Raw genomic sequence first — 112262 nt, 5'->3', positions numbered from 1 at the left:
TTGCTCGCGGTGCCGAAGTAGACGACCCGTTCGGGGTCGAGGCCCTGGAGCGCGCCGACCGGCTGTCTGTCGTAGCGGAACTCCCCGTCGTAGTCGTCCTCCAGGACGAAGCCGCCGGACGCCCGCGCCCAGTCGACGACGGCCGCCCGCCGGTCGGGGGGCAGGGCGCCGCCCAGCGGGAACTGGTGGGCGGCCGTCATGAGGACGGCCCCGGCGGAGGCGAGCGCCCCCCGCTCGTCCACCCTGGTGCCGCGTTCGTCGAAGGGGAGGACCGGGGTCCCGAGGCCCGCCCCGGTGAGGAGACCGGCGTGGAGGCCGAGCCCGTACGACTCGACCGCCACGTTCCGTACGCCCCGGTTCCGCAGCACCTGGCCGATCAGCATCAGGCCGTGCACGAAGCCCGCGCAGATGACGATCCGTTCGGGCCGGGCGTGCACGCCCCGCGCACGGGAGAGGTACTCGGCGAGGGCGGTGCGCAGTTCGATCCGGCCGCGCGCGTCGCCGTACCCGAAGGCCTCGTTCGGGGCGTCGGTGAGCGCCCGCCGGTACGCCTTGAGCCACTCGGCGCGCGGGAAGGACGCGAGGTCGGGGGTGCCCGCCCGCAGGTTGTGCGCGGGCGCGGCGGGCCGGGACAGGGAGAGCACGGGCGAGGAGACGGGGGGCGGGCGCACCGCCGTACGGGGCTCGGCGCGGCGGGCCACCACGGTGCCGGAGCCCTGCCGGGCGGTCAGCCAGCCCTCGGCGACCAGTTCGGCGTAGGCGTCGGCGACGGTGTTGCGGGCCATTCCGAGGTCGGCGGCGAGCGTACGGGACGACGGCAGCCGGGTGCCGGCCTCAAGACGCCCGGTGCGCACCGCCTCCCGCAGGGCGTCCATGAGACCGGCCCGCAGGCGCGGACCCCGGAGTTCCAGGTGCAGGTCGGCCCCGAAAGTGGCCCACTCGTTTGCCATGGAAATGGACCATACCCCTGCGCCACCCGGCTCGTACGGTGAGAGACATGACCACGCACACGACCCTCACCGAGACCGCCACGGCCACCGCCTCGAACGTCGAGTACGCCCCCGAGCACGCCCCCCGGCTGCCCCTCGCAGAGCGCGTCCCCGAGTTCTACCGGGCGATGCGCCGGCTGGACGCGGCGGCCGCGCAGGACATCGACCCGACCCTCTACCACCTGATCAAGATCCGGGCCTCGCAGGTCAACCGCTGCGCGTTCTGCATCGACATGCACACCAAGGACGCGCTCGCGGAGGGTGAGACCGTCGAGCGGATCGTGCAGCTCTCCGCCTGGGAGGAGTCCCGGCACTTCTACACCGAGCGGGAACTCGCGGCCCTCGCGCTGACCGAGTCCGTCACCGTCCTCACCGAGGGTTCCGTCCCCGACGAGGTGTACGCCCAGGCCGCCGCGCACTTCGACGAGACCGAACTCTCTCGGGTCATCAGCGCGATCGTCGTCATCAACGCCTGGAACCGGATCGCCGTCACCACTCGGATGACGCCCGGCCACTACACCCCCCGCTCCGCCTGACCGGGGGCGGGAGGGGGGGCGCCCGGGGTCAGTGCGCGCCCGGGCGGAAGGAGTCCAGGGCCACGCGGAGGACTTCGCGCTGCTTCGGCCACGCGCTCTCCGGGCCGGCGGCCAGGATCGCGTAGTGGGTGCCGTCCGCGGCCGTGAAGGCCCGGTCGACGACCTTGCGGCGGCTGCCGTCGTCCCGGTCGTACGCGTACACCAGCTCGACGGAGTCGGCCGGGGCGCCCGCTTCTCCCGTGACCTGTTCGAGGCTGATCTCCTGGTAGCCGGGCTTGTTGGCCCGGCCGTCCTCGGAGGCCCCCCGCAGGGCCTCGTACGGCGTCAGACCGGACTCGGTGACCACGAAGACCTGCAGCAGGCTGCGGCGGTCCGGCGCGTTGTAGAAGACGCCCTGGTCGGACTCGGTCCGGTCCCAGCCCTCGGGGACGGCGATCGTGAAGCCCTTGAGGTCCTCGACGGCGCGGTAGCCGGGCGGCGGCACGTCGCCGCCCGGGGAGGCGGACGTGTCGGAGGGCGACGGCGTCTCGGAGGGCGACGACGTGCCGGAGGTGGGGTCGGTGGGGTCGGTGGTCTCCGGGACCACCGGGACGGAGGCCGGCGGGCCGCTCACCGCCGGGGGTTCGGCGTCGCCCCTGCCCCACAGCAGCCAGCCGCCGACGGAGCCCGCCGCCAGGACGGCCACGGCGACGCCGGCCGCAACCGCCGCACGCGCGCGCGGACGGGCCGCCGGGGCGGCCGAACCGGAGCCGGGATGCTGCCAGCCGCCCGTCTCCGGCACGTATACGGGGACGTGCGCGGGGGCGAACTCCGGCGCGACCCCAGGGGTGAACTCCGGCGCGTACTCCGGCGCGACCCCAGGGGCAACCTCCGGGGCGACACCAGGGGCGTACTCAGGGGCGTATTCCGGCGGAGGCGGAGGCGGAGGCACGACGGGCCCGCCCCCGGCTCCGGGTCCCCCTACGGGGCCGGGACCGGGACCGGGACCGATGCCGGCCCCGGTGCCGGGCACCGCCCCGCCCCGTTCCCAGCTCTGCGTCTCGTCGTTCCAGCGGGCCCCGTCCCCGCCCCCGCCCCCGTTACCGCTCATCTCACCCTCCGAGCAGGGTGCCGACGGCCTGGCCGACGGTCACTCCCGAGGCGAGGATCCCGGTCACCGCGCCCGCGTCCGTGAGGGCGCGGCGCAGCCGGGTCAGGCGCCCCGTGTCCGCTCTGCCCGTGCCCTCGATCTCGTCCTCCGCGTCGGAGAGTTCGGCGTCGAGGGCGGCCGTCTGCTCGGAGGGCACGATGCCTCCGAGGTCGGCGCGGAGCCGGCGGATGGCCTGGAGCAGCGCCTCCTGCCGGGGGTCGCGGGCCGGCTGGTCGCCGTTCACCGTGTGGGTGACGGTGTTGTGGTCGCCGATGGTGACGCTGCCCCCGGTGTTGGTGACGTGGATGCCGCCACGGGCGCGGTCGTCAGGGGTGCCGTTCCCGGTCTCAGCCACGGTTGCCTCCGGTCGTCGCGGTGTTGAAGGTCTTGCTGGTGACGGTGTTGTGGTTGCCGAGGGTGACGTTGCCCTTGGTGTTCTCGATGAACGTGCCGCCCTCGGCGACGTGCACGATCTTCTGTTCGAACTCGGCGGTCTCGTAACCGGCTTCGCGGAGCGCGACCGTCACACCGTTGGCGACCCGGTCCTGCACGCTCTTGAGATAGCGGCTGACGTCCATCTCCTGGAAGAGCGAGGCCTCGTCGTCGGAGCCGAGTTCGCGGACCGAGACCGCGGGGCCCTCGGGCAGCGCGTGGGCGTGGCCCGCGGTGAGCAGCCGCCAGCCGTGGGCGAGCGAGCGCCCGACCGTGACCAGGGCCTGCCCGGCGGAGCGCGGGGTCTGGCCCAGGGCCCAGACGGCCCTGCCGAAGAGGTGGTTGTGCCGGTAGCGGTGGGCGATCCGGTCGGCGTACCGGTAGAGCGGCTTCACCGGCCGGAGTACGTGCGGCGCCACCTCCAGCATCAGCATCCCGCCCTGCGTGTGGACGCGGACGAAGACGGTCGTGACGATCTCCTCGCCCCAGCCGCCGACCCGGACGCGCAGGAAGTGCCGGCGGCTCTCGCCGCCCTCCTCGATGGCGCCGGAGCGGTGTGCCTCGAAGCCCTCAGGGGTGTACGGGGCGGCGGCGCGGGCCGGCAGCCCGTCGACCGGGAGGAAGACGACCTCGTCGATCTCCAGCTCGCGCAGCCGGTCCCGTACGGCCGCCCGGAGCTGCGGCGAGCCGTGCGGCGAGGGGACGCGCAGCGCCTCCACGAGCGGGACGACGTGCCGCATGATGGCGCTGTTGTCGAGCGGTTCGGGCGCCGAGCCCTCCAGGTTCTTGCGGGGGCGCAGCTCGACGGAGAGCGACCAGGGCTCGTACGGCTCACCGGCGCCGCAGAACGGGTCGTCGGCCCCGTACATGACGAGCCGCGCGTGCTGTTCGAGGCGGATGCGGTCGCGGAGGCGGCGGGACCGGGCGCCCTCGGCCTGCTCGGCCGGGTCGGAGCGCTGGTCGGGGAAGCGCTCCCGGGAGAGTTCCTGGGTGAGCGCGCGGGCGAACTGGCCGCGCTGGGTGGCCACCGCCCAGGCCACGAGGAGCGGCACGGCGACGGTGATCCACACCTCGAGGGCGCCGATGCCCCACATCTCCTCGGCGGCGAGGCTCACCGCGAAGGCGAGGAAGTCACCCGCCTCCGCGGAGCCGCTGAGGATCTCGCCGCCGGAGTCCTCGTCACCGACGGCGAGGAGGAAGAGGAACACGACGGACTGGAGGAGCATGAACCGCCCGTACCAGCGCAGCAGGAAGGCGGGGACGACCCGGTAGACGGGGGCGGTGGCGGACCGGCCGCGGACCCAGCGGGCCAGGCCGAGGATCAGGAAGGGGGCGATCAGGAGGGCGACCAGGCCCTTGGTGAGCGGGATCGCGATGATCCAGAGGGCCAGGATGCCGGCGGCCCAGCCGAGTTCGACGCGGCGGGCGCGCAGCGCGTGGGCGAGGACGCGGCTCGCGTCGTAGCCGAGGGAGGGGGCGGCGAAGCGCTCCTCGTGGACGTACAGCTGGTCGATGACCGCGTCACGGAAGCCGTCGTCGAGGTACGTGCCGGCGCAGAGCAGCCGGGTCGCCTCGCTGGAGGCGGGTAACCGGCGGGGGTCGGCGGCCGGTGCCGTGGGGGGTGGCCCCACGGGCTGCTGTGGAATGGACGACTGCGTCAAGGCTCCCCCGATGATGTGTAACTGTCCGCGTCCACGGCTCACTTGGCCGCGGACCGGTGGGTCAGCATAGGGGAGGTCGGGGTTCGGTGTCGGTACGAAAACGGCGCCCCCGGCTCGTACGGTCGGTCGTACGGGCCGGGGGCGCCGAGAGTGTGGAGCCGGACTCAGATGAGGCCGAGCTCGCGCACCGCGTCGCGCTCCTCGGCCAGCTCGGCCACGGAGGCGTCGATGCGCGTACGGGAGAAGTCGTTGATCTCCAGACCCTGGACGATCTCGTACGTGCCGTCGGTGCAGGTGACGGGGAAGGAGGAGATGAGGCCCTCCGGGACGCCGTACGAGCCGTCCGACGGGATGCCCATGGACGTCCAGTCGCCCGCGGCGGTGCCGTTGACCCAGGTGTGGACGTGGTCGATCGCGGCGTTCGCGGCGGAGGCGGCGGAGGACGCGCCACGGGCCTCGATGATCGCGGCGCCGCGCTTGGCGACGGTCGGGATGAAGGTGTCGGCCAGCCAGGCCTCGTCGCTGACGACCTCGGCGGCGTTCTTGCCGGCGATCTCCGCGTGGAAGATGTCCGGGTACTGGGTCGCCGAGTGGTTGCCCCAGATGGTGAGGCGCTTGATGTCCTCGACCGAGGCGCCGGTCTTCGCCGCGAGCTGCGAGAGCGCGCGGTTGTGGTCCAGGCGGGTCATCGCGGTGAAGCGCTCGGCCGGCACGTCCGGGGCGGCGGCCTGGGCGATCAGGGCGTTGGTGTTGGCCGGGTTGCCGACGACGAGGACCTTGATGTCGTCCGCGGCGTGGTCGTTGATGGCCTTGCCCTGCGGCTTGAAGATGCCGCCGTTGGCGGCGAGCAGGTCACCGCGCTCCATGCCCTTGGTACGCGGGCGGGCGCCGACGAGCAGCGCGACGTTGGCACCCTCGAAGCCCTGGTTCGGGTCGTCGAAGATGTCGATGCCCTTGAGCAGCGGGAAGGCGCAGTCGTCGAGCTCCATGGCGGTGCCCTCGGCGGCCTTCACGCCCTGCGGGATCTCGAGGAGGCGCAGCTTGACCGGCACGTCCGCGCCGAGCAGGTGGCCGGAGGCGATGCGGAAGAGCAGCGCGTAGCCGATCTGGCCGGCCGCGCCGGTCACGGTGACATTCACGGGAGTGCGGGTCATGGCGATCTCCGTAAGACAGCTGGCGGTGGGGGTCCCTGCCCCTGGTGCGGGATAGCTCTCTTGATCGATCGGTGTCTCGACATGAAGAGATATCCAGCGGTCAGGCTATCCGACCCGGGCCCCGGTGAATCCCCACCCCCTTGTGGTCCGGCTCACTGCCGCCCGCATGCGCGCCCGCGACCACTCCTCCGGCCGCCTGCCCGCCGCCGGTCCGTCAGGGGCCCCCTAGGGGGCGCCGGTACAGCCCTGACGTCCGGTCGCGAACGCCCCGCAGGCCCGCGCGTCGGCGCCGGAGGCGACGGCGACCATCGGGGTGTACGCGTCGGTGTCCGCCACCGCCGTGTCGGCGCCGCCCGTGCCGTCGGCGACGGTGGCGCGCCGCTCGGTGTCCCCGACGTCGACGGTCACGGTGTCCCCGGGGGCGGCCCCGGTGATCCGGGCCCATGCCGCCGCGCAGGTGTCGCTGTAGCGGACCTCGATCTGGGCGGTGCCCACGCGCGCGCGTGCGACGGTGGTGGCGAGGTCGCCGCCACAGCCCATGGCCTCCGGGTCCTGGCCGGTGCAGTCGGGCCCCACGCACCGCACCCCGGCGGGGAGGGTGGCGGGCCGGGTGGTGGGAGCGGCGGTCGCGGTGGGCGACGGGGCCGCCCGGCCGGCCTCGCTGTCGGAGCCGCCCAGATCGACGAGGAGCAGGGCGGCGGTGACGACGAGCAGGGCACCGACGATCCCGGCGGCGTAGAGGAGGACGTTGCGCCGGCGGGAGCGGGGGGCGGGGGCCGGGGCAGGGGCTGAGGTACGGGGTGAGGGCGCGGCGGTACGGGGTGGGGGCTCGGCGGTACGGGGTGGGGGCGCGGCGGTACGGGGTTGGGGCTCGGCCGGGTCCGGGGGCGGCGTTTCCGCCGGCTGAGGCGGCGGGTCGGCGCGCCGGATCTGCATCGTGTGGTCGCCCCGGGCGCGTTCCGCGCGCTCCCAGTGGGCCGCGAGGTCGGCCGGGTCGGTTCCGGTCACGTCGGCGAGGGCCACGACGGCGCCGCGGGGCGCGGGCAGACGGGCGTTCAGATAGGTGTCCCAGGCGGCGCGTTCATGGCCGGTGCGCTCGGCGACGGCCGTGACGCCGAGCCCGCTGCGGTCGATCAGCCGACGGAGCCGCTCGGTGAACGCGCGTACCTCCGGGTCGAGTTCGTCCGGCAGCGCCTTCCAGCCAGGCATGTGCGGTCCCCCTTGTCCCGTGGTCCCTCGACTTCCGAAGGATGGCAGGTCCGGGGGCGGCGCGTGCCCCGGATGCGGAGCCGAGGTACCGGAATGGTCACTTCCGTGCCACAGCGCGCCGACGGACCTTGAACCACCCTTGGCACGTACATGACCCTTGATCGCAACGGCGCCCGCCCTCCCACGGGGGAGAGGGCGGGCGTCGTGCCTCGAACGATCCGGTCAGGTGACCGTGAGATGGAGGATGTCCTCCAGGAACGGGATTCTCAGCCAGGGCCCCGGCTGCACCATGAGCGCGAGCAGCACGATCAGGCTGCCCATCACCCCGTACGTGATCATGTCCGTGAAGCGGGACCGTACGGCCAGCATGCCCACGGACGGCAGCACCCGGCGCATCACGGCCCCCACGAGGAGCGCGGCCCCGATCAGGATCGCGCCGATCCTGAAGGCCTCCGCGAACGGGTCCGTCCCCACCACGAGCAGCCCGATCCCGGCGAGACCGAGCACGGTGAGCAGCGGCCACTGGCGGGCGGGCGCCGAGGCGTCGCCGGACGCCGCCCGGCCGCCGCCCTCGGGCCGCGCGGTCGAGGTGGTGAGGGTGGGCTTCGGTCGCTGCCAAGCACCGGCGGGGGCAGGAGCGGGGGCGGGGGCGGCAGCCGGGGCGTCGGCCTCGGCCTTCGTCGCGTCCGCCCCGTCCGGCTTCCCAGGCGTCCCAGGGGTCTCGGAAGCCCCCGGGGTCCCGGCGGTCACGTCAGAGCGCCGCGGCCGCGCGCTCGGCGGCCTCGACGACGTTGACGAGGAGCTGCGCACGGGTCATCGGGCCCACGCCGCCGGGGTTCGGGGAGATCCAGCCGGCCACCTCGGTGACGTCCGGGTGCACGTCGCCGAGGATCTTGCCCTCGGCGTTGCGCGAGACGCCGACGTCGAGGACGGCAGCGCCCGGCTTCACGTCCTCGGGCTTGATCAGGTGCGGCACACCGGCCGCGGCGACGATGATGTCGGCGTTCCGCAGGTGCGCCGAGAGGTCCCGGGTGCCGGTGTGGCACTGGGTCACGGTCGCGTTCTCGGAGCGGCGGGTGAGCAGCAGCGGCATCGGGCGCCCGATCGTGACACCGCGTCCGACGACGACGACCTCCGCGCCGTTGATCTCCACACCGTGCGCGCGGAGCAGCGTGATGACACCGTTCGGCGTGCAGGGCAGCGGGGCGGGCTCGTTGAGGACGAGCCGGCCGAGGTTGGTCGGGTGCAGTCCGTCCGCGTCCTTGGCCGGGTCCATCAGCTCCAGGATGCGGTTCTCGTCGATGCCCTTGGGCAGCGGGAGCTGGACGATGTAGCCCGTGCACTCCGGGTCCTCGTTGAGCTCGCGTACGACCGCCTCGATCTCCTCCTGGGTGGCGGTGGCGGGGAGCGTGCGCTGGATCGAGGCGAGGCCGACCTGCGCGCAGTCCCGGTGCTTCCCGGCCACGTACTTCTGGCTGGCCGGGTCGTCGCCGACCAGGACGGTGCCGAGTCCAGGTGTGACGCCCTTCTCCCTGAGGGCCGCCACACGGACGGTCAGATCGGACTTGATCGCGGCTGCGGTGGCCTTGCCATCGAGAATCTGGGCGCTCATGCGGACATCCTCCCGGATGACCCCCGCCTTGTTCCAATTCGCCGGTGCCGAGCGGCCGGCGGTACGGAACCGGCACGGAACGACAGGTTGCACTTGCACAACTCCGGTGGGTATCGACTGGACAAAAAGTCGACGATGCGACCACGATGATCGGCGAAGTACCGCGGAAAGTGCCGGGGGGAATCCGCTCACACCCGTGAAGAGTCCTCCGCGCGGGCCGCGTCGTCCCCGCACAGAGAAATTTCACGGAGGAAACCCGCGATGAGCTTCGGTGACCCGAACAGCCCCTATGGCCAGCAGCAGAACCAGGGTCAGGGCCAGCAGCCCGGTTACGGCCACCCCCAGCAGGCCCCCCAGGGCGTGCCGCCGCAGCAGGGCGGTTACGGCTACCCGGCCGCGCCGCCGGTCTCCCCGTACGGCGGCGGTGGCTACCCCGGCACGGTCACGGAGATGCCGGGCGGTGTGAAGGCCGCGCGCGTGATGCTCTTCGTCATCGGCGGTCTGCAGATGATCGGCGTGGTCTTCGGTGTGCTGGGCGCGATGGGCCTCGCCGCCGCGAAGAACGACCCGGCGCTGAAGGACGACGTCCAGTTCCAGCAGATCGCCGACATGTCGGCCGGCGCCGTCTGGGGCATCACCGCGCTCATCCTGGCGTGGGGTGTCCTCGCGATCGTCCTCGGCGCCAAGTTCGGCAAGGGCGGCAACGGCATCCGCGTCACGGCGCTCGTCTTCGGCATCATCACCGCGATCCTGGGCCTCTACCCGTTCGTGATCATCGGCCTCGCCCACACGGTGCTGGCCATCCTGGTCGCGGTCTTCGTGGGCAAGTCGGACGGCGCGGCCTGGTTCAACCGCAACAAGCAGCAGTACTGATCACGTAGAACGACCGAGGGCCCGGTTCCGTGCGGAACCGGGCCCTCGGTCGTCCGTGCGCGCGTCACACCCGCTTGAGGACCGCGAAGCCGTCCGAGCGGTACGTGAGCTCGTACCGCGCCTCCGGATGCAGTTGCGAAGCCAGCTGCACCGGGTCCGACACCTGCTGCGACCAGCCCCGCAGGTCGTAGGCGAGATAGTCCGGGGTGGCCCCCTTCGACGTGCCCACCCAGTAGACCCGGTGGTCCGCCGTGAGGTGCGCGAGGAGCGTCACGTCGGCCTCCACGCTCGCGCCCTCCGGCACCGCGGCCACCGCGGCCCGCGCCTGCTCGGTCCGGGTGTCCGTCCGGTACGTCTCCGACTTCAGGAGCTCCCGCAGCGGCAGGTTCGCGGCGAGGACGAGCGCCACCGCCGTCGCCACCGGGACGACGACCTTCCCGTACGAGACGAGCCACGCGCGCGGGGAGGTCCGCACGGAGCGGACGCCGTCCACCAGGGCCAGGAAGACCACCGGCATCAGGATCGCGCTGTAGTGCCAGTGCATGCCCCAGTGGTTGGCGTCCTGGGAGAGGAAGCGCCAACCGAGCGTGGGCAGGACGAGCAGGACCAGTGGGGAGCGCAGGGCGAGGAAGCCGGTGATCGCGAGCAGGAAGAAGACCATCTCCCAGCGCTCGCCGGAGGCGAGGGCGTCGCCGACGACCTGCCCGAAGGACGTCTCCGCGCCCTCCCCGGTCTTCTCGATCTTGGACCAGTAGTCGTACTCGCCGACCCGGCTCGCCGCCGGGATGAGGACCAGGACCGTCAGGGCGAAGGCCGCCGCGCCGAAGCCGGCCAGGGCCGCGCCGAGCCGCTTCTGCCCCTTCAGGAAGAGGACCACGCCGACCATGGAGACGGTGAGACCCATGTCCTCCTTGACGAGGACGAGCGGGGCGGACCAGGCGACGGCCGCGGTCCAGCGTCCGAGGAGCAGGGCCCGGCAGGTCAGGGCGAGCAGCGGGACGGCGAAGGCGATCTCGTGGAAGTCGGACTTGACCGCCTCCTGGATCCCCCAGGACAGCCCGTACGCGACGGCGAGCCCGATGCCTGCGGCGCGGCTGCCGAGGACCTGCTGGGTGGTGCGGCCGACGACGACGGCGCCGGAGGCGAAGAGCGCGGCCTGGGCGAAGAGCAGGGAGACCGGCGAGGGCCAGATCCAGTAGAGCGGCGCGAGCAGCGCGGTGACCGGGCTGAAGTGGTCGCCGAGTATGTGGAAGCCGGGGCCCTTGATGTCGACGACGGGGGCCCGGAACTCGGCGTACGCGCGGACGGACTGCCCGAAGATCCCGAGGTCCCACGAGGGGGTGCGGAAGTGCGCGTACTGCACCCAGGAGTAGAGGAAGTACAGGCCGCAGAGAACGGCCGCGAGGATCAGGTACGGGCGGAGCGGGGCCGGCGAGAGGCCGTCGGGCGTCTCGGTGCCGACGGCGCCCGGAGTGCCGGTGAGGGCCTCCTCGGCGGACCTGTTCTGTACGTCCAACACCACGCCCCCACTACCAGTGGTCGACAAAAGAGCAACCCATTAGACCAGAGTCCACCCGATCGGCGGATCTGTCGCCGCGGGGCTTGTCGGCGCGAAGCGGGGCGGCCCGCCGGTACCTGTGAGGTACCGGCGGGCCGCCCGCTGCCGTACGACTCGTCCGACTCATACGACTCATACGACTCAGCCGACTCGTACGGCGATACGGCTCAGTGGAAGAAGTGGCGCGTCCCCGTGAAGTACATCGTCACGCCGGCCTTCTTCGCGGCCTCGACGACCAGCTCGTCCCGCATCGAGCCGCCGGGCTGCACGACCGCCTTCACGCCGGCCGCGGTGAGGATCTCCAGGCCGTCGGGGAAGGGGAAGAAGGCGTCCGAGGCGGCGTAGGCGCCGGTCGCCCGCTCCTCGCCCGCGCGCTCGACCGCGAGCTTCGCGGAGTCGACGCGGTTGACCTGGCCCATGCCGACGCCGACCGAGGCGCCGTCCTTGGAGAGCAGGATCGCGTTGGACTTGACCGCGCGGCAGGCCTTCCAGGCGAAGGCGAGCTCGGCGAGCTCCGCCGCGGACAGGGCCTCGCCGGTCGCCAGGGTCCAGTTCGCCGGGTCGTCGCCGTCGGCCTGGAGGCGGTCGGTGACCTGGAGCAGCGCGCCGCCGTCGATCGGCTTGACCTCGACCGGGTTGGCCGGGGCGCCCTCGGCGCGGAGCACGCGGATGTTCTTCTTCTTGGCGAGGATCTCGACCGCGCCGTCCTCGTAGCCGGGGGCGACGATGACTTCGGTGAAGATCTCCGCGACCTGCTCGGCCAGCTCGACCGACACCGGGCGGTTGACGGCGATGACGCCGCCGAACGCGGACAGCGGGTCGCAGGCGTGGGCCTTGCGGTGGGCCTCGGCGACGTCGGCGCCGATCGCGATGCCGCACGGGTTGGCGTGCTTGATGATCGCGACGCAGGGCTCGGTGTGGTCGTACGCGGCCCGGCGCGCGGCGTCGGTGTCCGTGTAGTTGTTGTACGACATCTCCTTGCCGTGCAGCTGCTCGGCCTCGGCGAGGCCGCCCGTGCCGTCGACGTACAGCGCGGCGCCCTGGTGCGGGTTCTCGCCGTAGCGCAGGACGTTGTTCCGCTCGTACGTGGCGCCCAGGAAGTCGGGGAAGCCCGACTCGTCGGCGGCGGCGTAGTCGGCGGCGAACCAGGAGGCGACGGCCACGTCGTACGCGGCGGTGTGCTGGAACGCCTCGGCGGCGAGCCGCTTGCGGGCGGTCAGGTCGAAGCCGCCGGCCTGCACGGCGGCGAGCACGTCGGCGTACCGGCCGGGGCTGGTCACGATGGCGACGGACGGGTGGTTCTTGGCCGCGGCGCGGACCATCGAGGGACCGCCGATGTCGATCTGCTCGACGCACTCGTCCGGGGTGGCGCCGGAGGCGACCGTCTCGCGGAACGGGTAGAGGTTCACGACGACCAGGTCGAAGGGCTCCACGCCCAGCTCGGCGAGCTGCTCGCGGTGCGACTCCAGGCGCAGGTCGGCGAGGATGCCGGCGTGCACGCGCGGGTGGAGGGTCTTGACGCGGCCGTCCAGGCACTCGGGGAAGCCGGTCAGCTCCTCGACCTTGGTGACCGGCACCCCGGCGGCGGCGATCTTCCCGGCCGTGGAGCCGGTGGAGACGAGCTCGACACCGGCCTCGTGCAGACCGCGGGCCAGCTCTTCGAGCCCCGTCTTGTCGTAGACGCTGACCAGCGCGCGGCGGATGGGCTTAACCGTGTCCGTGTTCACCGACATGAACCTTTCGTCCCTCAATGCGGTAGCCGTGCCGGGCGAGACGCCCCACGACGTCGACGAGCAGCGAGCGCTCGACTTCCTTGATGCGCTCGTGCAGAGCGGCTTCATCGTCCGTCTCCCGCACCTCGACCACGCCCTGGGCGATGATCGGGCCGGTGTCGACACCGTCGTCGACGAAGTGGACGGTGCACCCGGTGACCTTCGCGCCGTAGGCGAGGGCGTCACGCACCCCGTGGGCACCGGGAAAACTGGGCAGCAGAGCCGGGTGGGTGTTGACGACCCGGCCGCCGAAGCGGGCGAGGAACTCCTTGCCGACGATCTTCATGAAGCCGGCCGAGACGACGAGATCCGGCTCGTATGCGGCGGTGGCCTCGGCCAGGGCGTGGTCCCACAGCTCGCGGGTGGCGTGGTCCTTGACCCGGCAGACGAAGGTGGGCAGTCCGGCGCGCTCGGCGCGCTCCAGACCGGCGATGCCGTCGCGGTCGGCGCCGACGGCGACGATCTCGGCGCCGTAGCCCTCGGGGTCCGCGGCGATGCCGTCGAGGAGGGCCTGCAGATTGGTACCGGAACCGGAGACCAGGACGACGAGGCGGGCGGCAGCCACTGGGTCACTCTTTCCGTGGTGTTTGTACGGTCGTACGAACGAATCGTGCCGCTCGATACGGGGAACCCTACGAATGGCTCGACCGTCAGCAACGATACCGGCACACCGGGCGGCCCCCACGGGACGGGGGCGGAGCAGGGCGGTAGCGTCAGGGTCCGACGCCGGACGCGCGCCCGGCCGGCACCGGTCGGAGACCCGGACGGCGTAACGGACAGCAGCGCGCAGCAGTACGAGCAGCAGCACCCAGCAGCACGAGCAGCAGCAGACGAGACAGCAGCGGAGACCACGGGTGCGGCCATGGTCACGACGACAGAGGGAAGACGTTCAGCAGATGCCGGAACGCCAGTCCACGGACGACAACAACCCGTTCGCACCGCCGCCCGAGGGCCGGCCGGATCAGCCGTGGCAGCCGCGGCGACCGGAGGGTTCGGACGACGAAGCGTCCGGGGCCCCGGGCTCGCCCGGGCCGTCCGACGGCCGCTGGAGCCCGCGCCAGCCGGGCCGCTCCGACGACGGCTTCGGCCGGGGGCCCGAGCGCCAGGGCGGCGGCCAGGGCGACGGGCCCGAGGGCGGGCCCGGGCAGAGCGGCGGCCAGGGGCCCCGCTGGGACCCCAAGGACCCGGCGCAGCGGCGTGCGCGGTACGCGATCCTCGCGGGCATGTGGGCCTTCTTCTTCGCCATCTTCGAGATCCCGGAACTGGCGCTGCTCCTCGGCGCCCTGGGTCTCTACTGGGCGATCAGCTCGCTGCGGACCAAGCCGAAGCCCGCGACGGAGCTGTCGCCGACATCACAGCCGGCGCCCGCGCCGGCGTCTCAGCCCTCGGGACGACCGTCGGGGCAGGGCGCCACGGCGGCCCCGCTCCGCTCGATGCGCACGGCCGCGATCAGCGGCCTGGTCGCGGCGAGCGTGGCCCTGATGATCGTCGCGGTCGGCTTCACGATGCAGCTGGTCTACAGCGACTTCTACGAGTGCCGCGACGACGCCCTCACCCACGCGGGCGAACTGGCCTGCAACGACCTCCTCCCGAAGCCGCTCCGCGCGGGGTTCGGGGTCCGGGAGTAGGGCTGAGGGGCTGGAGGGGCTCCCGGGCGGGCTTCAGGGCCTGTCCGGGGGCGGGGTCGATTCCCAGGCCGCCGGGAGGTAGTCGTACGGCTCGAAGGCGGAGTCGCCGTACGGGTCGTCGTCGAGCCCCAGGTGGGCGGCGGACCGGACGGCGGGGGCCGCCCCGGGCCGGGCAGGCCCGGGGGCGGCGCCTGGCCGCTCCCCTTGGGGCAGTGAACCGTCGGGGGCGATCGGGGGTACGGGACCGAGGCCGGACCCCGGGCCGGGTGCCGCCCCGGAGGCGAGCCGGACGGCACGCCCGAGGCCGAGGGCCTTCGCGAGCCGGGTGACCCGGCCGGGGGTGGGGGCGGGGGCAAGGCCGAAGCCGGAGCCCGTGCCAATGCCTGAACCAATGCCGGAGCCCGTGCCAATGCCTGAACCAATGCCGGAGCCCAGGCCGATGCCTGGGTCCAGGCCGGGGACGTCGGGCGTCGGCCCGTTCACGCTCGCGGCCGAAGCCGACGCGCCCGTTGTGCTCGCCGCACCGGCCGCACCCGCCGCACCGGCCGCACCCGCCGCACCCGTCATACCCGCTCTCCCGCCGGCCCAAGGCGGAGGCGGAGGCGCCTGCGTCAGGAGGGGCTTCGGGCGGAGGGCGCGGCGGCGCCAGGCCCGTACTCCCAGGGCCACCGGCGCCCCCAGGCACGCACCCCACAGGACCGTCGCCGCGCCCGTCTGCCACCACACCGGGCCGAACGCGGTGAGCCGGCCAGTGCCGAGCGGGCCGCCCGCCGCCGCCCCGAGCACGGCGACCGCCGTCCCGCACCCCCAGGCCGCGCCGAGGGCCGTGAGCGCGGTGTCCCGGGCCGCCCAGTTCCGCGCCGAGTGGCCCACCAGATGGCCCTGCACCACGGCGGCGGCCAGCGGGGCCGCCGCGGCCGCCCAGTGGACCCAGGTCCCGCGCCCCTCCGCGGGCAGCGCCGCGAGGAGCGGGAAGGGCGGCACGGCCGGATCCCCGGCGAGGCCCAGCGGGGTCGCGAGCGCGCCCGTACCGAGGGTGAAGCCCGGCCCGAGGCCGTACGCCGCCCCCCACACCGCCATGTTCGGCAGCAGTGCGAGGACCAGTAGCAGGACCGCCACCCGTCCGGACCACTCCCCCGCGAGAACCGCGTACGCGGCCTGCGCCTCGCTCGCGTGCCAGGCCAGCGACACCGCCGCGGCCACCGCGCCGCCGCCGAGCAGCGTCCCGAGCCCGAGCCCCGCCGCGCGCAGGGCGACGGCCGCCTGCCGCTGCCCTGGCAGCGGGCGGCCCAGCGCCGTCCAGACCCCGGCGCCCGCCGCGCCCACGGCGGCGGCGGGGAGCCAGAACCCGGCGGTGATCAGGTCGGCGGGCAGCGGGCCGCTCGCGCTGTAGACCACGACCACGGCCGCGACCAGCAGATATCCCCCGGCCACGGCGGCCACGACGCCGCTCGCGGAGGGGCGCGGCCGGTCACTCTCGTCGCCCGCGTCCAGGGTGTCGCGGGCTGCCCGGTGCAGGAGCCAGACGGGCAGGGCGGTCAGGAGCAGCGGGACGACGCCGAGGGGCGCGGGCAGGCCGGACAGGGTGTCCGTACGGACCAGGTCCACGCCGTGGGCGAGCAGCCAGAGCCCCGCGGCCAGATGGAGGGCTCCGCCGGGGCCGCTGTCGGGGTGCGGGGAGCTGATCCAGGCCGCGACCACCAGGACCGCGAGGGCGCCGAGGCCGAGGCCGGCGGCGACCCCGCCCCGGACACAGGCGGCGGCGAGCGCGGCGGAACGGCCGCCCTGGACCAGGGGGTGCTCGGTCACATGGGTCACGGGGTCATGCTGCCAACGACACGCGCTTTTGCCACGTAACAGGCAAACCTCCGTTGTGTCGCTCAATATACGTTTATGTACTTTTCCGCCCAGAGCAGCTCTGCGGGAGGTCGACACCGATGAGCCGGAGCACCGCGCATTCCGCACCCTCCGTCACCCTGCCGACCCCGAAGGAGCGGCGCAGGTTGCGTGAGGCCCTCGCCCTGAGCGAGGAGCAGGTCGCCGAGGCCATGGGCGTCACGAAGGCCACGGTCAAGTCGTGGGAGACCGGGCGCTCGTCGCCACGGGGCCGCAAACGCGAGGCGTACGCGAAGCTGCTCGGCTCGTCCGAGCCGGCCGGAAGCTCCGGCGCGCCCTCACCGGAGCCCCCGCCCGGACCGGCACAGGAACCGGCGCGGGCGCAGGCGCAGGAACCGGCGCGGGCGCAGGCGCCGACGCCCGGGACCACTCCCGCGCCCTCCCCCACCGTCGCCGTCAACGTACGGCCCAGGGCCGCCGCCAAGCGGGCCGCCAAGCCGCCGAACGCCCCGCGCAAGGGCACAGCGAAGCCGCAGGGGCGCCTGAAACCCGTGGTGGCGGAGGCAGGGGCCCACGAGCCGACGGCGCCGGAGCCGCCCGCCGTACCGGACCTCACCCCGGAACAGGCCTTCGACGAGCTCTACGCGCACGCCGCACCCGGGCTCGTCCACCAGACGTACCTGCTGACCGGCCGACGGCGGCTCTCCCGCGAGGCCGTCGAGTACGCCTTCCAGCGCGCCTGGCAGCACTGGCCCGAGGTCGCCGTCGACGCGGACCCGGCGGGCTGGGTGCGGGCGACGGCGTACGAGTACGCCCTCTCCCCCTGGCACCGGCTGCGCCGTGCGCACAAGCACCCGGACGCCCCGCCGACCGACGCGAACCGCAAGGCGCTGCTCACCGCGCTCCTCGAACTGCCGCCGGCCTACCGCCGTACCGTCCTGCTCTACGAGGGGCTCGGCCTCGACCTGCCGGAGACGGCGGCCGAGACCGAGGCGAGCACCCCCGCCGCCGCCAACCGGCTGCTGCACGCCCGCACGGTCCTCGGGCGGCGGATCCCCGAACTCTCCGAGCCGGAGACCCTGCACCAGCGGCTCGGCGCACTGGTCACGGAGGCGCCGACGGCGACCCTCCCGGCGGCCCGCACGGTCCGGACCGGCAGCGAACGCCGGACCCGCACCTGGACCCGCGCGGTGCTCGGCGTGACGGCGGTCCTCATCGGCGTCACCGGCTTCACGGCGGTCACGGCGCCGACCCACTACATCCCCGTGAACGCCCCCGGCGAGACCGTCAACGGCGTCCCCGTCCGCGGCGGCCCGCAGAAGCTCCGCCTGGAGGACCTGGAGCTCCGCGACCAGCTGCGCGCCGAACCGAACCCGGGCCCCGAGCGCCTGGTCCCGTCGGCCGAGTAGCCGCACCGCCGTACGCCGTCGTACGCCGCCGCGCGTCGCCGTACGTCGCCGTACGCGAGAGGGCCCCGCCCCCGCCCGGTCGTCCGGACGGAGGGCGGGGCCCTCTCGCGTACAGCTACCGCTGGAGTCAGCCCGCCAGGATGGCGCGCGCCAGCTTGGCCGTCTCGGTCGGCGTCTTGCCGACCTTGACGCCCGCGGCCTCAAGGGCCTCCTTCTTCGCCTGGGCGGTGCCGGAGGAGCCGGAGACGATGGCGCCGGCGTGGCCCATGGTCTTGCCCTCGGGCGCGGTGAAGCCCGCGACGTAGCCGACGACCGGCTTGGTGACGTTGGCCTTGATGAAGTCGGCCGCACGCTCCTCGGCGTCGCCGCCGATCTCACCGATCATGACGATCAGGTCGGTGTCGGGGTCCGCCTCGAACGCCGCGAGGGCGTCGATGTGCGTGGTGCCGATGACCGGGTCGCCACCGATGCCGACGGCGGACGAGAAGCCGATGTCACGGAGCTCGTACATCATCTGGTACGTCAGCGTGCCGGACTTCGAGACCAGGCCGATGCGGCCCGGCTTCGTGATGTCGCCCGGGATGATGCCGGCGTTGGACTGGCCCGGGGTGATGAGACCGGGGCAGTTCGGGCCGATGATCCGGGTCTTGTTGCCCTTCGCCTGCGCGTACGCCCAGAAGGCGGCGGAGTCGTGGACGGCGATGCCCTCGGTGATGACGACCGCGAGGGGGATCTCGGCGTCGATCGCCTCGACGACGGCGGCCTTCGCGAACGCCGGCGGGACGAAGAGGACCGAGACGTTGGCGCCGGTCTCCTTCATCGCCTCGGCGACGGAGCCGAAGACCGGGACCTCGGTGCCGTCGAAGTCGACGGTCGTGCCGGCCTTGCGGGGGTTCACGCCACCGACGATGTTGGTGCCGTCGCCCAGCATGAGCTTGGTGTGCTTCATGCCCGTGGCACCGGTCATGCCCTGGACGATGACCTTGCTGTCCTTGGTCAGGAAGATAGCCATGGTGTTCTGACCTCGTCCCTTACTTCGCAGCCGCGAGCTCGGCGGCCTTGTCGGCCGCGCCGTCCATGGTGTCCACACGCTGCACGAGCGGGTGGTTCGCGTCCGACAGGATCTTGCGACCCAGCTCCGCGTTGTTGCCGTCGAGGCGCACGACCAGCGGCTTGGTGACCTCTTCGCCCTTCGACTTCAGGAGCTCCAGGGCCTGGACGATGCCGTTGGCGACCTCGTCACAGGCGGTGATGCCACCGAAGACGTTGACGAACACGGACTTCACGTCCGGGTCGCCCAGGATGATCTCCAGGCCGTTCGCCATGACCTCGGCGGAGGCGCCGCCGCCGATGTCGAGGAAGTTGGCCGGCTTCACGCCGCCGTGGTTCTCGCCGGCGTACGCGACGACGTCCAGGGTCGACATGACCAGACCGGCGCCGTTGCCGATGATGCCGACCTCGCCGTCGAGCTTGACGTAGTTGAGGTTCTTGGCCTTGGCGGCAGCCTCGAGCGGGTTGGCTGCGGCCTTGTCCTCGAGCGCCTCGTGGTCGGGCTGACGGAAGTCGGCGTTCTCGTCGAGAGACACCTTTCCGTCGAGCGCCAGGATGCGGCCGTCCTTGGTCTTCACCAGCGGGTTGACCTCGACGAGGAGCGCGTCCTCGGCGACGAAGGTGTCCCACAGGGTCACCATCGCCTCGGCGACGCCCTCGGCCACCTCGGCCGGGAACTTCGCCAGGGCCACGATCTCGCGGGCCTTCTCGATGTCCACGCCTTCGACGGCGTTGACCGGGACCTTCGCGAGGGCCTCGGGGGTCTTCTCCGCGACCTCCTCGATGTCCATGCCGCCCTGCACCGACGCCATGGCGAGGAAGGTGCGGTTGGTGCGGTCGAGGAGGTACGAGACGTAGTACTCCGCCTCGATCTCCGGGGACAGCTCGGCGATCATCACCTTGTGGACCGTGTGGCCCTTGATGTCCATGCCGAGGATGTCGGTCGCGCGAGCGACCGCCTCGTCGGCGTCGCCCGCCAGCTTGACGCCGCCGGCCTTGCCGCGGCCACCGACCTTCACCTGCGCCTTGACGACGGACTTGCCGCCAAGACGCTCGGTGGCCTCGCGCGCCGCCTCAGGCGTGTCGATGACTTCACCGGCCAGCACCGGTACACCGTGCTTGGCGAAGAGATCCCTCGCCTGGTACTCGAACAGGTCCACGCGCGTCCGTCCCTTTTCTGATGATCGCGGTTCGTTGTCTGCGTGGGCGTGCCGCGAAGGGCAACGTGACTGCTCGGTCTCTGTCACAAGGGAGGCGTACACGGTGTCCGTGGACGCGGCATGTCCGTCTCGCAGGTTATCGCCGTGGGACGTAGGTCCCTAAATCGGAGGTCACTACGGAGCGGTGATACGGGTCACAGATCGTAGGTGCCGGCGGGGTGTGCGCGGGGGTCTAGGGGTGGGGGCCTGCGGCGTTCGCAGCAGGCGCCGCTTGACCTCCGGGCGCCTCACGACGCGCCGGACGTACGGGTGAGGGGCGTTCTGGCGGCGGTGTGATATGGACCTCAATCGGCGTACGGACACCCGTGCGGGTGCGTCCACGACGACGAATTCCGCACCACGGGCGGGGGCGTCAGTCGGCGGGTATCGGCAGGGGGCGCTTCTCCAGGGCCGCCGCCATGACCTCGGGGAAGAGGTCGGGGGTGCAGGCGAAGGCCGGGACGCCGAGCGCGGCGAGCGCCGCCGCGTGGTCGCGGTCGTAGGCCGGGGCGCCCTCGTCGGAGAGGGCGAGCAGCGCGACGAACTGGACGCCGGAGGCCTTCATCGCCGCGACCCGCTTCAGCATCTCTTCGCGGATGCCTCCTTCGTACAGGTCGCTGATGAGGACGACGACCGTGTCGACGGGACGGGTGATCTTCGACTGGCAGTGGGCGAGGGCGCGGTTGATGTCGGTGCCGCCGCCGAGCTGGGTGCCGAAGAGGACGTCGACGGGGTCGTCGAGCCGGTCGGTCAGGTCCACGACGGCGGTGTCGAAGACGACGAGCCGGGTGGCGATCGACCGCATGGAGGCGAGCACCGCGCCGAAGACGGAGGCGTGGACGACGGAGGCGGCCATGGAGCCGGACTGGTCGACGCAGAGCACGACCTCCTTCCGTATCCCCTGGGAGGCGCGCCCGTGGCCGATCAGCCGCTCGGGGACGACGGTGCCGTGCTCGGGCAGGTAGTGCTTGAGGTTGGCGCGGATCGTGCGGTCCCAGTCGATGTCCCGGTGGCGGGGCCTGCTGATCCTGGCGGAGCGGTCGAGGGCGCCGGTGAGGGCCGCGCGGGTGCGGGTGGCGAGGCGCTTCTCCAGGTCGTCGACGACCTTGCGTACGACGACCCGCGCGGTCTCCCTGGTCGTCTCGGGCATGGCCTTGTGGAGGGAGAGCAGGGTGCCGACCAGGTGCACGTCCGCCTCGACGGCGTCCAGCATCTCCGGCTCCAGGAGGAGGGTCGCGAGGCCGAGGCGGTCGATCGCGTCGCGCTGCATGACCTGGACGACGGAGCTGGGGAAGTACGTCCGGATGTCGCCGAGCCAGCGGACGACGGAGGGCGCCGAGGCACCGAGCCCGGCCGACCGGTCCCGTCCGGCCCGGTCGCGTCCGGCGCCTTCACTCTGGCTCGTACGCCCGTAGAGCGCGGTGAGGGCTCCGTCCATGGCGGCGTCGGTGCCGGTGAGCGCCCGGCCGGTGCCGTCGGCTTCCCCGCCGCCCAGGACGAGCCGCCAGCGGCGCAGCCGCTCGTCGTCCGTCGGCGTCGCCGGGTACTTCGGGGTGCTCATGCCAGGACCTCCGTGCCGAGGACGAGGTGGAGGAGCGGGAGGACGGCGTCCGCCCGGTCCTGGTCGGGTGCGGGGGCGAAGCCGGGGACGCCGGGTGCGGTGTGCCCGGGACCGCCGGTCCCGGGTCCGCGGGCGACCAGTTCGCCGAGGGTGCGGCGCACCCCCGGTTCGTACGCGGAGAAGGTGCGGCGCAGCAGCGGCAGGACGTCGGTGAACGCCTCGGCCGGTACGCCGGTGAGCCAGGTGTCGACCAGGCCGAGGAGCCGCTCGTCGTGGACGAGGAGCAGTCCGCCGCCGGAGGCCCCGCCGACGAAGCCGTCGATCCAGGCGGCGGCGTCGGGCGGCGGTGTGCCGGGTGAGAGGGCGCGGCTCATGAGCAGCGCGGCCTCGGCGTCGGGGATCCGGCCCTCGTCCAGGAGGAGCCGGGCGGCGCGGCCCCTGAGGATGCCCGGGGTCCGGTCGCGGTCGGCGAGCCGGCGCAGGACACCCGCCCAGCGGTCGGCCGTCCCCGCCGCTCCCGGCAGCAGGCCGACGGCCTGGTGGACCTCGTCGATCCGCTCGCGCATGGCGGTGGCCGCGTCGGTGTCGAGTCCGGCGCAGGCGGGCGGCAGGCCGACGCAGATCCGTTCCGCGAGGCCGGCGGCGACCTCCGCGAGGGCCGCCGTGTCGGTGCCCCGGACGTCGCCGTAGCGCAGTGAGCGGGCGAGGGCCGGGAGGGCCTGGGCGAGATGGGTGACGTCGGTGTCGAGCGCGGCCCGGTCGGCGAGGGCCCGCATCACGACGGGGAGCGCGTCGGTGAGGCCGGCGAGGAGGCACTGCTCGGCGAGGGCGGTGATGTCGGGGAGGGCGGTCGCCGCCAGGGCCCGGGAGCGGGCCTTGGCGGTGGCGGCGGCCTCGACGGTGGTGCCCCAGACGCCGGCCTCCGCGATCCGGACGTGCAGCTCGGGCTCCCAGCGCAGCCGCCAGGTCTCCCGGAAGGTGCCGGTGCCGGCGCGTCCGGCGGCCGGTTCGCCCCAGTGGACGCCGAGGAGTCGCAGCCGGTGCAGGAGCCGGCTGCGCTCGCCGTCCGTCTCCTTGCGGAGGTCGAGTCCGAGCTCGCGCTCGGTGGCCTCGGGCTTGAGGCGCAGGGTGCGCTGGCGGCGGCTCAGGTCGCGTTGCAGGGGGACGGCGGGGGCGCCGGCCGGTACCTCGCCGAGGACGTCGCCGACGACGAGTCGGTCCCTGACGAGGGCGAGCGGCACGTCGGAACCCTCGCAGAGGACGGCGCGGACGGCGTCGGTGGTCTCTGCGAGGCCGGGGTGCGGCCGGCCGCGCACGGCGGCGAGGGTCTCCGCGAGCCTGACGGCCTCGATGACATGGGCGGTGGAGACGAGGTGGTCCTCCGCCCTGAGGAGGCCGGCGACCTTGGTCATCCAGCGTTCGACGGGCCGGTCGGGGGCGGTGAAGAGGTGCCCGTACCAGCCGGGTGAGTCGATCCCGGCGCCGTATCCCGAGCGGCGGGCGAGCCTGCGGTGGGTCCAGGGGACCCAGGTCATCTCGGTCTTCACCTTGGGCAGGCCCTTGAGCAGGGCCCGGTCGGCGGCGACGGTCGTCTTCCGCGTGAGGGCGGGGACGTGCCAGGCGCCGCAGACGACGGCGACGGCGTCGCCGAACTCCTTGCGGGCGGCGCGGAGCTGGATCCGCATGTACGCCTCGCGGACCAGGTCGCGGGGGTGCCCGCCGTGCCCGTACGCCTCGCGGAGGGCGCCCATGGCCTCCGCGAGGGCTTCGAAGGGGGCGGTGGGGTCGGCGTCGCCGCGCAGTTCGACGGCGTCCTCCCACCACCGCTCGGCGTCCTCGTAACCGGCGGCCCCGGCGAGTGCGGCGACCGGGTCGATCCGCCGGCTCCCGGACACCTCGTCCTCGCTGTCGTCCCAGGTGGGGTCGGAGGCGGCGAGGGTGTGTGCGGCGGGCAGGTCGACGAACCGGACGGCGGCGCCCCGGTCCAGGGCCCAGCGGATCGCGACCCACTCGGGCGAGAACTCGGCCAGCGGCCAGAACGCGGCCCGCCCGGGGTCGTCCACGGCGTGGGCGAGCAGGGCGACCGGCGGCCGCATACCGGGGTCCGCGGCGAGCGCCACGAGGGCGTCGGCCTCGGCGGGGCCCTCGACGAGGACCACGGCGGGCTGCTCCGCCTCCAGGGCGGCGCGCACTCCGCGCGCCGACCCGGGCCCGTGGTGCCGCACCCCGAGCAGGAGCGGTCCGCCGACGCCCCGGGCCGTGGTGGTGGGCGTCGTCATACGCCCACCTCGCGGCAGGCGCGGTAGAAGTCCTTCCAGCCGTCTCTCTCCCTGACCACCGTCTCCAGGTACTCCTGCCAGACGACCCGGTCGGCCGCCGGGTCGCGGACGACCGCGCCGAGGATGCCCGCGGCGATGTCCGAGGGGCGCAGGACGCCGTCGCCGAAGTGGGCGGCGAGGGCGAGGCCGCCGGTGACGACGGAGATGGCCTCGGCGGTGGAGAGCGTCCCCGAGGGGGACTTGACCCTGGTCCGGCCGTCGGTGGTGACCCCGTCGCGCAGTTCGCGGAAGACGGTGACGACCCGGCGGATCTCGTCGACGCCGTCGGGGGCGGCCGGCAGGTCCAGGGAGCGCCCGAGCTGCTCGACGCGGCGGGCGACGATGTCGACTTCCGCCTCGGGGGTCGCGGGCAGCGGCAGGACCACCGTGTTGAAGCGGCGGCGCAGCGCGCTGGACAGTTCGTTGACACCGCGGTCCCGGTCGTTGGCCGTGGCGATCAGGTTGAAGCCGGGGACGGCCTGCACCTCCTGGCCCAGCTCGGGCACGGGGAGGGTCTTCTCGGACAGGATCGTGATGAGCGTGTCCTGGACGTCGGCGGGGATGCGGGTGAGCTCTTCGACCCGGGCGGTCATGCCCTGCGACATCGCCCGCATGACGGGGCTGGGCACGAGGGCGTCCCGGCTGGGGCCGTGGGCGAGGAGGCGGGCGTAGTTCCAGCCGTAGCGGACGGCTTCCTCGGGGGTGCCGGCGGTGCCCTGGACGAGGAGGGTGGAGTCGCCGCTGACGGCGGCGGCGAGGTGCTCGGAGACCCAGGTCTTGGCGGTGCCGGGCACGCCGAGGAGGAGCAGCGCCCGGTCGGTGGCGAGGGTGGTGACGGCGACTTCCACGATGCGGCGCGGTCCCACGTACTTGGGCGTGATCACCGTCCCGTCGGGGAGGGCGCCGCCGAGGAGGTAGGTGGCGACGGCCCACGGCGAGAGGCGCCAGCGGGCGGGGCGTGGCCGGTCGTCGGCCGCGGCGAGCGCGGCGAGTTCGTCGGCGAAGGCGTGCTCCGCGTGCGGCCGCAGGACCTCGGTCACGGCCTGCGGCTGCCCCGGTCCGGTGTCCGTCTCGACACCGGAACCGGGCTGCGCGATGGTTTCGGGCACGGGCATGGATCCCCCTCCAGATCGTTCGACCTGCTGTGTGATCCACCGTGCACCATGCCACTGACAATCGGATGTCCGCGCTGGTCAGAGGCGTTTCGAGGGGTGAGAGAGGGTCAGCTCACTCCGGCATGACCGGGTGTGACCGGGGGTCAGCCCACGACCGGGGAGACGGCGACGCAGCCGCCCGCCATCGCCTGCTCGGCCTTGGCCTCCTTGATGACCTTGCCCTGGTAGATGACCTTGCAGGTGAGGTCGGCGGGGGTGAGGGATACCGGCATGACGGCCGGCGGCATGATGCCCCTCAGCTTCACCGTCTTCTTCCACGGCGTGGCCGGCTTCTTCTCCGACTGGACCTTCGGCTCCATCGCCGTGCCGTCACCGGCGTGGTAGTCGATGGACTCGATTCCCTTGCCCGTGACCTCGTACGTGACCTCGTAGGACTCGTTCACCGACTTGTCGACCTGGTCGGCGGCCTTCTCGGCGGCCTCCGTGCAGGCGCTGAGGCCGAGTGCGAGGCCGGCGACGGCGAGGGCCGAGACGGCGGTGCGGGCGGTGCGCTTCATGGGGTTCCCCCTGGACGCGTGATGCGGATCGATTGGCCCGGGCAGGCAATCGTAAAGGGAGAGTAAAGTCAAATTGCCCCCGGTCGCCCCGCCTGCCCCAACACCCCAGGCCAGCGGCGTTGTCAGTGGCGGCCTCTACCGTCGGAGACATGAATGCCATGGGGGTGCGCATGACGGCCGAGCAGGTGCTGGCACTGGCTCCTGACGACGCCTCGCGCAGAGCGGGAAGCAGGCTCGGCACGGCCGGGCCGTGGTCCGGCACGGGCTGCGACGGCGGCGCGGTGTGGGGTGTGTGCAAGGGCAGCGGCAGCTCGCCGTACCGGACGGTCGTCGACACCACGGGCCCCGCGTACACCTGTAGTTGCCCCAGCCGGAAGTTCCCCTGCAAGCACGCGCTCGGCCTGCTGCTGCTCCAGGCGGCGGACGGGGCGGCGTTCGAGGACGCCACCGTGCCCGACTGGGCCGGGCCATGGCTCGCCGCCCGGCGCGACCGTGCCCAGGGCACGGCCCGGCGGACCGGGGGCGCCGCCCCCGAAGGCCCGGCCAACCCCGAGGCGGCGCGCCGCAGAGCCGAGCGGAGGGCCTCGCGGATCACCTCGGGCGCACAGGAGTTGGAGCAGCGGCTCGCCGACCTGCTGCGCGGCGGCCTGGCCGCGGCCGAGCAGTCCGGGTACGGGCTGTGGGAGGAGACCGCGGCCCGCATGGTCGACGCCCAGGCGCCGGGGCTCGCGGGCCGGGTCAGGGAGTTGGGTTCGATACCGGGCTCAGGGCCCGGCTGGCCGGTGCGGCTCCTGGAGGAGTGCGCCCTGACCCATCTCCTCGACCGTGCCTGGCTGACCGCCGACCGGCTGCCCGCCCCGATCGCGACGACCGTACGGACCCGGGTCGGCCTCACCGCCCCGGCCGGCGGCGCCCCGGTGCGCGACCACTGGCTCGTCCTCGCGCAGTACGACGCGGCCGACGCCCGGCTGACCACCCGGCGCATCTGGCTGCACGGGGCGTCGAGCGGACGCACGGCGCTGCTGCTCTCCTTCGGCGCGGCCGGCCGGCCTCCGCGGCTCGCGCTGCCGGTCGGCGCGGTGCTCGCGGGGGAGGTGACCCCGCACGCGGGCTCGGGCCAGCTGCGGGCGGAGCCGGGCGAGGAGTTCGTCCCTGTCGCAGGCCCCGCGTCGCCGCCGCCGGGCGGACCGGTGGGCGCGGCCCTCGACGCGTACGGCCGCGCGCTGACCGGGGACCCCTGGCTGGACTCCTGGCCCGTGACGCTGAGCGGGGTCGTTCCCGCGCGCGCGGAGTACGGCTGGCAACTCGCCGACGCGGACGGCCGCGAGGCCCTGCCGCTGACGCCCACCGCCCAGTCCCGGCCCGGACTCTGGCGTCTCGTCGCCCTGTCGGGCGGCGCCCCGGTCACCGTCTTCGGGGAGTGCGGGCACCGGGGCTTCACCCCCCTAGCCGCCTGGTCACCGGAGGCCCCGGGAGAGACGGTCCCCCTCATATGACCTCACGTACGACCCAGCCCACGGCCCACGACCTGCCGACCGGAGGACCGATGGAGAAGGCCACGACGCCCGCCGCCACCGGTCCCGACGCCACCGTTCTCACCACCGCCGTTCCCGCCGTCGGCGGCAGCCCCGGTGCGGACGGCGTCTGGGAGGAGCTCGTCACCGCGGCACTGCTCGGTACGGACCGCAGGGCGCCCGCCTCGCTCTCCGGGGTGGCGGGCGCGGACCTCCCGGGCGCCCTGCTCGACGCCGCCGCGCTGCACACCGTACGACGCAGGGCGGGGCTGCGGCCCGGGCCCGCCGCGGCACCGCCGGAGCGTGCGCCCGACGACCCGCGCGGACCACTGCCCGAGGCGGCCAGGCGGCGGCTCGACCAGTTGCTCGCCGGCCGGACCGCGCCCTCGCCCGCCGGGCGGCGCGGGGCCGCTCCCGACCTCGCCGAACTGCTCCCGCAGTGGCTGACCCTCGCCAACGAGCGGGGGTACCGGGCCCCCGCCGCCGCCCTGCCCGCCCTCCTCGACGCGGCCCGGGCCCGCACCGACCTGCGGCCCCAGGCCCTGCGCCTCGCCGGGCCACGCGGTCTGTGGCTCGCCCGGCTCAACCCCGAGTGGAGGTTCGCCCTCCGGGGTGCGGGCGCGGGCGGCTCCCTCCCGGCCCCCGACGACCCGGAGGGGGTGCGGGCCCTGTGGGACGAGGGACTGTTCGCCGAGCGGGTCGCCCTGCTCGCGGCCGTACGGACGCACGACCCGGCGGCCGGGCTCGCCCTCCTCGCGTCCACGTGGTCCGCCGAGCGGGCGGAGGACCGGCTGATGTTCCTGGACTCGCTGCGCACCGCGCTCTCCGGCGCGGACGAGCCGTTCCTGGAGACGGCTCTCGGCGACCGCAGCCGTAACGTCCGGGCCACCGCCGCCGAGTTGCTCTCCGCCCTGCCGGCCTCGGCCCTCGCGGCCCGGATGGCGGGCCGGGCCGTCTCCTGCGTCGGCCTCGACCGGACGGCCCCGGCGCCGACGATCACCGTGGAGGCCCCGCACGAGTGCGACACGGCCATGCAGCGGGACGGTCTCACGGCGACGCCTCCGGCGGGGCGGGGCGAGCGGTCCTGGTGGCTCGGCCAGCTCGTCGAGGCCGCTCCGCTGTCCTGCTGGCCGCCCAGGTTCGGGGGGCGCGGCCCGGCGGAGATCGTGGCGCTGCCGGTCGCCGACGACTGGCAGGGCGAACTGCACGCGGCCTGGTGCCGGGCGGCCGTACGGCAGCGGGACGCGGCCTGGTCGCGCGCGCTGCTCGGCTCTCCCGCGATACCGCCCGCGACGGGCCCCGGCACCTCGTCGCTGGCCGAGCGGGCCCAGCTCCTGGCGACGCTGTCACCGGCCGAGCGTGCGCTCTGGGTCGCCTCGTTCATCGCGGCCCACGGCCTGTCGGAGGCGTTCCAGCTGCTCGGCGTCTGCGAAGTGCCGTGGGCTGAGCCGCTCGGAGGTGCGGTGATCGACGCCCTCGACATCGCGCGGGACGCGGGCAGTTACCCCTGGAGCTTCAGCGGGGTGATGGGGCTCGCGGAGCGCTGCCTCGCCCCGGAGGCGGCGCGGCAGCTGGAAGCCCTGACGGCCCGGCCGGACGAGGCGGAGGACACCTCGCCGGGCGCGGGAGGCTACTGGTCCGAGGCCTTCCAGCGCCTGGTCTCCACGCTCCGCCTGCGCGCGGCGATGAGAGCCGAACTCACGGAACCGCCGGCACCCCCGGGACCGCGAGCCCCCTCCGTACCGACGGCCCCCTGACACGGCGAAGGGCCCTCCCCGGTCGGGGGGAGGGCCCCCTGAAGGCGCAACGGCATGCCGTACGCACCGCACCCGGCGGCTGCGGACGACCCGCCGACCCGCGTCGCGCGCTACGCGGCCACGCGGACGTTCGCGTTCACCCAGTCGACGATGGACGTCGTCGTCGCACCCGGCGTGAAGATCTCGGCCACGCCCTTCTCCTTCAGCGGTGCGATGTCCGCGTCCGGGATGATGCCGCCGCCGAAGACCTTGATGTCCTCCGCGTCGCGGTCCTTGAGGAGCTCCAGGACCTTCACGAAGAGCGTGTTGTGCGCTCCGGAGAGGATCGAGAGGCCGATCGCGTCGGCATCCTCCTGGATCGCGGTGTCGACGATCTGCTCCGGCGTCTGGTGGAGCCCGGTGTAGATGACCTCCATGCCGGCGTCGCGGAGTGCTCGCGCGATCACCTTGGCTCCGCGATCGTGACCGTCGAGACCCGGCTTGGCGACCACCACGCGGATCGGACCGCTCACACCCATCACTGCCTCCACATGCGACCCCCGCGCCTGATTGCCGGGGAGGTGAACGAACGTTATCTCCAGCATCCCGCACCCGGCCGTTTCGCGGAGGCGAGCGAGGGGGAAATCACACGTGGGACATGTTCGCTCTGCGTCGGTCCCCGCTTTCGGGCCCTCCTCCTGGGCCCACCAGCCGCAAGCGGGGCCCGTCGCACAGGGAGCCGCGACGAGGTCCGCCGTGCCTCCGTGCCGCCGTCCGTGCGGCGCGGAGGCACGGCGCACCGGGGAGCCGTTCGGCCCCGCGCACCGTTCGGGAGGCCGGCCATGGAGTTCACCAAGGTCACCGCCCTGATGAGGGCCACCGCTCTGGAGCTCGCGATCCTCACCGGCCACCTCGTCCTGTACCCGTCCGGGATCGTGGCCGAGCGCCTCGCGCCCACCGTCCCTCCGGCCGCGATCACCCCTGGTCGGCGCCCGGTCGTCCTCCTGCACGGGCTCGTGGACAACCGTTCGGTCTTCGTCCTGCTCCGCCGCTCGCTCACCCGGCACGGCCGTCACTGTGTCGAGTCGCTCAACTACTCTCCGCTCACCTGCGACCTGCGGGCCGCCGCCGAGGAGCTCGGCCGCCGGGTGGACGAGATCCGCGCCCGTACGGGCCACGCCGAGGTCGACATCGTCGGACACAGCCTGGGCGGGTTGATCGCCCGTTATTACGTACAGCGTCTCGGCGGTGACAGCCGGGTGCGCACCCTGGTCATGCTCGGCACCCCGCACGCGGGCACCACCGTCGCCCCGCTCGCCGACGCGCACCCGCTGGTCCGGCAGATGCGCCCCGGTTCGGAGGTGCTGCGGGAGCTCGCCGGGCCCTCGCCCGGCTGCCGGACCCGGTTCGTCAGCTTCTGGAGCGACCTCGACCGGGTGATGGTGCCGGCGGAGACGGCCCGTCTCGACCACCCCGACCTTCTCGTGCACAACGTCCGCGTCAGCGGGATCGGCCATCTCGCGCTGCCCGTGCACCCGACGGTGGCCGTCGGGGTCCGGGAGGCCCTCGACGCGGGCGGGCCCGAGGCCCGGGCGGCCGGTGCGGAGGAGCCCGGTGCCAGCTCCGTCGCGTGACACTCCGACACCGTTTTTCGAACGTTCCTCGAACACAAGGCCAAAGCTCTGCCCGTGAGCTGGCGAAACACGGCCGATTGCCCGTTTCCTGCGGCCCCAAACCCTTCCGAAGATTGTCGGCTGCGCATACCGCCGGGTACAGTCGCGCCACTGCTTACCCCCGGGACACCCCTCGTCGGGACGCCCCGGACTGGTCCTGCTGCCGAGGCGAGAGAGACGTTGGTGAACGACCAGCACCCCCACGCCGGGTACGTCGGAGACGGCGCCCACTCCACCGGCAGTTTCGCCATCGACCCGCTGTTCGGCGCCTACGCCGACAACCCGGCCGACCACAGCGGCCAGTGGGACCTCGGCGGGTACGACGCCTCCGGCGCGTACGGGACGACGGGTCAGTACGACACCACGCGGTACGACGCCTCGCAGTACGGCACGACGGGCCAGTACGGCACCACCGCGCCGTACGAGACCACCGCGCCGCAGTACGACACGACCGGGCAGTACGACACGACCGGCCAGTGGAACACCGCCGGCCAGTCGGACGCCACCGGATCCTGGGACACCACCGGCGCCCACGCGGCCACCGGCACGTACGCCACGACGACCGGGACCTACGACACCACCCACGTCACCCCCTCGTACGACACCACCGGCCAGTGGGACGCCTCCGCCTGGACCGAGGCCCAGCACACCGCCCCGTACGAGACCGTCCACGCCGGCGCCTACGCCGCCCAGGGCACGTACGGCCACGAGGCCTACGACGCCACCGGCCAGTGGGCGGCCCCCGCCTTCGCGACCGACACCGGCGCCTTCGACGCGACCGCCTGGAACCAGACGGCCCCCGAGGCCGAGCCGGTCGTCCCCCACCAGTACGTGCCGCGGGCCGAGCACACCGCGGAGTTCGCGTTCGAGTACGTCCCCGAGACCGGGCCGGACGCCGCCGAGCTCCTCGCGGACGACGACGGCACCGAGGTCTCGTACGACCCCGCCGCCCCGGCCGCCGACGACCGGCACGACCGGCCCGACGACCTCGACCACCCCGGCGACCTCGACGACGAGCCCGCCGTCGAGGTCCGTACGGACTCCCCCGCCGCCGGACGCCCCGTGCGCCGCTCCTCCGGTGGCGGCCGCGGCCGCCGCCGTACCCCCGCCAAGCGGTCCGCGCTGCTGACCGTCGCCGTGCCCTCCGCCTGCGTCATGGGAGTGGCCGGCATCGCCGCCGCCTCCGTCGGCGGACTCACCGGAACCGGCACCGACGGCGGGCAGAAGGACGACAACACGACCTCGCTCGCCGCCGCCGACCCGGCCTCCGTGAAGCAGGTCGCCGCGAACAGCGCGCTCGACACCCAGCTCGCCGCGCTCAGCGCCGACGCCCGTGACTTCGGCGAACGCGCCAGCCGCACCCAGGAACGCATCGACCTCAAGGCCCGCCAGGCGGCCGAGAAGAAGAAGCGCGAGGAGGAAGCGGCCCGCAAGGAGGCGATGCGCCCCAAGTTCAGCCTGCCGGTGGAGCTCCACCGGCTCAGCGCGCGCTTCGGGCAGTCGGGCGTCAACTGGATGTCCGTGCACACCGGCATCGACTTCCCCGTGCAGACCGGTACGCCCGTGCGGGCGGCGACGGACGGCACCGTCCGCACCCAGATCAACAGTGCCTACGGCAACATGGTGATCGTGACCGCCCCGGACGGCACCGAGACCTGGTACTGCCACCTCAGCAGCGCCAAGTACCGCTCCGGCACCGTCAAGGCCGGCGACGTCATCGCGTATTCCGGCGACTCCGGCAACTCCACCGGCCCGCACCTCCACTTCGAGGTCCGGCCGGGCGGCGGTTACGCCATCGACCCGCTGGACTGGCTGCGCAGCCACGGCCTCGACCCGACCAACTGACCCGCGCGTAGGCGCAGTACGTACGGGAGAGGGCCCCGGCTTTTCGGCCGGGGCCCTCTCCCGTACGTACGACAGCCGCTCGCGCTACAGCTTCTCGACCGGCGCGTACCGCAGCAGCAGCCGCTTCGGCTTCTCGTCGCCGAAGTCGATCGTCGCCTGGGCGTCGGCGCCCGCGCCCGTCACCGTCATGACCGTACCGAGGCCGAACTGGTCGTGCGTGACCCGGTCGCCGACGTGGAGGGAGATCACCGGCTTCTCACCGGCGCGCCGGGTGGCGAAGCCCGAGGGGCCGGAGCGCGAGCGGGCGGAGGAAAGTGAGGAGGTGATCCCCGAGGTCGGGCCGGCGGGCTTCGCCATCGGACCGGTCCGCTTCCACTCCAGATACGTGGTCGGGATCTCCTCCAGGAAACGCGAGGCCGGGTTGTACGAGGGCTGCCCCCAGGCGCTGCGCATCGACGAGCGCGTCAGGTAGAGCCGCTCACGGGCGCGCGTGATGCCGACGTACGCCAGGCGCCGCTCCTCCTCCAGCTCCTTCGCCTGGCCGAGGGCGCGCATGTGCGGGAAGACGCCGTCCTCCATGCCGGTGAGGAAGACCACCGGGAATTCGAGGCCCTTGGCGGTGTGCAGCGTCATCAGGGTGATGACGCCCCTGCCCTCCTCGTCCTCGTCCGGGATCTGGTCGGAGTCGGCGACGAGCGCGACCTTCTCCAGGAACTCCGCGAGGGTCGCGGGCTCCTCTCCGCGCTCCTGCTCGAACTCGAGGGCGACGGCCGCGAGTTCCTGGAGGTTCTCGATCCGGGTCTCGTCCTGCGGGTCGGTCGAGGCCTGGAGCTCGGCCAGATAGCCCGTGCGCTCCAGGACCGCCTCCAGGACGACGGCGGGTCCCGCGCCGGACTCGACGACGGTCCGCAGCTCGTCCATGAGGGCGTTGAAACGCTTGACGGCGTTCGCCGAGCGGGCGGCCATGCCGTACGCCTCGTCGACCCGCTTGAGGGCCTGCGGGAAGGTGATCTTCTCGCGGAGCGAGAGGGCGTCGATCATCGCCTCGGCGCGGTCGCCGATGCCCCGCTTGGGGACGTTGAGGATGCGGCGCAGCGGGACGTTGTCCTCGGGGTTGGCGAGGACACGCAGGTACGCGAGGACGTCCCGGACCTCCTTGCGCTCGTAGAAGCGCACTCCGCCGACGACCTTGTAGGGCAGTCCGACGCGGATGAAGATCTCCTCGAAGACACGGGACTGGGCGTTGGTCCGGTAGAAGACGGCGACGTCCCCGGCCTTGGCCTCGCCCGCGTCCGTCAGCCGGTCGATCTCGTCGGCGACGAACTGGGCCTCGTCGTGCTCGGTGTCGGCGACGTAGCCGGTGATCTGCGCGCCCGCCCCCGCGTTCGTCCACAGGTTCTTGGGGCGGCGGGACTCGTTGCGCTCGATGACGGCGTTGGCCGCGGAGAGGATGGTCTGGGTGGAGCGGTAGTTCTGCTCCAGGAGGATCGTGGTCGCGTCGGGGTAGTCCTCCTCGAACTGGAGGATGTTGCGGATGGTCGCGCCGCGGAAGGCGTAGATCGACTGGTCGGCGTCACCGACGACGCACAGCTCGGCCGGCCCGAGGTCCTCGTAGCCGGTCCCGACGAGCTCCCGTACGAGGGTGTACTGGGCGTGGTTGGTGTCCTGGTACTCGTCGACGAGGACGTGGCGGAAGCGGCGGCGGTAGTGCTCGGCGACGTCGGGGAACGCCTGGAGCAGGTGGACCGTCGTCATGATGATGTCGTCGAAGTCCAGGGCGTTGGCCTCACGCAGCCGTGCCTGGTACATCCGGTACGCCTCGGCGAGCGTCTTCTCGAAGCCGTCGACGGCCTGGTCGGCGAAGGTCTCCTCGTCGATCAGCTCGTTCTTGAGGTTCGAGATCTTGGCGCTGAACGACTTCGGCGGGAACTTCTTCGGGTCGAGGTCCAGGTCGCGGCAGACCAGGGACATCAGCCGCTTGGAGTCGGCGGCGTCGTAGATCGAGAAGGACGAGGTGAAGCCGAGCCTCTTCGACTCGCGGCGCAGGATGCGGACGCAGGCGCTGTGGAAGGTCATGACCCACATCGCGTTCGCCCGCGGTCCGACGAGCTGCTCGACGCGCTCCTTCATCTCGCCGGCGGCCTTGTTCGTGAAGGTGATCGCCAGTATCTGGCCGGGGTGCACGTGCCGCGTGCCCAGGAGGTGGGCGATGCGGTGGGTGAGCACCCGGGTCTTGCCGGAGCCGGCGCCCGCGACGATGAGCAGCGGGGTGTCGGTGTGGACGACGGCGGCGCGCTGCTGCTCGTTCAGCCCCTCCAGGAGCGCGGCTGCGTCCACGACGGGGCGGGGGGCGCCGTCGCGGTAGTACGCGTCCCGGGCGGGCGGGGGCACGTCGAAGTGCTCCCCGAAGAGGTCGTGCGGGACCTCCTCCGCGGCCGGGGAGCCGTGGTGGTCGTCCTCGGGGTGGGGCGGGGGCTCCTCCGAGGAGTGGTTCATCTGGAGACCGGCCAGGAAGCTGTCGTCAAAGAGGCTGCTCATCGCCTCACGAGTCTAGGACGCCCCACCGACATCCGGGCCCGCCTTCGGGGTCCCGCCTTCCTCAGGGGGCTGCGGAACCGGTCACACCCGAGGGGGCCGCGGCCGCCGCGGGGGTGCCGCTCGTCACGTCCAGAGGGTCGCGATGAAGATGTTCGCCGTGGTCAGAGCGCCGACGGCGGCGAAGAGGCCCTTGTCGACCTTCTCCTCGTCCCGCTTGACGTAGACGAGGCCGAGGACGACGACGAGCACCGCCAGCTTGACGCCGATCTTGATGTTGTTCACGGTCTGGTCGTCCGCCTGGTTCAGGCCGACGAGCGCGACGCCCGTGATCAGCATGACCAGCGCGCCGTGCAGCATCGCGGGGGTGAAGCGGGCCGTACCGGCTCCCATCGCCTTCATCTGGGTGAGGAACCCGCCGAGGAGGGAGGCGATACCGATGATGTGCAGGGCGACGAAGACATTGATGAGTACGTCCATGAGGCGGAGCCTAACCGGGGCCTTAGCACCGCTGTCGGGCCGGGTCCAGCCGCTCCGGCACTTCGGTCGGTCCACCGCCGAAATGTCTCCCGGTCCGCCTCCCCCGACGAACGTGACCGGTCCCGGTCCGTCAACTCCCGCCAATAGCGGTCAACTCACCGTCCGGGCGTGACCCCAGGTTTAGCGTCCTTCACCAGGTGGCCGGCTCCCCACCACCGCCGGCGCTCCGGCGGTCGTCGGTCACCCCCGCCGAGAAAACCCGGCGGCGGTCCGTCTCCCCTGTGCGGCCCGCCGCCGGCCCGGTGGGCCCGTTCCCCCAGGCAGAGGATGTGACCCGCCCTCGTGGCAGCACACCGAAAACCCAAGCAGTCGCCCCTCGGTGGTCAGGCGGTCCGCACCGCCGCCACCCTCGCCCTCGCCTCCGCCGCGACGGCGACGCTCTTCGAGGGGGCCGGGCACGCGGAGCCCCAGCCGACCACCGCCCAGGTCAAGGCGAAGGTCGACCGGCTGTACCAGGAGGCCGAGGTCGCGACGGAGCGGTACAACGGGGCCAAGGAGAAGGCGGACGAGGCCCGCGCCGCGTTCGACCGGCTGCGCGACGAGGCCGCCCGCAGGACCCAGCGGCTCAACACCGCGCGGGCCGGGCTCGGGGCCGTGGCCACCGCCCAGTACCGGTCCGGAGGCCTCGACCCCGCGGTACAGCTCGCCCTCACCTCCGACCCCGACGACTACCTGGAGCGGGCCGCGCTCGCCGAGAGGGCCGGCGACCGGCAGACCGCCACGATCAACGCCGTACGCCGCGAGCTCGCCGTGATCCGGCAGCTGCGCGGGGAGTCGGAGGGACGCCTCACCGCGCTGCGGGGACACGAGGCGGAACTGCGACGGCAGAAGGCGGCCGTGGTCGGCAAGCTCCAGGCCGCGCGGACCCTGCTCGCCCGCCTGACCGCGGAGGAACGGGCCCGGTACGAGGCCGCCGCGACGGCCGACCGGGACGGCTCCGGCACCTCGTCGGGGAACGGTGGCACGGCGAGGTACGGCACCTCGTCGGGGAACGGCGGCACCGTCGGTACGACCGCTTCCGGCGGCTCCTCCCCCGCACGGGCCGACCGCTCCTCCGGGGGCGACCGCGGAGCGGTGACCGCCCCGAACGCACGGGCCGCCGAGGCCATCTCCTTCGCCCGCGCCCAGCTCGGCAAGCCGTACGTGTGGGGGGCGACGGGCCCCTCCGGATACGACTGCTCGGGCCTCACCCAGGCGTCCTGGCGCGCGGCCGGCGTCTCCCTGCCCCGCACCACGTACACCCAGATCAACGCCGGAACACGCGTCTCCCGCTCCCAGCTCGCCCCCGGTGACCTGGTCTTCTTCTACTCCGGGATCAGCCACGTCGGGCTCTACATCGGCGGCGGCCAGATGATCCACGCCCCCCGACCGGGCGCCCCGATCCGGGTCGCCCCGATCGACGAGATGCCCTTCGCCGGAGCGACCCGGGTGGGCTGAGGGCCCGCTTCATCCGGTCCGCACCCTCCGGCGGGCTCAGACCAGGCGGCGGGCTCAGACCAGGCGGCGGGCGGTGGCCCAGCGGGTCAGCTCGTGGCGGTTGGAGAGCTGGAGCTTCCGCAGCACCGCCGAGACGTGCGACTCGACCGTCTTCACCGAGATGTAGAGCTGCTTGGCGATCTCCTTGTACGCGTACCCCCGGGCGATCAGCCGCAGCACCTCCCGCTCCCGCTGGGTCAGCCGGTCCAGGTCCTCGTCCACCGGGGGCGCGTCCGTCGAGGCGAAGGCGTCCAGGACGAACCCGGCGAGCCGGGGCGAGAAGACGGCGTCGCCCTCCTGGACCCGGAAGACCGAGTCCACCAGATCGGTGCCGGTGATCGTCTTGGTGACGTAGCCCCGGGCACCGCCCCGGATCACGCCGATCACGTCCTCCGCCGCGTCCGAGACCGACAGGGCCAGGAAGCGGACCGGATCCTCCGGCGCGCTCATCAGGCTCGCGCAGCGCCGCAGCACCTCCACCCCGCCGCCGCCCGGAAGGTGCACGTCGAGGAGGACGACCTCGGGGCGGGTGGCCGTGATGACGGTGACCGCCTGGTCGACGTCGGCGGCCTCGCCGACCACCTCGACGCCGGTGACCTCGGTCCTGCCGATCTCGGCCTGCACACCCGTGCGGAACATCCGGTGGTCGTCGACGAGCACCACCCGCACCCGGCGCTCCGTGCCCGCCGCCCCCGCCCCGGTCCCGGTCGCTGCCCCGGTCGCTGCCCCGGTCTCGTCGCTCATCCGTCCGCCCTCTCCATCTCAAGCTCCACTTCGGTGCCCCCGCCCGGCACGGACCGCAGCCGGGCGGTGCCGCCGTTGCGCTGCATCCGGCCGATGATCGATTCTCGTACGCCCATCCTGTCCTCGGGCACCGCGTCCAGGTCGAAGCCCGGTCCCCGGTCCCGCACCGAGACGAAGACGGTGCTGCCCTCCACCTCGGCGTACACCTGCACGGCCCCGCCCTCGCCACCGTACTTGGCGGCGTTGACCATCGCCTCGCGTGCGGCCTGCATCTGCGCGACCAGCCCGTCGTCGAGCGGGCAGTCGCCGACGACGACCACTTCGAGGGGGACTCCGTGCTTGTCCTCGACCTCGGCCGCGGCCTTCTTCACCGCCTCGGCGAGGGTGTCGGGCTCCTCGTCCCTGCCGGTGCCCTCGGGCTTGTACAGCCAGTTCCGCAGCTCCCGCTCCTGGGCGCGGGCGAGGCGGCGGACCTCGCTGGCGTCGTCGGCGTTGCGCTGGATCAGGGTCAGGGTGTGCAGCACGGAGTCGTGGACGTGGGCCGCGACCTCGGCTCGCTCCTGGGCGCGGATGCGCATGGTCCGCTCCTCCGTGAGGTCCTGCGACATCCGGACCAGCCACGGGCCGGCGAGCAGGGCTATCCCGGTGAGCACCGCGACGGCGGCGGTGAGGGCCGTGCCGAGCTGGGCGACGGAGCCTCGGACCACCATGAAGACCGCGAGGCCCGTGCCGACCAGGGCGACGCCGACGAGTCCGCGGACGAGATGGAAGGCGCGGCCGCGACCTCCCGCGTCGCTCCAGCTGGCCCTGCGCGCGTTGTCCGCCTGCCGCCAGACCAGGACGACGCCGACGCAGATCAATATGCCCGGCCAGACGTACCGTCCGGTCCCGTTGTCGACACTGATGTTGCCGACGACGACGGCGCCGCCGATCGCGAGGGCTATCAGGGCGAAGACCTGTCCCCGGTCGGGCTTGCGCAGTCTGCGGCGTCCGTCCGGGGTGGTCTCGAAGACGGGGCGCGGGGCCGTCCGGCCGCCGACGCCCAGCGGGACGACGATCCAGAAGGCCGCGTAGAGCAGGACTCCCAGGCCGTCCGTGAAGGAGAGGACAACGAAGATCACTCGCACCCAGACGACCGGCAGGCCGAGGTGTCCGGCGAGGCCGCGGGCGACACCGCCGAGCCACCGCCCGTCGGCGCTCCGGTAGAGCCTGCGCACGGGCGGTTCGTCGGTCTCGGTGACACGAGCGGCTGCGGACATGCACTGATCGTCACACGTTCGGCCCGCCCGGGACATCAGGGTCTGCCCTGAGATCGTCCCTGGTACGGCCTCGGGGAGGGAGGGGTACCGAATATCAGGGTCGGGCCAGGGTCGGACCCGGTGCCGCTCGGCGTCACGGGCCGTCACCATGGAGGCATGACGAGTTCGATGCCTTCGCAGCACGAGGCCCCGCCGGCGGCGGAGGCCGTCACCGCCACGCCCCTGCGGCGCTCGCGCGGCAGCAAGGTCGTGGGCGGTGTCTGCGGCGGCCTCGGACGGCACTTCGACCTCGACCCGGTGATCTTCCGGGTGGCGGTCGGCCTGCTCGCGGTGCCGGGCGGCCTCGGGCTGATCTTCTACGGCTTCGCCTGGCTGCTGATGCCGCTCGCGGGAGAGGAGAGCGAGGGGCGCAGGCTGATGACCGGCCGGGTCTCCGGCTCTTCCCTCGCCGCCGTGCTGATGGCCCTGGTGGGCTGCGGAATCTTCCTGTCGATGCTGCACAGCGGGTCGATGCTGGGGTCCGCGCTCCTGGTGGCGTTCACGGTGTGCGCGGCGGCGGTCTGGTCGCGGCGCCGGCAGGCGGGAGCGGTGGAGCCGGAGGGCCGGGTGGAATCGGCCGCCGCCGCCCTGGCGGTCGCCGAGGCCCCGCCCGAGACCAAGGCGCCGCCGCTGGTCGAGTACCCCTCGTGGTGGAAGGACCCGATAGTCAAGGACGGGTCGACGGGCAGGGTGGCCGTCGGCTACCTGTGGGGGCCGCACGGCGTCCTGGACAAGGACGGCCGGGTGGGCGGCGAGGTCCCGAAGCCCGGCAGCCAGTGGGGCCCCGGCCCCTCGGCCAGCGGGCGCCCCAAGCCCTCGGTGCGGCGGAGCCCGCTCTCCATCGGCGGCCTCGTGTATCTGCTCGCCATGGTCGCCGCCGTGGTCGGCACCTCGCTGACCTGGGACACCCAGCCGCTCGGCACGAGCCTGCAGACCGGTCTCGTCGCCGCTCTCGCGGTGTTCGGTCTCGGTCTGGTCGTCAGCAGCTTCCTCGGCCGGACCGGGTTCGGCACGATCTTCCACACCGTGATCACGGCGGGCCTGCTCGCGCTGGCCACGGCCCTGCCCGACCGGATCTCCACGGAGTGGATCCGCGAGACATGGAAGCCGACGGCCGTCACCGCCGTGCAGCCCCGCTACGAGGTGGGCACCGGGGTCGGCACCCTCGATCTGTCCCGGCTCCCGGTCCCGGCGGGCACGACCGTCTCGACCGAGGCCGAGGTGGGCGCCGGGCAGCTCAAGGTGATCGTCCCGAAGGACGCGGTCGTGAAACTGCGGGCCGAGGTGGGACTCGGTGATCTGCAGCTGCCGGGCCAGCCCCCCAACGACATCGACATCGCGCCCGACCGCGACGAGACCCGCACACTCACCCCGCCGGCCGGGACCACCCCGGCGGGCACCCTGGACCTCTCGCTCCAGGTCGGCATCGGACAGGTGGAGGTCACCCGTGCTGCTTCATGAGTTCCGCCCGGGCCGGCTGCTCGCCGGCCTCACCGCCCTCGCCCTGGCCGCCGTGTACGCGGGGGACGCCACCGGGGCCTGGACGACGCCGTGGTACGTGGTGGTCCCCGTGCTCTGCGGCGGTCTGGGCACGGCCGGCCTCGCGAGCTGGGTCGCCTATCGAATACGGCGCCGCTCGGCGAGGAGCCGGTCCAGCGACAGCACGGACGCCCCGGCCAGCAGCAGCGGAAGCCAGGCCATCAGATAGGCGAGGTCGTTGCCGAGGTAGTACGGCTGCACCTGCCAGCTCACGGTCAGCCAGAGGCTCAGCGAGATCAGCGCGCCCCCGAGGGCCGCCAGGCGCGCGAAGAGGCCGAGCAGGGTTCCGATCCCGACGACGAGCTCTCCGAGGGAGATGGCGTATCCGAAGCCGGCGGGGTTCCTGAGGGCGAGGTCGACGAGGGCGGGGACGGCCGAGGAGTCCCGGACACCGCGCATCGTCTCCCCGATGGAGCCGCTGCCGGTGTCGGCGAGGAAGGCGGAGTCGGTGAGCTTGTCGAGGCCGGCGTAGACGAAGGTGATGCCGAGGAAGAGGCGGAGCGGAAGGAGGGCGTAGCGGGAGGCGATCGGCTTCCACCGGTCGAGGACGGTCTTCCACCGGGCGAGGACGGCCCTGCCCCGGTCGAGGAGGCTCCCTCCCTCGGCAGGGCGGCCGGTGGTGCCGGTGGCACCGGTGGCCTCAGGGCCGTCGCCCGTGTCGTCGGGCCGGTTCGCCTGTCCCGTCATCGTCGGTCACCTCTCCACGCCCCGTACGGCTGCTCGCGCAACGATTCTCCTCGCACCTCCGCTCCGGGGATACGGGAAGGGGGCCGGACGCTCAGTCCATGACGTCGATCGTGACCCGGTTGGTCTCGACACCCGCCGCCGTGACGACCGAGACCTCCACCCGGCCCGGTTCCACGTCCGCCGGGAGGGGGACGGTCAGAGCGGTGTCGGTGGGGTTGGCGAAGCCGCCCGGGACCGGGACCAGCGGCACATGGGCGTGGACGGGGCCGATGCGGACCACGAGCCGGGTCAGGGGGTCGGGGGCGCCGGCGCCGGGCGGGACGAAGCCGCAGCCGCGGATCTCGATGTCGTCGCCCGTGCGGATCGGGGCGTCGAGGTCGCCCGCCTCACGGGACCGGACGACGGAGTGGATCGTGGGGCGGACGCCCTCGGTGCACTTCGCGGCGAGGTGCCAGGCCGCCGAGACGCCGATGAGGAGCACGAGGGACCAGGGCACCTCGGGGAGCCCCGCGGGGTGGCGGCTGAGTGCGACGGCCGCAAGGACCAGGACGGAACCGGAGACGAGGAGGTACTGGACGTCGGCGAGGCTCGCCCGGCCGCTGTCGTCGCACAGCAGGTCGGCTGCGCGCGGGCGGTCGGCGCGCACCTTCTGGAGGCGGCGGGCCGCGATGCCCACCGCGACGACGAGGCGGGCCGTGACGGTGACGGCCGACACCACGGCGAGGACGGTCAGCAGGCCGGCGGCCCGGGCCAGACCGAAGGCGGCGGCGTCGGGCGTCAGGAGGGACAGGCAGGCCAGGAAGAGGAGGGTGTAGCCGAGGAACAGGAGCCAGGCGGCGGCGACGGCACGGGTGGTGGAGAGCCGGTTGTCCTCGCCGATCAGAGGGGCGAGGAGGCCGCCGCGGGAGCGGTGGGCGTGGGCGGCGGCGCTGAGGAGGAGGGCGAGGACGAGGGCGGTGCAGAGGCCGGCCGTGCGGGTGGTGGTCCAGCCGGTCCCGATCGCGGTGAGGGCCTGGCCGAGGAGGAGGGCGAGGACGGCGCCCCAGACGGCGCCGAGGCCCCCGCGCCGTACCCGGTCGAGCCAGGCGGCACCCGCCCCCCGGCCGCGTACGGTCACCGCGCGGGCGGACTGGGCGAGCTCGTCGGAGACCCACTGGCGGGCGGCGACCGGGGAGTGGGCGACGGCCGCGGGGACGCCGTGTCCGGCGGCGAGTTCGTCGCGCCGGGCGAGGAAGGCCGCGACCGCGCGCCGGTGGCCGGTCCGTCCGCAGTGGGCGCAGCCGGCACAGGCCGTCGCGTGCTCGCCGTACTGTCTCGCCTCTTGAACCGCCACGGTGCTCACTTCCCGAGCTCACTTCACGACATGTACCGGTGCGGCCCGGAGGGTCAACCAGCGTTGTATTCCAGGGAATTGTGTCGCACCGGCGGCTTCCGCGCCTGCCGCGTGCGCCCCGCCGGAGAGTGATTGCCGCGCCATCTCATTGACGTACAGAAGGGTGAAGCGATGGTGTTACGACAGGAGTTCGGGCTCCGCTCGGCTGATCCTGCGCCACAGGGGCTGGTAGTTGATCCAGGCGACGAGGTCGCCGCCGAGCTGTTCGCGGGTGGCGACGGCCTCGCGGTGGTCGATCAGGACCGGTTTGCCGGCCGCCCGCGCGGCCAGCTGAATCTGGGCGCAGCGTTCCAGGGCGATGAACCACCAGGCCGCCGCGTCGACGGAGGTGCCGACGGTGAGCACGCCGTGGTTGCGGAGCACGATCGCCTTGAGGGCGCCGAGGGCGACGGCGATCCGGCGGCTCTCCTCGGCGTCCACGGTGACGCCGGTGTAGGCGTCGTAGAGGGCGTGGTCCTGGTAGAAGGCGCAGGCCTCCTGGGTGATCGGGTCGAGGAGTTCGCCGAGCGCGGCCAGGGCCCTTCCGTGGAGGGAGTGGGTGTGGGCGACGGCGACGACGTCGGGCCGGGCCCGGTGGACCTGGGCGTGCACGGTGAACGCGGCCTGGTTCACGTGGCGGCCGCCGCGGAGGACCTGCCCGTCGCCGTCGACCAGGATGAGGTCGCTCGCGGTCAGCTCCTCGAACGGCGCCCCGAAGGGGTTCACCCAGAAGCAGTCGGGGTGCTCGGGGTCGCGGGCGGTGATGTGGCCCGAGACGCCCTCCTCGTACCCGAACCGTCCGAAGAGGCGGAGAGCGCCCGCGAGCCGCTGTCTGCGGTGGACGCGTTCCTCCTCGACCGTCGCGTGGACGGGCGGCAGGGCGAAGTGGAGCCGGTCGACGGGGACGGGGTCGGGTATCACGCTCATGCGCCGGAAGGTAACGCCCGGTCGGGCAAGTCACCAGAGCCCGGACACGACGAAGCCGCCGCCCCGGAACGCCGGGGCGGCGGCCTCAGACACCCGCGGGAGCGACTACTCCCACTCGATGGTGCCCGGCGGCTTGCTGGTGACGTCGAGGACGACTCGGTTGACGTCCGCGACCTCGTTGGTGATGCGGGTGGAGATCTTGGCGAGCACCTCGTACGGCAGGCGCGACCAGTCGGCCGTCATGGCGTCCTCGGAGGAGACGGGGCGCAGCACGATCGGGTGACCGTAGGTGCGGCCGTCGCCCTGGACGCCCACGGAGCGGACGTCGGCGAGGAGGACGACGGGGCACTGCCAGATCTCGCGGTCGAGGCCGGCCGCGGTGAGCTCCTCGCGGGCGATGGCGTCGGCCTCGCGCAGCAGGTCCAGGCGCTCCTTGGTGACCTCGCCCACGATGCGGATGCCGAGGCCGGGGCCGGGGAACGGCTGGCGCTGGACGATCTCCTCGGGCAGGCCGAGCTCCTGGCCGACCATGCGGACCTCGTCCTTGAAGAGCTGCCGCAGCGGCTCGACGAGCTCGAACTCGATGTCGTCGGGGAGGCCGCCCACGTTGTGGTGGGACTTGATGTTGGCGGTGCCGGTGCCGCCGCCGGACTCGACGATGTCCGGGTAGAGCGTGCCCTGGACGAGGAACGCGACCTCGGGGCCCTCTTCCTGGAGGATCTCCAGCTGCGCCTGCTCGAAGACGCGGATGAACTCGCGGCCGATGATCTTCCGCTTGGTCTCGGGGTCGGAGACCCCGGCGAGGGCGGTGAGGAACCGCTCCTGCGCGTCGACGACCTTGAGGTTGACGCCGGTGGAGGCGACGAAGTCCTTCTCGACCTGCTCGGTCTCGCCCTTGCGCATGAGGCCGTGGTCGACGTACACGCAGGTGAGCTGCGAGCCGATGGCCTTCTGGACGAGCGCGGCGGCCACGGCGGAGTCGACCCCGCCGGAGAGGCCGCAGACGGCGCGCTTGTCGCCGACCTGGGCGCGGATGGCCGCGACCTGCTCCTCGATCACGTTGCCCGTGGTCCAGCTCGGCTCGAGGCCGGCGCCGCGGTAGAGGAAGTGCTCCAGGATCTGCTGGCCGTGCGTGGAGTGCAGCACCTCGGGGTGGTACTGGACGCCGTACAGCTTCTTCTCGTCGTTCTCGAAGGCGGCGACCGGTACGACGTCGGTGGACGCGGTGACGGAGAAGCCCTCGGGGGCGGCGGAGCAGGCGTCGCCGTGCGACATCCACACGGGCTGCTCGACCGGGGTGCCCTCGAAGAGGGTGGAGCCGGCCTTGGAGACGTGCAGCTGGGTCCGGCCGTACTCGCGGGCGCCGGTGTTGTCGACGGTGCCGCCGAGGGTCGTCGCCATCAGCTGGAAGCCGTAGCACATACCGAAGACGGGGACACCCGCCTCGAAGATCGCGCGGTCGAGACGGGGGGCGCCCTCCGCGTACACGGAGGACGGGCCGCCGGAGAGGATGATCGCCTTCGGGTTCTTGGCCAGCATCTCGGCCACCGGCATGGTGGACGGGACGATCTCGCTGTAGACCCGGGCCTCACGGACACGGCGGGCGATGAGCTGGGCGTACTGGGCGCCGAAGTCGACAACGAGGACTACGTCCGGGTTGGAGACGTCGGGCGCGGCAGCGGGAGTCGCTGATGACACTACGGCGGCCTTCCGGCGGTAGGGAGGGTCCCCCGAGAGAGGGGAGGCTATATGTCGATTCTACCGGCGCGCCGGTGACGCTTTTCGTCTCACCATCCGAACCCGGTTTGGCTCCGGCTCGGCCGCCGGGTCCATACTGTCGCCATGCGCAAGCTCACGACCTTCGTCTTTACCTATGGCAACCGGCCCACCGGCTGCCATGGTCGTGCTGCTTGAGCAACTGACAAGCGACTTCCCAGGCGCCCCGGGCCGACAAGGCCCGGGGCGTTCTGCTGTTTCCGGGCCGGATCGATCCGGGGCCGCCTCCGCCACCCAGAGGAGCCCCACCATGACCGCCACGACCACCGCGACCCCGATGACCGCCGCGCCCGCTGCAACCGCCGTGACCCCCGTGACCGCGACCGAGAAGACCGGCGCCCGCACCGACGAGGCGGCGGCGTTGATCGGCGACTCCCGTGAGCGCATCGACGCGCTCGACGACCGGATCATCGGTCTGATCCAGGAACGGATGGCCGTCTCGGCCGTCATCCAGGAGGCCCGGATCTCCTCCGGCGGCCGCCGGGTGAACCTGGCCCGGGAGATGGAGGTCCTCGGCCACTTCCGGGACGCGCTGGGCAAGCCGGGCACGGCGCTGGCGATGACGATGCTGGAGCTGTGCCGGGGTCGCATCTGAGTTCGGGCCCGCTCTCACCCGTACGGCGCGTGACCGGCTCCGGCGCGGCTTCGTTGGTCCTGGTGTCCGTGCCAGCCAGGGGCGGGCCCGCAAGAAACCACGCGTGGCTTCGCTGGGGCGTGTGGCGTACTCCGGTACGTCGTGGGACCTCGCACCAGCGCTTGTGACCGGACAGCAGGGGACAGCAGCCCGGTCACCCAGAAAAGGCGGTCGGTCCCGGGGACGCCCGGGACCGGCCGCAACCGGCCGATCCTCCCGATCCCCCGAGCTCCCCGATCCCCCCGTCCTCCCGTTCCCTCCCCCACGCGGCGCGACCCCCCGGCGCCGCCCCGCTCGGCACCGCCGCTGCCCTGACACCGGTGCCGACCCCAAGGGCCCCGTGCCGTCGCGACCGGAATCGCGGGCACGGGGCCCTTGCCCGTGCGCACTCCGAGCGGATCACGTGGTGTGACGCGCGTCACATGAACATCCTCCGCAACCGCTACAACCAATTCCGTCGGTCGCGGGTCATCTATGCAGCATCACCAAAAAGCTGGTTGGGGCGCTGCACTCGGAGGGGGGTGCAGCGCCCTTTCCTATGCTTGCGCCTTCTTCGGTGGGACCGTCGGCAGGCCGAGGAAGGGCAGCCGCAGGGCGCCGAAGGCCTCGGCCGGGACCGCGGGGGACTTCGGTTCGACCGCGGTGAGCCGTACGTACGCCTCGCCCTGCCGCGGGCGGGTGTCCTCCTCGCCCTTGTTCGGCCAGAAGGACATGGCCCGCTCGGCCTGCGCGGTGATCGTCAGGGACGGGTTGACGCCGAGGTTGGCGGAGATCGCCGCCCCGTCGACGACGGATATCCCCGGGTGGCCGTAGAGCCGGTGGTACGGGTCGATGACGCCGGACTCGGCGTCGGCGCCGATCGGGCAGCCGCCGAGGAAGTGGGCGGTGAGCGGGGTGCCAAGGAGCTCGCCGATGTTGGAGCCGGCGAAGCCGTTGATCTCCTCGGCGAGGAGGGTGGCGGCCCGGGTGGCCTCCGGGATCTGGACCGGGTTCGGCGCCCCGTGCCCCTGGCGGGCCGTGAGCAGGCCCTTGCCGAGGCCGCCGGGCTTGCGGTACGTCGTCAGGGAGTTGTCGAGGGACTGCATGACGAGCCCGATGATGGTCCGCTCCGACCAGTGCCAGTTGGAGAGGGAGCGGACGGCGAGCGTGGGGTGCTTGAGCAGGCTGAGGAACCAGTCGCGTACCCGGTGGGCCCCGTAGGGCACCTGGAGGACGGTCAGGCTGCCCATCGAGTTGGAGCCCTTGCCGTACCGCACCGGCTCGATGTGGGTGTGGGCGGCGGGGTGGATCGAGGAGGTGATGGCGACGCCCCGGGTGAAGTCGGCCTTCTTCTCGCCGTGCCTCTTGCGGTAGCGGCGGTCGGTGGTCTGGGCTCCGACCAGGCCCTCGGAGTTGGTGCGGGTGAGTTCGCCGAGCCGGTGCGAGATCCCGGGCAGCAGTCCGCTGTCCTTCATCCGGTGCAGCAGGGTCTGGGTGCCGTACGTGCCGGCCGCGATCACCACCCGGCGGGCGGTGAACGTCCGTCCCTTGCCCTTCCTCCGCTGGTCGGTGGGCAGGGTCTTCACCGCGAAGCCGCCCCGCGAGTCCTCGGCGACGGTGACGACCGTGGTCATGGGGTGGACGGCGGCGCCCGCCTTCTCGGCGAGGTGGAGGTAGTTCTCGTTGAGGGTGTTCTTGGCGCCGTGACGGCAGCCGGTCATGCACTCGCCGCATTCGATGCAGGCGCGCCGGGTCGGGCCCGCGCCGCCGAAGTAGGGGTCGGCGACCTCCCCGCCGGGCTTCGCCTTCGCCGTACCGACGCCGTCCTTACCGTCCCCGAAGAAGACGCCGACCGGTGCCATGTGGAAGGTGTCGCCGATGCCCATGGCCTGCGCGGTGGACTTCAGGTGGACGTCGGAAGGGGTCATCGTCGGATTGATACGGACGCCGAGCATCCGCTTCGCCTGGTCGTAGTACGGCCGCAGCTCGTCCTGCCAGTCCGTGATGTCCTTCCACTGCGGGTCGTCGAAGAACGGCTTCAGCGGTTCGTAGAGCGTGTTGGCGTAGTTGAGGGAGCCGCCTCCGACGCCCGCGCCCGCGAGCACCATGACGTTGCCGAGCAGGTGGATGCGCTGGATGCCGTAGAGGCCGAGCGCGGGGGCCCACAGGAAGTTCTTCACGTCCCAGGAGTTCTTCGGCAGGGTCGCGCGGGTGAAGCGGCGCCCGGCCTCCAGGACGCCGACCCGGTAGCCCTTCTCCGTGAGGCGGAGGGCGGTGACCGAGCCGCCGAAGCCGGAGCCCACGACGAGGACGTCGTAGTCGTACGCGGCGTCCTCCGCCTGCTCCTGATTTTGGGTAGGGGGTACCGCGGTCATGGCTCTCCTCGTACGGAAAAGGGCGGAACGGGCGGACGAGCCTCGGCTCGGCGCAGGACGAGCCGGGACTCGACGGCAGGACGAGCGGGGGCTCGACGGCAGGACGAGCGGGGGCTCAGCGCAGGCGCAGGGCCTTCATCGCCCTCAGGGACACGCTCATGAAAGCGGCGTACTTCTCGTCGTCCATCCCGAAGGAGGGCGCGAGCGGGACGAGCCGCTGCTGGGCGACGGTCTGGGCCTCGGTGAACTTGAGGATGCCCTCCGCGCCGTGGCGCCGACCGATCCCGGAGTCCTTCATTCCGCCCATCGGGGCCTGCACGCTGCCGTAGGCGGGGGCGTACGCCTCGTTGATGTTGACGGTGCCGGTGTGCAGCCGGGCCGCGATGGCGTGGCCGCGGCGCGCGTCCTTCGTCCAGACGGACGAGTTCAGGCCGTACGAGGTGGCGTTGGCGAGGGCGACGACCTCGTCCTCGTCGCGGAAGCGGTAGATCGAGACGACCGGGCCGAAGGTCTCCTCGTTGCAGACCGTCATCGGCGCCTCGACGCCCTCCAGGATGGTCGGCTCGTAGAAGAGGGGGCCGATGTCGGGGCGGGCGACACCGCCGGCGATGACCGTGGCGCCCTTGGCGACGGCCTCCTCGACGTGCTTCGTGACCGTCTCCAGCTGCCGTTCGCCGACGAGGGAGCCCATGTCGGCCCCGTACGCGAGGGAGTTGCCGAGCCGCATCGCCTTCGTACGGGCCGCGAAACGGGAGACGAAGTCGTCGGCGACCGACTCGTGCACGTACAGGCGCTCGATGGCGATGCAGAGCTGACCGGCGGAGGAGAAGCAGGCGCGGACGGCTCCGGCGGCGGCCTTCTCGACGTCGGCGTCCTTGAGGACGAGCATCGCGTTCTTGCCGCCGAGTTCGAGGGTGACGCCGACGAGCCGGGCGGCGGCGCTCTGGGCGACCTCGCGGCCGGTACGGGTGGAGCCGGTGAAGGAGACGTAGTCGGCGTGCTTGACGACCTCGGGGCCGACGACCGGGCCCTCACCGAGGACGACCTGGAAGACCTCGGCGGGCAGCCCTGCCTCGATGAGCAGGTCACGGGCCCACAGCGCCGTGAGCGCGGTCTCCGTGTCGGGCTTCATGACGATGGCGTTGCCCGCGACGAAGGCGGGGAGCGCGTCGCCCACGGAGAGTTCGAGCGGGTAGTTCCAGGGGGCGATCTGGCCGACGACTCCGCGCGGGTGGCGCAGCTCGGTGACCTTGGTGAGGGTCGGGACGACGCCGGTGTGGCGGCGCGGGCGCAGGTACGAGGAGGCGTTGCGGCCGTAGTGGCGGGCGACGACGACCACGGCCAGCACCTCCTCGTGGGCGTGCAGCCGCGCCTTGCCCGTCTCCAGCTGGATGAGGTCGAGGACCTCGGACTGGCGCTGGAGGATGAGGTCGTGGAAGCGGAGGAGGACGGCGGCGCGGGCCCTGACCGGGGTGGCGGCCCAGGCCTCCTGGGCGGCACGCGCGCGCGTGAAGGCCTCGGCGACGTCCTCGGGGGTGGACTCGGGCAGGTCCGCCAGCTTCTCCCCGGTGAACGGGCTGTGGTTGGCCGTACGGCCGGAGCCGACGACACCGCGGACGAGCCGGGCGACCACCTCGGGCGTCACGACGTCGGCGGCGGTACGCGCGCCGGCGGGCGCGGGCGCGACCGGGTTGGTGGCGCCGGCGGGGGCTGCCGCTCCGGCCTTGGCGGGGGCGTCGGGAACCGAGGGGGCGGTGAGTGCCTGCGAGTCCGTCATGAGGCCGAGCGTAGGCGGCGTGCCGCCCTTTGGGTACCCGTCGGTAATGCGTTTTCACCGGGCGCGCATATCGCGCCAGCGATCACTGGCACATAAGCCCTGATCAGGGGCTTACGGCCGCCGAGGGCCCGGCGCGGAGATTTTTCCGGCCCGCACGGCCGGTTCAGTCGCCCGGCGCCCGCCAGTGCTGTATGACGATGTCGAACTGCTCGCGGGTCGTCTCCCAGCTCGATTCCGGTGACGACATGTACACGGCGTACTCCGTACCGTCGTCCTCGTAGTACATCAGGTCGATCGCGTGCCGCGGGCCGGGGAAGTCCTTCTTCTCGGTCCAGGTGAACTCCCACTGGCAGGAGCGGACCTGGTCGCGGTACGTGACCTGACCGAGCTTGATCCGGGTGTAGTCCATCCGCTTCTGCAGGACGCGCTCCAGGTCGAGGGCGTGCATGTACGGGTTCTCGAAGTCGGGGCTCCGGTCGATGCTGATCCGGATGCGGTGGCGGCCGTTGTCCGGGGTGTAGTCGATCTGGTCGCCCTCCTTCTGCCGCTTCCAGCCGTCCGGTACGAGGAGGCTGAAGCCGGCCGGGTCGTCGACGCGGTGCCAGCCGGCCGGCACGTCGTCCGCGGTGCCCCGGGTGGTGGGGGCCGGGCCGGTGGTCGTGGTCCGGCCGCCGCCGGCGTCGCCCCGGTCGCCGCCCGCGTAGTTCATGGCGGCGAAGACGGCGCCGCCCGCGACGACCCCGGCGAGCAGGGCCGCGAGCACGGCGGTACGCCAACGGCCCCGGCCGGCAACGGACGCGGACGCGGAAGGACCGGACGCGGACGGACCGGACCGGGGAGGAGCGGGCGGCGGCACCACGGTGGGCGGAGAGGCGGCAGGGTGGTTGTTCCCACGGGCCTCGGAGCTCTGCGCCGGATGGGGCCACTGGGCGGTACGGGCCGGACCGGACGCGCGGGAGACACCCGTCGGCCCGGTGGCGTGCCGCGCGCCCTCGCCGCCGTCCTCCTCGCTCAGCTCCACCAGGCCAAGGCCGAAGCCGGCCCCGTCCGCCGCCGGGTCCAGCGCCTCCCTGGCCACGCGCTGGGTCGGTACGTACGCCTGCGCCGCCTCCGGCGTACGCCCCTCCATCGCGTCGAGCAGCATCCGCTCGGCCTCGTCCGCGCGCGGGCGGTGCGCCGGGTCCTTGCGCAGCAGGGCCACGATGACGGACGCCAGCGGCCCCGCCTTCTCCGGATGCGGCGGCTCCTCGGTGACCACGGCCTGCATGGTGCTGATCGGGGAGGTGCGGCGGAACGGCGACGTGCCCTCCACCGCCGTGTACAGGGTCGCACCGAGGGACCAGAGGTCGGAGGCGGGACCCGGGTCGCCGCCCCGTACCCGCTCGGGCGCCAGATAGTCGATGGAACCGACGAGTTCACCGGTCCGGGTGATCGTCGAGTCCCCCTCGATCGCCGCGATCCCGAAGTCGGTGATCAGGACGCGCCCGTCGCGCGCCAGGAGTACGTTGCCCGGCTTGACGTCCCGGTGCAGCACCCCGGCCGCGTGCGCGGCGCGCAGCGCGCCGAGGACGTGCAGCCCGATCCTGGCCGCCTCGCGGGGCTCGATCGTGCCCGCCTCCTTGGCGGCGTCGGCGAGCGACGGCCCGTCGACGTACTGCATCACGATCCACGGCCGGTCGTCGTGCTCCAGGACGTCATGGACGGTCACCACACCCGGGTGGGTGATCCGCGCGGCGGCCCGCGCCTCCTTCTGCGTACGGGCGTGCAGCACGAGCCGGTCGGCCTCCGCCACGAACCGGCCCGCCGTCAACTCCTTGACCGCCACCACGCGGTGCAGCACCTCGTCGTGGGCGCGCCAGACCTTGCCCATGCCGCCGCGCCCGATGGACTCGCCCAGCCGGTAGCGACCGGCGAGCAGCAGCCCCGACCCTGTGCTCTGAGAATGTTCCACTTGCCCCCGCCCGTTCCTTCGGATGCCAGGTTACGGAGGGGGGCACGGGCGGCGGAACCTCGGGGCGGACATAGGAACAGCACTGTGACCGGGGGCTGGTGACGTTCCGGCGCTCGGGCCGGGCTCCGCGGTCGCTCCGGCCGGTTCAGCGCCCCGGACGGAACGCCTTGGTGGCCTCCCCGTAGATCTCGGAGACCTTGTCGCGCTCGCCCTCCGGACCGATGACGAGGACGACGTGGTACCTGCCGCCGTCGATCATGGCGAGGTTGCGCACGAACACCTCGCGGCCCGTGCCGTCCAGCCAGACGTAATGGCCTTCGGCCGTCGGCGTCCGGCCGATGTCCACCCGGCGGGCCTTCTCCACCCGCGACCAGCTCGACGCCCGCCACGGCTCCAGTTCGCGTTCCCTGGTGCTCTGGTACTCCAGCGGATCGGAGCCGTTGTCACGGACGCTGTCGCGGCCGGGCACCACGATCATCGTGAAGTCGCCGCCGGTGTAGCGCACTTGCCCGGCGTCGTTGATCGGGCTGCGGCGCCAGCCGTTCGGCACCCCGATCCGGAACCCCTCCGGGTCCTGGCGCACCGCGTACCCGGCGGCGAGCGCGGGAGCCGAGGGATCCGCGGCGGGCGGGGTGGTGCGCGGCACGGCGGACGGCGACGGCGTGCCGGTCGACGGACGGGCCGTGGGCGTCGGCGGGGTGGTGCCCGGGGTCCGGCCGGCGGTGGGCGTGGTCGGCCCGGTGGGCGTCTCCCCCTCACCGGGCAGGAAGAGGACGGCGTACGCGACGGCGCCGCCGAGCAGGAGGAAGACGAGGATCAGGAGCGTACGGCCGAGGGCGCGCGGGGAGCCCGGGGGGTGTGCGGACGACGACGGGCGCGGGGCGCGGGGCGATCGGGAGGATCGCGAGGCCCTGGGGGTGCGGGGAGGCCGGGGCGAGCGGGGGGCGCGCTGCGGGATCTCCTCGTGGAAGGACTCCTGGTACGGCTCGCGATACGGCTCGCTGTACGGCTCCTGGAACGACTCGTGAGGCGGCTCGTGGAACTGCTCCCGGGTGTCGGCCCCTACGGGGTCGGGCCCGTGCTCATGCGGGAACGCGTCCTCGCGGCGGGCGGGGCGCGGGTCCTTGCCGCGCTTGTGGCGGTGCCGGCCCGCCCCCGCTCCCCCGCGCCGACGGCGCACCAACTCGCCCCGCCGGCGCACGATCGGCAGCCGCTTCTCGTCGAAGGACGGCAGCGGTACGACTCCGACACCGGCCTCCGGCTCCGGCGCCGAGCGCACGAGGGAACGCAGCCAGCCGCGCAGCTCCTCGAAGTCGGGCCGCTCGGTGGGGTCCTGGCGCAGCAGGGACTCCACGACCGGGCGGAGGGGGCCGCACTCCTCGGCGAAGGCGGGCGGTTCGGCGCAGACCAGCTGGACGAGCTCGGCGGCGCTGTCCTCCGGGTAGGGGGCGTGGCCCTGCACGGCCCGGTAGAGGAGCGCGCCGAGTGCCCACAGGTCGGTGGCGGGGCCGATGGGCGGCGCGAGGCGCCAGTTCTCGTGGACGGGCCCGGCCTGTTCGGGGGCCCAGCGCTCGGTGACGGCGCCGACGACCGCGATCCGGGTCTGCCGGGCGCGCTCGGCGGCGAGCCGGGTGGTGGGACCGCGGTCCGCCTGGGCGGGGATGGCGACCGGAGCTTCGTCCCGGTCGCCGGCGGGGGCCGGGAGCCGCGCGGGGTCCGGGGACGCGGGGGTGTAGCCGGCGGGCAGGGCGGGGCGTCCCGAACCCGGCAGCACGCGGCCGCCACCGGCGGGGATCGGCCCGGAACCGTCGCGCGAGGCGTGCGGGCCGTCGCTCCAGCTGCCGGCCAGCATCACGCGCGGCGGCGGGCCGGACTGGGGGCCTGGTCGGGGGCCTGGTTGGGGGCCTGACTGCGGGCCGCCGCCGTACGGCTCGTCGCCGTCGTCCTCGTCGTCCTCGTCGTCGTCCGCCACCCTCGCCCACCACTGCGGCTCGGGCGCGTTCGCCGCCTGCGCCCTCGGCGCGGGGGGCGGCGCGGGCGGGTCCGTGGGCGCGGGGCGCTGGACGGGGAGCGCCCCGCTCTCGCCGAGCCGGGCCGCGGCACGGGCCCCGGCCCGGTAGGCGGCGATGGCCCCGGCCCGCGCGGCCCGCACGTCGGCGGTGGGCGGCACGGCGGCGGGCTGCGTCTCGGCGGCGGGCGGCGCGGAACGCCCGTACGGGTCGGTGCCGTACCCACCGGGCCCGGGCCCGGTCCCGTAGGGAGAGACGGGGTCGTCGGCTTCGGCGGGGTCGGCGGAGTCGTCGGCTTCGGTGGCGTACGTGTCGGAGCCGTACGAGTCGTGGCCGTACGGCTCAGCGTCATACGGCTCGGGCGCATACGGCTCAGCGGCGTCGCCGCTCGGCTCGGACGCGTACGGTCCGACGGCGTACGTCTCGGCCGCGTACGGCTCGGGGTCGTACGTCTCGACGGCGTACGGCTCGTCGGCGTACGGCTCAAGACCGTACCCATCTGCGCCGTGGTCCCGTTCCTCGCCCGCCTCCTCCTCCAGCTCCTCGGCCTCGGCCTCGGCCTCGTCCGCCCCGTAAGGGACGTGCTCGTCCGTCTCCTCGTAGACCTCGGCCTCGTACAGGCCGGGCCCGTACTCGTCCGCCTCCTGCGGCCCCGGCCCCAGGTCCGGCTCCTGCTCCGGTACGGGCGCGTACCCGCACAGGGCCTCCTCCGCGGCGCCCACCGCGAGGCCCGAGAGGACCACGCGGCCGTCGTCGCAGACGAGTACGGTCCGGGAGGTGATGTTCCGGTGCACCCAGCCGTGGGCGTGGAGCGCGCGCAGGGCGGTGAGGACGTCGGCGCCGATCTCGGCAGCCCGGTACGGGTTCAGGGGCCGCTCGGCGAGCAGCGCGGAGAGCGGCCGGGCCGCCACGCGTTCGCTCACTATCCACAGCGAGCCGGCCTCCGCGAAGACGTCGAAGACCTGGTCGAGGAGGGGGTGGTCGGGGATCTGCGCGGCGGCCTGGGCCGCCTCGATCGCCCGGCGGACGACGGGCTCGGCGGGGCGGCGGGTCGCCCGCCCCGCGCCGCCGTAGGAACCGGCGCGGCCGCCCTCGTCGTCGACCACCTCGGCGTCGACGAACTCCGGCAGCGACACCCGGCGGACCAGGACCTCCTGCCCGCTGTACGTGTCGAAGGCGCGCGTCTCTGCCGGGTCGTACGCGTCCGCGCCCGCGTCCACGTCCGCCGGCGGCAGCGGCAGGCGGTAGCGGTCCGCGAGCACCCTTCCCGCGTAGTCGTCCACGACGCCTCCCCACGCGCGCACGCTGTCCCCCGTGGGCCCGCGGATCCCTCGGGATCGGGCGGGATCACGCGAGTCCGACAATTCCGGTCCGGCACCGTGCAGTTATCGGCCTTTTTCGGCTGCGTACCGTCCCCGAACTCTCACGATACGTGGCGCCGGTCAGTCCTTGGGGCTGAACGTGGCGAACGCCGTATCCCGCAGCGTCTTGCACTCCGCGCCGTTCCACTCCTCCGCCTTGCAGCTGATCATGATGGAGTAGCCGTGCCTGGCGTCCACCTTGAAGCCGCGGTTGAGCACATGGACGCGCATGTTCTGCTGGACGCGCTCGAACTCCCAGTCGGCGACGGTCGGGTAGCCCTTGTACGAGACCGTCCTGATGCCGAAGTGCTTGTAGCCCTTGCTGGTGGCGGCGACACCGATCTTGCCCAGCTCCCAGGCGGCCGCCGCGTCGTCCTTCGGGCTGGCGTTGAAGTCGACCTGGATCCGCGGGAAGCCACCGCTCTCACTGAATACCGCGCCGCCGCTGTAGCCCGGTATCGCGCGGCCCTTGAACGTCGACGGCATCGCCATGGAGAAGTGGAAGCGCTCGTTGGTGACGAGGGTGTAGCCCGCGGGCAGCTGCGCGCCCGTGTCCCCGCCGGGCTTGCCGGACGGCGTCACGCTGCTGCCGTCCGAGCCGCCGGTGGAACCCGTCGTACCGTCGGCGCCCGTCGACCCCGTCCCCGTGGAGCCGGTGTCGCCGGGCTGCGCGCCGCCCTGCTGGCCGGGGCCGCCGGGCGTCTCGCCCTTGCCGCCGTCGGAGCCCGCGGAGCCGCCGGAGGCGTCACCGCCCGCCGTGGCGCCGGCCGAGGCCGCGGTGCCGCCGGTCTCCTTGCCCTGGTTGCCCCCGTCGCCGTCGCCGTTGAGCGAGACCGCGAAGATCGTTCCGAGCAGGGCGAGCACGGCGACGGCGGCGATGATCACCAGCGTGCGGCGCGGTACGACGTCGGTCAGCGAGGCGCGGGCCGGGGTCGGCCTGCCCGCTACCTGCCGCGCGGCGGAGCCCGCAGCCGTGTTCACGCCGGCACCGCCCGCGTTCGACCGCGTGCCCGCCGGGGGCTCGGCCTTCACGGAGGCCGCCGCGTTGCGCACGGACTTCAGGGCGCCCCGCATCCGGTCGGCGGGCGCCTCGGGCGCCTTGTCCTGGCCGGTGGCCGGGGTTACGGGCGTCCGCTCGGGGCGCGGCGGCAGCGGTACGACCATGGTGGCCTCGGGGGAGGCCTCGGGCGCCACCGCGGGCGCGTCGAGCACGGCCCGCAGCAGGACGCGCGCGCCGCCGTCGTCGAGTCGCTGGGCGGGGTCCTTGGCGAGGAGGCCGTAGATGACCTTCTCGAGCTCGGGTCCGGCGTTCTTCGGGGGGTCGACCGACTCGGTCATCACGGCCGTGAGGGTGGCGATGGCGGAGCCCTTGTCGTACGGCGGGCTGCCCTCGACCGCCGCGTACAGGAGACCGCCGAGCGACCACATGTCGGCGGCGGGACCGGGCTTGTGGCCGCGGGCGCGCTCCGGCGAGATGTACGAGGGGGCGCCGACGAGCATGCCGGTGGAGGTGATCGAGGGGTCGCCCTCCACCTGGGCGATGCCGAAGTCGGTGAGGACGACCCGGCCGTCCTCTGCGATCAGCACGTTGGACGGCTTCACGTCACGGTGCAGGATGCCCTCGCGGTGCGCCGAACGCAGCACGTCGAGGATGGCGAGGCCGACCTCGGCGGCGCGTCGGGGCGTGAGCGTGCCGTCCTCGCGCACGGCGTCCGCGAGGGACTTGCCCTCGATGAGTTCCATGACGATCCACGGGCGGTCGTCCTCGTCGACGACGTCGTACACGGTCACGGCGCCGTTGTTGCGGATCCGGGCGATGGCCTTCGCCTCGCGCAGGGTCCGGGTGATGAGGCGTCGCTTCTCGTCCTCGTCGATGCTGGTGGGGAAGCGGAGTTCCTTGACGGCGACGGTACGGCCGAGGGTCTCGTCGACCGCGCGCCAGACCGTGCCCATGCCGCCGCGGCCGAGGACCACGCCGAGCCGGTAGCGGCCCGCGAGCAGGCGGCCTTCTCCGGCCGGGGCCTTGCGCAGCCTGTCGCCGCCGGTGCCGCGCGGTCGGCGGTCGCTCTCGCCGTCACCGTCGCCCGCGCCGAACCCGGCCCGTCCGGTCGACGGCTCGGTCCCGCGCAGCCGCCCGGCCGCACCCGCGTCCTCGCCAGGGCTCGCACCCGAACCCGCCGCCGCCCGATCGGACGACACGCCGTCAGAGCCCTTGGCGCCCTGGGCATCCCGAGGGTCCTCGGGACCTGAGGCGTCCTGAGCGCCCCTCACGTCCCGCGCAGCCGAGGCACCCGCGTCCGGCGAGGCCTCCGGATCCGAAGCCCGGACACCCGAGGCCCCCGCACCCGAAGCCCGGACATCCGAGTCTCCGGCGTCAGCCGTCCCACCCGCGTCCGCCGAGGTCCCGGCATCGCCCGTACCCCGCTTGACCTGCGCGTCCTTCGCGTCCCGTGCCGGTTCACGCGCGGCCGGGATCGCTCCTTTGTCGCCGTCGGTCGCGGCCCCCGCGGCGGCGTCCCGCCCGGGGTCCTTCGCCGTGTCCCGCGACTGCTCCGCCTCCGACATGCGTCCCCTCTGCGATCCCTGATCTTCGCCGCGTCTGCCGCTTCCCGCGCGATGCGGTAACCCGCCCTGGAAGAGAGGCCATTGTCCCTCACCTTCGGACGGGCGGCGCCCCCGGGTCCTCACTCCGGGATGACGACGCCTCCGCACACCCCCCAGGTTCCCACCGGACGCGGGCGCCCCGGACGTCCGGTCAGATCGGCACGATGTCCGGCGCCCCCAGCCGGGCGGCGTCCGCCGTCAGGTCGTCGGGCTGCCGCTGCGACTCCCGCTCCGCCTCGACCCGCTTCTCGTAGTGCTCGACCTCCTTCTCGATCTGGTGCTCGTCCCAGCCGAGGACCGGTGCCATGAGCTCCGCGCACTCGCGTGCGCTGAGCGTGCCCCGGTCGAAGGTCTCGATGGAGATCCTGGTGCGCCGGGTCAGGACGTCGTCGAGGTGGCGCGCGCCCTCGTGCGAGGCGGCGTAGACGATCTCGGCGCGCAGGTAGTCGTCGGCCGCCGCGAGCGGTTGGCCGAGGGCGGGGTCCTGGGCGACGAGGTCGAGGATCTCCTCCGTCAGGGAGCCGTAGCGGTTGAGGAGATGCTCGACGCGGACGACGTGGAGGCCGGTCCGCGCGGCGATCCTGCCCCGGGCGTTCCACAGGGCCCGGTACCCCTCGGCGCCGAGGAGCGGGGTGTCCTCGGTGACGCATGGGGCGACGCTTCCCCAAGCACTTCGTGCAGGGGATGCCCCAGGATCGAGGGCGTGTACCACCTCGTCGACGGCGTCCTTGGCCATGACGCGGTACGTCGTGTACTTGCCTCCGGCCACCACGACCAGGCCGGGGACGGGGTGGGCGACGGTGTGCTCGCGCGAGAGCTTGCTCGTGGCGTCCGACTCGCCGGCGAGCAGCGGCCGCAGGCCCGCGTAGACGCCCTCGACGTCGTCGCGGGTGAGCGGGGTGCCGAGCACCGTGTTCACATGCTCCAGGAGGTAGTCGATGTCGGCGCTGGACGCGGCCGGATGGGCCTTGTCGAGGTCCCACTCGGTGTCGGTGGTGCCGACGATCCAGTGGCGTCCCCAGGGGATCACGAAGAGCACGGACTTCTCGGTGCGCAGGATGAGCCCGGTGGTGGAATGGATGCGGTCCTTGGGGACGACGAGGTGGATGCCCTTGGAGGCGCGGACGTGGAACTGGCCGCGCTCCCCGATGAGGGCCTGGGTGTCGTCGGTCCACACACCGGTGGCGTTGACGATCTGCCGGGCGCGGATCTCGTACGCGACGCCGGCCTCGACGTCCTGGACGCGGGCGCCGACGACCCGCTCCCCCTCGCGCAGGAATCCGACGACCCGGGCCCTGCTCGCGGCCAGGGCGCCGTAGGAGGCGGCGGTGCGCACGAGGGTGGTGACGAACCGGGCGTCGTCCATCTGGGCGTCGTAGTACTGGAGGGCGCCGACCAGGGCGTCCTTCTTGAGGCAGGGGGCGACACGGAGGGCTCGGCGCCGGGAGAGGTGCCGGTGGACGGGGAGGCCCCGGCCGTGGCCCGAGGAGAGGGACATCGCGTCGTACAGCGCGACGCCGGAGCCGGCGTAGAACCGCTCCCAGCCCTTGTGCTGGAGCGGGTACAGGAACGGGACCGGCTTCACCAGGTGGGGTGCGAGCCGCTTCAGGAGCAGTCCGCGCTCCTTGAGGGCCTCTCTGACCAGGGCGAAGTCCAGCATCTCCAGGTAGCGCAGGCCGCCGTGGATGAGCTTGCTCGACCGGCTTGAAGTGCCGGAGGCCCAGTCGCGGGCCTCGACGATGCCGGTGGAGAGCCCTCTCGTGACGGCGTCGAGTGCCGTCCCGGCGCCGACCACTCCGGCGCCGACGACCAGCACGTCCAGCTCGCGCTCCGCCATGGCCGCGAGCGCTTCGGTGCGCTCGGCGGGTCCCAGTGTCGCTGTCCTCACGGCTGCTGCCTCCCGTCGTCCCCCGTCTGTCCCGCACACGCCGTACGCGCACGAGCCGTACGTACACGAGCCGCACATGCACTCGCCGTACGCGCACGAACCCTGCGTACACGTGCCGCGAACCGGGCCCGTGCGGTCCGGCTCACAGCTCGATTCTGTCCCGCCCCCGCGACTTCAGCCACCGCCCCACCACCGACCTGTGGATAACACTCGGCGACCTTCGGCCCCACAATGCCGCATATCGGTCATATTTACGCCTAGTCTGACATTGCGCTCGACCCGTTCTGTCCACCGGGCTTGCGCGTCGCGTCCCCTCCGGCTACTGGGAAGGACGGTCCACCCCTCATGCCCGCTGATCTCGCCGTCATCGGCCTCGGCCACCACGGACTCCCCCTCGCCCAGGCCGCCACCGCCGCAGGCATCGCCACCGTCGGCTACGACACCGATCCCCGCGCCGCCGCCGATCTCGCCGCCGGCCGCTCCCCGGTCGACGGCTCGCTCACCGTCCCCGAGATCCGCCGGATGCTCTCGGGGGGCTTCCGGCCGACCACCGACCCCGCCGAACTCGGCCGGGTCCGCACCGCCGTCCTCTGCGCGCCGACCCCCCTCGGCCCCGACCGCACGCTCGACCTCACCGCCGTCACCGACTCCGCGCGCGTGCTCGCCGCCCGGCTGCGCCCCCACACCACCGTCCTCCTCGAATCCCCCGTCCCGCCGGGCACCACCGAGGGCCTGCTCCGCGACCTGCTCGAAGCCGGCTCGGGCCTGCGGGCCGGGCGCGACTTCCACCTCGCGTACTCCCCCGGCCGCCTCGACCCCGGCAGCCGTAGCCACGGCTTCGCCGGCACCCCCAAGGTCATCGGCGGCCTCACCCCGGCCTGCACCGAGTCGGCGGCAGCGTTCTACGGCCGGCTCACCGACAAGGTGGTACGCGCGCGTGGCCCCCGCGAGGCGGAGACGGTCAAGCTCCTGGAGACCAACTTCCGGCACGTCAACATCGCCCTGGTCAACGAGATGGCGGTGCTCTGCCACGAACTCGGCGTCGACCTGTGGGACGTCATCCGCTGCGCCGAGACCAAGCCCTTCGGCTTCCAGGCCTTCCGCCCCGGGCCGGGCGTCGGCGGCCACGGCGCCCCCGTCGACACCGTCGGCGCCCACCGCCCGCTCCGCCTCGTCGAACTCGCCGGGCAGGTCAACGAACGCATGCCGCGGTACGTCGTCCAGCGCGCCGCCACCCTCCTCAACGAGCACGGCAAGTCGGCCCGCGGCGCCCGGATCCTCCTCCTGGGCATCACGTACAAGCCGGACCTGCCCGACCGCCAGGGCTCCCCCGCCGACGAGATCGCCCGCCGGCTCATGGACCTGGGCGCGGCCGTCAGCTACCACGACCCGCACGTCCCCGACTGGCGCGTCCGCGACCTCCCCGTCCCCCGCGCCGACTCCCTCTACGAGGCCGCCGCCCACGCCGACCTGACGGTCCTGCTCCAGCACCACCGCACGTACGACCTCCAGGGCCTCTCGGTCAAGGCCCAGCTGCTCCTCGACACCCGGGGCGCCACCCCGGCGGGCGCGGCCCACCGGCTCTGACATCTCCCGGGCGGAGTGTCGGAGCGGGCTGTTAGTCTCCGGGCTCCTGTTCGCACATTCGTGCGCCACGTGTCCCTGGGGGGATCCGCAGCATGTCTCAGCCCGTTCCGCCGCCCGGCAACCCGTTCGCCGACTCCGCCGCGCCGCAGCCCTATCCGATGGCGCCGCCGCCCGCGCCCGCCCGGGACAACGTGGCGCTCGGACTGGTCGCCGCCCTGGTCGCGGCGCTCGTCTCCGGCGGGGTGTACGGGGCGATCATGGGCGGCATCGAGCGCGAGATCGGCTGGGCCGCCGTCGGTGTCGGCTTCCTCGTCGGCCTCGCCGCCGGCAAGGTCGGCGGCCGCAACCCGGTGCTCCCGGTCGTCAGCGCGGTCCTGTCCCTCGGCGCCGTCTACCTCGGTCAGCTCGTGGGGATCGCCGTCCTCATCGGCAAGCAGCTGAACGTCCCGACCACCGATCTCCTCCTCCAGGAGTTCGGTGTCCTGACGGATGCCTGGAACGAGGCCAAGGACCCGCTGACGTTCCTGTTCTTCGCCCTCGCCGCCTTCGCCGCGTTCTCGGGCGCCAAGAAGGCCGCCCGCTGACCCGGCCGGACCACGCCGAAGGGGCCCCGCACCACGATCGGTGCGGGGCCCCTTCGGAGTACCGGAACGTCAGCGCTTGTGCTGGGCGTCCGCGACCGTGACCTCGACGCGCTGGAACTCCTTGAGCTCGCTGTAGCCCGTCGTGGCCATCGCGCGGCGCAGGGCGCCGAAGAAGTTCATCGAGCCGTCCGGGATGTGCGACGGGCCCGCGAGGATCTCCTCGGTGGTGCCGACGATGCCCAGGTCGACCAGCTTGCCGCGCGGCACGTCCTCGTGGACGGCCTCCATGCCCCAGTGGTGGCCCTTGCCGGGCGCGTCCGTGGCACGGGCCAGCGGGGAACCGATCATGACCGAGTCGGCGCCGCAGGCGATGGCCTTCGGCAGGTCGCCGGACCAGCCGACACCGCCGTCGGCGATGACGTGCACGTACCGGCCGCCGGACTCGTCCATGTAGTCGCGGCGGGCCGCGGCCACGTCGGCGACCGCGGTCGCCATCGGGACCTGGATGCCGAGCACGTTGCGCGTGGTGTGCGCGGCGCCGCCACCGAAGCCGACCAGGACACCCGCCGCGCCGGTGCGCATCAGGTGCAGGGCCGCGGTGTACGTGGCGCAGCCGCCGACGATGACCGGGACGTCGAGCTCGTAGATGAACTGCTTCAGGTTCAGCGGCTCGGCCGCGCCCGAGACGTGCTCGGCGGAGACCGTCGTGCCTCGGATGACGAAGATGTCCACGCCGGCGTCGACGACGGCCTTCGAGAACTGCGCGGTGCGCTGCGGGGAGAGCGCGGCGGCGGTCACGACACCGGAGTCGCGCACCTCCTTGATGCGCTGCCCGATCAGCTCTTCCTTGATCGGGGCGGCGTAGATCTCCTGCAGACGGCGGGTCGCGGTCGCCTCGTCCATCTCGGCGATCTCGTCGAGCAGCGGCTGCGGGTCCTCGTACCGGGTCCAGAGGCCCTCGAGGTTGAGGACTCCCAGGCCGCCCAGCTCGCCGATGCGGATGGCGGTCTGCGGCGATACGACCGAGTCCATCGGCGCCGCCAGGAACGGCAGCTCGAACCGGTAGGCGTCGATCTGCCAGGCGATCGAGACCTCCTTCGGGTCCCGGGTGCGCCGGCTCGGGACGACGGCGATGTCGTCGAACGCGTACGCCCTGCGGCCGCGCTTGCCGCGCCCGATCTCGATCTCAGTCACGATGTGTGGCCTTTCCCTCTACGTCAGCGCCTACCAGTATCCCCGACACAGGCGCGGGGGGCGGCTCCGGCCACATGCCGGAACCGCCCCCACGCGTCGCGCTGTGTTACTTCCTGCTGTAGTTCGGCGCCTCGACCGTCATCTGGATGTCGTGCGGGTGGCTCTCCTTGAGGCCCGCGGACGTGATCCGGACGAAGCGGCCCTTGGACTCCATCTCCTCGATGGTGGCCGCGCCCACATAGCCCATGGTCTGGCGCAGGCCGCCGACGAGCTGGTGCAGGACGTTGGCCAGCGGGCCGCGGTAGGGCACCTGGCCCTCGATGCCCTCGGGCACGAGCTTGTCGTCCGAGGCCACCTCGGCCTGGAAGTAGCGGTCCTTGGAGTACGACCGGCCCTGGCCGCGCGACTGCATCGCGCCGAGCGAGCCCATGCCGCGGTACGACTTGAACTGCTTGCCGTTGATGAACTGCAGCTCGCCCGGGGACTCCTCGCACCCGGCGAGCAGGCTGCCCAGCATGACCGTGTCGGCACCGGCGGCGAGCGCCTTGCCGATGTCGCCGGAGTACTGCAGACCGCCGTCACCGATGACCGGGACGCCGGCCGCGCGGGCGGCGAGCGCCGCCTCGTAGATGGCGGTGACCTGCGGGACGCCGATACCGGCGACCACACGGGTGGTGCAGATGGAGCCGGGACCCACGCCGACCTTGACGCCGTCGACACCGGCGTCGATCAGGGCCTGGGCACCGTCACGCGTCGCGACGTTGCCGCCGATGACGTCGACGCCGACGCTGGACTTGATCTTCGCCATCCAGTTCAGCGCGTTGCTGTTGTGGCCGTGGGACGTGTCGACGATCAGGAAGTCCACCCCGGCCGCGGCCAGGCCCTGCGCGCGCTCCAGCGCCTCGGGGCTGGCGCCCACGGCGGCGCCGACGAGCAGGCGGCCCTCGGCGTCCTTGGCCGCGTGCGGGTACTTCTCGGCCTTGACGAAGTCCTTGACCGTGATGAGGCCCTTGAGGATGCCCGTGTCGTCGACCAGCGGCAGCTTCTCGATCTTGTGGCGGCGGAGCAGCTCCATCGCGTCCACGCCGGAGATGCCGACCTTGCCGGTGACGAGCGGCATCGGGGTCATGACCTCGCGCACCTGGCGGCTGCGGTCCGACTCGAAGGCCATGTCGCGGTTGGTGACGATGCCGAGGAGCTTGCCGGCCTGGTCGGTGACCGGGACGCCGCTGATGCGGAACTTCGCGCACAGCGCGTCGGCCTCCATCAGCGTCGCGTCCGGATGCACGGTGATCGGGTCGGTCACCATGCCGGACTCGGAGCGCTTCACGAGGTCGACCTGGTTGACCTGGTCCTCGATCGACAGGTTGCGGTGCAGCACGCCCACGCCACCCTGCCGCGCCATGGCGATGGCCATGCGGGACTCGGTGACCTTGTCCATCGCCGCCGAGAGCAGCGGGATGTTCACGCGGACGTTGCGGGAGATGCGGGACGAGGTGTCGACCGCGTTCGGGAGGACCTCGGACGCGCCCGGCAGCAGCAGCACGTCGTCGTAGGTCAGCCCGAGTGTCGCGAATTTCTCGGGCACTCCGTCGACGTTGGCAGTCATGACACCTTCCCAAATGGCCTTGATCGGTGCGGGATGTCCATGCTAACGGGCCAAAGCGGTGTCTCATTCCACGATCAAGATCAGCGGGAAGCTTTGGACGTTCACACGTGTACGAAAGGGACGACAGGGCCCCCCGAGGCTTACTGCTCGGCCAGTGCCCTGAGCCGGCTGAGCGCGCGGTGCTGCGCGACCCGGACGGCCCCGGGGGACATGCCGAGCATCTGCCCGGTCTCCTCGGCGGTCAGCCCGACCGCGACGCGGAGCACGAGCAGTTCGCGCTGGTTCTCCGGGAGGTTGGCGAGCAGCTTCTTGGCCCATTCGGCGTCGTCGCTGAGGAGCGCGCGCTCCTCGGGACCGAGGGAGTCGTCGGGCCGCTCGGGCATCTCGTCCGAAGGGACGGCCGTGGATCCGGGGTGCCGCATGGCGGCCCGCTGGAGGTCGGCGACCTTGTGTCCCGCGATGGCGAAGACGAAGGCCTCGAAGGGCCTGCCCGTGTCCTTGTAGCGCGGCAGCGCCATCAGGACGGCGACGCAGACCTCCTGGGCCAGGTCCTCGACGAAGTGCCGGGCGTCGCCCGGCAGCCGGTTGAGGCGGGTGCGGCAGTACCGCAGGGCGAGCGGGTGCACCCGCGCGAGCAGGTCGTGCGTGGCCTGCGCGTCGCCGTCGACCGCGCGGTGGACGAGCGCGCCGATCTCCCCGTGCCCCGAGGGCGTGGGTGACGCCGCGGTCTCGTCGTCGCGCATCGCTCCATGGTGCCCCGACGCTTCTGCGTTCGCGGCACCGCGTCCGTAGTTGTGCACCGAAGCGTTATGAGCAGGTGCGCCGGCACTCATCTCCCGCGCCCTCCCGTCCCGCTCGATCGACTCGTCCCCGAGGAACTCCACACCTCAAGGATGCGGCATACGGCGGGGAAGTGACACAAGCCCACCCCGTCCACCCCGCGACGGACGCGGGCGGGGACGGGGATATGGCGGGTGACCTGCGATTCAGCGGACCAGGCCCCAGCGGAATCCGAGGGCGACCGCGTGCGCGCGGTCCGAGGCGCCCAGCTTCTTGAAGAGGCGTCGGGCGTGGGTCTTGACGGTGTCCTCGGAGAGGAAGAGCTCGCGCCCGATCTCCGCGTTGGACCGGCCGTGGCTCATGCCTTCGAGGACCTGGATCTCGCGCGCGGTGAGGGTGGGCGCGGCGCCCATCTCGGCCGAACGGAGCCGGCGCGGGGCGAGCCGCCAGGTCGGGTCGGCCAGCGCCTGGGTGACGGTGGCCCGCAGTTCGGCGCGCGAGGCGTCCTTGTGCAGATAGCCGCGGGCACCGGCGGCGACCGCGAGGGCGACGCCGTCGAGGTCCTCGGCGACCGTGAGCATGATGATGCGGGCGCCGGGGTCCGCGGAGAGCAGCCGGCGGACGGTCTCCACGCCGCCCAGTCCGGGCATGCGTACGTCCATCAGAATCAGGTCCGAGCGGTCCGCGCCCCAGCGGCGGAGGACTTCCTCGCCGTTGGCCGCGGTGGTCACGCGCTCGACACCGGGCACGGTCGCGACCGCGCGGCGGAGCGCCTCTCGGGCAAGCGGGGAGTCGTCGCAGACGAGGACGGATGTCATGCGTGACCTCCGCGGCTCTCGCAGCTGTTGCGCGTCACCTTGAGCCTCCAGGGCTGTACGTAATCGTCACCTGTGCGATTGACGCTCTCGGACACCTGCCCGATCGCTTGTTCCTTCAACCGCCTCCGCAGACCTAACGACGGTCACTCGAAAGAGTTACGGGTCGGACGGCAGCGTTCGGCACTCTACGTGAGGGGCCGCGTACGGAGGAGAGCGACGCGAGCCTTCTGTCCTTCATCGAGAGGTACTGCCCCATTTAGCGGGTTTTCTTCCCTTTTCGCAGTGTCTGTGGCTAGATTCGCAATGAGTCATATTTACATCTACTTAGACAGTAGGTGTACCGACCCGGACCCGCGGGAACACGAGGAACCCCCGGCATCAGCCATCCACCCGCCCACCTATCCGTTCGACACGGTTTCAAGGGGACTAGCGCAATGGCAGATTTCTCCCGCCTTCCCGGACCCAACGCCGATCTGTGGGACTGGCAACTGCTCGCGGCCTGCCGCGGGGTCGACAGCTCCCTGTTCTTCCACCCCGAGGGAGAGCGCGGCGCGGCACGGAGTGCGCGTGAGAACTCGGCGAAAGAGGTCTGCATGCGGTGCCCGGTACGCGCGGAGTGCGCGGCACACGCACTCGCCGTACGGGAGCCCTACGGCGTATGGGGCGGCCTCACCGAGGACGAACGCGAAGAGCTCATGGGACGCGCGCGCAATCGCTTGATCACCGCGGCGCCATCGGCGCCGGCAGCGGGACGGCCGATTGTGGAGCGTATGTGAAGGAACGTTTTTCCAACTAGGACACGTTCCCGTGCGCGTCGCGTGTGCCCCCACCTACGCGCGCGTGGCGGCGCGGGTCAGTTCGTCGAGCGTGGCGGCCACGGCCGGGACCTGGGCGAGGTCGGGCAGCGTCAGGGCCACGATCTCCCGCTCCACGGCGGGCTCCACGGCCACGGTCCGCGCCCCCCTGGGCCGTACGGACTCGATGGCGAGCTCCGGCAGTACGGCCACGCCGAGGCCCGCGCCGACCAGGCCCACCACGGCCGGGTAGTCGTCGGTGGCGAAGTCGATTCGGGGGGTGAAGCCCGCTTCCTCGCAGACGTCCACGAGCTGGCGGCGGCAGCGCGGACAGCCCGCGATCCAGGACTCGTCGGCGAGTTCCGCGATGCCCAGAGAGTCGGCGCCGGCGAGCCGGTGCCCCTCCGGGACCAGGCCCACCAGGCGGTCGGCGAAGATCGGGCGGACGACCAGGTCGTCCCATTCGGCCTGCCCCGCTCCGTACCGGAAGGCGAGGGCCACGTCGCAGTCGCCCTCGCGGAGCATCTCGATCGAGCGCGGCGGTTCGGCCTCGACGAGCGAGACGCGGGTGCCGGGGTGCGCGGCCCGCAGCGCGGCGAGCGCGGTGGGGACGAGGGTGGAGCTGCCGCTGGGGAAGGACACGAGCCGGACCCGGCCCGCCCTGAGCCCGGCGATGGCGGCGACCTCCTCCTCGGCGGCGGTGAGTCCGGCGAGGATGCCCGAGGCGTGGCGGACGAGGACCTCGCCCGCCTGGGTGAGGCGCATCTCGCGTCCGGTGCGGATCAGCAGCGGCGTGCCCGCGGAGGCTTCGAGCGCCTTCATCTGCTGGCTGACGGCGGGCTGAGTGCAGCCGAGTTCGCGCGCGGCGGCCGAGAAGGAGCCGGTGGCGGCGACGGCGCGCAGGACGCGGAGATGGCGTGCCTCGATCATGCGTTCAGCATAAGCGAATCTTGGGTGAAGCCGAGCATATTCGTCTGCGGCTTTGAGATGGGCGCCCGTAAAGTTCCTTCATGACCTTGCTCAGTGTGAATGTGGGCCGCGCCAGGGCCGTGGACTACACCGACGCCGCCTCCGGCCTCACCGCCATCGACAAGCGCCCCGTCGAGGGCCCCGTGCGGATCGAGGCCCCCGGGGCGCCCGGCGTCGGAAGGAGCGGGCTCGCCGGGGACACGGTCTGCGACCTGCGGTTCCACGGCGGCGACGACCGGGCCGCGTACGCCTTCGCCCGCGAGGACATGGACCGGTGGGAGCGGGAGCTCGGCCGGGAGCTCGCCAACGGCTCGTTCGGCGAGAACCTCACCACCCGGGGCGTCGACGTGAACGGGGCGCTGATCGGCGAGCGGTGGCGGATCGGTGAGGAGGTCGTCCTGGAGGTCACCGGCGGCCGCATCCCCTGCCGTACGTTCCAGGGCTTCGTGCGGGAGAAGGGCTGGGTCCGGCGGTTCACGCAGTCGGAGGCCGGTCCCGGGGCCCTGCTGCGGGTGATCGTGCCGGGCGAGATCCGCGCCGGCGACCCGGTCGCGGTCGTCCACCGGCCCGAGCACGACGTCACCGTCGCCCTGCTCCACCGCGCCGCCACCGCCGAACGCACCCTGCTGCCCCGCACGTTGGCCGCCGCCGAGTGGATGGAGTCGGGACTCCTCGCGCTCGCACGCCAGTACGCGGACAAGTACGCCCGGACGGAGGCGCCGGAAGGGGGCACTAACGTGCCCGTATGACGACTGCACTGATTACGGGCGCCACCGCGGGCATCGGCGCCGCCTTCGCACGGAGACTCGCCTCGGACGGTCACGACGTCGTGCTCGTGGCCCGGGACGTGAAGCGGCTCCGTGAGCAGGCGACCGAGCTGCACGACCGGCACGGCGTCGAGGCCGAGGTGCTCGCGGCGGACCTCTCCGAGGAGAAGGGCATCGCCGCCGTCGAGGCCCGGCTCTCGGACCCGAAGCAGCCGGTGGACCTGCTCGTGAACAACGCGGGCTTCGGCAACAAGGGCCGCTTCCTCGAAGTGTCCATGGCCGACGAGTTGACGATGCTCACGGTGCACTGCGAGGCGGTGCTGCGGCTGACCTCGGCCGCCGCCGCCTCGATGAAGGCGCGGGGGCGGGGCGGGGTGGTGAACGTCGCCTCGGTGGCGGCCTTCGTACCCCGCGGCACGTACGGGGCGTCGAAGGCGTGGGTCGTGCAGTTCACCCAGGGGGCGGCGCGGGACATGGCGGGGACCGGGGTGCGGCTGATGGCGCTCTGCCCCGGCTTCGTACGGACCGAGTTCCACGAGCGGGCCGGGATGGGGACGGACAACATCCCGGGCTGGATGTGGCTCGACGCGGACAAGCTGGTGACGGCGGCGCTCTCGGACCTGGCGCGGGGGAAGACGCTGTCGATCCCGGACCCCCGCTACAAGGCCCTGATGGGTGTGGTGAAGCTGGCGCCGCGCGGTCTCCTCGGCGGGGTCTCCTCGAAGGCGGGGCGCAAGTACGGGCCGAAGTGACCGCCCGGGACGCGTCCTAGTCGGACCCCGGGTCGTCGAGGTCGAGTCGGGTGGTGGTGCCGTCCTGCCAGGTGACGTGGAGGGTGTGGCCGTCGACCCGGAGGTGCGCGAGCTCGGTCACGGGGGCCGGGGCCGGTTCGGCGGTCAGTGAGGCGAGGGCTATGAAGAGGGTCGCCGGGCCGCTCGTGGTGCCCTGGAGGGCGAGCGTGCGGCTCTTCGGCCCCTGAAGGGTTTCCCCGGTGGGGAGTTCGGTCACGTCAGGGCCGTAGCCGTGGACCGGGTGGAGTGCGGCGTGCGGCCCGTCGGAGGTGGTGGCCCAGCCCGTCTGCCGTACGGGGGTGCCGTCCGGGGCGCCGAGGACGAGATGGGCGCGGACCTCGGCGCGGCCGTGGGCGAGGGTGGCGGAGACGACCCGGACGCCGGGCAGCGGGTGGTGCGCCGAGGCGGCCCAGCCGGGGCCGGTGCCGGCCGGGACGGCGGGGCCCCTGGTGGTCGCCTTCCCCGCGACGAGCAGGGCGAAGTGGTTGTCGGCCGGGGCCTGCCCGGTGGTGGGGCCGGTGCGGGTGGAGTAGGCGTGCCGGGCGTAGCCGGGGTCGTCCTCGTCCGACTCGGCACTGTGCACATGGTTGCTGCCGTGGTTGTGGAGGCGTACGAGTCCGTCGGCGGCGGTGGTCTGGACGAGCAGCCCGGCCGGGGCGAACGGGCGGACGGTGTCGGCGCGTTCGGCGGGCAGGGGTTCCTCGGGGTCGGTCCAGGCGGGGTGGTCGGCGGGCAGGAGGAGGCCGAGGAAACCCTTGGAGGCCCAGTAGGGGGACCCGGGGCCCGAGTACTCCTGGACGAGCGGCGGGTACGGGCCGTGCCAGCCGAGGGTGAGGAGCCCGTCCGGGTCGGTGGCGCCGCGGTCGAGGAAGTACCGCAGGCTCCCGGAGGCGAGGCGGCGGGTGGCGCCTGGGGTGAGGGGGGTGTGCCCGGTGAGGGTGCCGAGCCAGGGTGCGGCGGCCGCGGCGAAGCGGTAGATCAGGGAGCGCCCGTACGGGGCGGGGGCGCCGTTCGCGTCGAAGAGGTGGACGTAGTCGTCGAGGTGGGCACGGAGGCGCGGCCCGTAGTGGTCGAGGAGGGCCCGGTCGCCGGCGAGGTGGGCGTGGAGCACGGGGTAGAAGTGCAGGGCCCAGGCGTTGTAGTGGTCGAACGCGCGGTTGTCTCCGTCGCTGTACCAGCCGTCGCCGAGGTACCAGTCCTCGATGCGGGCGAGGGAGCGGTCGATCGTGGCGGCGGCCCGGTCGGTGTCGGCGCCGGCGTCCTGGAGGAAGCCGGCGACGGTGAGGCCGAAGAGCCACCAGTTGTTGTCGACGGGGGACGGCCGGAGGGCGGGGCGGAGCCAGTCGACGACCTGTTCGCGGGTGCGGTCGTCGAGCCGGTCCCAGAGCCAGGGGCGGGTGAGGCGGAGGCCCAGGGCGATCGAGGCGGCTTCGACGATCGCCTGGCGGGTGTCGGTGGTGCGGGGCCAGGACTCCCGGTCCGCCCGTCCCGGCTCCGCCGTCCCCGCGGCGAGCCCCCGCGCGTACCGGTCGAGGTGGCCGTGCGGGTCCTCGCCGTGGGCGCCCGCGACCCTGAGCGCGGCGAGGAGGAAGGTGCGGGCCCAGCCCTCCAGGCCGTCGGAGCGGGCGCCGGACCAGCTGGGGCGGGGTCCGGGGAGGTCGATCAGTGCGCGCGAGGGCGAGGCGAAGGGGCGTACGGCCAGGAGGAGTCGGTCGGCCGTGGTCTCCCAGTGGGCTCGGGTCCACCCGGTGTACGGGCTGAGCTCTCGGTTCTCGGGCGGCGTGGGCATGATGCTCCCTGAGGTCCCCGCGGCGACGACCGCGTCGCCGGGAATCCTGGACAGACTCCGATCGAACGTCAAGAGATTCGGAGCGAATGATCGAAACTCTCATCGTTCGATCATTCCTGGGCTAGGGTCGGGGTACCACGACCACCGCGAGGGGGAACTGCGCCGTGCGCGAGAGTGCTGCCGAACGACACGACCGACTGCTGGCCCTGGTGCGCGAGCGCGGCACCGCCCGCGTCGCCGACCTGGCCGAACGGCTCGGGGTCTCCCCCGTCACCGCCCGCCGCGACGTCGAACTCCTGGCCGGTCGGGGCCTCCTCGACCGGGTGCACGGCCAGGTGTCCTGGCCGCGGCGGCAAGGCGGCGCGGCCGGCGGGCGCCCCGGTGAGGGCCTGGTCATCGGCCTGCTCGCCCCCTCGGCCACGTACTACTTCGCCGAGGTCATCCGGGGGGCGCACGAGGCGGCCGCCCGCGCCGGGGCGCGGCTCGTGCTCCGCGTCTCGGACTACCGGCCGGAGGAGGACAGGGCCCGCACCGAGGGACTGCTCGCGGCCGGCGCGGAGGGCGTGCTCGTCGCGCCGGGCTGGCGGGGCCCCGAGGACCGGCTCGCGTACGGGGACTGGCTGGCCGAACTGCCCGTACCGGCCGTCCTCCTGGAGCGCCGGGCCGTGCCGGGCAGCCCGCTCGACGGTCTGGACCGAGTCGCGTCCGACCACGGCCACGGCGTCCTGCTCGCCCTGCGCCACCTGCTGTCCCTCGGCCACGCGACGCCGCTGCTCGTGGCGCGCGGGGACTCCCCGACCGCCCTCGCGGTGCGCGCCGGTTACGCCGAGGCCCTGGTGGCGCTCGGTCTGAGCGAACCGCGGCCGGTCATCGACTCCGTACCGGCCGAGGCCGACCCGGAGGGCTTCGAGCGGGCGGTGCGGGCCCTGCACGAGGCGGTCGGTTCGGGCCTCGCGAGCGCGGCCCTCGTCCACAACGACGTGGACGCGATCGAGATCGTGCAGCGCCTCTCGGAGCTCGGCGTACGGGTGCCGCAGGACCTGGCCCTGATCGCGTACGACGACGAGGTCGCCGCGCTCGCCGACACCCCGCTGACGGCGGTCGCCCCGCCCAAGCGGCAGGTGGGCCGGCACGCCACCGAACTGCTGGTGGAGCGGCTCGCCGAGGGCGTCGGGGGCCCCGACGAGGAGGCGGCGCGGCGCCATCTGGGCCTGCTGCCGAGGCTGCGGGTGCGGGACTCGTGCGGAGCGCATTCCACGACCACCGTCTGATCTTTTTCACGACCACTATCTGATCTTTTTTCGATCAATCAATCTTTCGCTCTTGACTTCGGTCATGAACGGTCACAGGATCACGGCCACAACCTCCCCGCCGCCAGCCCTCAGGAGCCGTGCCGTGAGCCGTAGTTGGAGCAGAACGTCCCGTGTCATAGCCGGAACCGCCACCGCCCTCGCCGTCCTCACGGCCTGCGGCGGCGGCGGTGACGACACCGCGAACGACAGCGCGAACAAGGCCGACGGGCCCGTGACCATCACCTTCTGGGGCTGGGCCAAGGGCTCCAAGGACGTCGTCGACGCCTTCAACGCCTCCCACACCGACATCCAGGTGAAGTTCGAGGAGATCCCCTCCGGCACCGCCGGCGGCTACGCCAAGATCTCCAACGCCGTGAAGGCCGGCAACGCCCCCGACCTCGTCTCCATCGAGTACTCCTCGCTCCCCGAGTTCGTCAGCTCCGGCGCCCTCCAGGACATCGGCGGCGAGTTCACCGAGGCCGAGCGCGCCAAGCTGCTCCCGCAGACCGTCGACCTCACCACCCTCGGCGGCAAGACCTGGGCCGTCCCCTTCGACGCCGCCCCGCAGGCCTTCTTCTACCGCAAGGACCTCTTCGCGAAGTACAAGGTCGAGGTGCCCGCCACCTGGGACGCCTTCAAGAAGGCCGCCGAACAGGTCAAGAAGGCCGACGCCAAGGCCCGTATCGCCACCTTCTTCCCGGACGACCCGACCACCTTCGAGGCCATGGCCTGGCAGGCCGGCGCCCAGTGGTTCAAGGCCGAGAACGACACCTGGAAGATCAACACCACCGACGCGGCCACCACCAAGGTCACCACCTACTGGCAGGGCCTCCTCGACGCCGGACTCGTCCACAAGAACGCCTCCTTCAGCCCCGAGTGGACCGGCTCCCTCAAGAACGGCACCACCATCGGCTACCTCGGCGCCTCCTGGGGCGCGGGCGTCCTCAAGGGCACCCTGCCCGAGCAGGACGGCAAGTGGGCCGTCGCCCCCATGCCCAGCTGGGACGGAAAGCCCGCCAGCGGCATGCTCGGCGGCACCTCCTTCGCCGTGACCAAGGACAGCAAGCGCAAGGCCGCCGCCGTCACCTTCGCCGAGTGGATGTCCACCACCGAGGCCGGCGTCAAGGCCCGGATCGCCTCCGGCACCTCCTCCGCCTTCCCGGCCGCCACCGCCCTGCGCCCCGTCGCCAAGAAGGCCTTCGACGCGAGCTACTACGGCGGCCAGGACATCTACGCCCTCTTCGAGGCCTCCGGCGCCTCCATCAGCCCCAACTGGGCCTGGGGCCCGACCACCGGCACCACCAACACCACCATCAAGGACAACTTCGGCAAGATCACCCAGGGCGGTCCCGGCATCGCCGACGCCGTCAAGGCCGGTCACGACGCCACCGTCGCCGAACTCACCAAGCGCGGCCTGAAGGTCGAGGGCTGACGGAATGAAGGCCCGCACCCGCGCCGCCACGATCCTGCTGACCCCGTTCTTCCTGCTGTTCACCGCGGTGATGGTGGTGCCGATCGGATACGCGGTCTGGCTCAGCCTCTTCACCGAGAAGCAGTCAGGACTGGGCTTCGGCGGCACCGAGACCGTCTTCACCGGCCTCGACAACTACACCGCGGCGCTGGGTGACCGGGCCTTCCGCGAGGGCTTCGGCGTCCTGCTCGGATACTGCCTGTTCTACATCCCGCTGCTGCTCGCCGGAGCCCTCGGCCTCGCCCTGCTGCTCGACTCGGCCCTCGCCCGCGCCCGCCGCTTCTTCCAGCTCGCGCTCTTCCTGCCGCACGCCGTCCCCGGCATCATCGCCGCCCTGATCTGGGTCTACCTCTACACGCCCCAGCTCAGCCCCGTCGTCCAGGCCATGGAGGCCGGAGGCATCGGCTTCGACTTCTTCTCCCCCGAAGGCGCCCTGCCCTCCATCGTCAACATCGCCCTGTGGGAATGGCTCGGCTACAACATGGTCATCTTCTACGCGGCCCTCCAGGCCATCGACCGCTCCGTCCTCGAAGCGGCCACCGTCGACGGGGCCGGCGCCTGGCGCATCGCGTTCTCCGTCAAGATCCCGCTCGTCAAGGCCTCCCTCGCGATGGTCGGCCTCTTCACGATCATCGGCTCCCTCCAGCTCTTCACCGAGCCGCTGATCCTCAACAAGGGCACCGGCTCCGCCATCACCTCCACCTGGACGCCGAACATGTACGCCTACACCGCGGCCTTCGACCGCAACGACTACGGACTCGCAGCCGCCGCCTCCGTGCTCCTCGCCCTGACGGCGGCGCTGCTCTCCTTCGCCGTGACCCGGCTGACCGGCCGGAAGGGGAAGCGCGCGTGAGCAAGCCTCGTACCCCCACCGTGTGGCTCTCCAAGGCCGCCGTCAACGGCGCCCTCGTCCTCGCCGTCGTCTACATGCTCTTCCCGCTCGTCTGGCTGGTCACCGCCGCCACCAAGGACGCCGGCGGCCTCCTCGCCGGAAACGCCTTCTCCTTCGAGGGCTTCGACCTCGGCGGCAACCTCTCCCGGCTCGCCGAGTACAACGACGGCATCTACTTCCACTGGTACCTGAACAGCCTCCTGTACGCCGGATTCGGCGCCCTGGCCTGCTCGCTCGTCAGCGTCGCCGCCGGATACGCCTTCCATGTCTACGACTTCCGGGGCAAGGAGAAGCTCTTCGGCCTCGTCCTCGTCGGCGTGCTCGTCCCCACCACCGCGCTCGCCCTGCCGATGTACCTCTTGGCCAGCGAGGTCGGCGTCGTCAACACCTACTGGGCCGTCCTCATCCCCGTCCTCGTCAACCCCTTCGGCGTCTACCTGTCCCGGGTGTTCTGCGCCGGCTACATCCCCGACGAGGCCCTGGAGGCCGCCCGTATCGACGGGGCCGGCGAACTGCGCGTCTTCTGGTCCATCGGTCTGCGCATGGTGATGCCCGGCTTCGTGACCGTCTTCCTCTTCCAGTTCACCGCCGTCTGGAACAACTTCTTCCTCCCCCTGGTGATGCTGTCGGACCAGAAGCTCTATCCGCTGAGCCTCGGCCTGTACGCGTGGAACAGCAACGCCCACGCCGAACCCGACTTCTACCCCCTCGTCGTCACCGGATCCCTGCTCGCCGTCGTCCCCCTCGTCGTCGCCTTCGTCTCCCTCCAGCGCCACTGGAAGGCCGGTCTGACGGCCGGCAGCGTCAAGTGAGGAGCACAGGTACTACGATGCACCCGACCACTGACAACCGCCCTCCCCTCCTCCTCGCGATGGGTCAAGGCGTCGCGGGACGCCTCCTCACGGACACCCACCGCGCCCGCCTCACCTCCCTCGCCCGCACGGACCCCCACCTCGTCGCCCACGACCTGACCACCCCGGATCCGCACGTCACCGCCGCCCTCGCGGAGGCCGAGATCCTCCTCACCTGCTGGGGAGCGACCCCGCTCACCGCCGAGGTCCTCGACCGCGCGCCGCGCCTGAAGGCGGTCGTCCACGCGGCCGGCTCGGTCAAGCACCACATCACCGACGCCTGCTGGGAACGCGGCCTCCGCGTCACCTCCGCCGCCGCCGCCAACGCGCTGCCGGTCGCCGAGTACACGCTCGCCGCGATCCTCTTCGCCGGGAAACGGGTCCTCGGCTCGGCCCAGCGGTACGCGGAACTCCGCGCCGACCACGCCTGGCTCACCGAGTCCGCCGACTGGGGCAACTACCGCCGCACGGTCGGCATCGTCGGCGCCTCCCGCATCGGCCGCCGGGTCATCGACCTGCTGCGCCCCTTCGACATCGACATCCTCCTGTACGACCCGTACGCCGACGCCCCGCCGCCCGGCGTGGAGCTGGTGGCCGACCTCGACGACCTGTGCGCCCGCAGCACGGTCGTCTCCGTCCACGCGCCGCAGCTCCCGTCCACGTACCGCATGATCGGCGCCGCCCAACTCGCCGCGATGCCGGACGGAACGACCCTCATCAACACGTCCCGAGGCTCCCTGATCGACGAGGAAGCCCTCCTCCCCCACCTCCTGACGGGCCGCCTCCACGCCACCCTGGACGTGACCGACCCGGAACTCCCACCCCCCGGCTCCCCCCTCTACACCCTCCCGAACGTCCTCCTCACCCCGCACGTGGCCGGCTCCCTCGGCAACGAACTCCACCGCATGGCGGACCAGGCGATCGAGGAAATCGCGCGGTACGCGCGCGGTGAACCGTTCGCGGAGGAGGTACGGGCGTCAGACCTCCAGCGTTCGGCGTAGGCGCGGGCACAGGCGCTCGGCCGCCGTGGTACCTCCCGTTCCCCCTAGACTGGAAGGGTCCTACCTGGGTCGGGAGGCGTCATGAGTTTCGTACAAATCATCGACTGCAAGACCAGCCGGGTCGACGACCTGAACCGCCTCATGGATCAGTGGGTCGAGCAGACCAAGGGCAAGCGGACCGCCACCCACAGCATCGTCGGCACGGACCGGTCGGACGCCTCCCACGTCGTGGAGATCGTCGAGTTCCCGTCCTACGACGTGGCCATGCGGAACTCGCAGCTCCCCGAGACCGACCGGATCTTCCGGGAGATGGTCGCGCTCTGTGACGAGATGCCGACCTTCACCGACCTGGACGTGGTCCGGGACGAGGCGCTGTACAAGGCGACCGCCCGCAGGCTCCTGGAGATGATCGCCCGCGAGCAGGAGCTGGCGCTGCTCGACGAGGTGCTCGCCGAGGGGTACCACGACCACGATCCGGCCAACGCGCAGGACGTCATCGGCATGGACGCCGTCCGGCGCGAGGTGGAGATGTGGCGCGGCGGCTTCGACTTCGGCTTCACCGTCGACGACCAGATCGCCGAGGGCGACCGGGTCTGCACCCGCTGGACCTGGAAGGGCTCCCACACGGGTGACTTCATGGGGCTCCAGCCCACCGGCATGGACGTGACCATGACGGGGACGACCATCCACCGCTTCCGGGAGGACGGGAAGATCGCGGAGGGGTGGTGGGAGTACGACCTGCTCGGGCTGATGGGGCAGCTCGGCGCGGTGGAGGCCTGACGACGTGGCTACGGCTGAGGCCCGGTGCCCCCGCGACGGGGGCACCGGGCCTCGGTGATCAGCGATCGGCGATCAGCAACCAGCGATCAGTGATCGGCTACGAGCCTCAGTGGGAGTGGCCGTGACCGTGGCCGTGGCCGTGGTCCGCCGGCTCCTCTTCCTTCTTCTCCACCACGAGGGTCTCGGTGGTGAGGAGGAGGGAGGCGATCGAGGCGGCGTTCTCCAGGGCGGAGCGCGTCACCTTCACCGGGTCGATGACGCCGGCCTTGACCAGGTCGCCGTACTCGCCGGTCGCGGCGTTGAAGCCCTGGCCCTTGTCGAGCTCCGCCACCTTGGAGGTAATGACGTAGCCCTCGAGGCCGGCGTTCTCGGCGATCCAGCGCAGCGGCTCGACGGCGGCGCGGCGGACGACCGCGACACCGGTGGCCTCGTCGCCGGTCTTGTCGAGGTTGCCCTCGAGGACCTTGACGGCGTGGACGAGCGCGGAGCCACCACCGGAGACGATGCCCTCCTCGACCGCGGCGCGGGTCGCGGAGATGGCGTCCTCCAGACGGTGCTTCTTCTCCTTCAGCTCCACCTCGGTGGCGGCGCCGACCTTGATCACGCACACGCCGCCGGCCAGCTTCGCGAGGCGCTCCTGGAGCTTCTCGCGGTCCCAGTCGGAGTCCGTGGACTCGATCTCGGCCTTGATCTGGTTGACGCGGCCCGCGACGTCCTCGGAGTTGCCGCCACCGTCGACGATGACGGTGTCGTCCTTGGTGATGGTCACGCGGCGCGCGGTGCCGAGCACGTCCAGACCGGCCTGGTCGAGCTTGAGGCCGACCTCCTCGGCGATGACAGTGGCACCGGTGAGGGTGGCCATGTCGCCGAGCATCGCCTTGCGGCGGTCGCCGAAGCCGGGGGCCTTGACGGCCACGGCGTTGAAGGTGCCACGGATCTTGTTGACGACCAGGGTCGACAGGGCCTCGCCCTCGACGTCCTCGGCGATGATCAGGAGCGGCTTGCTGGCGCCGGCCTGGATGACCTTCTCCAGGATGGGCAGCAGGTCCTGGATCGAGGAGATCTTGCCCTGGTTGATCAGGATGTACGGGTCGTCGAGGACGGCCTCCATACGCTCCTGGTCGGTGACCATGTACGGGGACAGGTAGCCCTTGTCGAAGGCCATGCCCTCGGTGAAGTCGAGCTCGAGACCGAAGGTGTTGGACTCCTCGACGGTGATGACACCGTCCTTGCCGACCTTGTCCATCGCCTCGGCGATGAGCTCGCCGACCTGCTGGTCCTGCGCGGAGAGCGCGGCGACGGCGGCGATGTCGGACTTGTCCTCGATCGGGCGCGCGGTGGCGAGGAGCTCCTCGGAGACGGCCTTGACGGCGGCGTCGATGCCCTTCTTCAGGGCGGCCGGGGAGGCGCCGGCGGCGACGTTGCGCAGACCCTCGCGGACCAGGGCCTGGGCGAGCACGGTGGCGGTGGTGGTGCCGTCACCCGCGATGTCGTTGGTCTTGGTCGCCACCTCCTTCACCAGCTGGGCGCCGAGGTTCTCGTACGGGTCGTCGAGCTCGACCTCGCGGGCGATCGTGACACCGTCGTTGGTGATGGTGGGGGCGCCGAACTTCTTGTCGATGACGACGTTGCGGCCCTTGGGGCCGATCGTCACCTTCACCGTGTCGGCAAGCTTGTTGACGCCGCGCTCAAGGGCGCGACGGGCGTCCTCGTCGAACTTCAGGATCTTCGCCATGGGAGCGGTTCAGCCCTCTCGGAATCGGGTGGAACGAGCGGCGCCCCGGGGCGCCTGGAAGAGGCCTCGGGGCGCAGCTCTGAGCATCTGGTTCAGTGCTCGTACTTCGGTACTTCGGTACTTCGGTGAATTACTTCTCGACGATCGCGAGCACGTCGCGAGCCGAGAGGACGAGGTACTCCTCGCCGTTGTACTTCACCTCGGTGCCGCCGTACTTGCTGTACAGCACGATGTCGCCGGTCTGGACGTCGAGCGGCAGGCGCTCGCCGTTCTCGAAGCGGCCCGGGCCCACGGCCAGGACGACGCCCTCCTGGGGCTTCTCCTTGGCGGTGTCCGGGATGACCAGGCCAGAGGCGGTGGTCTGCTCGGCGTCGAGCGGCTGGACCACGATGCGGTCCTCGAGCGGCTTGATGGCAACCTTGGAGCTGGTGGTCGTCACGATCCGACCTCCCCCTTCGGAGATCACGGGGTTGACTGTCTGAGGTGGCGACCAGGTGGATCCGTCGTCGCGGGTGCCGGACCTGCCCGTCGCTGTGTTGGCACTCTCCGGTGGGGAGTGCCAGAGCCGAGACTATGACCGCAGTTAGCACTCGGTCAAGCGGAGTGCCAATTCCGTGCCGTGTGGCGATTCGGTCCCGGTACGGGAACGGGTCCCGGCGCCTCTGTTTCCGCACGAGGGTTCGATCCCTTCCCACCCCTCGCCCGCGGCCCCGGCGGCCCCCCTCCCGCCGTCACGACGACCGGCTCACACGTAGTCCTCCAGCTTCGCCACCGCGTATCCCTTGGCCGTGATCACGTTCATCACCCGGCGGATCATGTCGGGCATGGTCCCCTTCCAGTCGTCCTTGCCGCGGAAGTGGGTGAGCACGATGTCGCCGGGGTGCAGGTCCCGGTCCCATTCGCGCCACTCCATGCGGTCGGGGAAGGCCTCGGACGCCCACAGCGGGACCGCCTTGACGCCGCAGGACTTGGCGGCACGCAGGGTGTCCTCGTTGTAGTTGCCGTAGGGCGGGCGGAAGAGCGGGGGCCGCTTGCCGAAACGTTTCTCGATGACGTCCTGCATGCCGCAGATCTCGCGCTTCTGCTGGCTGTACGAGAGTCCCGGCAGGTACCGGTGGTTGAGGGTGTGGTTGTGCAGCGCCACCCCGCCCTCCTGCGACTTCTGCATCCGCGAGAAGTATCCGTAGTCGTCCTTGACGACGTAGTCGCTGATGAAGGCGCTGTAGGGGATCCGGAGTTCGTTCATCATCCGCAGCAGGGCGGGGTCCTTCTCCGCGCCGTCGTCGATCGTGAGGAAGACGACCTTCTGCTTGGTCGGCACGGTGGTGAAGACGGGCGGCAGGCCTTCGCCGTCCGTCTCGAAGCCCTTGCGGGTGGTGATCCTCGGCTTCACGGCGGGCGGTGCGGGCGCGTCGAGCGGGGTCCGGGCGAGGCCCCACTTCTTCGCGGCGAGCACCCGGGCGGCGCGCTGCGCGCGGACCTTCTCGACGTACGCGGTGAGCGCGCCGGCCGCGCCCTGCGCCTGGGGGGCCTGCTGACCGGCGGCGGGGGCAGGCGGGCCGGCGTCCCGCTCGGTGCCGTCCGAGCAGGCCGTGGCGGCGGAGGCGAGGGAGGCGACGACGAGGGCGGCCCCGAGCACCCGGGACGAACGGTGCACACCTTTTGCCATCATTTTTTCCTTTTGTCGTACGAGTCGTATGGCGCCGCATCCTGTCAGCGCGGACGCCCGTTCCCGGCCGCGACACCGCCGTACCGCACCCCACGTCCCCCGGCCGGCCCACAGCATCACAGGGGCCACAATGGGACGGGTGACCGACCTCGCCTCCTTCGCCCCCCTGCTCGGCCCCGAGGGGCAGACCCTCCTCACCGCCCTGCGCGACTACGACCCCGCCCAGGAGCTGGCGGTCGCCTCCCGGCTGCGTCGCGACCACCCCGCGGAGCTGGTCACCGCGGCCATCGGCCAGGCACGGCTGCGGCAGCGGGCGGTCGCGAAGTTCGGCGCGGAGGACGCGTACCGGATGTACTTCACGCCGAACGGCGTCGAGCAGTCGACCCGCGCCTCCGTCGGCACCCACCGGGCGGCCCGCCTGAAGGCGCTCGGCGTCGGCAGCGTCGCCGACCTGTGCTCGGGGATCGGCGGCGACGCGATCGCCCTGGCCCGCGCCGGGATCTCCGTCCTCGCCGTCGACCGCGACCCGCTGACCGCCGAGGCTGTCCGCGCCAACGCCGAGGCGCTCGGCCTCGCGGAGCTGATCGAGGTGCGGTGCGCGGACGTCACCGACGTCGACACCACGCCGTACGACGCGGTCTTCGTCGACCCGGCGCGGCGCGGCGGCCGGGGCCGGATCTTCGACCCGGAGGCGTACTCCCCGCCGCTGTCCTGGGCGGTCGAGGCGGCCCGCAAGGCTCCCCACGCGGCCCTGAAGGTGGCCCCGGGCATCCCGCACGAGGCGGTGCCCGCCGACGCCGAGGCCGAGTGGATCTCGGACGGCGGGGACGTCAAGGAGGCGGTCCTCTGGTTCGGTACGGAGCCGGGCGCCCGGCGGGCCACGCTGCTGCCCTCCGGCGCGGCCCTCGCCGGCCGGGGCCTGCCCGACCCGGCGGTACGCCCCGTCGGCCGCTACCTCTACGAGCCGGACGGGGCCGTCATCCGCGCGCATCTGGTCGCCGAGGTGGCGGAGGAGGTGGGCGGCGGCCTGATCGACGCGACGATCGCGTACGTCACGGCGGACGCGCTCGTCCCCACGCCGTACGCCCCCGCCTACGAGATCACCGACGAACTCCCCTTCAACCTGAAGAAGTTGAAGGCCCTGCTGCGGGAGCGGGAGGTGGGCACCCTGACGGTGAAGAAGCGCGGCTCGGCGGTGGAGCCCGAGGAGATCCGCCGCAAGGTGAAGCCGAAGGGCCCGAACGCGGCGACGGTCCTGCTCACGCGGGTGGCCGGGGCGCCGACGATGCTGATCGGCCGACCGGCGAGGCACGGCGGCTGAGGCTGAGCGGCGGCGGGTGGGGGCAGCGGCGGCGGTACGTGAGGCGTACCGGCGGCTGGTCGGTGAGGCTCAGCGGCAGCGGGTGAGGGCAGCAGCGGCGGATGACGCTCAGCGCCGCCCGCCGCCCCTCAGGCGTACCGCCAGGCGGTAGTGGCCGACGGCCTTCCTGAGGCCCGTGAGGCCTGTGATCCAGAGGATCAGGGCGACCCCCATGCCGTAGGCGACCAGGCCGTAACCGTCGTCCCGGCTGACGCCCGCCGGCACCGCGAAGCCCATCCAGAGGCCGAGCCCGCACATCGCGAAGGACAGCAGCAGCCAGCAGACGCTGAGGGCGGGGGCGCGCAGCCGGGCGTCCGTCGGCCCGTGCCGGTCAAGGGCCGCCCACAGGACGAGCCTCTCGCGCACAACCCGGTCGCGCCGCAGGCTGCGCACGGTCAGCCACACGGCCGGGACGAGGAGCCCGATGCCGAGGACGGCCGTGACGAGCCCCGTCAGCATCATGAGCGGGTCGGGCGCGGACCCACCGAGCGAGATGAGCAGGACGCCGATCAGCGACCAGCCCAGTTCGAGCAGGAAGAACCAGAGCAGGAACAGCGCGAGCCGCCCGCCACCGAGCAGCCGCCTGCCGAGCTCGTCGAGCGCCAACGCCCGGTCCGCGAGCCGCGCGTCCCGGTCGGGCCAGCTCCGGAGCTCGACGGGCGGGGGCGGCGGGGGCAACGGACTGCGCGGGGACATGCCAAGCACCCTAAGCCCCGGCGCCGTCACCCGATCGCGGTGGCTCCCTAGACGTAGTCCTCCAGGCGCGCCACCGTGAAGCCCTGCTCCTGGATGCGGCGCAGCATCGTGGCCGTCATCTCCGTCATCGTGCGGCCCTTGAGTTCGGACGGGCCGCGGAAGTGGGCCAGGATGATGTCGCCGGGGTGCAGTTTCCGGTCGCCGCGCTGGTACTGCATGTTCTTGATCTGCATGGACTCCCGCCACAGCACGATCGCGTCCACCCCGCACTCGCCCGCCGCCGCGCGCGTGGCCTCGTTCCAGTTGCCGTAGGGCGGGCGGAGGAGGCGCGGGGCCTTGCCGTACCGCTGCGTCAGCTTCGTCTGCTGACCGCAGATCTCGCGGCGCTGGGCGTCCTGGGAGAGGGTGCGCAGGTCGGGGTGGGTGAGGGTGTGGTTGGCGAGGCCGTGGCCCTGCGCGACGAGCGGGGCGAAGTACGCGTAGTCGCCGCGGATGGCCGCGTCGGTGAGGAACATCGTGACCGGGACCTTGAGGTCCTTCATCATCGTGACGAACTCGGGGTCCTTCTCCGCCCCGTCGTCGATCGTGATGAAGACGATCTTCTCGGTGGTGGGGATGTCGCTGATGACGGGGACCGGGCCGCCGGGCGGCCGGACGACCGGCTTGGTCGCGGGCGGGGCGGGCGCCGGCGCGAAGGGCTTGAGCCCCCACTTGCGGTACGCGGCGGCGGCGGAAGCCGTTTCGGGCGCCTTGTCCCCGGCGCTGCCGGTCTCAGCCGCGGCCCCCGCGCCACCGGCCTCAGCCGCGGCCCCCGCGCCACCGTCCCCGGCCGCACCCCCCGCCGACTCCCCGCCCCCGCTCGCCGTAGGCGTCCTCGGGGCGGGCGCTGCGGGGTTCTCCGCCGCGCAGCCGGTCACCATCAGGGCGGCGGCGGTGAGGGCCGCCCACAGCGCGATCGTCTTCTTCACGCGTTGTGGGATGCCCGCGCCGGTCGAAAGGTTGCCCGAACCCCGGCTATTCCACCGATTCGAAGCGCCAGCGGTGGACCGGACGGGCGATCAGCTCCGCGTCCGGCTCCGGCAGCTCGGGCAGCTCCGCGTCGAAGGTCTCCGCCTCCCACCAGGTGAGGACGAGGACCCGGTCCTGCGGGGCGCGGAGGATCTCCCGGCGCTGCGGCTCGTACGCGAGGACCTGGGACCTGGCCCATTCCAGGAGCTCGGCGCCCCGGCCCTGCGCGGCCCGCGCCTCCCACATCACGGCGACCCTCATGAGTAGAGGTTCTCCTTGCTGACCTCGTGCACGTGATCGTGATCGTGGGACGTACCCGGCACGTGCGGGTCCGTCACCGGAAGCGAGGAGTCCGCGGAGAGCTCCAGGTCGGAGGCGGCCCGGTTGCGGGCGACCATCTCCGAGCCGAGGGCCGCGACCATCGCGCCGTTGTCCGTGCACAGGCCCGGCCGCGGCACCCGCAGCCGGATGCCGGCCCGGTCGCAGCGCTCCTGGGCGAGGGCCCGGAGCCGCGAGTTGGCGGCGACTCCGCCGCCGATCATCAGATGGTCGACGCCCTCGTCCTTGCAGGCCCGGACGGCCTTGCGGGTGAGCACGTCGACGACGGCCTCCTGGAAGGACGCGGCCACGTCCCGTACCGGCACGTCCTCCCCGGCCGCCCGCTTGGCCTCGATCCAGCGGGCCACGGCGGTCTTGAGGCCGGAGAAGGAGAAGTCGTACGCGGGGTCCCGCGAGCCGCTCAGACCGCGCGGGAACGCGATCGCGGCCGGGTCGCCCTCCTTGGCGAGCCGGTCGATGACGGGTCCGCCGGGGAAGCCGAGGTCGAGCACGCGGGCGATCTTGTCGAAGGCCTCGCCGGCCGCGTCGTCGATGGTGGCGCCCAGGGGGCGCACGTCGGAGGTGATGTCGGCGGAGAGCAGCAGCGAGGAGTGCCCGCCGGAGACGAGGAGGGCCATCGTCGGCTCGGGCAGCTTGCCGTGTTCGAGCTGGTCGACGCAGATGTGCGAGGCGAGGTGGTTGACGCCGTAGAGCGGCTTGCCGAGGGCGTACGCGTAGGCCTTGGCGGCGGAGACGCCGACGAGCAGCGCGCCCGCGAGGCCGGGTCCGGCGGTGACGGCGATGCCGTCGAGGTCCCTGGCGGAGATCCCGGCCGTCTTCAGGGCGCGCTCGATGGTGGGGACCATCGCCTCCAGATGGGCGCGGGAGGCGATCTCGGGCACGACGCCGCCGAAGCGGGCGTGGGTGTCGACGCTGGACGCGACGGCGTCGGCGAGGAGGGTGGTCCCGTGGACGATGCCGACGCCGGTCTCGTCGCAGGAGGTCTCGATGCCGAGTACGAGCGGTTCGTCAGCAGCCATCAGAATCAGTCTCAGTTCCTTGAACGGTCAGTCTCATCACGAGCGCGTCCACGTTTCCGGGCTGGTAGTAGCCGCGCCGGAAGCCGATGGGCTCGAAGCCGAAGCGCTCGTACAGCTTCTGGGCCCGGGTGTTGTCCACGCGCACTTCGAGGAGTACCTCGTCGCACTCGAAGGCGGTGGCGTGCTGGAGGAGGTCGGTGAGGAGCCGCGCGCCGAGGCCGGTGCCCCACTGGTCGCGGGCGACGGCGATGGTCTGCACGTCGCCGAGTCCGCCCGCGGCGGCGAGTCCGGCGTATCCGACGAGCCGCCCCTCACCGTCCTCCGCGACGATGTAGCGGCGGGAGGCCCGCGGCCCGCGCGCGTGCGCGAGTTCCGACCAGAACATCCCCGCCGACCAGGCGTCCTCGGGGAACAGCTCGTCCTCGAGGGTCAGCACCGGCGGGATGTCCCACCAGCGCATCTCCCGCAGTTCCACGGCGCCGGTCACTTCGGTGTGACCACCTTGTAGTTCTTCGGCACCTGCGCGTCGGGGCGGCGCAGGTACATCGGCAGCGGGTCGAGGAAGCCCTCGCCGCCGGTCGCGAGCCGTTCCGCGGCGAGCGCGGCGAGCGCCGCCGCCGACTGGTGCTCGGGGTCGCGGGCGTCGGGGAACGCCTCGGGGTAGAGCCGGGCGCCCGCGCCGACGACGGGGAGGCCGGCGAGCCGCTCGGCGATGTCGGCGGGCCGGTCGACGGCCGCGTCGGTCACGCGCGTGCGGGAGTCGTCGTAACGCGCCCAGTAGACCTCCTTGCGGCGGGCGTCCGTGGCGACGGCGAAGGGCTCGTCGATCCCGGAGGCGTACGCGAGGCCGTCGAGGGTGCACAGTCCGTGGACGGGCACTCCGAGGGCGGAGGAGAAGGCGGCGGCCGTGACGAGGCCGACGCGCAGGCCGGTGTACGGCCCCGGGCCGACGCCGACGACGAGGCCGGTGACCGCGTCGAGTTTCAGCCCGGCCTCCTTGAGGACCCGATCGACGGCGGGCAGCAGCAGCTCCCCGTGGCGGCGGGCGTCGACCTGGCTCGACGAGGCGACGACGGCCTCGCCGTCGTGGAGGGCGACGGTGACGGCGGGGGTGGCGGTATCCATGGCGAGCAACAGCACGCGAACAGCCTACGGCTCCCGGGCACGGCGCCCGGCCCCTCGTTCCCCCGGCTGCTACCGTCACCCTTCGATACGTTCGTACGAGAGGTGGGCACGGTGGCACGGAGCAGCTCGGGAATCGTGGCCGGGCTCACGGCGGCGGCCGTCGCCGCGGTCTGCTTCCTCGCGTACCAGGCCTCGGCCGACGTCCCCGCCGATCTCAAGGAGAAGCCGCGGACGTCGGCCACCGCAGCCCCCTCGATCTCGCCGAGCGGCGGCCCGAAGCAGCCGACCACGGACCCGCTGGCCGTCCCGGCGAACTCGGGCACGGGTGAGCGGGTCGTGTACGCGCTCTCCGACCGCCGGGTGTGGCTGGTCGACGCGAAGGGCAAGGCGACCCGTACGTTCCCGGTGATGCCGAGCACGGTCGACCCGGCGCCCGGGACGTACGGCGTGACGTCCCGTTCGGGTTCGGTCCGGGGCTCGGACGGCGTGCAGATCGAGCACGTGGTGCGGTTCGCGACGGCGCAGGACGTGGCGATCGGCTTCAGCGCGGCGGTCGACGGCTCGATGCCGAGCCCGGACCCGACGAAGAAGACGGGCGGCGTCCGGATGAAGCGGGCCGACGGGGACGCGCTGTGGTTGTTCGCGGTGATCGGCGCGAAGGTCGTCGTCGTCGCCTGAGCCGAGGCCGTACGCCCGTTTCCAGGCGTTTCTACGCGGCCTCGTCCCGCACGTCGGCGGGCTCCTCCCGCCCCTCCCCGTCGGCCTGGTCCGGCCGCAGGTTCCGGGGTGGTGTCGAGAGCGCGCGGGCGGCCACGCAGGACGCCAGCAGGTCACTCATCGAGACGTGGTCCCGGGTGTGTTCCGCGCGCTCCGGCGTCGCCATGCATGCCTCCCGTAGGTTAGGTACACCTAACCAGCTCATGGGTCCATGTCACCACGGCACGTACGAACGACGCAACACCTTCCCGACACGTTGTCGGAATCTACGTACCCGCGTGTCCACCGCGTACCCCTCGCTCAGAGCACGCCCAGGTCCTCGTCGGCCCACCGCGGGCCGATCCCGCGCAGTACGACCGTGCGCCGGTCGTCGTCGGTGTCGCCGGTCACCCGGTGGATGAGGAGGTGCAGCCGGTCGTCGGTCAGCTCCTCGACCTTGCCGTCACCCCATTCGACGACGATGACCGATTCGGGCAGGGAAACGTCCAGGTCGAGGTCCTCCATCTCGTCGAGACCGCCGCCGAGGCGGTACGCGTCCACGTGGACCAGGGCCGGGCCGCCGACCAGGGACGGGTGGACGCGGGCGATGACGAACGTCGGGGAGGTGACCGCCCCCCGCACCCCGAGCCCCTCGCCGAGGCCCCGGGTCAGGGTGGTCTTCCCCGCGCCGAGCTCGCCGGTGAGCATGACGAGGTCGCCGGGGCGGAGGATCTTCGCGAGGCGGCGGCCGAGCTCCTGCATCTGCTGGGGGGAGTCGACGGAGAGGGTGGCGCCGGAGACGGGCGGGTGCGCTGCTTCCATACCCGCCAATTTATCCGTTGCCGGTGTCCGGATTCGCCGGGCCCGTCGTCGCCGCCGTCTCCGGGACGGCACCCGCCCGTACGAGCAGGTCGGCGAGGCGGTCGGTGACCGCCTCCGGGTGCTCCAGCATCACCAGATGGCCGCCGTCCGGGACGATGACGAGCTCCGCGTCGGGGAGCAGATCGGCGATGGCCTCGGTGTGGGAGCTGGGCGTCACCAGGTCGTTGTCCCCGGCGAGCGCGAGCACCGGCACGTCACGGAAGACGGGCAGGGCGGCGGCCTTGTCGTGCTCGGCGAAGGCCGGGTAGAAGGCGGCGACGACGTCGATCGGGGTCGACTCGATCATCCGCTCCGCGAACCGGGCGACCGCCGGGTCCACGTCCCTCGACGCGAACGAGTACTTCTTGATCAGCCCGGCGAACAGGTCAGCGGTCGCCCTGCGGCCCCGCTCCACCAGCTCCGCCTGGGCGCCGAGCGCCCGCAGCACTCCCGGCAGGACCCGGCGGACGGCGTTGACGCCGGCGATCGGCAGCCCGTACGAGACCTCTGCGAGCTTCCCGGCCGAGGTGCCGACGAAGGCGGCGCCGACGACCCGGTCCCGGACGAACTCCGGGTACCGGTCGGCGAGCGCCATGATCGTCATGCCGCCCATGGAGTGCCCGACGAGGACGAGCGGGCCCTCGGGCGCGGCGACGTCGAGGACTGCCTTGAGGTCGCGGCCCAGCTGGTCGATGGCCACCGGCACCGCGGCGGGACCGGCCTGGGAGACGCCCTGGCCGGAGCGGCCGTGGCTGCGCTGGTCCCAGTAGACGGTTCGGACGAGACCGCGGAGCGCCGCCCGCTGGAAGTGCCAGGAGTCCTGGTTGAGGCAGTAGCCGTGGCTGAAGACGACGGTGACGGGGGCGGGCTCCTTGCGCCCGAAGAGCCTGCGGCGGCGGGCGGGCGGGGTGTCCGTCTCGACCTCGTCCACCTCGTAGTACAGGACGGTCGAGTCGTCGGCGAGGGCCCGGCCCGGGGTGCCGCGCAGGCCGCCGTAGGGGCCGGTGGCGTCGAGGGCGAGCCGCGCCTTCTGGCGTACGGAACGGCCGACGGTGAGCCGCTCGACGGCGACCCCGGCGGCCGCGCCGGCGGCCAGGACGCCTATCGCGGCGCCGGCGAACCCGGCGCGCCGCCAGCTGCTGGGGACGGTGGTGCCACCGATACCGGTCACCTCGCCCACGTCGACCCTCCCCCTTGCTCGCTACTCGCCCAGGTAGACGCGCGGGACGCGCGCGCCGATCCGGGTGACGATCTCGTACGCGATGGTGTCGGCGGCCACCGCCCAGTCCTCGGCGGTCGGCTCGCCCCGGTCGCCGGATCCGAAGAGCACGGCCTCGGTGCCCGCCTCCGGCTCGTCCCCGCCGAGATCGACGACGAACTGGTCCATGGCGACCCGCCCGGCGACCGTACGGACCGCGCCGTCGACGAGGACGGGGCCGCGGCCCGAGGCGTGCCGGGGGACGCCGTCGGCGTAACCGAGCGGCACGAGGCCGAGGGTGGTCTCGCGCTCGGTGACGTAATGGTGCCCGTAACTCACGCCGTGCCCGGCCGGGACCCGCTTGACGAGCGCGATGCTGCCCTTCAGGGACATCACCGGCTTCAGACCGAGATCGGCGGAGGTGCCGAGTTCGGGGCTGGGTGAGATGCCGTACATGGCGATGCCGGGCCGCACCAGGTCGAAGTGGGCCTCGGGGAGGGTGAGGGTGGCGGGCGAGTTGGCGATGTGCCGGACCTCGGGCTCGACGCCGGCCTGCTCGGCGTGGTCGAGCATCGAGCGGAACACGTCGAGCTGGACGGCGATGGAGGGGTGGTGGGGCTCGTCGGCGCACGCGAAGTGCGACCAGAGGCCGGTGACCTTGACGAGGCCGTCGGCCTCGCCCTTCAGGGCCGCCTCCACCAGCTCGGGCCAGTCGGCGGGCTGGCAGCCGTTGCGGCCGAGTCCGGTGTCGGCCTTGAGCTGGATACGGGCGGTGCCGCCGGTGCGGCGCGCCGCCTCCAGCACCTCCTCCAGGGCCCACATCCCGCTCACGGACATGTCGAGACCGGCCTCGATGCCCTGGTCCCAGGGGTCGCCCGGCGTCCAGAGCCAGCACATGACGGGGACGTCGGTGATCCCGGCGGCCCGCAGCGCGAGCGCCTCGTGCGGGGTGGCGGTCCCGAGCCAGTCCGCGCCCGCGTCCAGGGCGGCGCGGGCACACCGGACGGCGCCGTGTCCGTACGCGTCGGCCTTGACCACGGCCATGATCCGGACGTGGGGGGCGACGCGGGCGCGCAGCGTGCGGACGTTCGCACGCAGCGCGCCGAGGTCGATCTCGGCGCGGGCTCTGCGGGGCGGCGGTGTCTCAGTCATCGCGCCCAGTCTCTCAGGTGTCAGCTCCCGAACCGCTTTCCCGGTCGCCCTTGCGCGGAACGTCCCAGGGTTTCTCGGCGTTGCGGCCCGTGTGGGCAATCGTCCCGCAGGGCGTGGGGGTCCCCCCGGACGGAGTCTGGGGGAGGGTGGGCGCCGGGGCGGGGGCGCCTCCGAAGGCCCCGGGCCTACAAGCCCGCGTTCACGTCACGCCACGCCTCGCCCACCGCCCCCGCCACCTCCGACGCCGTCACCGGCCCCCGCCCCCCCGACGCCCGACGCGCCGCCAGGCCGTGGAGGTAGGCGGCGCACGAGGCCGCGTCCAGTGGGGGGAGGCCGGCTGCCAGGAGGGAGCCTGCCAGGCCCGAGAGGACGTCGCCGCTGCCGGCCGTCGCCAGCCAGGCGGTCCCGGTCGGGTTCACCCGTACGGGGCCGCCGTCCGGCCCGTACACCAGCGTCGTCGACCCCTTGAGCAGCACCGTCGCCCCGAACCGCCCCGCCAGTTCCCGTACCGCCGCGAGCCGCCCCGCCTCCACCTCCTCGCGGGCCGCACCGAGCAGCGCCGCCGCCTCTCCCGCGTGCGGGGTGAGGAGGGTCGGGGCGCTGCGGGCCCGTACGAGCGCGGGGTCCAGGCCCCGGAGCCCGTCCGCGTCCACGAGGACCGGGACGTCCGAGGCGAGGACCTCCCCCACGCCCGGCTCGTCGCCGAGGCCGGGCCCGACCACCCAGGCCTGCACCCGCCCCGCCGCGGACGGCGGCCCCGCGTGGACGAGGGTCTCGGGGTGCCGGGCGATCACCGCGTCGGCGGCGGGCCCGACGTACCGCACGGCCCCCGCCCCGCCCCGCAGCGCCCCCTCGACGGTGAGGACGGCCGCTCCCGGGTAGCGGGCGGAGCCGGCGACGACACCGAGGACTCCGCGCCGGTACTTGTCGCTCCCGGCGCCGGGTACGGGCAGCAGCCGCGCCACGTCCTGGTGCTGGAGCGCCTCCACGTCCGGCACGCCCGGCAGTTCGTCGGCGAGCCCGATGTCGACGAGCCGCAACGCGCCCGCGTACTCCCGTCCGGGGTCGACGAGCAGCCCCGGCTTGTACGCGCCGAAGGTGATGGTCACGTCCGCCCGCAGCGCCTCCCCCGCCACCTCGCCCGTGTCCGCGTCGACGCCGCTCGGCAGGTCGACGGCGACGACGACGGCGTCGGAGCCGCGCGCGGCCCGGGCGACGGGCACGGCGTCGGGCCGGAGCCCGCCCCGCCCGCCGATGCCGGTGATGCCGTCGAGGACGAGGTCGGCGGCGGCAAGCGGTTCGAACGGGTCGTCCGCGACCCGGCCCCCCGCCGCCCGGAGGGCCGCGAGCCCGCCCTCGTGGGCGCGGGCGCCGAGCAGGACGGCGGTGACACCGGCACCGCGCCGGGCGAGCCGGGCGCCGGCGTAGAGGGCGTCGCCGCCGTTGTCGCCGCCGCCGACGAGAAGGACGACCCGGGACCCGTACACCCGTCCCTTCCCGAGGAGCGAGCAGCAGGCGGCGGCGAGCCCGGCGGCGGCCCGCCCCATGAGGGCGCCCTCGGGCAGCCGGGCCATGAGGGCGGCCTCGGCGGCCCGTACGGTCTCCACGCGGTGAGCGGTACGCATGGTCAGCAGTCTGCCGCAGTCGTCAGACCCCTGCCCGGGGAGGCGGGTTGACGCCCTTTCACCCCCGCGCCCCGACCACCGCCCCGTACGCCCGCGCACGCCCCCGTACAACCCCCCGCACACGCCGTCACGCCTCCGCGATCACCACCGCCGACGCCACCCCCGCGTCATGGCTGAGCGAGACGTGCCAGTTCTTCACGCCCAGCTCCGCCGCCCGCGCCGCCACCGTCCCGCGCACCCGCAGCCGCGGCTGCCCGGTGCCCTCGACGTACACCTCGGCGTCCGTCCAGTGCAGCCCGCCCGGCGCGCCGAGCGCCTTCGCCAGCGCCTCCTTCGCGGCGAACCGCACCGCGAGCGAGGCGGGCCCGCGCCGCTCGCCGCTGGGAAGCAGCAGCTCCCGTTCGACGAAGAGGCGCTGGAGCAGCCCCGGTGTCCGTTCGATCGACGCGGCGAAACGGTCGATCTCCGCCACGTCGATCCCCACCCCAATGATCATTTCCCACTCACTCCACGGTCACGGATTTGGCCAGGTTGCGCGGCTGGTCGACCTCGTTGCCCCGCGCGGTGGCGAGCTCGCAGGCGAAGACCTGGAGCGGCACCGTGGAGACCAGCGGCTGGAGCAGCGTAGGCGTGGCGGGGATCCGGATGAGGTGGTCGGCGTACGGGACGACGGCGTCGTCGCCCTCCTCCGCGATGACGATGGTCCGCGCCCCGCGGGCCCGGATCTCCTGGATATTGGAGACGATCTTGTCGTGGAGGACGGATCGGCCCTTGGGCGAGGGCACCACGACGACCACGGGCAGGTCCTCCTCGATGAGCGCGATCGGCCCGTGCTTGAGCTCACCGGCGGCGAAGCCCTCGGCGTGCATGTACGCCAGTTCCTTCAGCTTCAGGGCACCTTCGAGGGCGACGGGGTAGCCCACGTGCCGGCCGAGGAAGAGGACGGTGTCCTTGTCGGCGAGGGAGCGGGCGAGGGCGCGTACCGGCTCCATCGTCGCGAGGACCCGCTCGACCTCGTCGCCGATGCGGGCGAGCTCCCGGACGACGGCGTGGATCTCGTCGCCCCACTTGGTGCCGCGCACCTGCCCCAGGTACAGCGCGAGGAGGTAGCAGGCGACGAGCTGGGTGAGGAAGGCCTTGGTGGAGGCGACGGCGACCTCGGGCCCGGCGTGCGTGTAGAGCACGGCGTCCGACTCGCGGGGGATGGTCGAGCCGTTGGTGTTGCAGACGGCGAGGACCTTCGCGCCCTGCTCACGGGCGTGCCGGAGCGCCATCAGGGTGTCCATGGTCTCGCCGGACTGGGAGATCGCGATGACGAGGGTCCGCTGGTCGAGGATCGGGTCCCGGTAGCGGAACTCGCTGGCGAGTTCGACCTCGCAGGGGATCCGGGTCCAGTGCTCGATGGCGTACTTGGCGATGAGCCCGGCGTGGAAGGCGGTGCCGCAGGCGATGACGACGACCTTGTCGGCCTCGCGGAGCACGCGGTCGGGGATGCGCACCTCGTCGAGGGTGAGCCGTCCCGAGCCGTCGATCCGGCCGAGGAGGGTGTCGGCGACGGCCTTGGGCTGCTCGGCGATCTCCTTGAGCATGAAGTGGTCGTAGCCGCCCTTCTCGGCGGCGGAGGCGTCCCAGTCCACGTGGTAGGACCGCACGTCGGCGGGCGTGCCGTCGAAGTCGGTGACGGTGACGCCGTCCCTGCTCAGTTCGACGACCTGGTCCTGGCCGAGTTCGATGGCCGAGCGGGTGTGGGCGATGAAGGCGGACACGTCGGAGGCGAGGAAGTGCTCGCCTTCGCCGACGCCGACGACGAGCGGCGAGTTCCGGCGGGCGCCGACGACGACGTCCGGCTGGTCGGCGTGCACGGCGACCAGGGTGAACGCCCCGTCGAGCCGCCGGCAGACGAGCCGCATGGCCTCCGCGAGGTCGCCGACGGAGGAGAACTCCTCGGCGAGGAGGTGGGCGACGACCTCGGTGTCCGTCTCGGAGAGCAGGTCGTGGCCGCGCTCCGCGAGCTCCTCGCGCAGGGCGGCGAAGTTCTCGATGATGCCGTTGTGGACGACGGCGACACGGCCCGCGTTGTCCAGGTGCGGGTGCGCGTTGGCGTCGGTCGGCCCGCCGTGGGTGGCCCAGCGGGTGTGTCCGATGCCCACGGACCCGTCGGCCGGCGGCCGCTCCACGAGCTCCTTCTCCAGATTGACGAGCTTGCCCGCCTTCTTCGCCGCGGCGAGCCCTCCGTCGGAGAGCACCGCGACCCCGGCCGAGTCGTAGCCCCGGTATTCGAGCCTCTTGAGACCCGCGACCACCACATCAAGCGCCGACTGCCCGCCGACGTATCCCACGATTCCACACATGACGGAAGCCTAGGGCGGATGGCGCCCGGAGGCCCGGAGTCGGCCGGGTTCGGCGGGCGCGCGTCGGCGGGCGCGGGTCAGCGGGCGCGGGTCAGCGGGCGGGCGTCGGCGGGCGCGTCAGCCGAGCTTCTTGTCCTGCGCCGTGATGATCGCCGTCGGCAGCGACGTGACCGGGCCGCCGAAGCTGAGGGTGGAGAACGAGGCCAGCGTGCCGCCCTCGCGGAAGGTGACCAGCTTGGTGACGAACGGCAGCCCGGCCACGTCGGTGGTCACCGTCCAGGCGAGCGCCTCGTCACCGGCGGAGACCGTCTCCGGCTCGACCTTCATGATCTTCGTCTTCTCGCCGCCGCCGATGAGCGTGAAGCCGCCCGCGCACTCGGTCCCGGCCTTCTTCAGCGAGGCGAACGCGTCCTGCGCGCCCTGCCCGTCGTACGAGCCGAGGGTCACGCCCGTCGCCGGTGCGCCCAGCGCCCCCATGATGTCCTCGGGGGACGCCGTCGCGCCGTCGGTCTTCGGCACCTCGATGGCCCTGCGGTACGCGGACGCGGCCGGGTTTCCGGTGGCGATGTACGACATGGCGTCCGCGAACGGCTTGCAGGACGGCTTGTCCGCCGCGACCGCGGAGGGCGGGACGATCTCCGCGGCCGGCGTCTTCTTCACCTGGTAGCCGGGGAGATCGGCCTGCTCGACGATCAGCTTCTCCAGCTCGGCGACGGACAGCGCCTTGGCCGGGGGCGCGCTGCTCGTCGTGGCGGAGGCGCTGGGCGCCGCGCTCTCCTTGCCCTTGCCCTGGTCGGCGCTCTCCTTCCCGCCCCCGCAGGCGGTGACGAGCAGCGCGAGGGAGACGGCGGTGGCGGCGACGGCGGCGGTTCGGAAGGACGTACGCATGTGTGGGTACTCTCTGCTTCTCTTCGTGCCGCCGCGCGGCGGCTCCCCCCGCGTGCAGACCGGACCCACGCGGCAAACGACGTGATCACCCTAGGGCAGGGCACGGACAACGCCCTGCGCCACGTGACCGACCCCACGACCCACGGACGTCCCGGACCCCCGACAATGGCGGGGTGATCACTTCGCCGCCACGAAGCCCGGCCGAGAACGACCCCCACGGCAACGACCCCCACGGCACCGGCGCCTCCGGCCACGGCTCCTCCGGCAAGGCCTCCTCCGGCAACGGCAACGGCTCCTCGCCCCGGCGCCCCTCCGAAGCGACCCCCTACGTCGACTTCACCCGGGCCGAGTGGAGCGACCTGCGCGACAAGACGCCGCTGCCGCTCACCGCCGACGAGCTCGAACGGCTCCGCGGGCTCGGGGACGTCATCGACCTCGACGAGGTACGGGACGTCTATCTGCCGCTGTCCCGGCTGCTCAACCTGTACGTGCAGGCCACCAGCGGCCTGCGCGGCGCCCTCAACACCTTCCTCGGCGAGAGCGGGGAGCAGCGCGGCACCCCCTTCGTCATAGGGGTCGCCGGTTCGGTGGCCGTCGGCAAGTCGACGGTCTCCCGTCTCCTCCAGGCCCTGCTCGCCCGCTGGCCGGAGCACCCGCGCGTGGAGCTGGTGACGACGGACGCCTTCCTCTACCCGATGGAGGAGCTGAGGGAGCGCGGGCTCATGGCCCGTAAGGGTTTCCCCGAGTCGTACGACCGCCGGGCCCTGACCCGGTTCGTCGCCGACATCAAGGCGGGCAAGGAGGAGGTCACGGCGCCGGTCTACTCGCACCTGATCTACGACCGCGTCCCCGGCGAGCGGCTCGTCGTCCGCCGCCCGGACATCCTGATCGTGGAGGGCCTGAACGTCCTCCAGCCCGCGCTGCCCGGCAAGGACGGGCGGACCCGCGTCGGTCTCGCCGACTACTTCGACTTCTCCGTGTACGTGGACGCGCGCCCCGAGGACATCGAACGCTGGTACCTCAACCGCTTCCGCAAGCTCCGCGACACCGCATTCCAGAACCCCTCCTCGTACTTCCAGCGGTACACGCAGGTCTCCGAGGATGAGGCCCTCGACTACGCCCGCACCATGTGGCGGACGATCAACAAGGTGAACCTCCTGGAGAACGTGGCCCCGACACGCGGCCGGGCAACCCTGGTGGTCCGCAAGGGCCCCGACCACAAGGTGCAGCGGCTGAGCCTCCGCAAGCTCTGACCCCCCTGAGTCCGGGCCGTCCGTCAGCTCTGCCTCTTCCCCGACCCCCGGCCGTCCGTAAGCTCTGTCGCATGCTGCATCTCCGCATGATCGTCCCCTCCGACCGCACCCTGGACGCGGTCAAGGTGATCGAGTCGACGGTCGGCACCACCCATCTGGTGGTGCTCCCCGGCGCCGCCCGGGACCCCGTGGGTGACGTCGTGATGTGCGACGTGGCCCGCGAGGCGGGCGACGAACTCCTCGGCGAACTGCGTGAGCTGAGGATCGCTCAGGACGGTTCGATCGCCGTCGGCAACATCGACCTCTCCCTCTCCACGCGCGCGGACGCGGCCGAGGAGGAGGCGCCGGGCGAGGCCGCGGACGCGGTGATCTGGGAGCAGCTGACGGGGGCGACCCACGAGGAGTCGACGCTCTCGATCACGTACTGCGCGTTCATGATCCTGGCGACGATGATCGCGGCCTGCGGTGTCGTCCTGGACAACGCGGTCCTGATCGTGGGCGCGATGGCGGTCGGCCCGGAGTTCGGCCCGCTCGCCGGCGTGTGTACGGCGGTGGTGCGGCGCGCTCCGAAGCTGGCGGCGCGGTCGCTGATCGCGCTGCTCGTCGGCTTCGCGGCGGCGATCGCGGCGACGACGCTGTTCAGTCTGGGGATGGACGCGCTCGACCTGTTCACCAGGGAGCGGCTGGACGGGGACCGCCCCAACACCAGTTTCATCTGGCAGCCGGACCCGTTCTCGTTCGTCGTGGCGCTGCTCGCGGGCGCGGCCGGCACCCTCTCGCTGACCTCCGCCAAGTCGGGGGCGCTCGTGGGCGTGGCGATCTCGGTGACGACGGTCCCGGCGGCCGCGAACGCGGCCGTGGCGCTCAGCTACGGCGAGGTGGGCCAGATGTGGGGGTCGGTCGAGCAGCTGCTGCTCAACCTCTTCGGGATCATGCTGGCCGGGATCGTGACGCTGTACGCGCAGAAGCTGCTGTGGCGCACGCAGCGCGGCCACTGGCGCCGGCCCACCGCACGTACGCCGAAGGGCTGAGGAACGGACGAACGCGCGAGGGCCCCCACCGGCACGGTGGGGGCCCTCCTGTGCATGACGATGCCTCAGAAAGCCTAGCGCCCCTAGCCCAGTGCCGACTTCACGACGTCCGCGAGGCGCTGCGCGACCGCGCGGGCCTGCTCGATGTCCGCGGCCTCGACCATGACGCGGACCAGCGGCTCGGTGCCGGAGGAGCGGAGCAGGACGCGGCCGGTGGAGCCGAGCTCGCGCTCGGCCTCGACGACGGCGGCGGCGAGGTCGCCGGAGGTCGCGACGCGCGACTTGTCGACGTCCTTCACGTTGATGAGGATCTGCGGCAGCCGCTCCATCACCCCGGCGAGGTCCGCGAGCGACTTGCCGGTGGCGGCGACCCGGGCGGCCAGCATGAGGCCGGTGAGGGTGCCGTCGCCGGTGGTGGCGTGGTCGAGGACGATGACGTGGCCCGACTGCTCGCCGCCGAGCGCGTAACCGTGCTCCTTCATGGACTCCAGGACGTAACGGTCGCCGACCGCGGTCTGGACGAGGTTCAGGCCCTCGCGCTCCATGGCGAGCTTGAAGCCCAGGTTGGACATGACGGTCGCGACGACGGTGTCGCCGCGCAGCGTCCCGGCCTCGCGCATGGCGAGGGCGAGGACGGCGAGGATCTGGTCGCCGTCGACCTCGTTGCCCGCCGCGTCCACGGCGAGGCAGCGGTCGGCGTCGCCGTCGTGCGCGATGCCCAGGTCGGCGCCGTGCTGGAGGACGGCGGCCTTGAGCAGCTCCAGGTGGGTGGAGCCGCAGCCGTCGTTGATGTTGAGGCCGTCCGGCTCGGCGCCGATGGTGACGACCTCGGCTCCGGCCCGGGAGAAGGCCTCGGGCGAGACGCGGGCGGCGGCGCCGTGGGCCTCGTCGAGGACGACCTTCAGGCCGTCGAGGCGGTTGGGGAGGACGGCGATGAGGTGGGCGACGTACGTGTCGAAGCCCTCCTCGTAATCACGGACGCGGCCGACGCCGGCACCGGTCGGGCGCTCCCAGGGGGCGCCGGTGCGGTGCTCCTCGTACACGGCCTCGATCTGGTCCTCCAGCTCGTCGGCGAGCTTGTGGCCGCCGCGCGCGAAGAACTTGATGCCGTTGTCGGGCATGGCGTTGTGGCTGGCGGAGAGCATCACACCGAGGTCGGCGCCGAGGACGCCGGTGAGGTGGGCCACGGCCGGGGTGGGCAGGACGCCGACGCGCAGCACGTCGACGCCGGCGCTGGCGAGCCCCGCCACGACGGCGGCTTCGAGGAACTCTCCGGACGCGCGGGGGTCACGTCCCACCACGGCGACCGGCCGATGGCCCTCGAAGGTGCCCGCCTCGCCGAGCACGTGCGCCGCCGCGACCGACAGGCCGAGCGCCAGCTCCGCCGTCAGGTCCGCGTTGGCGACACCGCGTACGCCGTCCGTGCCGAAGAGTCGTCCCACAGCTGTCCTCCGAGATACGTGCCCAAGCCGATGAAAGAACCGAAGAAAGAAGAAAGGTGCAAAAGGTTATGAAAAAACGTACGCCCCGACGGCACGGGCAGTGCCGCCGGGGCGTACGAAAGCAGACCGAGCAGGCGATTAACGCTTGCTGTACTGCGGGGCCTTACGGGCCTTCTTGAGACCGGCCTTCTTGCGCTCGACCGCACGGTCGTCGCGGGAGAGGAAGCCGGCCTTCTTCAGCGCCGGGCGGTTGTTCTCGACGTCCGCCTCGTTCAGCGCACGGGCCACGCCGAGGCGCAGGGCGCCGGCCTGACCGGAGACACCGCCACCCGCGATGCGGGCGATGACGTCGTAGCGGTTGTCGAGCTCGAGCACCTTGAAGGGCTCGTTGACTTCCTGCTGGTGCACCTTGTTGGGGAAGTAGTCCTCAAGGGTGCGACCGTTGATCTTCCACTTGCCGGTGCCCGGAACGATCCGGACACGGGCGATGGCGTTCTTGCGACGGCCCAGGCCGGCGGCCGGCTGCGGGTCGCCGAAGCGGGACGCGAGCGACTCGGAGGTGTACTCACCCTCGACGAGCTCGGTCTCGGTGGTGTACTCCTCGACGCCCTCGAACTCGTCGACGGGGGTCTCGGGGGTGGTCTCGGCCACGATGCTCCTCAGATTTCTTTCGTTCTTAGGGGGTGTGGCCGGAACTACTGCGCGACCTGGGTGATCTCGAACGGGACCGGCTGCTGCGCAGCGTGCGGGTGGTTCTCGCCCGCGTAGACCTTCAGCTTCGAGAGCATCTGGCGGCCCAGGGTGTTCTTGGGGATCATGCCCTTGATGGCCTTCTCGACGGCCTTCTCGGGGTTCTTGGAGAGCAGCTCGTCGTAACGGACGGAGCGCAGACCGCCCGGGAAGCCGGAGTGGCGGTACGCCAGCTTCTGGGTCTTCTTGTTGCCGGACAGGTGGACCTTGTCAGCATTGATGATGATGACGAAGTCGCCCATGTCCATGTGGGGCGCGTACACGGGCTTGTGCTTGCCTCGCAGGAGGTTCGCAGCCGTGGTCGCCAGACGGCCCAGGACGATGTCCTGCGCGTCGATGATGTGCCACTGGCGAGTGACATCGCCGGGCTTGGGGCTGTACGTACGCACTTCGTAGCCTTCGCTTCTTCAGTGGATGGAGTCCAGACACACCTGAAGCGATCATGCAGCTGGGGCCTGCACTGCCGGGACACCGCCCGTATGCGAGCCACTGGTAACTGCTCCAGGGAACCTGCGTAACGGCTCTTCGCGTGAGAACGCCGAAACCAATACGCATAACAAACCGCAACAGTACCCGCGCCACCCCGGAAGGGTCAAAACGCGCCGACCCGACCGTGCCCTGGTCACCGCGCCCCGGTCACCGCTCCCGGCCACCGCCCCAGGTCACCGCTCCCGCTCGACCCGCCGCTCGTCCCACACCGGCTCGCTCGTCTCCCGTACGACCCCGTCCGACCCGAAGACCAGATACCGGTCGAACGACTTCGCGAACCACCGGTCGTGGGTGACGGCCAGCACCGTCCCGTCGTACGCCTCAAGCCCCTCCTGGAGGGCCTCCGCCGACTCCAGGTCCAGGTTGTCCGTGGGCTCGTCGAGGAGCAGCGCCGTCGTCCCGGCCAGCTCCAGGAGCAGGATCTGGAAGCGGGCCTGCTGCCCGCCGGAGAGCTTGTCGAAGGGCTGGTCGCCCTGCCGCTCCAGCTCGTACCGCCGCAGCACCGACATCGCGCCGCCCCGGTCCTTGGCGTGCTCCGACCACAGGATGTCGACGAGCGGCCGCCCGGTCAGCTCCGGGTGCGCGTGGGTCTGCGCGAAGTGCCCCGGCACCACCCGGGCACCCAGCTTCCACGCACCGGTGTGGGCGACCGAAGGGTCCCCCGCGAGCAGCCGCAGGAAGTGCGACTTGCCCGACCCGTTCGAGCCGAGGACGGCGACCCGCTCCCCGTAGAAGATCTCCAGGGAGAACGGCTTCATCAGACCGGTCAGCTCAAGGTTCTCGCAGGTCACGGCACGTACACCGGTCCGGCCGCCGCGCAACCGCATCCGGATGTCCTGCTCGCGCGGCGGCTCCGGAGGCGGCCCCGCCTCCTCGAACTTCCGCAGCCGCGTCTGCGCCGCCGCGTACCGGGAGGCCATGGCGTGGCTGACCGCCGCCGCCTGCCGCAGGTTGACGACCAGCTTCTTCAGCTGGACGTGCTTCTCCTCCCAGCGCCGCTTCAGCTCCTCGAAGCGGGCGAACCGGTCCCGTCGTGCCTCGTGGAAGGTGTCGAAGCCGCCGCCGTGCACCCACACGTCCGAACCGGCCGGGCCGGGCTCGACCGCGACGATCTTCTGCGCGCCCCGGGACAGCAGCTCCCGGTCGTGGGAGATGAACAACACGGTCTTACGGGTCTCCCGCAGCCGCTCCTCCAGCCACCGCTTGCCGGGCACGTCGAGGTAGTTGTCCGGCTCGTCGAGCAGCAGGACCTCGTCGGTGCCGCGCAGCAGCGACTCCAGGACGAGCCGCTTCTGTTCGCCGCCGGAGAGCGTCCGGGCCTCACGGAACTGCGCCTTCTCGTACGGCATGCCGAGCGCGGCCGTGGTGCAGAGGTCCCAGACGGTCTCGGCCTCGTACCCCTGCACCTCGGCCCAGTCGCTGAGGGCCTGCGCGTACTTCATCTGCGCGGCCTCGTCGTCGACAGTCATGATCAGGTGCTCGGCCTCGTCGACGGCCTTCGCGGCCTCCCGGATCCGGGGCTGGGCCACCGAGACGAGCAGGTCACGGACGGTGGACCCGTCCCGTACGGAGCCGACGAACTGCGGCATCACACCGAGCCCGCCGCTGACGGTGACCGAGCCGCCGTGCGGCTGGAGCTCCCCGGAGATCAGCCGGAGCAGTGTCGTCTTCCCGGCGCCGTTGGCCCCGACGAGGGCGACGACGGCCCCCTCCCCGACCCTGAAGGAGGCGTCCCCGAGCAGGACCCTCCCGTCGGGAAGGTAGTACTCCAGATGCGCGGCCTCGACATGTCCCATGGGGTGCATTGTCGCCGCCCGCGTCGGCTGGGCCCAACCGGTTTAGGATGCGCGGCATGAGCTTTGGGGGACCGCAGTGGCCGCACGAGCCGCAGCAGCAGGGGCAGCAGGGGTACGGACAGCAGCCGCAGGGACAGCAGGGGTACGGGCAGCAGGGGTACGGACAGCAGCCCCAGGGACAGCAGGGATACGGGCAGCAGCCCCAGGGGCAGCAGGGGTACGGCCCCGGGCACGCCGATCCCTTCCCGGGCGCCCAGGGCGGCGGGGACACCCCGGACTGGGGCGCCCTGGCCGACGCCTCGGCCTCCCGTAACCGGCGCAAGCGCTGGCTGGTGATCGGCGGCGGCGCCGTGGCCGCGCTGGCCGTCGGCGCGATCGTGGCGACCGCCGTGGTGGCCACCGGCAAGAAGAACGACGAGGCCAAGAACAGCGGGGTGCCCACCGGCACGCTCTCCCCCACCGCCTCGCCGACCCCCGACCCGACCTTCTCCTCGGTGGCGCCGCCGCCCCCGCCGAACCCGAAGGACTACATCACGGACCCGAAGAAGGACAGGGCCCCGCTCTCCGCCGAGGGCCTCTTCCCGGGCAAGAAGCTGACCATGGACAAGCGCCCGTACACGAAGGGCGCGACCTCGGCGACGACGAACTGCGCGGCCGTCACCCAGGGCGGCCTCGGCACCGTCCTCAAGAAGAACGGCTGCCAGCGCCTGCTGCGCGCCACCTACGTGAAGGACGGCGTCGCGATCACCGTCGGCGTCGCCGTCTTCCCGTCCGAGGCGGCCGCCCTCAAGGCGAAGAGCCAGGCCACCGGCGGCGTCGCCCCGCTGGCCGGCGCGGGCGTCAAGGAGTTCTGCCGCGCCACGGTCTGCCTGCGCCGCTCGAACTCGGTCGGCCGCTACGCGTACTTCACCCAGGCCGGCTTCACCGACGGCAAGAAGGTCACCAAGGCCCACAAGCCGGTCTTCCAGGCCAGCGACGACATCGGCACCTTCGCCTTCAACCAGATCTACGCCCGCGGCAAGGCCCAGGCCTCAGCAGCAGCCAACGCTCCCGGGGAGTGACCGCTTGTTCCTGGCCTCCAGATTGCGGGCGGCCAGGAGCTCGTCGGCCGGGTAGCCGACCTCTTCGAGGGTGAGGCCGTGCGGCCGTACGACATGCACGGCCGAGTCCCGCACACCGGCCGCGAGCACCTTGCCGGGCCAGTCCACCGGCCGGTGCCCGTCACCGACGAACAGCAGGGCGCCGACCAGCGAGCGGACCATGTTGTGGCAGAACGCGTCGGCCTTCACGGTGGCTTCCATCACCCCGTCGGGGCGCTGCTCCCAGCGCAGCTCCTGGAGGGTGCGGATGGTGGTCGCGCCCTCGCGCCGCTTGCAGTACGCGGCGAAGTCGTGCTCGCCGACGAGCGAGGCGGCGGCCTCGTTCATGGCGTCCATGTCGAGGGCCCAGTCGTGCCACAGGACGTGCCCGCGCTGCAGCGGGTCGACGCCGCCGGGGTTGTCGGTGACGCGGTAGGCGTAGCGGCGCCAGATCGCGGAGAACCGGGCGTTGAAGCCCGCGGGGGCCTCTTCCACCCTCCACACCCGCACGTCGTGGGAGAGGCGCCCCGCGAGCCGCCTGAGCAGCTTGTCGCGGTGCTCGGCCCACAGCTCGACGGGCAGGTCGACGTGCGCGACCTGGCCGCGCGCGTGGACCCCGGAGTCGGTCCGTCCGGCCACGGTCAGCTCGTACGTCTCCTTGGACCGGGTCACGGTCCGCAGGGCGTCCTCGATGTCCCCCTGGACGGTCCGCTGCCCCTGCTTCTGCTTGGCCCAGCCGGAGAAGTCCTTGCCGTCGTACGAAAGGTCGAGGCGTACCCGTACGAACCCGTCCTGCACGTCATCGCTCACGCGGAAATCCTCTCAAACACACGGGAGCGGGCCCGCACCCCAGGGGGTACGGGCCCGCACACGAGAACAGTCGTCAAGAACGCTTACGCGTCCTTCACGCCTTTTACTTGGTCGAGTCCTCGACGGGCTCCGCCGGAGCCTCGGCGGCCGTGTCGGCCTCCTTGACGGCGCGCACGGTGGCGGCCTCGGCCTCGGCGACGGTCGCCTTCTTGGCGATCTCGCCCTCGACCAGCTCGATCACGGCCATCGGGGCGTTGTCGCCACGACGGTTGCCGATCTTGGTGATACGGGTGTAGCCACCGGGGCGCTCCGAGTAACGCGGGGCGATCTCGGTGAAGAGGGTGTGGACGATCCCCTTGTCGGTGATCGACTGCAGCACCAGGCGACGGTTGTGGATGTCGCCCTTCTTCGCCTTGGTGATCAGGCGCTCGGCGACCGGACGCAGCCGACGGGCCTTGGCCTCGGTCGTGGTGATGCGGCCGTGCTCGAAGAGCGACTTCGCCAGGTTGGCGAGGAGCAGCTTCTCGTGCGCGGCGGAACCGCCGAGGCGGGCACCCTTCGCGGGACGCGGCATGGTGTTTCTCCTTGTGATCTGCACCGGCCGTATGAGGTACCGATGTCAGTGTCCGAGCGGGCGGCTACCCGTCGGAGACCCGCGCCCCCTGAGGGGCGCGGGGAACTGCGTGACCGGCCACAGCCGGCCCGCAGGTGAATCTGGACCGTCGGTCCCGAGCTGTCAGTACTGCTCGGTCTCGACGAAGCCCGCATCCACGTCGTCGTCGGCGCCGAACGCGTCCGCGGCAGCGGTCGGGTCGAATCCGGGCGGGCTGTCCTTCAGCGCGAGGCCCATACCGGCCAGCTTCGCCTTGACCTCGTCGATCGACTTCGCACCGAAGTTGCGGATGTCGAGCAGGTCGGCCTCGGAGCGCGCCACGAGCTCACCCACGGAGTGGATGCCCTCACGCTTGAGGCAGTTGTACGAACGAACGGTGAGCTCGAGCTCCTCGATCGGCAGCGCGAGGTCGGCGGCGAGGGCGGCGTCCGTGGGGGACGGGCCCATGTCGATGCCCTCGGCGTCGATGTTGAGCTCGCGCGCCAGACCGAACAGCTCGACCAGGGTCTTACCGGCGGACGCCATGGCGTCACGCGGGCGCATGGCCTGCTTGGTCTCGACGTCGACGATCAGCTTGTCGAAGTCGGTGCGCTGCTCGACACGGGTCGCCTCGACCTTGTACGTGACCTTGAGCACCGGCGAGTAGATGGAGTCGACCGGGATACGGCCGATCTCCTGGCCCGCCTGCTTGTTCTGCACGGCGGAGACGTAGCCGCGACCGCGCTCGACGGTCAGCTCCATCTCCAGCTTGCCCTTGCCGTTGAGCGTGGCGAGGACGAGGTCGGGGTTGTGCACCTCGACACCGGCCGGGGGCGCGATGTCGGCGGCGGTGACCAGACCCGGGCCCTGCTTGCGCAGGTACATCACGACCGGCTCGTCGTGCTCCGAGGAGACGACCAGCTGCTTGATGTTGAGGATGAGGTCGGTGACGTCCTCCTTGACGCCCGGCACGGTGGTGAACTCGTGCAGGACACCGTCGATGCGGATGCTGGTGACAGCGGCACCCGGGATCGAGGAGAGGAGGGTACGGCGGAGGGAGTTGCCGAGGGTGTAGCCGAAGCCCGGCTCCAGCGGCTCGATGACGAACCGGGAGCGGAACTCGTCGACGACCTCTTCGGTCAGCGAAGGACGCTGAGCGATAAGCATGTCTTCAATCCTTCAGTCGTGGACGCCCACTATTTGACGCCCGACGGAATACTGCTGTGACGCGTACTGCGTACTGCAAGGGTACGGGCGGCACGGTCCGAAGAGCCGTACCGCCCGAAGTCCTGATCAAGCAGCCGTGCGTCAGACGCGGCGGCGCTTGGGGGGACGGCAGCCGTTGTGCGGCGTGGGGGTGACGTCCTGGATCGAACCGACCTCGAGGCCCGTGGCCTGGAGGGAGCGGATCGCGGTCTCGCGGCCGGAGCCCGGACCCTTGACGAAGACGTCGACCTTGCGCATGCCGTGCTCCTGCGCGCGGCGAGCGGCCGACTCGGCGGCCATCTGCGCGGCGAACGGGGTGGACTTGCGCGAGCCCTTGAAGCCGACGTGGCCGGCGGAGGCCCAGGAGATCACGTTGCCCGAGGGGTCCGTGATCGAGACGATCGTGTTGTTGAACGTGCTCTTGATGTGCGCGTGGCCGTGAGCGACGTTCTTCTTTTCCTTGCGGCGCACCTTCTTGGCGGCACCCTGACGACCCTTGGGGGGCATCTATAACTCCTACGGGAGGTGGTCGGTCCTACAGCGAAGACCGCTTGATAAAGCGTCCGCTGAGGACTACTTCTTGCCCGGCTTCTTCTTGCCGGCGATGGCGCGACGCGGGCCCTTGCGGGTACGAGCGTTCGTGCTGGTGCGCTGACCGCGGACGGGCAGGCCACGACGGTGGCGCAGACCCTGGTAGCAGCCGATCTCGACCTTGCGGCGGATGTCGGCGGCGATCTCGCGGCGGAGGTCACCCTCGGTCTGGAGGTTGGCGTCCACGTACTCGCGGATCTTGACGAGGTCTTCCTCGGCAAGCTCGCGGACACGGGTGGACGGGTTCACGCCGGTCGCGGCGAGGATCTCCTCGGACCGGGTACGTCCGATACCGAAGACGTAGGTGAGTGCGACCACCACACGCTTTTCGCGCGGGATGTCAACACCGGAAACGCGTGCCATTCAATGGCTCCTGTGTTCTCGGGGGTCTGCTGCAGAACCGCTCCCGACCGCCGACCCTTCGAAACGTCGAAGGGTGGTACGTCCGGGTCCCCGGCCCCCGCCGGAGGTGCCGTCAACCGTGGAACACGGCCCGACGGGCTCTGCGTATGTACGTTGCTATGCGTCGCGCGAAGAACTGCGAAGTTGCAGGTCGGTCGGCGTGCGTCAGCCCTGGCGCTGCTTGTGGCGCAGGTTGTCGCAGATGACCATGACCCGACCGTGACGGCGGATCACCTTGCACTTGTCGCAGATCTTCTTGACGCTCGGCTTGACCTTCATGGGATGTGAGGTTCTCCGGGTCAGTGCCACCACCCGCGCCCGGAGGCGGGGTGCGGGCAAGATCTACTTGTACCGGTAGACGATCCGGCCACGCGTCAGGTCGTACGGAGAGAGCTCCACGACGACCCGGTCGTCCGGAAGGATTCGGATGTAGTGCATCCGCATCTTGCCGGAGATGTGCGCGAGGACCTTGTGACCGTTCTGGAGTTCCACCTTGAACATGGCGTTCGGGAGGGACTCGATCACGGTGCCCTCGATTTCGATGGCACCTTGCTTCTTGGCCACGCTTCGCCTTTCGAATCGGCTACCTTGATCGACTCTCGCCGCCGCATGCGGACACACGGGTACACGAGAGCCGACGCATCAGTCTACGTCAGGCCCCAGGAAAAGACGAATCGGGAAGTCTGCCCATGGGAGGAGATCACTAAGCCAGCGGAACCCATCCCCCGACGCAGCCCTCGCGGGCTCGGCAACGCCGAGGCCTCCGCCTTACGCCAGCGGATCCGGCGCCGCCGTGACACCCAGCTCCGCCAGCTTCGCCTTACCCCCGTCGACCGCCGTCAGCACCAGCGGGCCCTCTTCCGTCAGGGCGACCGAGTGCTCCCAGTGGGAGGACCACGTTCCGTCCCAATTCCCGACGCAGCCCTCGCGGGCTCGGCGCCCGGGGGCGCCTCACAAGCTTCGGCCTGCTGCGCCGGACTCCGTCCGCCGGTCCGGCCCTAAGCCAGCGGATCCGGCGCAGCCACCACACCCAGCTCCGCCAGCTTCGCCTTGCCCCCGTCGACCGCCGTCAGCACCAGCGGGCCCTCTTCCGTCAGCGCGACCGAGTGCTCCCAGTGGGAGGACCACGTTCCGTCCGTCGTGATGACGGTCCAGTCGTCCTTCAGGACCTCCGTCGCCGGGGTGCCCAGGGAGACCATCGGCTCGATCGCCAGGCAGAAGCCGGCGACCAGCTTCGGGCCCTTGCCGCGCTTGCGGGAGACGTAGTTCAGGAGGTGCGGGTCCATGTGCATCTCGGTGCCGATGCCGTGGCCGCCGTAGTCCTCGATGATCCCGTAGCGGCCGAGGCTGTGGTCGCCGACCGCCGGCCGGGGCTGGCGCTTGATGTACGTCTCGATCGCGCGCGAGACGTCCACCAGACGGTTGCCGAGCTTCATGGCGGCGATGCCGGCCCACATCGACTCCTCGGTCACCCGGGAGAGCTCGATCAGCTCCGGGGCGTGCCCGGTGCCCACGAACGCCGTGTAGGCCGCGTCGCCGTGCCAGCCGTCCACGATCGCGCCGCAGTCGATGGAGATGATGTCGCCGTCCTTGAGGACGGTCTTCTCGTCGGGGATGCCGTGGACGACGACCTCGTTCACCGAGGTGCAGATCGTCGCGGGGAACCCGCCGTACCCGAGGAAGTTCGACTTCGCCCCGTGGTCGGCGATGACCTTCCGCGCGACCTCGTCCAGGTCGCGGGTCGTCGCGCCCGGCACGGCGGCCACGCGGGTCGCCGCGTGGATGGCGGCGACGACCAGGCCCGCCTCGCGCATCTTCGCGATCTGCTCGGGGGTCTTGATCTGCACCATCGTGGTCGCGGCCTTTCCATCGAGTACGGGGGAACAGAACAACGATACGGCCGCGGCGCCCCTGAGGGGCACCGCGGCCGTATCGGACGAACCAGGGTTACTTCTTGAGCGCGGCCTTCGCCTTCGCGGTGACCTCGTCCACCTTGCCGAGCGCCGAGATCGTCACGACCAGGTTCTGCGCCCGGTAGTAGTCGATGATCGGCTCGGTCTGCGTGTGGTAGACCTCCAGCCGCTTGCGGACGGTCTCCTCGGAGTCGTCCGGACGCTGGTAGAGCTCGCCGCCGCAGACGTCGCAGACGCCCTCGGTCTTCGGCTGGTTGTACAGCACGTGGAAGACGTGCGCGCTGTCGTTGCGGCAGGTGCGACGACCCGCGATCCGCTTCACGACCTCGTCCTCGGGGACCTCCAGGTCCAGCACCGCGTCGAGCTGCATGTCCTCGGCCTTCAGGACCACGTCCAGAGCCTCGGCCTGCGCCACGTTGCGGGGGAACCCGTCCAGCAGGAAGCCGCCCGCGGCGTCCGGCTGTGCCATCCGGTCCTTGGCCATCCCGATGGTCACCTCGTCGGGTACCAGGTCGCCGGCGTCCATGAAGGCCTTGGCCTTCAGACCCAGCTCCGTGCCCTTGGAGATGTTGGCGCGGAACAGGTCACCCGTGGAGATGTGCGGGATGTCCAGGTCCGTGGCAAGGAACGCGGCCTGCGTACCCTTGCCGGCACCGGGCGGTCCGACGAGGACGATTCGCATCAGCGGAGGAACCCTTCGTAATTGCGCTGCTGGAGCTGGCTCTCGATCTGCTTCACGGTCTCCAGCCCCACACCCACGATGATGAGGATGCTCGTCCCACCGAAGGGGAAGTTGGCATTGGCGCCACCGAAGCCTGCCAACGCCATCGTCGGCACAAGAGCGATCAGACCCAAGTACAGCGAGCCCGGCCAAGTGATCCGGTTGAGCACGTAGCTCAGGTACTCGGCAGTAGGTCGACCAGCCCGGATACCCGGGATGAAGCCACCATACTTCTTCATGTTGTCCGCGACTTCCTCGGGGTTGAACGAGATCGCCACGTAGAAGAAGGCGAAGAACACGATCAGGAGGAAGTACGTAGCGATGTAGTAGGGGTGGTCACCCTTGACGAAGTGGGCTTCGATCCAGGTCTTCCACCCCGCGGTGGAGCTGGAGAACTGGGCGATCAAGGCCGGGATGTAGAGCAGCGACGACGCGAAGATGACAGGAATCACACCTGCCTGGTTCACCTTCAGCGGGATGTAAGTGGACGTACCGCCGTAGGAGCGCCGGCCGATCATGCGCTTCGCGTACTGCACGGGGATGCGGCGCTGGGCCTGCTCGACGAAGACCACGAGGGCCACCATCACGAAGCCGATCAGGATGACGGTGCCGAACTCGATCCAGCCCTTGGCGAGCTTGCCGCTCTCCTTGATGGCCCACAGGGCGCCCGGGAAGCCGGCGGCGATCGAGATGAACATCAGGATCGACATGCCGTTGCCGATGCCGCGGTCGGTGATGAGCTCACCGAGCCACATCACGACACACGTACCGGCGGTCATCGTGACGACCATGGTGGCGATCACGAAGATCGACGGGTCGGGCACGACCTGGTTGGCCACGCTGCAACCGCTGAACAGCGCACCGCTCTTGGCGGTGGCGACGAGACCGGTGCCCTGCAGCACGGCGAGGGCGACGGTCAGGTACCGGGTGTACTGCGTGATCTTGGCGGTACCCGACTGTCCCTCCTTCTTGAGGGCTTCGAGACGCGGGATCACGACGGTCAGCAGCTGCAGGATGATGCTCGCCGTGATGTACGGCATGATGCCGAGCGCGAAGATGGTGATCTGGAGCAGCGCCCCGCCACTGAACATGTTGACCAGGCCGAACAGGCTGTTGTTGCCCTCGCTGGCCTGCTTCACACACTGCTGGACGGCCTCATAGCTGACGCCGGGGACCGGGATGTGGGCCCCGAGGCGGTACAGCACGATGATGGCGAGCGTGAAGAACAGCTTCTTGCGCAGGTCGGGCGTCTTGAACGCCCGGGCGAACGCGGTGAGCACGGTGCCTCCTGCGACCCCCGCGCTATGCGTCAAGGGTGACGGTCTTGAGGTTCGACGATTAGGTATCGGTCATCAATTCCGTGCGGGCATACCGCACGGAGCTTAGACAGTGCACGCCACCTTACCGGCGACCATGCCCGCCTAGGAACGACCAATCGGGGATGCCCCTTTTGGGAGGCATCCCCGATTGGATGTTCAAGCCATCGAGTCGTCTCAGACGAGCTCGGTGACGGTGCCGCCAGCGGCGGTGATCTTCTCCTTGGCGGAGCCGGAGACGGCGTCAACCGAAACCTGCAGCGCCACGGTGATCTCGCCGGTGCCGAGCACCTTGACGAGCTGGTTCTTGCGCACCGCGCCCTTGGCGACCAGGTCGGCCACCGTGACCTCTCCACCCTCGGGGTAGAGAGCGCCGAGCTTGTCCAGGTTCACGACCTGGAACTCGGTGCGGAAGGGGTTCTTGAAGCCCTTCAGCTTCGGCAGACGCATGTGGAGGGGCATCTGCCCGCCCTCGAAGCGCTGCGGAACCTGGTAGCGGGCCTTCGTACCCTTCGTACCACGACCGGCCGTCTTACCCTTCGACGCCTCACCACGACCGACACGGGTCTTCGCGGTCTTGGCGCCGGGGGCGGGACGGAGGTTGTGGGCCTTCAGCGGGCTGTTCTCCGCCATGTCAGTCAACCTCCTCGACCGTCACGAGGTGGCGGACGGTGTGCACCATTCCGCGGAACTCGGGACGATCCTCCTTGACAACCACGTCGTTGACCTTCTTGAGGCCGAGCGAACGCAGGGTGTCGCGGTGGTTCTGCTTGCTGCCGATGTACGACTTCGTCTGCGTGACCTTGAGGCGAGCCATTACGCACCCGCCCCAGCACGCGCACGGAGGAGAGCCGCGGGGGCGACGTCCTCGAGGGGCAGACCACGGCGAGCCGCGATCTCCTCGGGACGCTGCAGGCCCTTGAGGGCCTCCACGGTCGCGTGCACGATGTTGATCGCGTTGTCGGAGCCGAGCGACTTCGACAGGATGTCGTGAACGCCGGCGCACTCGAGCACGGCGCGCACCGGGCCACCGGCGATAACACCGGTACCGGGGGAAGCCGGCTTGAGCAGGACGACGCCCGCGGCCTTCTCGCCCTGGATCGGGTGAGGGATGGTGCCCTGGATGCGCGGAACCTTGAAGAAGTTCTTCTTGGCTTCCTCGACACCCTTGGCGATGGCCGCGGGAACTTCCTTGGCCTTGCCGTAACCGACACCTACGGTGCCGTCACCGTCGCCCACCACGACCAGCGCGGTGAAGCTGAAGCGGCGACCACCCTTGACAACCTTGGCGACGCGGTTGATCGCGACAACGCGCTCAACGTACGCGGTCTTCTCGGCGGCA

General features: G+C 72.2%; 100 protein-coding genes and 1 pseudogene (2 of these 101 cut by a window edge). 27 read left to right on the top strand and 74 right to left on the bottom strand.

Features of this window, described 5'->3' with window-relative positions; all coding sequences use genetic code 11:
- Positions 1–950, bottom strand: the 5' portion of a protein-coding gene (pdxR, locus tag ABT034_RS11100) for a MocR-like pyridoxine biosynthesis transcription factor PdxR (RefSeq protein ID WP_351213596.1). 466 nt of this gene lie to the left of the window's left edge; only the first 950 of its 1416 coding nucleotides appear in the window; its start codon is at positions 948–950; its stop codon lies beyond the left edge, outside the window.
- 47 nt (positions 951–997) lie between these two features.
- Between pdxR and ABT034_RS11095 the strand changes: the two genes are divergently transcribed.
- On the top strand, positions 998–1525 hold the full coding sequence (locus ABT034_RS11095; RefSeq protein WP_351213594.1) for a carboxymuconolactone decarboxylase family protein: 528 nt from the start codon (positions 998–1000) through the stop codon (positions 1523–1525).
- 28 nt (positions 1526–1553) lie between these two features.
- On the opposite strand, the gene ABT034_RS11090 is transcribed toward ABT034_RS11095, so the two are convergent.
- The 7 genes from ABT034_RS11090 to ABT034_RS11060 form a co-directional block, all read right to left on the bottom strand.
- Positions 1554–2615 (bottom strand): serine/threonine kinase C-terminal domain-containing protein, encoded by a 1062-nt coding sequence (locus ABT034_RS11090; RefSeq protein ID WP_351213592.1) that lies wholly within the window; start codon positions 2613–2615, stop codon positions 1554–1556.
- A 1-nt stretch (position 2616) separates the two neighbouring features.
- The gene (locus ABT034_RS11085) at positions 2617–3009 is read right to left on the bottom strand and encodes a hypothetical protein (RefSeq protein WP_351213590.1); all 393 of its coding nucleotides are present in this window, start codon (positions 3007–3009) and stop codon (positions 2617–2619) included.
- Positions 3002–4717 (bottom strand): AbeC-like domain-containing protein, encoded by a 1716-nt coding sequence (locus ABT034_RS11080; RefSeq protein WP_351213588.1) that lies wholly within the window; start codon positions 4715–4717, stop codon positions 3002–3004. The genes ABT034_RS11085 and ABT034_RS11080 overlap by 8 nt, the downstream gene beginning before the upstream one ends.
- A 194-nt stretch (positions 4718–4911) precedes the next feature.
- On the bottom strand, positions 4912–5901 hold the full coding sequence (locus ABT034_RS11075) for a malate dehydrogenase (RefSeq protein WP_351213586.1): 990 nt from the start codon (positions 5899–5901) through the stop codon (positions 4912–4914).
- A gap of 225 nt (positions 5902–6126) precedes the next feature.
- Positions 6127–7110 (bottom strand): helix-turn-helix domain-containing protein, encoded by a 984-nt coding sequence (locus ABT034_RS11070; protein ID WP_351213584.1) that lies wholly within the window; start codon positions 7108–7110, stop codon positions 6127–6129.
- A 222-nt stretch (positions 7111–7332) separates the two neighbouring features.
- Positions 7333–7920: a DUF3017 domain-containing protein gene (locus ABT034_RS11065; protein ID WP_502972870.1), complete on the bottom strand. Its 588-nt coding sequence runs from the start codon at positions 7918–7920 to the stop codon at positions 7333–7335.
- The gene (locus ABT034_RS11060; protein ID WP_351213580.1) at positions 7862–8722 is read right to left on the bottom strand and encodes a bifunctional methylenetetrahydrofolate dehydrogenase/methenyltetrahydrofolate cyclohydrolase; all 861 of its coding nucleotides are present in this window, start codon (positions 8720–8722) and stop codon (positions 7862–7864) included. The genes ABT034_RS11065 and ABT034_RS11060 overlap by 59 nt, the downstream gene beginning before the upstream one ends.
- A 261-nt stretch (positions 8723–8983) precedes the next feature.
- Here ABT034_RS11060 and ABT034_RS11055 point away from each other — a divergent pair, with 261 nt between their 5' ends.
- A complete protein-coding gene (locus ABT034_RS11055) occupies positions 8984–9595 on the top strand; it encodes a hypothetical protein (protein WP_351213578.1) in 612 nt (203 codons plus the stop codon).
- 64 nt (positions 9596–9659) lie between these two features.
- On the opposite strand, the gene ABT034_RS11050 is transcribed toward ABT034_RS11055, so the two are convergent.
- The 3 genes from ABT034_RS11050 to purN form a co-directional block, all read right to left on the bottom strand.
- A complete protein-coding gene (locus ABT034_RS11050) occupies positions 9660–11114 on the bottom strand; it encodes a DUF2079 domain-containing protein (protein WP_351213760.1) in 1455 nt (484 codons plus the stop codon).
- Between the two features lie 206 nt (positions 11115–11320).
- Entirely contained in the window at positions 11321–12886 is a 1566-nt protein-coding gene (gene purH, locus ABT034_RS11045; RefSeq protein ID WP_351213576.1) for a bifunctional phosphoribosylaminoimidazolecarboxamide formyltransferase/IMP cyclohydrolase, read from the bottom strand.
- Positions 12861–13490: a phosphoribosylglycinamide formyltransferase gene (gene purN / locus ABT034_RS11040; RefSeq protein ID WP_351213574.1), complete on the bottom strand. Its 630-nt coding sequence runs from the start codon at positions 13488–13490 to the stop codon at positions 12861–12863. Before purN ends, purH begins: the two co-directional genes overlap by 26 nt.
- A 331-nt stretch (positions 13491–13821) precedes the next feature.
- On the opposite strand from purN, the gene ABT034_RS11035 reads away from it, so the two are divergent.
- A complete protein-coding gene (locus tag ABT034_RS11035; RefSeq protein ID WP_351213572.1) occupies positions 13822–14553 on the top strand; it encodes a hypothetical protein in 732 nt (243 codons plus the stop codon).
- Positions 14554–14586: 33 nt separating this feature from the next.
- Here ABT034_RS11035 and ABT034_RS11030 read toward each other — a convergent pair whose 3' ends face one another.
- The gene (locus tag ABT034_RS11030; protein WP_351213570.1) at positions 14587–16371 is read right to left on the bottom strand and encodes a cell division protein PerM; all 1785 of its coding nucleotides are present in this window, start codon (positions 16369–16371) and stop codon (positions 14587–14589) included.
- 119 nt (positions 16372–16490) lie between these two features.
- On the opposite strand from ABT034_RS11030, the gene ABT034_RS11025 reads away from it, so the two are divergent.
- On the top strand, positions 16491–17798 hold the full coding sequence (locus tag ABT034_RS11025; protein ID WP_351213568.1) for a sigma factor-like helix-turn-helix DNA-binding protein: 1308 nt from the start codon (positions 16491–16493) through the stop codon (positions 17796–17798).
- A 127-nt stretch (positions 17799–17925) separates the two neighbouring features.
- Here the strand turns inward: ABT034_RS11025 and sucD are convergent, their stop codons facing one another.
- From sucD to ABT034_RS10995, 6 genes are all read right to left on the bottom strand, one after another.
- Positions 17926–18810, bottom strand: coding sequence for a succinate--CoA ligase subunit alpha (gene sucD, locus ABT034_RS11020; RefSeq protein WP_015035673.1), 885 nt, complete (start codon positions 18808–18810; stop codon positions 17926–17928).
- Between the two features lie 19 nt (positions 18811–18829).
- Positions 18830–20008 (bottom strand): ADP-forming succinate--CoA ligase subunit beta, encoded by a 1179-nt coding sequence (gene sucC, locus ABT034_RS11015; RefSeq protein WP_351213566.1) that lies wholly within the window; start codon positions 20006–20008, stop codon positions 18830–18832.
- Between the two features lie 412 nt (positions 20009–20420).
- A complete protein-coding gene (locus tag ABT034_RS11010; RefSeq protein ID WP_351213564.1) occupies positions 20421–21608 on the bottom strand; it encodes a vWA domain-containing protein in 1188 nt (395 codons plus the stop codon).
- The gene (locus ABT034_RS11005) at positions 21605–23887 is read right to left on the bottom strand and encodes a DUF5682 family protein (protein ID WP_351213562.1); all 2283 of its coding nucleotides are present in this window, start codon (positions 23885–23887) and stop codon (positions 21605–21607) included. The genes ABT034_RS11010 and ABT034_RS11005 overlap by 4 nt, the downstream gene beginning before the upstream one ends.
- Positions 23884–25041 carry an ATP-binding protein gene (locus ABT034_RS11000; RefSeq protein WP_351213560.1) on the bottom strand — a complete coding sequence of 386 codons (1158 nt, stop codon included), beginning with the start codon at positions 25039–25041 and terminating at the stop codon, positions 23884–23886. The genes ABT034_RS11005 and ABT034_RS11000 overlap by 4 nt, the downstream gene beginning before the upstream one ends.
- Positions 25042–25184: 143 nt before the next feature.
- Positions 25185–25598, bottom strand: coding sequence for a hypothetical protein (locus tag ABT034_RS10995; RefSeq protein WP_351213558.1), 414 nt, complete (start codon positions 25596–25598; stop codon positions 25185–25187).
- Positions 25599–25747: 149 nt separating this feature from the next.
- Here ABT034_RS10995 and ABT034_RS10990 point away from each other — a divergent pair, with 149 nt between their 5' ends.
- Both ABT034_RS10990 and ABT034_RS10985 read left to right on the top strand, forming a co-directional pair.
- Positions 25748–27094, top strand: coding sequence for an SWIM zinc finger family protein (locus tag ABT034_RS10990; RefSeq protein WP_351213556.1), 1347 nt, complete (start codon positions 25748–25750; stop codon positions 27092–27094).
- 50 nt (positions 27095–27144) lie between these two features.
- Positions 27145–28869 carry a DUF5691 domain-containing protein gene (locus ABT034_RS10985; protein WP_351213758.1) on the top strand — a complete coding sequence of 575 codons (1725 nt, stop codon included), beginning with the start codon at positions 27145–27147 and terminating at the stop codon, positions 28867–28869.
- Between the two features lie 110 nt (positions 28870–28979).
- Here the strand turns inward: ABT034_RS10985 and icmB are convergent, their stop codons facing one another.
- On the bottom strand, positions 28980–29387 hold the full coding sequence (gene icmB / locus ABT034_RS10980) for a coenzyme B12-dependent isobutyryl CoA mutase small subunit (protein ID WP_030549125.1): 408 nt from the start codon (positions 29385–29387) through the stop codon (positions 28980–28982).
- A 303-nt stretch (positions 29388–29690) separates the two neighbouring features.
- On the opposite strand from icmB, the gene ABT034_RS10975 reads away from it, so the two are divergent.
- Positions 29691–30482, top strand: coding sequence for an esterase/lipase family protein (locus ABT034_RS10975; RefSeq protein ID WP_351213553.1), 792 nt, complete (start codon positions 29691–29693; stop codon positions 30480–30482).
- Between the two features lie 219 nt (positions 30483–30701).
- Entirely contained in the window at positions 30702–32366 is a 1665-nt protein-coding gene (locus ABT034_RS10970) for a M23 family metallopeptidase (protein WP_502972867.1), read from the top strand.
- Positions 32367–32450: 84 nt separating this feature from the next.
- Here the strand turns inward: ABT034_RS10970 and pcrA are convergent, their stop codons facing one another.
- Together pcrA and ABT034_RS10960 are read right to left on the bottom strand one after the other, a co-directional pair.
- Entirely contained in the window at positions 32451–34904 is a 2454-nt protein-coding gene (gene pcrA, locus ABT034_RS10965) for a DNA helicase PcrA (protein WP_351213549.1), read from the bottom strand.
- A 123-nt stretch (positions 34905–35027) separates the two neighbouring features.
- On the bottom strand, positions 35028–35381 hold the full coding sequence (locus ABT034_RS10960; RefSeq protein WP_351213547.1) for a hypothetical protein: 354 nt from the start codon (positions 35379–35381) through the stop codon (positions 35028–35030).
- 342 nt (positions 35382–35723) lie between these two features.
- On the opposite strand from ABT034_RS10960, the gene ABT034_RS10955 reads away from it, so the two are divergent.
- Positions 35724–36878 (top strand): C40 family peptidase, encoded by a 1155-nt coding sequence (locus ABT034_RS10955; protein WP_351213545.1) that lies wholly within the window; start codon positions 35724–35726, stop codon positions 36876–36878.
- A 54-nt stretch (positions 36879–36932) separates the two neighbouring features.
- On the opposite strand, the gene ABT034_RS10950 is transcribed toward ABT034_RS10955, so the two are convergent.
- Both ABT034_RS10950 and ABT034_RS10945 read right to left on the bottom strand, forming a co-directional pair.
- Positions 36933–37661: a LuxR C-terminal-related transcriptional regulator gene (locus tag ABT034_RS10950; RefSeq protein WP_351213543.1), complete on the bottom strand. Its 729-nt coding sequence runs from the start codon at positions 37659–37661 to the stop codon at positions 36933–36935.
- Entirely contained in the window at positions 37658–38920 is a 1263-nt protein-coding gene (locus ABT034_RS10945) for a PspC domain-containing protein (protein WP_351213541.1), read from the bottom strand. The genes ABT034_RS10950 and ABT034_RS10945 overlap by 4 nt, the downstream gene beginning before the upstream one ends.
- A 156-nt stretch (positions 38921–39076) precedes the next feature.
- On the opposite strand from ABT034_RS10945, the gene ABT034_RS10940 reads away from it, so the two are divergent.
- Positions 39077–40420 carry a PspC domain-containing protein gene (locus ABT034_RS10940; protein WP_351213539.1) on the top strand — a complete coding sequence of 448 codons (1344 nt, stop codon included), beginning with the start codon at positions 39077–39079 and terminating at the stop codon, positions 40418–40420.
- Between the two features lie 156 nt (positions 40421–40576).
- On the opposite strand, the gene ABT034_RS10935 is transcribed toward ABT034_RS10940, so the two are convergent.
- The 4 genes from ABT034_RS10935 to guaA all read right to left on the bottom strand — a co-directional run bounded on the left by ABT034_RS10935 (position 40577) and on the right by guaA (position 45182).
- Positions 40577–41185 carry a DoxX family protein gene (locus tag ABT034_RS10935; protein WP_351213537.1) on the bottom strand — a complete coding sequence of 203 codons (609 nt, stop codon included), beginning with the start codon at positions 41183–41185 and terminating at the stop codon, positions 40577–40579.
- Between the two features lie 91 nt (positions 41186–41276).
- Complete coding sequence (locus ABT034_RS10930; protein ID WP_502972866.1) at positions 41277–42518, bottom strand: hypothetical protein; 1242 nt, start codon at positions 42516–42518, stop codon at positions 41277–41279.
- 177 nt (positions 42519–42695) lie between these two features.
- Positions 42696–43484, bottom strand: a complete 789-nt coding sequence (locus ABT034_RS10925) for a class II aldolase/adducin family protein (RefSeq protein WP_351213533.1) — start codon at positions 43482–43484, stop codon at positions 42696–42698.
- Between the two features lie 105 nt (positions 43485–43589).
- Positions 43590–45182 (bottom strand): glutamine-hydrolyzing GMP synthase, encoded by a 1593-nt coding sequence (guaA, locus tag ABT034_RS10920; RefSeq protein WP_351213531.1) that lies wholly within the window; start codon positions 45180–45182, stop codon positions 43590–43592.
- 328 nt (positions 45183–45510) lie between these two features.
- Here guaA and ABT034_RS10915 point away from each other — a divergent pair, with 328 nt between their 5' ends.
- Entirely contained in the window at positions 45511–45855 is a 345-nt protein-coding gene (locus ABT034_RS10915; protein ID WP_351213529.1) for a chorismate mutase, read from the top strand.
- A gap of 575 nt (positions 45856–46430) precedes the next feature.
- Here ABT034_RS10915 and ABT034_RS10910 read toward each other — a convergent pair.
- The 6 genes from ABT034_RS10910 to ABT034_RS10885 form a co-directional block, all read right to left on the bottom strand.
- On the bottom strand, positions 46431–48248 hold the full coding sequence (locus ABT034_RS10910; RefSeq protein WP_351213527.1) for a GMC oxidoreductase: 1818 nt from the start codon (positions 48246–48248) through the stop codon (positions 46431–46433).
- Between the two features lie 115 nt (positions 48249–48363).
- Complete coding sequence (locus tag ABT034_RS10905) at positions 48364–50025, bottom strand: succinic semialdehyde dehydrogenase (protein ID WP_351213525.1); 1662 nt, start codon at positions 50023–50025, stop codon at positions 48364–48366.
- Positions 50026–50188: 163 nt separating this feature from the next.
- Positions 50189–51976: a serine/threonine-protein kinase gene (locus tag ABT034_RS10900; protein ID WP_351213523.1), complete on the bottom strand. Its 1788-nt coding sequence runs from the start codon at positions 51974–51976 to the stop codon at positions 50189–50191.
- Positions 51977–52121: 145 nt separating this feature from the next.
- A complete protein-coding gene (locus ABT034_RS10895; protein ID WP_351213521.1) occupies positions 52122–55268 on the bottom strand; it encodes a serine/threonine kinase C-terminal domain-containing protein in 3147 nt (1048 codons plus the stop codon).
- A 159-nt stretch (positions 55269–55427) separates the two neighbouring features.
- Positions 55428–57911 carry a serine/threonine-protein kinase gene (locus ABT034_RS10890; RefSeq protein WP_502972865.1) on the bottom strand — a complete coding sequence of 828 codons (2484 nt, stop codon included), beginning with the start codon at positions 57909–57911 and terminating at the stop codon, positions 55428–55430.
- Positions 57912–58101: 190 nt separating this feature from the next.
- Entirely contained in the window at positions 58102–59838 is a 1737-nt protein-coding gene (locus ABT034_RS10885; protein WP_351213519.1) for a glycerol-3-phosphate dehydrogenase/oxidase, read from the bottom strand.
- 345 nt (positions 59839–60183) lie between these two features.
- Here ABT034_RS10885 and ABT034_RS10880 point away from each other — a divergent pair, with 345 nt between their 5' ends.
- Positions 60184–61425, top strand: coding sequence for a nucleotide sugar dehydrogenase (locus tag ABT034_RS10880; RefSeq protein ID WP_351213517.1), 1242 nt, complete (start codon positions 60184–60186; stop codon positions 61423–61425).
- Positions 61426–61517: 92 nt separating this feature from the next.
- Positions 61518–62009 (top strand): hypothetical protein, encoded by a 492-nt coding sequence (locus ABT034_RS10875; protein ID WP_351213515.1) that lies wholly within the window; start codon positions 61518–61520, stop codon positions 62007–62009.
- A 69-nt stretch (positions 62010–62078) separates the two neighbouring features.
- On the opposite strand, the gene ABT034_RS10870 is transcribed toward ABT034_RS10875, so the two are convergent.
- The 4 genes from ABT034_RS10870 to ABT034_RS10855 form a co-directional block, all read right to left on the bottom strand.
- Positions 62079–63203 carry a GuaB3 family IMP dehydrogenase-related protein gene (locus ABT034_RS10870; protein ID WP_030549176.1) on the bottom strand — a complete coding sequence of 375 codons (1125 nt, stop codon included), beginning with the start codon at positions 63201–63203 and terminating at the stop codon, positions 62079–62081.
- 106 nt (positions 63204–63309) lie between these two features.
- Entirely contained in the window at positions 63310–64812 is a 1503-nt protein-coding gene (guaB, locus tag ABT034_RS10865) for an IMP dehydrogenase (protein WP_351213512.1), read from the bottom strand.
- 140 nt (positions 64813–64952) lie between these two features.
- A complete protein-coding gene (locus tag ABT034_RS10860) occupies positions 64953–65555 on the bottom strand; it encodes a sigma-70 family RNA polymerase sigma factor (protein WP_351213510.1) in 603 nt (200 codons plus the stop codon).
- Positions 65556–65798: 243 nt separating this feature from the next.
- Positions 65799–66410, bottom strand: coding sequence for a response regulator transcription factor (locus ABT034_RS10855; protein WP_003948568.1), 612 nt, complete (start codon positions 66408–66410; stop codon positions 65799–65801).
- A 434-nt stretch (positions 66411–66844) separates the two neighbouring features.
- On the opposite strand from ABT034_RS10855, the gene ABT034_RS10850 reads away from it, so the two are divergent.
- Positions 66845–67186, top strand: a complete 342-nt coding sequence (locus ABT034_RS10850) for a WhiB family transcriptional regulator (RefSeq protein ID WP_351213508.1) — start codon at positions 66845–66847, stop codon at positions 67184–67186.
- A gap of 54 nt (positions 67187–67240) precedes the next feature.
- Here the strand turns inward: ABT034_RS10850 and ABT034_RS10845 are convergent, their stop codons facing one another.
- Positions 67241–68134, bottom strand: coding sequence for a LysR family transcriptional regulator (locus tag ABT034_RS10845; protein WP_351213506.1), 894 nt, complete (start codon positions 68132–68134; stop codon positions 67241–67243).
- 80 nt (positions 68135–68214) lie between these two features.
- On the opposite strand from ABT034_RS10845, the gene ABT034_RS10840 reads away from it, so the two are divergent.
- Positions 68215–68922 carry an MOSC domain-containing protein gene (locus ABT034_RS10840; RefSeq protein WP_351213504.1) on the top strand — a complete coding sequence of 236 codons (708 nt, stop codon included), beginning with the start codon at positions 68215–68217 and terminating at the stop codon, positions 68920–68922.
- Positions 68919–69692 (top strand): SDR family NAD(P)-dependent oxidoreductase, encoded by a 774-nt coding sequence (locus ABT034_RS10835; RefSeq protein WP_351213502.1) that lies wholly within the window; start codon positions 68919–68921, stop codon positions 69690–69692. Before ABT034_RS10840 ends, ABT034_RS10835 begins: the two co-directional genes overlap by 4 nt.
- A 16-nt stretch (positions 69693–69708) precedes the next feature.
- Here the strand turns inward: ABT034_RS10835 and ABT034_RS10830 are convergent, their stop codons facing one another.
- Positions 69709–71520, bottom strand: a complete 1812-nt coding sequence (locus ABT034_RS10830) for a DUF2264 domain-containing protein (RefSeq protein WP_351213500.1) — start codon at positions 71518–71520, stop codon at positions 69709–69711.
- 164 nt (positions 71521–71684) lie between these two features.
- Here ABT034_RS10830 and ABT034_RS10825 point away from each other — a divergent pair, with 164 nt between their 5' ends.
- From ABT034_RS10825 to ABT034_RS10800, 6 genes are all read left to right on the top strand, one after another.
- Positions 71685–72791, top strand: a complete 1107-nt coding sequence (locus ABT034_RS10825) for a substrate-binding domain-containing protein (RefSeq protein WP_351213498.1) — start codon at positions 71685–71687, stop codon at positions 72789–72791.
- A 124-nt stretch (positions 72792–72915) separates the two neighbouring features.
- Positions 72916–74244 carry an ABC transporter substrate-binding protein gene (locus tag ABT034_RS10820; RefSeq protein WP_351213496.1) on the top strand — a complete coding sequence of 443 codons (1329 nt, stop codon included), beginning with the start codon at positions 72916–72918 and terminating at the stop codon, positions 74242–74244.
- Between the two features lie 4 nt (positions 74245–74248).
- Complete coding sequence (locus tag ABT034_RS10815) at positions 74249–75136, top strand: carbohydrate ABC transporter permease (RefSeq protein ID WP_351213494.1); 888 nt, start codon at positions 74249–74251, stop codon at positions 75134–75136.
- Entirely contained in the window at positions 75133–75987 is an 855-nt protein-coding gene (locus ABT034_RS10810) for a carbohydrate ABC transporter permease (RefSeq protein WP_351213492.1), read from the top strand. Before ABT034_RS10815 ends, ABT034_RS10810 begins: the two co-directional genes overlap by 4 nt.
- A gap of 17 nt (positions 75988–76004) precedes the next feature.
- Positions 76005–77027, top strand: coding sequence for a hydroxyacid dehydrogenase (locus ABT034_RS10805; protein WP_351213490.1), 1023 nt, complete (start codon positions 76005–76007; stop codon positions 77025–77027).
- A gap of 81 nt (positions 77028–77108) precedes the next feature.
- Positions 77109–77807, top strand: coding sequence for an ester cyclase (locus ABT034_RS10800; protein ID WP_351213488.1), 699 nt, complete (start codon positions 77109–77111; stop codon positions 77805–77807).
- 106 nt (positions 77808–77913) lie between these two features.
- Here the strand turns inward: ABT034_RS10800 and groL are convergent, their stop codons facing one another.
- From groL to ABT034_RS10785, 3 genes are all read right to left on the bottom strand, one after another.
- Positions 77914–79542, bottom strand: a complete 1629-nt coding sequence (gene groL / locus ABT034_RS10795) for a chaperonin GroEL (RefSeq protein WP_351213486.1) — start codon at positions 79540–79542, stop codon at positions 77914–77916.
- 130 nt (positions 79543–79672) lie between these two features.
- Positions 79673–79981, bottom strand: coding sequence for a co-chaperone GroES (groES, locus tag ABT034_RS10790; RefSeq protein ID WP_073810087.1), 309 nt, complete (start codon positions 79979–79981; stop codon positions 79673–79675).
- Between the two features lie 306 nt (positions 79982–80287).
- Complete coding sequence (locus ABT034_RS10785; RefSeq protein WP_351213484.1) at positions 80288–81211, bottom strand: polysaccharide deacetylase family protein; 924 nt, start codon at positions 81209–81211, stop codon at positions 80288–80290.
- Between the two features lie 130 nt (positions 81212–81341).
- Between ABT034_RS10785 and ABT034_RS10780 the strand changes: the two genes are divergently transcribed.
- Complete coding sequence (locus ABT034_RS10780) at positions 81342–82532, top strand: THUMP-like domain-containing protein (RefSeq protein ID WP_351213482.1); 1191 nt, start codon at positions 81342–81344, stop codon at positions 82530–82532.
- A gap of 108 nt (positions 82533–82640) precedes the next feature.
- Here the strand turns inward: ABT034_RS10780 and ABT034_RS10775 are convergent, their stop codons facing one another.
- From ABT034_RS10775 to tsaB, 6 genes are all read right to left on the bottom strand, one after another.
- On the bottom strand, positions 82641–83267 hold the full coding sequence (locus tag ABT034_RS10775) for a hypothetical protein (protein WP_351213480.1): 627 nt from the start codon (positions 83265–83267) through the stop codon (positions 82641–82643).
- Between the two features lie 47 nt (positions 83268–83314).
- Positions 83315–84187 (bottom strand): polysaccharide deacetylase family protein, encoded by an 873-nt coding sequence (locus ABT034_RS10770; protein WP_502972876.1) that lies wholly within the window; start codon positions 84185–84187, stop codon positions 83315–83317.
- A 94-nt stretch (positions 84188–84281) separates the two neighbouring features.
- A complete protein-coding gene (locus tag ABT034_RS10765; protein ID WP_351213476.1) occupies positions 84282–84536 on the bottom strand; it encodes a hypothetical protein in 255 nt (84 codons plus the stop codon).
- Positions 84533–85633 (bottom strand): tRNA (adenosine(37)-N6)-threonylcarbamoyltransferase complex transferase subunit TsaD, encoded by a 1101-nt coding sequence (gene tsaD, locus ABT034_RS10760; RefSeq protein WP_351213474.1) that lies wholly within the window; start codon positions 85631–85633, stop codon positions 84533–84535. Before tsaD ends, ABT034_RS10765 begins: the two co-directional genes overlap by 4 nt.
- Positions 85623–86093 (bottom strand): ribosomal protein S18-alanine N-acetyltransferase, encoded by a 471-nt coding sequence (rimI, locus tag ABT034_RS10755; protein ID WP_351213754.1) that lies wholly within the window; start codon positions 86091–86093, stop codon positions 85623–85625. The genes tsaD and rimI overlap by 11 nt, the downstream gene beginning before the upstream one ends.
- A 23-nt stretch (positions 86094–86116) precedes the next feature.
- Complete coding sequence (tsaB, locus tag ABT034_RS10750; protein WP_351213471.1) at positions 86117–86773, bottom strand: tRNA (adenosine(37)-N6)-threonylcarbamoyltransferase complex dimerization subunit type 1 TsaB; 657 nt, start codon at positions 86771–86773, stop codon at positions 86117–86119.
- 120 nt (positions 86774–86893) lie between these two features.
- On the opposite strand from tsaB, the gene ABT034_RS10745 reads away from it, so the two are divergent.
- The gene (locus ABT034_RS10745) at positions 86894–87436 is read left to right on the top strand and encodes a hypothetical protein (RefSeq protein WP_351213752.1); all 543 of its coding nucleotides are present in this window, start codon (positions 86894–86896) and stop codon (positions 87434–87436) included.
- 31 nt (positions 87437–87467) lie between these two features.
- Here ABT034_RS10745 and ABT034_RS10740 read toward each other — a convergent pair whose 3' ends face one another.
- The 8 genes from ABT034_RS10740 to ABT034_RS10705 form a co-directional block, all read right to left on the bottom strand.
- Positions 87468–87641: a hypothetical protein gene (locus tag ABT034_RS10740; RefSeq protein ID WP_351213469.1), complete on the bottom strand. Its 174-nt coding sequence runs from the start codon at positions 87639–87641 to the stop codon at positions 87468–87470.
- Positions 87642–87775: 134 nt separating this feature from the next.
- Complete coding sequence (gene tsaE / locus ABT034_RS10735) at positions 87776–88276, bottom strand: tRNA (adenosine(37)-N6)-threonylcarbamoyltransferase complex ATPase subunit type 1 TsaE (RefSeq protein WP_351213467.1); 501 nt, start codon at positions 88274–88276, stop codon at positions 87776–87778.
- Between the two features lie 10 nt (positions 88277–88286).
- A complete protein-coding gene (locus tag ABT034_RS10730) occupies positions 88287–89495 on the bottom strand; it encodes an alpha/beta fold hydrolase (RefSeq protein ID WP_351213465.1) in 1209 nt (402 codons plus the stop codon).
- 21 nt (positions 89496–89516) lie between these two features.
- Entirely contained in the window at positions 89517–90665 is a 1149-nt protein-coding gene (gene alr, locus ABT034_RS10725; protein ID WP_351213463.1) for an alanine racemase, read from the bottom strand.
- Between the two features lie 185 nt (positions 90666–90850).
- A complete protein-coding gene (locus tag ABT034_RS10720; protein WP_351213461.1) occupies positions 90851–92290 on the bottom strand; it encodes an NAD(P)H-hydrate dehydratase in 1440 nt (479 codons plus the stop codon).
- A 127-nt stretch (positions 92291–92417) separates the two neighbouring features.
- Positions 92418–92786 (bottom strand): holo-ACP synthase, encoded by a 369-nt coding sequence (locus ABT034_RS10715; RefSeq protein ID WP_351213459.1) that lies wholly within the window; start codon positions 92784–92786, stop codon positions 92418–92420.
- 7 nt (positions 92787–92793) lie between these two features.
- The gene (gene glmS, locus ABT034_RS10710; protein WP_351213457.1) at positions 92794–94641 is read right to left on the bottom strand and encodes a glutamine--fructose-6-phosphate transaminase (isomerizing); all 1848 of its coding nucleotides are present in this window, start codon (positions 94639–94641) and stop codon (positions 92794–92796) included.
- Between the two features lie 117 nt (positions 94642–94758).
- Entirely contained in the window at positions 94759–95529 is a 771-nt protein-coding gene (locus tag ABT034_RS10705) for a hypothetical protein (RefSeq protein ID WP_351213455.1), read from the bottom strand.
- 173 nt (positions 95530–95702) lie between these two features.
- Here ABT034_RS10705 and coaA point away from each other — a divergent pair, with 173 nt between their 5' ends.
- Positions 95703–96782, top strand: a complete 1080-nt coding sequence (gene coaA / locus ABT034_RS10700; protein ID WP_351213453.1) for a type I pantothenate kinase — start codon at positions 95703–95705, stop codon at positions 96780–96782.
- 71 nt (positions 96783–96853) lie between these two features.
- Entirely contained in the window at positions 96854–97813 is a 960-nt protein-coding gene (locus ABT034_RS10695; RefSeq protein ID WP_351213451.1) for a DUF389 domain-containing protein, read from the top strand.
- 83 nt (positions 97814–97896) lie between these two features.
- Here ABT034_RS10695 and glmM read toward each other — a convergent pair whose 3' ends face one another.
- From glmM to ABT034_RS10675, 4 genes are all read right to left on the bottom strand, one after another.
- The gene (glmM, locus tag ABT034_RS10690; RefSeq protein ID WP_351213449.1) at positions 97897–99255 is read right to left on the bottom strand and encodes a phosphoglucosamine mutase; all 1359 of its coding nucleotides are present in this window, start codon (positions 99253–99255) and stop codon (positions 97897–97899) included.
- A 138-nt stretch (positions 99256–99393) separates the two neighbouring features.
- Positions 99394–99906 carry a 30S ribosomal protein S9 gene (rpsI, locus tag ABT034_RS10685; RefSeq protein WP_015035601.1) on the bottom strand — a complete coding sequence of 171 codons (513 nt, stop codon included), beginning with the start codon at positions 99904–99906 and terminating at the stop codon, positions 99394–99396.
- A gap of 44 nt (positions 99907–99950) precedes the next feature.
- Positions 99951–100394, bottom strand: coding sequence for a 50S ribosomal protein L13 (gene rplM, locus ABT034_RS10680; protein ID WP_053646145.1), 444 nt, complete (start codon positions 100392–100394; stop codon positions 99951–99953).
- Between the two features lie 273 nt (positions 100395–100667).
- Positions 100668–102290, bottom strand: a complete 1623-nt coding sequence (locus tag ABT034_RS10675; protein ID WP_351213446.1) for an ABC-F family ATP-binding cassette domain-containing protein — start codon at positions 102288–102290, stop codon at positions 100668–100670.
- A gap of 56 nt (positions 102291–102346) precedes the next feature.
- On the opposite strand from ABT034_RS10675, the gene ABT034_RS10670 reads away from it, so the two are divergent.
- Positions 102347–103351, top strand: a complete 1005-nt coding sequence (locus tag ABT034_RS10670; RefSeq protein WP_351213444.1) for a hypothetical protein — start codon at positions 102347–102349, stop codon at positions 103349–103351.
- Here the strand turns inward: ABT034_RS10670 and truA are convergent.
- From truA to rpsE, 14 genes and pseudogenes are all read right to left on the bottom strand, one after another.
- The gene (gene truA / locus ABT034_RS10665; protein WP_351213442.1) at positions 103322–104179 is read right to left on the bottom strand and encodes a tRNA pseudouridine(38-40) synthase TruA; all 858 of its coding nucleotides are present in this window, start codon (positions 104177–104179) and stop codon (positions 103322–103324) included. The genes ABT034_RS10670 and truA overlap by 30 nt on opposite strands.
- Before the next feature lie 103 nt (positions 104180–104282).
- Positions 104283–104753: a 50S ribosomal protein L17 gene (gene rplQ, locus ABT034_RS10660; protein ID WP_351213440.1), complete on the bottom strand. Its 471-nt coding sequence runs from the start codon at positions 104751–104753 to the stop codon at positions 104283–104285.
- 162 nt (positions 104754–104915) lie between these two features.
- Positions 104916–105938, bottom strand: coding sequence for a DNA-directed RNA polymerase subunit alpha (locus tag ABT034_RS10655; protein ID WP_280878448.1), 1023 nt, complete (start codon positions 105936–105938; stop codon positions 104916–104918).
- A 141-nt stretch (positions 105939–106079) separates the two neighbouring features.
- Positions 106080–106484: a 30S ribosomal protein S11 gene (rpsK, locus tag ABT034_RS10650; RefSeq protein ID WP_003956432.1), complete on the bottom strand. Its 405-nt coding sequence runs from the start codon at positions 106482–106484 to the stop codon at positions 106080–106082.
- Positions 106485–106550: 66 nt separating this feature from the next.
- Positions 106551–106931, bottom strand: a complete 381-nt coding sequence (gene rpsM / locus ABT034_RS10645; protein WP_030214048.1) for a 30S ribosomal protein S13 — start codon at positions 106929–106931, stop codon at positions 106551–106553.
- Between the two features lie 204 nt (positions 106932–107135).
- A complete protein-coding gene (gene rpmJ / locus ABT034_RS10640; protein WP_003956441.1) occupies positions 107136–107249 on the bottom strand; it encodes a 50S ribosomal protein L36 in 114 nt (37 codons plus the stop codon).
- A gap of 63 nt (positions 107250–107312) precedes the next feature.
- The gene (gene infA / locus ABT034_RS10635) at positions 107313–107534 is read right to left on the bottom strand and encodes a translation initiation factor IF-1 (RefSeq protein WP_003956442.1); all 222 of its coding nucleotides are present in this window, start codon (positions 107532–107534) and stop codon (positions 107313–107315) included.
- Positions 107535–107738: 204 nt separating this feature from the next.
- Positions 107739–107876 (bottom strand): annotated as a pseudogene (locus tag ABT034_RS10630) (type I methionyl aminopeptidase); the annotation flags it as partial.
- 92 nt (positions 107877–107968) lie between these two features.
- Positions 107969–108820: a type I methionyl aminopeptidase gene (map, locus tag ABT034_RS10625; protein WP_351213437.1), complete on the bottom strand. Its 852-nt coding sequence runs from the start codon at positions 108818–108820 to the stop codon at positions 107969–107971.
- A gap of 97 nt (positions 108821–108917) precedes the next feature.
- On the bottom strand, positions 108918–109565 hold the full coding sequence (locus ABT034_RS10620) for an adenylate kinase (protein WP_351213435.1): 648 nt from the start codon (positions 109563–109565) through the stop codon (positions 108918–108920).
- The gene (gene secY / locus ABT034_RS10615; RefSeq protein ID WP_351213433.1) at positions 109565–110884 is read right to left on the bottom strand and encodes a preprotein translocase subunit SecY; all 1320 of its coding nucleotides are present in this window, start codon (positions 110882–110884) and stop codon (positions 109565–109567) included. Before secY ends, ABT034_RS10620 begins: the two co-directional genes overlap by 1 nt.
- Positions 110885–111097: 213 nt before the next feature.
- A complete protein-coding gene (rplO, locus tag ABT034_RS10610) occupies positions 111098–111553 on the bottom strand; it encodes a 50S ribosomal protein L15 (protein WP_187623360.1) in 456 nt (151 codons plus the stop codon).
- Position 111554: 1 nt separating this feature from the next.
- Complete coding sequence (gene rpmD, locus ABT034_RS10605; RefSeq protein ID WP_015035589.1) at positions 111555–111737, bottom strand: 50S ribosomal protein L30; 183 nt, start codon at positions 111735–111737, stop codon at positions 111555–111557.
- Positions 111737–112262 carry the 3' portion of a 30S ribosomal protein S5 gene (gene rpsE / locus ABT034_RS10600; protein ID WP_015035588.1) on the bottom strand. The gene runs 77 nt beyond the window's last position, so the window shows 526 of its 603 coding nt (coding positions 78–603); its start codon lies off the right edge, out of view; its stop codon occupies positions 111737–111739. The genes rpmD and rpsE overlap by 1 nt, the downstream gene beginning before the upstream one ends.

Origin of the sequence: Streptomyces sp. NPDC002773 (assembly GCF_040295605.1) — a bacterium.
GTDB lineage: Bacteria > Actinomycetota > Actinomycetes > Streptomycetales > Streptomycetaceae > Streptomyces.
This window is presented reverse-complemented; position numbering and strand designations above follow the sequence as displayed.

What these genes read in the sequence shown, in the direction of transcription:
- ABT034_RS11095 (WP_351213594.1), top strand. Translation starts at nt 998, where the DNA reads ATGACCACGCACACGACCCTCACCGAGACCGCCACGGCCACCGCCTCG.
- ABT034_RS11090 (WP_351213592.1), bottom strand. Translation starts at nt 2,615, where the DNA reads ATGAGCGGTAACGGGGGCGGGGGCGGGGACGGGGCCCGCTGGAACGAC.
- ABT034_RS11075 (WP_351213586.1), bottom strand. Translation starts at nt 5,901, where the DNA reads ATGACCCGCACTCCCGTGAATGTCACCGTGACCGGCGCGGCCGGCCAG.
- ABT034_RS11070 (WP_351213584.1), bottom strand. Translation starts at nt 7,110, where the DNA reads ATGCCTGGCTGGAAGGCGCTGCCGGACGAACTCGACCCGGAGGTACGC.
- ABT034_RS11060 (WP_351213580.1), bottom strand. Translation starts at nt 8,722, where the DNA reads ATGAGCGCCCAGATTCTCGATGGCAAGGCCACCGCAGCCGCGATCAAG.
- ABT034_RS11055 (WP_351213578.1), top strand. Translation starts at nt 8,984, where the DNA reads ATGAGCTTCGGTGACCCGAACAGCCCCTATGGCCAGCAGCAGAACCAG.
- purH (WP_351213576.1), bottom strand. Translation starts at nt 12,886, where the DNA reads ATGTCGGTGAACACGGACACGGTTAAGCCCATCCGCCGCGCGCTGGTC.
- ABT034_RS11035 (WP_351213572.1), top strand. Translation starts at nt 13,822, where the DNA reads ATGCCGGAACGCCAGTCCACGGACGACAACAACCCGTTCGCACCGCCG.
- ABT034_RS11025 (WP_351213568.1), top strand. Translation starts at nt 16,491, where the DNA reads ATGAGCCGGAGCACCGCGCATTCCGCACCCTCCGTCACCCTGCCGACC.
- sucD (WP_015035673.1), bottom strand. Translation starts at nt 18,810, where the DNA reads ATGGCTATCTTCCTGACCAAGGACAGCAAGGTCATCGTCCAGGGCATG.
- ABT034_RS11010 (WP_351213564.1), bottom strand. Translation starts at nt 21,608, where the DNA reads ATGAGCACCCCGAAGTACCCGGCGACGCCGACGGACGACGAGCGGCTG.
- ABT034_RS11005 (WP_351213562.1), bottom strand. Translation starts at nt 23,887, where the DNA reads ATGACGACGCCCACCACCACGGCCCGGGGCGTCGGCGGACCGCTCCTG.
- ABT034_RS11000 (WP_351213560.1), bottom strand. Translation starts at nt 25,041, where the DNA reads ATGCCCGTGCCCGAAACCATCGCGCAGCCCGGTTCCGGTGTCGAGACG.
- ABT034_RS10995 (WP_351213558.1), bottom strand. Translation starts at nt 25,598, where the DNA reads ATGAAGCGCACCGCCCGCACCGCCGTCTCGGCCCTCGCCGTCGCCGGC.
- ABT034_RS10990 (WP_351213556.1), top strand. Translation starts at nt 25,748, where the DNA reads ATGAATGCCATGGGGGTGCGCATGACGGCCGAGCAGGTGCTGGCACTG.
- ABT034_RS10985 (WP_351213758.1), top strand. Translation starts at nt 27,145, where the DNA reads ATGGAGAAGGCCACGACGCCCGCCGCCACCGGTCCCGACGCCACCGTT.
- icmB (WP_030549125.1), bottom strand. Translation starts at nt 29,387, where the DNA reads ATGGGTGTGAGCGGTCCGATCCGCGTGGTGGTCGCCAAGCCGGGTCTC.
- ABT034_RS10975 (WP_351213553.1), top strand. Translation starts at nt 29,691, where the DNA reads ATGGAGTTCACCAAGGTCACCGCCCTGATGAGGGCCACCGCTCTGGAG.
- pcrA (WP_351213549.1), bottom strand. Translation starts at nt 34,904, where the DNA reads ATGAGCAGCCTCTTTGACGACAGCTTCCTGGCCGGTCTCCAGATGAAC.
- ABT034_RS10960 (WP_351213547.1), bottom strand. Translation starts at nt 35,381, where the DNA reads ATGGACGTACTCATCAATGTCTTCGTCGCCCTGCACATCATCGGTATC.
- ABT034_RS10950 (WP_351213543.1), bottom strand. Translation starts at nt 37,661, where the DNA reads ATGAGCGACGAGACCGGGGCAGCGACCGGGGCAGCGACCGGGACCGGG.
- ABT034_RS10945 (WP_351213541.1), bottom strand. Translation starts at nt 38,920, where the DNA reads ATGTCCGCAGCCGCTCGTGTCACCGAGACCGACGAACCGCCCGTGCGC.
- ABT034_RS10940 (WP_351213539.1), top strand. Translation starts at nt 39,077, where the DNA reads ATGACGAGTTCGATGCCTTCGCAGCACGAGGCCCCGCCGGCGGCGGAG.
- ABT034_RS10935 (WP_351213537.1), bottom strand. Translation starts at nt 41,185, where the DNA reads ATGACGGGACAGGCGAACCGGCCCGACGACACGGGCGACGGCCCTGAG.
- ABT034_RS10925 (WP_351213533.1), bottom strand. Translation starts at nt 43,484, where the DNA reads ATGAGCGTGATACCCGACCCCGTCCCCGTCGACCGGCTCCACTTCGCC.
- ABT034_RS10915 (WP_351213529.1), top strand. Translation starts at nt 45,511, where the DNA reads ATGACCGCCACGACCACCGCGACCCCGATGACCGCCGCGCCCGCTGCA.
- ABT034_RS10910 (WP_351213527.1), bottom strand. Translation starts at nt 48,248, where the DNA reads ATGACCGCGGTACCCCCTACCCAAAATCAGGAGCAGGCGGAGGACGCC.
- ABT034_RS10905 (WP_351213525.1), bottom strand. Translation starts at nt 50,025, where the DNA reads ATGACGGACTCGCAGGCACTCACCGCCCCCTCGGTTCCCGACGCCCCC.
- ABT034_RS10890 (WP_502972865.1), bottom strand. Translation starts at nt 57,911, where the DNA reads ATGTCGGAGGCGGAGCAGTCGCGGGACACGGCGAAGGACCCCGGGCGG.
- ABT034_RS10880 (WP_351213517.1), top strand. Translation starts at nt 60,184, where the DNA reads ATGCCCGCTGATCTCGCCGTCATCGGCCTCGGCCACCACGGACTCCCC.
- ABT034_RS10875 (WP_351213515.1), top strand. Translation starts at nt 61,518, where the DNA reads ATGTCTCAGCCCGTTCCGCCGCCCGGCAACCCGTTCGCCGACTCCGCC.
- guaB (WP_351213512.1), bottom strand. Translation starts at nt 64,812, where the DNA reads ATGACTGCCAACGTCGACGGAGTGCCCGAGAAATTCGCGACACTCGGG.
- ABT034_RS10860 (WP_351213510.1), bottom strand. Translation starts at nt 65,555, where the DNA reads ATGCGCGACGACGAGACCGCGGCGTCACCCACGCCCTCGGGGCACGGG.
- ABT034_RS10855 (WP_003948568.1), bottom strand. Translation starts at nt 66,410, where the DNA reads ATGACATCCGTCCTCGTCTGCGACGACTCCCCGCTTGCCCGAGAGGCG.
- ABT034_RS10850 (WP_351213508.1), top strand. Translation starts at nt 66,845, where the DNA reads ATGGCAGATTTCTCCCGCCTTCCCGGACCCAACGCCGATCTGTGGGAC.
- ABT034_RS10845 (WP_351213506.1), bottom strand. Translation starts at nt 68,134, where the DNA reads ATGATCGAGGCACGCCATCTCCGCGTCCTGCGCGCCGTCGCCGCCACC.
- ABT034_RS10840 (WP_351213504.1), top strand. Translation starts at nt 68,215, where the DNA reads ATGACCTTGCTCAGTGTGAATGTGGGCCGCGCCAGGGCCGTGGACTAC.
- ABT034_RS10835 (WP_351213502.1), top strand. Translation starts at nt 68,919, where the DNA reads ATGACGACTGCACTGATTACGGGCGCCACCGCGGGCATCGGCGCCGCC.
- ABT034_RS10830 (WP_351213500.1), bottom strand. Translation starts at nt 71,520, where the DNA reads ATGCCCACGCCGCCCGAGAACCGAGAGCTCAGCCCGTACACCGGGTGG.
- ABT034_RS10815 (WP_351213494.1), top strand. Translation starts at nt 74,249, where the DNA reads ATGAAGGCCCGCACCCGCGCCGCCACGATCCTGCTGACCCCGTTCTTC.
- ABT034_RS10805 (WP_351213490.1), top strand. Translation starts at nt 76,005, where the DNA reads ATGCACCCGACCACTGACAACCGCCCTCCCCTCCTCCTCGCGATGGGT.
- ABT034_RS10800 (WP_351213488.1), top strand. Translation starts at nt 77,109, where the DNA reads ATGAGTTTCGTACAAATCATCGACTGCAAGACCAGCCGGGTCGACGAC.
- groL (WP_351213486.1), bottom strand. Translation starts at nt 79,542, where the DNA reads ATGGCGAAGATCCTGAAGTTCGACGAGGACGCCCGTCGCGCCCTTGAG.
- ABT034_RS10785 (WP_351213484.1), bottom strand. Translation starts at nt 81,211, where the DNA reads ATGGCAAAAGGTGTGCACCGTTCGTCCCGGGTGCTCGGGGCCGCCCTC.
- ABT034_RS10780 (WP_351213482.1), top strand. Translation starts at nt 81,342, where the DNA reads ATGGGACGGGTGACCGACCTCGCCTCCTTCGCCCCCCTGCTCGGCCCC.
- ABT034_RS10775 (WP_351213480.1), bottom strand. Translation starts at nt 83,267, where the DNA reads ATGTCCCCGCGCAGTCCGTTGCCCCCGCCGCCCCCGCCCGTCGAGCTC.
- ABT034_RS10770 (WP_502972876.1), bottom strand. Translation starts at nt 84,187, where the DNA reads ATGGTGACCGGCTGCGCGGCGGAGAACCCCGCAGCGCCCGCCCCGAGG.
- ABT034_RS10765 (WP_351213476.1), bottom strand. Translation starts at nt 84,536, where the DNA reads ATGAGGGTCGCCGTGATGTGGGAGGCGCGGGCCGCGCAGGGCCGGGGC.
- tsaD (WP_351213474.1), bottom strand. Translation starts at nt 85,633, where the DNA reads ATGGCTGCTGACGAACCGCTCGTACTCGGCATCGAGACCTCCTGCGAC.
- rimI (WP_351213754.1), bottom strand. Translation starts at nt 86,093, where the DNA reads ATGCGCTGGTGGGACATCCCGCCGGTGCTGACCCTCGAGGACGAGCTG.
- ABT034_RS10740 (WP_351213469.1), bottom strand. Translation starts at nt 87,641, where the DNA reads ATGGCGACGCCGGAGCGCGCGGAACACACCCGGGACCACGTCTCGATG.
- tsaE (WP_351213467.1), bottom strand. Translation starts at nt 88,276, where the DNA reads ATGGAAGCAGCGCACCCGCCCGTCTCCGGCGCCACCCTCTCCGTCGAC.
- alr (WP_351213463.1), bottom strand. Translation starts at nt 90,665, where the DNA reads ATGACTGAGACACCGCCGCCCCGCAGAGCCCGCGCCGAGATCGACCTC.
- ABT034_RS10720 (WP_351213461.1), bottom strand. Translation starts at nt 92,290, where the DNA reads ATGCGTACCGCTCACCGCGTGGAGACCGTACGGGCCGCCGAGGCCGCC.
- ABT034_RS10715 (WP_351213459.1), bottom strand. Translation starts at nt 92,786, where the DNA reads ATGATCATTGGGGTGGGGATCGACGTGGCGGAGATCGACCGTTTCGCC.
- glmS (WP_351213457.1), bottom strand. Translation starts at nt 94,641, where the DNA reads ATGTGTGGAATCGTGGGATACGTCGGCGGGCAGTCGGCGCTTGATGTG.
- ABT034_RS10705 (WP_351213455.1), bottom strand. Translation starts at nt 95,529, where the DNA reads ATGCGTACGTCCTTCCGAACCGCCGCCGTCGCCGCCACCGCCGTCTCC.
- ABT034_RS10695 (WP_351213451.1), top strand. Translation starts at nt 96,854, where the DNA reads ATGCTGCATCTCCGCATGATCGTCCCCTCCGACCGCACCCTGGACGCG.
- ABT034_RS10675 (WP_351213446.1), bottom strand. Translation starts at nt 102,290, where the DNA reads ATGGGACATGTCGAGGCCGCGCATCTGGAGTACTACCTTCCCGACGGG.
- ABT034_RS10670 (WP_351213444.1), top strand. Translation starts at nt 102,347, where the DNA reads ATGAGCTTTGGGGGACCGCAGTGGCCGCACGAGCCGCAGCAGCAGGGG.
- rplQ (WP_351213440.1), bottom strand. Translation starts at nt 104,753, where the DNA reads ATGCCGCGTCCCGCGAAGGGTGCCCGCCTCGGCGGTTCCGCCGCGCAC.
- ABT034_RS10655 (WP_280878448.1), bottom strand. Translation starts at nt 105,938, where the DNA reads ATGCTTATCGCTCAGCGTCCTTCGCTGACCGAAGAGGTCGTCGACGAG.
- rpsK (WP_003956432.1), bottom strand. Translation starts at nt 106,484, where the DNA reads ATGCCCCCCAAGGGTCGTCAGGGTGCCGCCAAGAAGGTGCGCCGCAAG.
- rpsM (WP_030214048.1), bottom strand. Translation starts at nt 106,931, where the DNA reads ATGGCACGCGTTTCCGGTGTTGACATCCCGCGCGAAAAGCGTGTGGTG.
- rpmJ (WP_003956441.1), bottom strand. Translation starts at nt 107,249, where the DNA reads ATGAAGGTCAAGCCGAGCGTCAAGAAGATCTGCGACAAGTGCAAGGTG.
- map (WP_351213437.1), bottom strand. Translation starts at nt 108,820, where the DNA reads ATGGTGCAGATCAAGACCCCCGAGCAGATCGCGAAGATGCGCGAGGCG.
- ABT034_RS10620 (WP_351213435.1), bottom strand. Translation starts at nt 109,565, where the DNA reads ATGCGAATCGTCCTCGTCGGACCGCCCGGTGCCGGCAAGGGTACGCAG.
- rplO (WP_187623360.1), bottom strand. Translation starts at nt 111,553, where the DNA reads ATGGCGGAGAACAGCCCGCTGAAGGCCCACAACCTCCGTCCCGCCCCC.
- rpmD (WP_015035589.1), bottom strand. Translation starts at nt 111,737, where the DNA reads ATGGCTCGCCTCAAGGTCACGCAGACGAAGTCGTACATCGGCAGCAAG.